Source organism: Oceanobacillus sp. E9 (assembly GCF_001741975.1).
Classification (GTDB): Bacteria; Bacillota; Bacilli; order Bacillales; family Amphibacillaceae; genus Oceanobacillus; species Oceanobacillus kimchii.
On sequence record NZ_LSNA01000005.1, the window covers coordinates 115,344 to 230,686 of the forward strand.

Here is a 115,343-nt window from a genome sequence, read left to right on the forward strand (position 1 = left end):
GTCGTAATTGATTAATAAGGAGCTGAATTATGATGAAAAATAACCTAACAAAACAAAAAGTTGTTGACGCCGCTTCGTCATTGTTCTTTCAAAAAGGTTTTCATGGAACCTCGGTTCGAGACATAGCAGACAAGGCTGCTGTCAATGTATCATTGATAAGCTATTACTTTAATGGAAAGCAAGGGCTTTTAGAATATGCTGTTACAGCATATTATGAAGCGTACTTACAAAGTGTAGAATCAGCACTAGAAGAAGTAGCACCATTGAGTCCCAAAGAACAGTTGCATCAATTAATTTTTACTATTATACATTATAAGCAATCCTATCATCAATTAACGTGCTTCATTCAACGAGAACTTTCTTTAGATTCGGTATTTGTTAGAGAAATGGCTGTTACTTATTTGGCAAAAGAGAACTATTATATACAGAAAACCTTTTATGATGCTCTTTCTAATAAGATGCATCCTGATGAAAAAACGTATCTATTAATGCAACTAAAAGGTATGTTAATTACACCATATATATTGCATAGTGAGTGGAAAGATCAAATTATTGGTGAATATTCTCATCAACAGTTTATAAAAAAATATGTGAGAACGATTCAAAAATGGTTGGATTTTGTACTGGATAATAAAAATGATAAAGATTTTATACATTCAGGTAATAAATCTTCGCAAAAATCGTGACGAATCCGCAATAAATTTGCATTTTTTTAGCCAAAAATGCAAATTACATGGTATCATAAAGGAAATATAGTTACGTATACTCAATTTTAATAAAAATGATAAAAATAGATTGTATTGATTTGTAGGTATTCTGGTTGGGAGGCATATTATGGTTTTCGTCATCAGCGTCATTTTAGCAATTATTGTAATATTAACCGTTGGACTTATTCTAAGAAAACGAATTTATGACAAAGTAGACCATCAAGAAAAGTGGAAAATGGATATTATGGCAAGGGATGTAGCACAACAAATTAGTAAAATAAAAAGCCTTAATTTGTCCGGAGAAACACAAGAAAAATTTGAACTTTGGAAAGGTCGATGGGAGCATATCATTACGAAAGAACTTCCAGACATTGAAGATCATTTATTTGATGCAGAAGACGCAGCGGATAAATTTAGAATGAGAAGAGCGAACAATATCCTATCTGAAGGAGACCAGAAACTCCAAAATATTGAAGTTCAAATAGAAGAAATACTTGAGGAATTGGATGAATTGTTAAGCTCTGAAAAAACTAGCAGAGAAGAGGTTGCCCAAATTGTTCCTACAATTAAGCTTCTTCGTAAATCACTTTCGCAATCGAGATATCAATATGGAAAAGCAGAGAAAATTTTTGATAAAAAGTTAGATGATTTTGATGCTCAGCTAGCTACATATGAAGAAAATGTTGAATCTGGAGATTATTTAGAGGCAAGTAGACTTATACAAATTTTAAAAGAAGAAATTATTGAGTTTGAAAACAAAATGGAGCAATTTCCAGAAATTTTAAGACGATGTAAGCAGGATTTACCATCTCAATTAGAACAAGTCTTGTCAGGTATTCAGGAGATGAAAGGTAACGGTTATCGCGTAAAACATTTTGGATTTGATAAAGAAATTATTACATACCAAGAACACCTTAAGAAATTACAACAGCAGTTGGAAGAAGGTGATATTACCGATGTTTCCTCTAAATTAGATGATATAGAAGAGCGTATTACCGAAATGTATGAATCTCTTGAAGGAGAGGCTATTGCTAAAAATTATTTAGAACAGCGTATTCCAGAGTATCAAAAATCCGTTAGTGAAATTGCCGCTACTTATGATGAGACAAAATTAGAAGTCGAAGAACTAAAGAAAGCTTATTTTGTAGAGAATAATGACATGGAACGATTCTTTACTGTTGGAAAAACTATTTCTACATTAAGAGAACAATTAAAAGAACTTCAAAAAGATATGGATGATGATCAAAAATCACATTCTGATTTACAAAATATAGTTGAAGATGGATTTAATAAAATTGTTCAATTAGAAGAACAGCATGAAGAATTTAAAAAATCAATTGAGAACCTAAGAAAAGATGAAATGGAAGCGAGAGAAAAGCTTATAGAGATGCGTAAACAGCTTTATGAGTTGAATAGGAAGCTGAAAAAGAGTAATATACCAGGTGTACCAGGATTTATTTGGACAAGATTTGAAACGGCTTCTGCTAAAAACAGTCAAGTAGTAGATGCTTTAGAAGATTATCCATTAGATATTGCAAAAGTACAACATGCATTATCTGAAGCAAAACAAGCAGTTGATCAGACACATGAGCAAATAGATATAATGCTTGACCAAGCTTATCTAACGGAACAAGTTATTCAGTATGCGAACCGTTATCGAAGTCAGCACACAGTTTTAAATGGTAAATTAAAAGAGGCAGAACGATTATTCCGTAATTATGAATATGAATTATCTTTAGAGCATGCTGCGAAAGCAGTAGAAGAAATTGAACCTGGAGCATTAAAGCGAATTGAAGAGAATCAACTAACCTTGAATAGATAGATATAATAAAGGCTGTCATTAAGAGACGAATTGTTTTCTTAAGTCAGCCTTACATTTTTGTAAAAGTAGGTGAATACGATGATTTATTTAGATAATAGTGCAACAACACAACCAAAAGAAGAAGTTATTCAAAGCTTTCAATTAGCTTCTTCCCAATTTTTTGCAAATCCTTCTTCTATTCACCCGCTAGGTGGAAGAGTTGAAAAACTATTATTTACTGCTAAGCAACAGGCAGCAGAAACATTAGGAGTCCGAAGGGAAGAAATCATCTTTACATCCGGTGGTACAGAAGGAAATAATACTGCTATCAAAGGGATAGCTTTAGAACATGAGCAAAGAGGAAGGCATATAATAACGACCGAAGCGGAACACCCATCAATTTATGATACGTGTATAAGTTTAAAAAAATTAGGTTTTCGAATTACCTTCCTACCAGTTGATGAGAATGGATTAGTTTCCGTGGAACAAGTAGAAAATGCAATTGAGTCCGACACCATATTAATTACAATGATGTACGTTAATAATGAAATTGGAACCATTCAGCCAATTGAAGCGATCGGAAATATGTTGAAACAATATCCAAAAGTATTTTTCCATGTAGATGCGGTTCAAGCGTTAGGAAAAGTACCATTGAAATTAAGTGATAGTGGTATTGATTTATGTACTTTTTCTGGTCACAAGATTCATGGGTTAAAAGGAACAGGAATGCTTTATGTGGAAAAAACAACTACGCTATTTCCATTGATGCATGGAGGGAATCAGGAATTTGGTGTACGTTCTGGTACAGAAAATGTTGCTGGTGCAGTTTCATTTGTGAAAGCACTTCGATTAGTGATGGAACAATTTAAACAAGAAAAAGAACATCTAATCCATTTAAATGAGGTGTTACGAGAAGGATTATCAAAATTGGAAGATATCGTTATTCATTCACCTTCACATGGAGCGCCACATATTGTTAATTTTTCTGTTCTAGGTGTAAAACCAGAAGTAATTATTCATACTTTAAGTGAAAAGGACATTTATATTTCTACTAAATCTGCTTGCTCCTCGAAAGAATTAGATGAAAGCAGAATTCTAATTGCTTGTGGAAAATCGCATGAAGAAGCAATTTCTGGTCTGCGTGTTAGTTTTTCATATAATAATACGGTAGCCGAAGTAGAACAATTTTTAAAAGAATTGCATACTGCAATTGAACAATACAAAGAAGCATTGGGGTAGATAGTAATGAATTACGATCATATATTAATACGCTATGGAGAAATGGCGTTAAAAGGAAAGAATATAAAACAATTCATCATAAAACTACAGGAGAACATTCATCAAAAAATTAAACATTTTGAGGGTGTGAAAGTAATACGCACACAGGGTAGGATGTTTGTTTTATTGAATGGAAATGAACCAGAACCAATTATAGAAAAACTTAAAAATGTATTCGGTATTCATAGTTTAAGTTTAGCAATTCGAGTAGAGAACAGTGAAGAGCAAATAAAAGAAGGAGCGCTGTATGCTTTAAAGAAAGAAGAGAAGGCAAAAACATTTAAAGTAACCGTAAAGCGTATTACAAAGGACTTTCCTATTCCTTCTCAACAGATGAACCAAATTTTAGGTGGACATTTATTAACAAATACGGATGGCATCACTGTAAATGTGCATGAACCTGATGTGGAAGTACGAGTAGAAATTCGTAAAGAAGCAACGTATATTACTTCAGGGTCAATCCGTTGTAGAGGCGGACTTCCAGTCGGTACATCAGGTAAATCATTATTATTGTTATCAGGTGGTATAGATAGTCCTGTAGCTGGATTTTTGGCAATGAAGCGCGGAGTTCAATTAGAAGCCATTCACTTCCATTCTCCACCATTCACAAGTGAACGAGCTAAACAAAAAGTACTCGATCTGACACAGACATTAACGAAATATGGAAAATCCATTAAAGTGCATATTGTTCCTTTTACGAAGTTACAACAAGAAATCTTTCGTGAGATGCCAAATGATTATGCGATGACCATTATGCGTAGAATGATGTTTCGTATAAGTGAGAGAATTTGTGAGCAAGAAGAGATTTTATCACTAACAAGTGGAGAAAATTTAGGACAAGTGGCAAGTCAGACAATGCAAAGTATGCACACGATAAATGAAGTGACAAATTACCCGATTATTCGTCCATTAATAGCAATGGATAAGCAAGAAGTTATAGAGATATCCCAAGAGATAGGAACGTATGAGACTTCCATACAACCTTATGAGGATTGTTGTACGATTTTTGTGCCGAAGTCTCCAAAAACAAAGCCAAAGCGGGAAAAAGTAAATTATTATGAGTCTCATCATGATTTTACTCCAACAATGGAAGAAACAATAAAAGGAATTGAGACAATTAAAATTACGGAAAAAACAGTAATGGATCAATCTTTTGAAGATCTTCTGTAAAAGTGATGACTTGTTCCTAAAAACAAGAAAAAACTACCAATAAATTAGATGCATGGTTTTCCTCTAATCAACACATTCTATGAGTACCAAGGAGGTGAACTAACATGGCAAACAATTCTTCAAACCAATTGGTAGTTCCAGGAGTGCAACAAGCACTTGATCAAATGAAATACGAAATCGCTCAGGAATTTGGTGTACAGTTAGGAGCTGACACTACTTCACGTGCTAACGGTTCTGTTGGTGGTGAAATCACAAAACGTCTTGTAACAATGGCTGAGCAACAATTCGGTGGAACAAAATAACTCATAAAAAATAATAATTGGCTAGCTACCCTTGTTGTTGACAAGGGTAGCTTTTTAATTATAAAAAGGTACGTTTTACTCGTTCCCAGTACGAGTTATTCTTTAATTTTACGGTTTTAATAATCGTATCATCCATAGTAACTTCAATATTTTGAATACGTTTGATTGGCGATGCCTCGTTATCTAGACTAATGATTGGATGATCGTTACCATCTTGTAAGATCTCGAGTTGTAGTTTACGGTCCTTATCTAATAGAAAGGATGAACCGAGGGTGCGGTATTGATTATTATTTAAAGATGCAACTTCTGAAACTTGAAAGCCATGAATTAATGGATCAATAACTGCCCCTCTTGCTGACTTGGAGTAACCGGTACTCCCTGTTGGAGTAGACACAATCATTCCATCCCCTCTAAACGTTTCAAAATGAAATCCATCGACGTATACATTAATTACTATCGTTTTTACAATTGTCGATCTAATGGATACTTCATTTAAACAATAAAAAGGCGTTTCACTATTAATTTGTGCTTTAATTGTAGGAAATCTTCTTACTTCAAGGTCTTCATGTAATACGGAATGGATCATATTATCAAAATTGTCGATATTAAAATCACAATATAACCCGGATTGACCTTCTCTCATAATTCCAGTATAGATACAATCTTGCCTGAACCCGGTTTTTCTAACGGCTTGTAGAAAGGTACCGTCACCGCCAATACTTACAATAATAGAGGCATCTTTGGAATCCTCTACAACCTTTAAACCATTTTCTGAAGATATTTTTTTGAGTGCTTTAATTTTGCCATCCATTTCTTCATCAGGATGATAGTAAAAGAAGATATTTTGTCTCTCTGCCATGATGAAACCTCCAAAACTTTTTTATACAACCTACTTTAAGTTTACCATGTTTATTTCAACATATCCCTATAAAAGGGTTTAAAATATAGTGAATTGCCTAAAAATAGTTTATATATGATAAAGAAGAAGGGATTTCAATGTGGGTAACAATAGGTATTATCATTTTTAGCTTTTTTCTACTTGTGCTAATAATAGCTCTCGTAAAATTATCTATACATATAACATTTCATCATTCAAAAGAGCAAAGTATTGTATATATTCAAGCTCTTATTTATAAATGGAAAATATATAAGAAAGAGCTGAAGTTAGAACAAAATGAAGATAAACAAATAAACTATTTAAATTTTCGTGAAGAAATTTTACGATTTATTCGATCGATACCCATTGTTTATCGAAATGTCACTCATTTTCTATCGATGATTGAACTCTCTTTCTTTGAATGGAAAACAAAAGGAGGGACTGGGGACGCTGTAACGACAGGAATATCGACAGGAGCAGCATGGGCAGTTAAAGGAATTATTATTGGATTCTTACGAGAACACATGAAGAAAGTTGATGACTTAATCGTAGATGTTACGCCAGATTATCAAAAGTCATTTATACAAACTGATATTCGTTGCATGATATCTATAAGATTAGGAAAAGCTATTTATGGAATTCTACAACTATCAAAGATACCGGATAAACAGAAGGAGGCTACTAATCATGGATGAACATCCAATTGAAGGCTTAATGACTACAGCGATGGAAAGTATACAGAAAATGGTAGAAGTAAATACAATCATTGGCGATCCTGTAAAAACACATGATGGAACGGTAATAATACCTGTTTCTAAAGTTGGTTTCGGATTTGCTGCTGGGGGAAGTGAATTCTCTCCTAGTCAAATATATTCGGATGAAAGTAGACAACAAGAAATGCCGTTCGGTGGGGGTAGTGGCGGAGGAGTGTCAATTACTCCTGTAGCTTTTCTTGTAATTGGAGAAAAAGGGATGGAAATGATCCATTTAGATCAACATACACATCTTTATGAGAAATTAATTGATGCTGCTCCGCAACTTGTAGAAAAAATGAAAAAGTTAATGAAAGATAATGAGGATGGAGAAGAATCCCATAAAGAAGAGAAGAAAGATAAAAAAGAAGAAAAGAAATCATCATCTTTCCATCATTACGATATTTAAAGTGAGTATATCTCCTAAATTGATGTCTAACATTGGACATGTTTTTTGTTAAGCTTCATAATAAATGTAGACACAATATAGTTGGGGGAGATAATTTATGTCAAATGTAACATTTAAAAACGATCCAGTAACATTACTTGGGGTAGAAAAGAAAGTTGGAGATAGTGCGCCAGATTTTACCGTTCTAGCAAATGATTTATCAGAGAAACACTTAAGTGATTATAAAGGAAACGTGAAAGTTATTAGTGTGGTTCCTTCAATTGATACGGGTGTATGTTCGGAACAGACACGTCGATTTAATGAGGAAGCTAGTAACTTTGATAATGTTCAAATACTTACAATCAGCATGGATCTTCCTTTTGCTCAAAAACGTTGGTGTGCAGCAAATGGAATAGATAAAGTTGATACGTTATCTGATCATCGTGCAGCTGATTTTGGTGAGAAATATGGCGTACTTATTAAAGAGTTACGTTTATTATCTAGAGCTGTATTTGTCGTTGATGAAAACGATAAGATAACTTATGTTGAATACTTATCAGAGGTTTCAAACCATCCTGATTATGAAGCTGTACTATCTCATTTAAACAAATAACTTTCGTTGTTAGCCGTCCCGAATATTTGGGATGGCTATTTTTAAGTGAAGTATTGTGTAGATCAATGAAAAATTTTCGTTTTATTTGTATATTTACTCAAATGAAGATATAGTAACAAACAAATTATTACTGAAATAGAGAAAATAGGTTTTAATCACTTAAAAGAGTGTATAAAAGGGAATAAATATAAACAAAGGTTTTTGTGCGAGATTTTTAATTCCTTTCTTATTTTTTTACATATGAGATAAGTGCTGATACAATATAAAAGTTGTCAGCATGGATAGGAGGGTATACCATGGAGCAAACGAACGTGGAACTTATTTTTAATTGGCTTGATAAAACAACTGAAAATGTACAACAGACTAAGAATGAAACATTTTTAGATAGTCTAGTAATCACATTAGAGATGTTGTTTGAAAAAGATGTGCCTGAAGGTTTTGATGATATTACCAAACATAAATTAAACCAATTATTATCAGAAATAAAGGTAAGTGATTTCCAACATGAAGAAATTCGAAAAGGAATATCCTTGGCAATATTAAAAGGGATGAAAGGATCTACGCAGCAGCAACATTTAATGACTCCTGATACTGTTAGTCTAATTGTAAGTTATTTAGCAAATAAATTGTTGTCTTCACACAAAGAAGTGGCATTATTTGATCCAGCTAGTGGTACGGGTAATTTACTAACAGCAGTGATGAATCAAATGAATAAAGATGTTGCTGCATACGCAGCTGAAGTTGATCCAACTTTAATTGGACTAGCTGTACTTAATGCAAACTTACAAGAAAAAGAAGTTGAATTCTTCCATCAAGATAGCTTACGCCCTTTTTTAATGGAACCTGTTGATATCGTTATATCGGATCTTCCGGTTGGATATTATCCTGACGATATATCCGCTAATGACTATGAATTAAAGGCGGATCAAGGACATTCTTATTCGCATCATCTGTTCATAGAGCAAAGCCTAACATATATGAAGGAAGGCGCTTATTTTGTTGGAGTTGTGCCTGAATTCTTGTTTGATAGTGATCAATCAGATAAACTTCATGCATTTTTACAAAAGCATGCACATATTGTTGGCGTTATTCGTTTACCAGAATCAGCCTTTAAATCCAAACAACAAGCAAAGAGTATTTTAATATTGCAGAAAAAAGGGGAAGCTACAAGTGATCCAAAACAGCCATTACTTGTTCAGATGCCTTCTTTCAAAAATGCTCATGCAATGGCGGACATCTTAAAGAAAATGGACCAATGGTTTGCATCCTATCCAAAAGGGATTAATAGTAAATAGGAGTGAGAGTAATGAGTAATGTGTTAGCAATTAATGCTGGTAGTTCTTCATTAAAGTTTCAACTTATTCAAATGCCAGATGAAGAAGTAATTGCAAAAGGATTAGTAGAACGGATTGGAATGCCTGACGCAATTTTTTCTGTCGAAGCAAACGGAGAGAAAGATAAGCAAGTTACAGATATTCCTGATCACAGTGTTGCTGTTAAAATGTTATTGGAGTCATTGACTTCTACAGGTGTAATTCAATCATTTAATGAAATAGACGCAGTAGGGCATCGTGTGGTACATGGTGGTGAATATTTCTCTGATTCTGTTTTAATTACTGATGAAGTTATTCAAAAAATAGAAGATATATCTGAACTAGCTCCATTGCACAACCCTGCAAACTTAACAGGAATTCATGCATTTAAGGAGATTTTACCTGAAATTCCGATGGTAGCTGTATTTGATACTGCTTTCCATCAAACAATGCCTGAAGCATCATATATGTACAGTCTTCCAAGAGAATATTATGAAGAATATGGGATTCGTAAATATGGTTTCCATGGTACTTCCCATAAATATGTCTCAGAACGTGCATCAGACTTATTAGGTGTACCTTTATCCAACCTACGTTTGATTTCTTGTCACATTGGTAATGGAGCAAGTGTAACTGCAATTAAAGATGGGGAGTCCATTGATACTTCTATGGGGTTCACACCATTAGCGGGCGTAACGATGGGGACTCGTTCAGGAAATATTGACCCAGCATTAATTCCATATATTATGGATAAGACTGGAAAAACAGCAGATGAAGTATTAAACGTACTGAACAAAGAAAGCGGAATGTTAGCATTATCTGGATTTTCTAGTGATTTACGTGATATTGAAGAAAAATCTGAATCAGATGCAAGAGCAGAATTAGCTCTAGATGTTTTTGCAGGTCGTATCCATAAGTACATTGGTTCTTATGCTGCAAAAATGAATGGACTCGATGCAATCATCTTCACTGCTGGAGTTGGTGAGAACAGTGTAACTATTCGGGAAAAAATCTTAACCGGACTTGAATTCATGGGAATTTACTGGGATCCGAAATTAAATGATGTACGTGGAAAAGAGCAATTTATTAACTATCCACACTCTCCAGTAAAAGTAATTATTATTCCAACAAATGAAGAGGCAATGATCGCAAAAGATACGGTGAGATTAAGCGGACTAAATGGATAATTAGTCAGTCATTAATAATCTGACTGAAGCGATAGTAATTCAGAAATTAAGTTAGACCTATTTCTTATCATCAGATAGGAAGTAGGTCTTTTTAGTTGTATCAATTTTATAATTTGTAATGAAAATCCACTTGAAAAGTTTTTCTATTCAAGTTAGGTAAAATCCGGTTCCTGTTAAAAAAAGCGAACGTATTATTCTCGAATAACCAATACATCACATGGCGCATACCTTGTTATGCTTTCAGAAACACTTCCAATAAGAAAACGTTCTACAGCATTCATCCCCGTTGCTCCACAAATAATTAAATCTGCATCAAATGTTTTGGATATTTCCTTAGCAATTTTTACTTTAGGGGATCCATATTCAATAACTCGTGCTAAATCTGTTATACCGGCTCCTTTTGCCGTTTCTACATATGAATTAAGCAATTCTTTTGCGTAGGTTTCGGCACGTTCAGATAAACTGCGATCATAAGCTTCTGCTGTAGCAAAAGTACGAGAGTCTACGACATGGGCGAGGATTAGTCTGGAGTTGTTACGTTTAGCAATGTCTAAAGATTTGTTAAATGCATTTTCTGCGGCTTTTGACCCATCTACAGCTACTACAATATTTTTATATTCCATCAATAATCTCCCCTTTCTTACTCTACTAATTATATACCCGATTTTAGATAACTCCAATCCTTAAAGGAATAAAATAACATTATGTTTTTTTAGGTATAGGTTAAGATAAAAACATGGAGGTGATAGAGAATGTCCAAAAAACAAGGGAAAAAGCAATCTTTGTATGAGGATAATGAAGGTGTCGCTGCTGTACAAAATCAATTAAATGAAAGTTATCAAAGTGGTGTCATAGACGATCAACTCCATAACAATCGTGGAATTAACACGTTTAATAACCGTAAAGCATAAATATGGACAAGAGGAGTAAACCTCCTCTTTACATAGAGCATACCTTATAAATAATGATATTTGTTCAAAATAGTTAGCTTGACGTTTAATTGAAACAATAGTGCGTTTCTTCGCAATATTTGTTACAATTTACTTATCAAAGCTCGTATATCAATTCGGAAAAGAGGTATATACATGAAAATTGGTATCCCTAAAGAGATTATGAACAATGAAAATCGAGTGGCGATTGCCCCTTCAGGTGTTATGTCATTAAAAGATGCAGGACATGAAATTTATGTAGAGACAGAAGCTGGACTGGGTTCTAATTTCACTGATGAACAATATATACAAGCTGGAGCGACAATTGTTCCGACGGCACAAGAAGCCTGGTCAAAAGAAATGATAATGAAAGTAAAAGAGCCTCTACATGAAGAATTTATTTATTTTAAAGAGGGACAAATTTTATTTACGTATCTTCATCTAGCTAATGAGCCGGAGGTAACGAAAGCGTTAATTGAAAAAAAAGTAATTGGGATTGCATACGAAACTGTACAATTACAAAATCGATCTCTGCCATTGTTAACACCAATGAGTGAAGTAGCAGGCCGTATGGCAACACAAGTAGGTGCACAATTTTTAGAAAAGCCTAGGGGTGGAAAAGGGATAATCTTATCGAGTATACCAGGTGTGAAAAGAGGGAAAGTGACGATCATAGGTGGTGGAGTAGTGGGTACGAATGCTGCCAAAATAGCAATTGGATTAGGAGCAGATGTGACAATCATTGATTTGAATCCTGAAAGGCTACGTCAATTAGATGATATATTTGGTAGTTCCATTAATACACTTATGTCCAATTCACTTAATATAGGAGAAGCAGTTAGAGAATCTGACCTGGTTATAGGTTCTGTACTAATCCCCGGTGCAAGAGCTCCTAAATTAGTAAGTGAAATGATGGTGAAAAGTATGGCTGAAGGATCAGTGATTGTTGATGTAGCTATAGATCAGGGAGGGAATTTTGAAACGAGTGATCGAATTACATCTCATGATGCACCAACTTATACTAAACACGGGGTTCTTCATTACACAGTTGCGAACATGCCAGGTGCAGTACCTCGTACATCAACAATTGGATTAACAAATGTAACAGTCCCTTATGCATTACAATTAGCAAATAAGGGTTATAAACGAGCTTGTTTAGAAAATCAAGCTTTGTTAAAAGGAATTAACACGTTGGAAGGATATGTGACTTATCAAGCCGTAGCAGATGCGCATCAATTAGAGTATCGTGATGTAATTAGTATTTTACAGTAATGAGAAAATGTTCACATTAAAAAAACCGACCTTTCATTCAAGATAACTTTTAGGTCGGTTTTTAACATAGTTGTTTAGTTCACTATTTGTAGGTTTTTCGGATACTTCGTTAATATTTTTGGTCCTTCTTCAGTCATATATATCATATCTTCAATTCGAACTCCACCAACATTAGGAACGTAAATACCGGGTTCAATTGTAAATGTCATGCCACTTTGCAAGGGTAAATTATTTTCTCCATGCATTGATGGATATTCATGTGTTTCGATTCCTATTCCGTGACCAATCCGATGTGTGAAGTATTTACCATAACCCGCATCAGTAATGGTTTTTCTTGCAGTTTGATCTATGGCACCGACAGATGATCCAATAGTTGAACGTTCGATTGCCGCTACTTCTGCTTTTAGTACTGTTTCATAGATGCTTTTTTGTTCTTCGGTCAGGTTACCAAAAGCAACAGTTCTGGTTATGTCAGAACAATACCCTTGATAAATAACTCCTAAATCAAAAAGAACAAATCCATTTTTTTCTAATTTAGATGTTGATGGATTGCCATGTGGAGAGGCCGTTTTAGCACCTGATAATGCCATTGTTTGAAATGACATTTCTCTAATACCTTGTTTTTTTAGGGAATATTCAATTGTAGCTACAAGATCTAATTCGGATACACCTTCTTGAATAGTTTCTACTCCAGTTTGTATTCCAAAATCAGCAAGTTCAGCAGCTGTTTTTAATAAAGAAAGCTCTTTTTCAGATTTAATTACACGTAACTGTGCAAGTAATTCTTTCGCATCTTGGAATTGAGCTTCCGGTAATATATTTTGAATTGCTTGGTAACGTTCCATTGTTATATGATCTTGTTCTAGCGCAACCGACTGAGGTTGATGACTTTGTTTGTTGAGATAATCTATAAGTAATTTCCAAGGATTTTCGTGATCATAATAGCTTAAAATTGTATACTTCCAGCCAGCATTTCTAGCATCACTTTCTTCCATCTTTGGTAATAAAAAGACAGGGTCAAAGTTTTCTGATAAATAGATTCCTACTATTCTTTCGTGGGGCTCTGTATAATAATTACTTAAATAATAGACATTTGCTTTTGATGTTATGAATGCACTATCTATAGATTGTTCTTTTAGCTTTTTTAAAAAATTTTCTAAACGTTCTTGCATTTAATTACCTCCTCATTTCGTATTTTGATATTATAACAGTATATTAGAATTTTTTAAAAGATGATGAAGTAATTTATTGTTTATGTAAAGTAATATTGGAGTTTTTCTGCAGTTACTTATACTAAATGAATTTTCACTTTATGTTTAAAAAAACAAATGAAGTGGGAAAAAGTAATGTAGAGATAATGATAAACTAGTTATTAAAAAAGGAGAGATATTAATGAAAGTATCTTATCATGGTCACTCAGTAGTAAAAGTCGAAACAGATAATCATAACATTATTATTGATCCGTTTATTAACGGAAATGAGGCTTGTGATTTAAATGCAAGCACTTTAAAAGTGGATGTAATACTATTAACACATGCACATAATGATCATGTAGGAGACACTTTTGAAATTGCTAAAAATAATGATGCTTTTATAGTTGCGCCAAATGAATTAGCTAACTACCTTAGTGCACAAGGGTTAAATGCTCATCCAATGCATATCGGAGGGTCAAAACAATTTGATTTTGGTACGGTTAAACTTACCCAAGCATTCCACGGTTCTTCTTATGAAGCAGAGGACGGATCAATTATATATGGTGGAATGCCTGCAGGAATCCTTCTCACTATCAATGGGAAGACAATTTATCATGTAGGAGACACAGCATTATTTACGGATTTAAAAATGTATGGAGAAATGAATGATATTGATATAGCATTTATTCCTATCGGGGATAATTTTACGATGGGTCCAGAAGATGCGATACATGCAGCTAATTGGATAAATGCAAGTATTTCCGTTCCAGTGCACTACAATACTTTTCCAGTAATAGAGCAAGATGCTAAAGCTTGGGCTAATCAAATTAAAACTGGAAAAGGCTACGCAATGAATATAGGAGAAGCAATCGATTTGTAGAGGACGAATTATAAGATCAGTAAACCGTATGAATCAATTAAAGTTGATTCATACGGTTTTTTCATAATAATATTACGAAAAATATGCTTTTTTTGGAAAAATAATAAGCAATTATACCCTATGAATTTGTAAATAAGTCTTTTGGCTGTGTTAGAAAAATGATAATATAGGTTATAAGAACTATACATTGCCAAATTTTACTAGAATTGAGGGTGGCGTTGTGGGAAAAAAAGGGGATATTAGCTTCGTTATTACCAATCATGTTATACGATATTCAGAAAAGCGTAGTAATTCAAAGGGTGTTGGAGATCATGTTGGGGAAGTGGAGCTCCCTTTGGGTATTATTGAAAAAGGGATTATTAAAGATAAAAAAAATCTTAAATTATTTATTACAGATTTAGTGCAGCGCTATAAATGGGAAGGAAAAAAAGTGACTTTTACACTTCCAAGTGAATTAGCACACCTCTATCAACTTTATCATTCAAAAGTTAAAGATCGAGAAAGCTTATTAATTGTGAACCAATGGTCTAAAGATATACATAATCATGGTCAACAAAGAGAAACATCAAACCTATTAATCTATTCATATTATCTTCACCACATTCAATCGTATACATCCTTATTAAATCAATCAAAAGTTCGAGCTATAAGAGCAGATGTCGCACCACAAGCAGTATATCGATTGTACCAAGAGAGAGTATCTTATATACCAAGTGATGTGTTAGTAGTATATTGGAACAAAGATGTACTAACTATGACTACGTATTATTTAGGGCAACCTGTCTATACAAAACATTGGCATATTGAAAGCACAACTTATTCACCCGGACTTTTTAAAAAATATTATATAGAGATGCTTTCTAATCAAGAAACAATCGCCTTTGGTCAAGTAGTTCTAAGTGGTGATGTTGCTTATTTATCTGAAATCTATACTGAAATAAAAGAAAACATTCGTTCTCCGATTTATGTATATGGAAATCAATTTGTTCCCACTAAATTTATGGATGTCATCGGTGTTGCAATGTGGTAGATCGTATTAATTGGTTATGAAACTCTTTTTTTCTTCATAGACTAATATGAAGAAAAGGAGGGATATCTATTGCGACAGTATGCTCTACTACGATTACTTTTAGCAGTTTTTTTCTTATATGTTGCCTGGCCATTAATACCTGAAGCCACGTCACAACTCGAATACTTTTTTTGGGGGTGTTGGCTAGCTTTCTTATTCCTTTTTATTGGGGCCAATCTTTCTACGCTTTTACAAATTACACAACCTCCTGTAATGGAACAGAAGGAAATTCTAAAGCGAAAACTTGGTAATAATTGAGTTTCCGTATTTTCAACTGTATAATAATAGTAAAGATGACTATATAGTACAGTTGAAAGAAGGTGAATGACCATGTCTACAAAACATGAGCAGATCATTCAACATATTATCGCTTTACCAGTGGGAAATAAAATATCTGTTCGCCAGATTGCAAAGGATCTTCATGTGAGCGACGGAACCGCCTATCGGGCAATTAAAGAGGCGGAAAACCAGGGATTAGTAAGTACAATTGAACGTGTTGGAACAATCCGAATAGAGCGGAAAAATAAAGAAAATTTCGATCAGCTTACATTTGCTGAAGTGGTTAATATCATTGATGGACAAGTCTTAGGTGGTAGAGATGGATTATATAAAACACTAAGTAAATTTGTAATTGGAGCCATGCAGCTTGATGCAATGATGCGCTATACACAGGCGGATTCCTTATTGATTGTTGGTAATAGAATAAAAGCACATGAACAAGCTTTACATGAAGGAGCAGCTGTATTAATCACAGGTGGTTTCGATACGGAAGACTATATAAAAAAACTTGCGGATGAAAAAGAACTTCCGATTATATCCACTAGTTACGATACATTTACTGTAGCTGCTATGATTAATCGCGCCATATACGATCAATTAATAAAAAAGGAGATAGTATTCGTTGGTGATATATCTACACCATTTGAAAGAGCATATTATTTAACTACAAATGACCGTATTGAACAATGGTACCAATTAAATGAAAAATCTTCGCATACTCGATTCCCGGTTCTTGATGATAAATTGCGAGTAGTGGGTATGGTTTCATCTAAGGACATTGTTGGAAAAACGAAGGAACATCGAATTGATCGAGTCATGAGTAAAAAGCCGCAAGTTGTCCAAGAAAAGACTTCTTTAGCTTCGGTAGGACATATGATGGTTTGGGAAGGAATAGAATTAGTTCCAGTAGTAGACCAGTCTCATCAATTAAAAGGCGTTGTATCTCGACAAGACGTTTTAAAAGCAATGCAACAGATTCAACGACAACCACAAGTTGGAGAAACAATTGATGATATTGTATCAAGTAATTTAATTGCTAATGAGGAAGATGAATTGTCTTTCACTACGAAAATAATTCCGCAAATGACGAATCAGTTAGGTACTTTATCGAATGGAGTATTTACTTCACTTATTGCAGAGGCTTGTAGTAGAATGCTTTTAAAAGTAAAAAAAGCAGATATTTCAATAGAGAATATCACTGTTTACTTTAGTAAACCTGTTCAAATTGAAAGTGATTTAACCATTAAACCTAAGATAATTGATGTAGGGAGACTTTATGCAAAAATTGATGTCGAAGTTTATAACTTAGACCAAATGGTGGGCAAAGGATTGATTATGGCACAACTAATCAATAGATAAAGGTAATTACACTTAAAAGCGATGGTTATATGATAAACAAAAACCGACTATAATAAGATTTTTATCTAGATTATAGTCGGTTTTTGTTTTTTATGCTTTCTTATTCATTTGGGTTAAGTCGGCGCCATTCACTCCGGTAATGTCTAGTTTCACCTATACCTCTTACTAATTGAAGAATCCCGAAAACAAGCAAAAGAATACCAATGAATAAACTTAATTGCGTTAAGTAATTTAAATATTGATTGATTGCGAATGCAGAAAGGAATATACCTAAACATATTCTCGCTTTGCCATTAAAGTATCTTTGTGTAATAGGTTCTTTTTCACGGATAATAGCTACTTTATAATAAATATAAAGGACTGCAGAGAGTACAATAAGAATTGGAAATATAACCATTTTTTAAATCGCTCCTAGCTCATGCTATAATATTAATTATCTATACCGTTAATATTGTAACGTTTTTCCAATCGGATAGCTAGAGTAAAGTAGATCGTATAGAGGAGGAAGTAGATTGACAAGAAAGCAAATTATTGAAACAATTAAACAATATAATCGAATAATAGTTCATCGACATGTGCGTCCAGATCCAGACGCGATTGGATCACAAGCAGGATTGAAACAACTCATAAAACATTCTTTTCCAAATAAAGAAGTATACATTGTAGGTGAAACCGAATCATCTTTAAGCTTTTTAGAAAATATGGATATTGTTGGTGATGAGATTTATGCGGGCAGTTTAGTTATTGTATGTGATACTGCTAATCAACCTCGTATAGATGATCAACGATACACCATAGGTGAAAAGCTTATAAAAATTGATCATCATCCAGAGGTAGATACATACGGAGATATTCAATGGGTGGATACTAATGCGAGTTCTGTTAGTGAAATGATTGTTGATTTAGCAATATATGGCGAAAGTGAAGGTCTACAACTTAATCAAGAGGCTGCACGACTTTTGTACGCGGGAATAGTAGGAGATACAGGAAGATTTAAGTTCCCAAGCACGACGAAAAGAACGTTTCAATTGGCAGCAGAGTTGGTAACATTTAATTTTGATCGATCACAAATTTATAATAGTTTATATAGCGTAGAAGATAAAATTTCTAGGTTGAGTGGTCACATATTACAAAACTTTAAGCTGTCCTCTTCTGGGTTATGTACCATTAAATTAACCACAGAATTATTAGAGCGATATAAAGTTAGTGTGGATGAATCTAGTCAGCTTGTGCAAGTAGTAGGAGACGTAAAGGGTATTAAAGCATGGGTATTCTTTATTGAAGAATCTGATCAAATACGTGCTCGATTACGTTCTAAAGGGCCAATAATAAATGAAATAGCTTCACAATTTAACGGCGGCGGGCATCCGTTAGCATCCGGAGCTACGGTATACAGCTGGGAAGAAGCAAAAGCGTTAGAATTGAAGCTTGAAAAGGCATGTGAAGAGTACATTATGTAAATTAAAAAAGAGACTAGAACTTATATATAAAGTTTCAGTCTCTTTTCTTTTTACTGGATTTAACTGGAATTTGATTTGTTATCGGAACAAACCAACAACCAGCATGATCATAGTCATATTGTACAGATAAATTTTCCTTTTTAATGGAATTTTTTAATAATCGAATTAATTCTTCTGTTTCTGCATAAGCAGTAATACCTTGACGAAGAAGTTGCATTTTTGTATCCCGAATTCTTCTTAAATGGATGGGTAACATAATTATAACTCCCTTCATTTAAGGATCTCTATATTATAAGTAATAAGTATATCTGAAATTATTTTAATTTACTATATATAGAAAGAAGTGTCACATAACGTTCATTATTGGACAGATTCGGGATATAAAACAATTTCTAATTCTGTATCTATAACAATTTTTTTTACAGAAAAGTGATAGGTAAGCTCCTCTAATTCAAATCCTTTATGTTCGATAGTTGAATACAGTAATCGATCTGCTTTTGATAAGGTTGCTAATTCCTCACCGATTAAATGATCAATTTCTTTACGAATCAAAGCTTTTAATTGATCTTGAATAAGTAAATCCATTTTTAGTCGTTCCGGTTCTTCGAAGATGATTTCAATACTTGATACGATTAAAGGTTGTTGAGACTCTTCGTCTCGTTCTTCTTTATCTTCAAGTAAAGCGTTGTTTTGTTTCTTTAGTTCATTGACCTCACTGGTTAATTCTATATTTTCTTTTAATAAATCTTCATACATTGTTCCATACATATATATGATCACGAGATAGCCAATAATAGAACCGAAGAATACACCTACAAAAAACAATCTCCAGGTGGGTTTTTTATGATACGGAGGGATATGCATTAGGGAATTTCTCCTTGTACAAACCAATTAATAATAATAATTCCTACTTTTACGCCACCCATCGCTGATAGGATTAAAAGAATTTGTTTAAAGAGGTCTAAAGGTGTTCCATCTAGTAATCCTTTTTCAAAATTTGCAATGGCATCAAATGTTCCTCCTATGGCAGCTACTATTGCCCAAATTCGTAATCTGTCCGCAATTCTGCTAATTGAAGTTAGAGCTGCATCCCCAGTAGCAAATTCACCAATACTACCGATAATGGATCCTCCAATAATGACTCCTAGCGCAATAAAAAAACAATGAATAAAGGCAGCAAAAAAACGTTCTTCCATATACATACACTCCTTATGCGGTGTATCCTTATACATATATATGAGATATTTGTACAGGTTATGCGAGATGAAACCAAACCGTATACATGTTCGTTCATTGCTTGTTATAATTAATTTGTTAAGAATCAAAAGGCGGGATTATATGTCATTTACACATTTATATATAAAATCGGGATATAGTTTAATGGAAAGTACAATAACTATTCCTAAATTGATAGATAAAGCTAAAAGAGAAAAATATGAGGCTTTAGCTCTAACGGATGTCGGTGTACTCTACGGGGTAATTTCTTTTTATCAAGCATGCATTGCTAATGGAATTAAGCCGATTATTGGTCTGACAGTAATGATCAAGGACGAACAATTAAATGAAACGGTTCCATGTATTCTTTTGGCGAAAGATAATGAGGGATACAAGCAACTAATTGCATTGAGTACAAACATAAATACGAATGGAAATGCAGAAGTAAAAAAATCGCTATTAAAAACCTACACGAATAATATTGTTGGCATATTACCAGCTACCTCATTTATGGAAAAATCTTCATCCGAGGAATTAATGACTTATATTTCTTCTTGGAGCAGTCTTTTTTCACGTGACGATTTTTATGTTGGGGTAGATCGACGTAGTTTAGATATAATTCAGTCATTACAATCACTTTCAATCCCTTTAACAGGTATACAAGAAGTTCGTTATCTTCATGAGAATGATGATATAGCTTATGATTGTCTTCAATCAATTCGTTATGGAGAAAAGTGGGACGGGACCAAAATAAATCCAAAAAATAAACAACTTCATTTTAGTACAAAAGAAGAAATGGAGTCATTATTTCAATATATTGCGCCGGAAGCTCTAGCAAACACAGAAAGAATAAAAGAAAAATGCAATTTGGAAATTGATATGAATGAGCGATACATCCCATCCTTTCCTGTGCCTAATTCACTCACTGCAGATGATTATTTAAAACAACTATGTAATAGCAAAATTGACGAACGTTACAAAGAACGTGATGATCAGATTATAAATCGATTAAACTATGAATTAGAAATTATACAATCGATGAATTATAGTGATTATTTTTTAATTGTTGCTGATTTTATTCAGTATGCAAAGGATAATCAAATTGCTGTTGGTCCAGGTCGTGGCTCATCTGCAGGATCTATAGTTGCCTATCTATTGGGAATAACCGAAGTAGATCCTTTAGAGTATAACCTACTATTTGAGCGATTCTTGAATCCAGAACGTTTATCCATGCCAGATATAGATGTTGACTTTTCAGATGTCCGCAGGGATGAAGTAATAGATTACGTTAGAGAGAAGTATGGACAAGACCATGTTGCGCAAATTATTACTTTTGGTACATTTGCAGCAAGATCTGTATTAAGAGAATTAATGAAAGCATTGGATATTCATGAAATGGATATGAATTACGTCATGAGGGAAATTCCATCGCAATCAAATCGGACACTTACAGAAATACTGCAAGAAAAAGAAGAGTTAAAAGCGTATGTGAAGCAATCACCTAAATTAAAGTTATTGTTTTCCATAGCTGTAAAAATAGAAGGAATTCCAAGAAATATTTCGACGCATGCAGCTGGGGTAGTCATAAGTAAGAAAAAATTAACCAATCATATTCCATTAACAACTGGAACCAATCAAACTTATTTAACACAATATGCAATGGGTGAACTAGAAACAATTGGTTTACTGAAAATGGACTTTCTAGGACTTCGTAATCTCTCCTTAATTGAAAAAGTGAATAAAGCCATTACTTATAGCAAACATCGTCCGTTACAGCTTGATGATATTCCGGAACAAGATGAAGCTACTTATCAATTATTGAGAAAAGGTCATACCAATGGGGTTTTTCAATTAGAATCGGATGGAATGAAGAAGGTTTTACAAGATTTAATGCCTTCTACTTTTGAAGATATTGTTGCAGTAAATGCATTGTATCGACCGGGTCCGATGGATTTTATCCCTGTCTATATTAGAAGAAAGAAGAATTTAGAACCAGTTAGCTTTCCACATCCTGATTTAAAGCCAATTCTTAGTAAGACGTATGGAGTGCTTGTATATCAAGAACAGATAATGCAAATTGCTAATACAATTGCTGGGTTTACATTAGGAGAAGCAGATATACTTCGTCGAGCTGTAAGTAAGAAGAAAGAGTCGGATATATATAAACAAAAACAAGTATTCATTACTGGTTGTATAAATAATGGGTATGACAAAGAAGTCGCAGATGAAATATTCAGTTGGATAGTGAGATTTGCAAATTACGGCTTCCCGCGTAGTCATGCTGTGGCGTATAGTAAAATTTCTTATCAATTAGCTTATTTGAAAGCACATTACCCTAGTGCTTTTTATGCTGAATTAATTAGTGGAGTTCGTAATCAACAAGAAAAAATTAATACTTATATCCAGGAATTCAAAAAACTTAATGGCAATATACTTCCGCCAGATATTAATAAAAGCTTTGGAAAGTATGTGGTAGAAAGAAATGATATTCGCATGGGACTAAGTGCCATTAAAGGTATTGGCATACAACCAATACAAGAGATTATTCAAGTTCGCAAGGAAGGTACTTTTAAAAACTTTTTTGATTTCTGTATGCGAGTTAATCTAAAAGTAGTTTCTAGAGCCATTATTGAAAATCTTGTGCTTGTAGGGGCATTCGATTCCATTTATAGTAATCGTGCTAGCTTACTTGCCTCCATAGATCAAGCGATCGAACAAAGGGAACTATTTAAAGAATTTTTGGATCAACCGAGTTTATTCCAAGATCAGTTAGAAATGGTGGAAAGTTATACAGAAATAGAAGATTTCACGAAAATAAAGAAATTGAGTGATGAAAAAGAACTTCTTGGGTTCTATGTCTCCAGTCACCCACTAAAAGAATATCGTAAACAGTTACGAAGAGCAGGAAAAATCACTCTATCTCATGCTATGAAATTAGTAAATACTAGAAAAGTTATACATGCAGTAGTAATTGTTGATACAGTGAAAGTTATTCGTACTAAACGCGGAGAAAGGATGGCCTTTCTAACGATAAGCGATGAAGAGTCTGAGATGGATGCTGTATTATTCCCTGATTTATTTAGACAGATAAGTAATAAGATTGAAGAAGGCATGTTATTACAAATATCTGGAATAGTGGAAGATAGAAAACAAAGACTGCAATTAGTTATTCAATCAGGATTTCCCTTTCAAGCAGGTGATATTGAAGTACATGAATCGATTGGGGAAGTTTTTATACGGACACATTCTAGTAAAAGAAATCAGGTTATAGAAAAACTGAGACAACTAGCTGAGTTTGAACCTGGGGCAGTATCGATAATTGTTTATGATAGAGATTTAAATCAGTCTTATCAGCTCTCAGAAAACTATTCTTTACGAGTTGATAGTAAAATTCAGAAACAATTAGAAAGCTTTTTTGGTAAAGAGAATGTAGTATTTAAATCATATTGATGACTTTACACAGTTATATCATTTGTTATAATATAGAGGTCACAAGTGGTCAGACCACTTGTGGTATCGCAATTTTATAATATGAATTACCGATAACGAAGTCTAAAAGGAGAGGTATTCTTATGGCAAACTTAAGAGATGAAGCTTTGCATTTACATAAAGTAAAGCAAGGTAAATTAGAAATAAATACAAAGGTTCCCGTAGAAGATGCAAAGGATTTAAGTTTAGCTTATTCTCCTGGTGTAGCAGAACCATGTAAAGAGATTTATGACCGAAAAGAAACAGTTTATGACTATACCATGAAAGGCAACATGGTTGCGGTAGTAAGCGATGGATCAGCGGTATTGGGATTAGGAAATATCGGACCAGAAGCAGCACTACCGGTAATGGAAGGAAAAGCAGTCTTATTTAAAGGTTTTGCTGGAGTTGACGCTTTCCCAATATGTCTAGATACTCACGATGTAGAACAGATAGTTCAAACAGTGAAATTATTAGAACCAAATTTCGGAGGAGTAAATTTAGAAGATATAGCAGCTCCAAATTGTTTTATTATTGAAGATAGATTAAAGAGTGAGACAAATATTCCTATTTTTCACGATGATCAGCATGGTACAGCTATTGTTACAGTAGCTGGATTAATTAATGCATTAAAACTGGTAGGAAAGAAATTTTCTGAAATTAAAGTTGTAGCAAATGGAGCCGGAGCGGCTGGTATTGCAATTATTCGTTTATTACAAAGCTTCGGCGTACGAGATATGATCATGTGCGACTCTAAAGGTGCAATATATGAAGGGCGTCCTTACGGAATGAATACGGTAAAAGACAGTGTTGCTAAGTATACCAACGCTAACAAAGTCGAAGGTAGTCTTTCAGATGTACTTGAAGGTGCAGACGTATTTATTGGTGTGTCTGTTGGTGGAGCTTTAACAAAAGATATGGTAAGAAGCATGAATGATGATGCAATTATTTTCGCAATGGCAAACCCAGACCCAGAAATTCTTCCAGAGGATGCAAAAGAAGCAGGAGCTAGAGTTATTGGGACAGGACGTTCAGATTTTGCCAACCAAGTAAACAATGTATTGGCTTTTCCTGGTATTTTCCGAGGAGCATTGGATGTTAGAGCGACTAGAATAAATGAAGAAATGAAAGTAGCGGCTGCTGAAGGGATAGCTACATTGATTTCCGATGATGAGTTACATGATGATTATGTTATCCCATCACCGTTTGATGAAAGAGTTGCACCATTGGTAGCTTCACATGTTGCAAAAGCTGCAATGAGTACTGGAGTTGCTAGAATGAATGTAGATCCCGAAGAAGTAGCAGAGAAGACAAGGAAGCTAACGCAACAGAAGAAATAAGGAGTGAATCCCCGCATGCCAATAACAAATAAACAAAAGGTTTATCAAAGCGTGATTAAGGAATTACAGCGCTATATAGAGATAAATCAATTAAATGCCGGGGACAAGCTTCCTTCTGAGAGAGAACTTTCAGATAAACTTAATGCTGGAAGATCTTCCATAAGAGAAGCTTTACGAGCATTAGAATTAATAGGATTAATAGAAACAAGGCATGGTGAAGGTACATTTCTTAATTCTTATCAATCCTTTCAAACAGTTGAATTACTATCTTCTTTCATCTTGACTCAAAATAATATAAAGCATGAAATACCTTGGACCAAGCAAATAATTGAAAAAGAAGCAACTAAACTTGCGATGGAACATCTTACTGAAATGGATATAGAAGAACTAGAGAAAATAGTTCAATTGTATAAAGAAGATGATAGATTACATCATTATTTCTTTTCCTTTTTGTTAAAAAAGACGAATAATTTATTGATGAATCGAATTTGGATGCTCTTAGAAGAGTTCTCATCTACTGTGCCAAAACAGTATTATATCGATGGATTCTATCCTCGATTGATTAAGGTTATTCGGGATAAAGACTACGGATCAATTGAATCCATTTTCACGAACCCTTCTTAAAATTAAGTATATACAAATTTTTTATTAATACTCGACGAGTTTCGATACTTTTTTCAGTTAATTATCTATATAGTGGTTTTAATACCGCATGTCCAGGTGTACAAAAGGGGGAATAGACTTGCTAATAAAAGATCTTTTCGGCAAGCGAAAAAAATATGCATCCATTCCAAGTGAAAAAGCAAAGATGGATGTACCTGAAGGTTTGATGCAAAAATGTTCAAACTGCAAAAAAATATACTATCGTAAAGAAATGGTAAAAGCTTTACAAGTATGCCCTAATTGTGGTTTTCATCATCCTATGACAGCATGGGACCGAATCGATAGTTTATTTGACAACGGAACATTTGAGGAATGGGATAAAGAGATTACATCAGCAAATCCATTAGATTTTCCTGAATATGAAAGTAAAATTGCGAAAGATCGTGAAAAAACATCTCTTACTGAAGGCGTGGTTACTGGTAAAGGAAATGTAAATGATGTCCAAATTGCTTTTGCAGTCATGGATTCTCACTTTCGAATGGGAAGTATGGGATCTGCGATAGGAGAGAAAATAACAAGAGCAATTGAAGCAGCAAGAGAAGAATCAATTCCATTTGTAATCTTTACTGCCTCTGGCGGTGCTCGTATGCAAGAAGGTGTTTTAAGTTTGATGCAAATGGCCAAAACATCTTTTGCGGTAAAACGATTTCGAGACAGCGGGGGACTAATGATCTCTGTAATGACACATCCAACTACTGGTGGTGTTTCTGCAAGTTTCGCTTCTATTGGAGATTATAATTTTGCGGAACCTGGTGCATTAATTGGTTTTGCAGGCAGAAGGATTATTGAACAGACTATTCGTGAGAAGTTACCGAATGATTTCCAAACTGCAGAGTTTCAATTACATCATGGGCAAGTAGATAAAGTAATCCATAGACAAGATATGAAGGATACACTAAGCAAGTTACTTAAAATGCATGTGGATGGGGGACAACCCAAATGACTCCAATACTTGATTTTGAAAAACCGATTGTAAATCTCAAAGAAAAAATAGTAGAATTAAAATCGTTCACTGAAAATAGCGAGATAGATTTAACTAAAGAGATTGAAACGCTAGAAGAAAGATTAACTAAACTTGAAGAAGATATTTATGGAAATTTAAAACCATGGAATAGAGTGCAGATGGCAAGGCACCCTAATCGTCCGACAACATTAGATTATATTGAACGGATTTTTACAGATTTTATTGAGTTTCACGGCGACCGTTTCTATGGAGAAGATGAAGCAATAATATCAGGTATTGGATATTATAAAGGTTTTCCAGTCACAGTAGTAGGACATCAGAGAGGGAAAGATACAAAAGAAAATATTCGAAGAAATTTTGGTATGCCACATCCTGAAGGATACCGTAAAGCATTACGACATATGCAACAAGCAGAGAAATTCAATCGACCTATTATAACGTTTATTGATACAAAAGGTGCTTACCCTGGTAAAGCTGCTGAAGAACGAGGACAAAGTGAAGCAATTGCAAAAAATCTGATGGAGATGGCGGGTTTACAGGTTCCTATAATATGTATCGTTATTGGTGAAGGTGGTAGTGGAGGAGCACTCGGTCTTGGTGTTGGAAATCATATTCATATGTTAGAGAACTCTACATATTCCGTGATTTCACCAGAAGGTGCTGCAGCGATTTTATGGAAGGATTCTACACAAGCCAAAAAAGCAGCTGAATCTATGAAGATTACTGCACAAGACTTAAAAGAATTAGGTATAATAGATCAGGTGATTTCTGAACCTAGAGGTGGAGCTCATCGGGATGTTGATTCGCAAGCAGATTTGATTGATAAGGTAATAAATGAATCTTTAGAAGAATTAATACAGCTTTCCTCAAATGAGTTAGTAAATAAGAGATGGGAAAAATTTAAACAAATGGGGACGTTTATGTCTTAATAAATAAAAGGCTGATAAAAATTTTTATATCAGCCTTTTATTTTTGCGAGAAATTTTGTAAAATGAGTAGGTTGTGGGGTTTATGATTGATATTTAGAGTTTTTTTCTTTATCTTTAAATATATAGTTAGTACTTTGGCATTTAATGATTATTTAATTGGGGTGAACAATTCATGAAAAGAATAGGAGTATTAACAAGTGGCGGTGATTCTCCTGGTATGAACGCTGCTATTCGAGCTGTTGTTCGTAAGGCGATCTATCATGATCTAGAAGTATACGGCATTAAAAATGGCTATCAAGGATTAATGGATGGTAATATTGAAAGAATGACATTGGGATCTGTTGGTGATATTATTCATCGCGGAGGAACCATACTCTTTTCTGCCAGAAGTGAGGAATTTAAAACCGATGAGGGTCAATTTCGAGCAATCGAGCAACTTAAAAAGCATGATATAGATGGATTAGTTGTTATTGGGGGCGATGGAAGCTTCCAAGGTGCAAAAAAATTAACTGAAAAAGGTTTTCCATGTATAGGTGTTCCAGGAACGATTGATAATGATATTGCAGGTACAGATTATACAATTGGTTTTGATACATCATTAAATACAATTATTGATGCTGTTGATAAAGTACGAGATACAGCCACATCACATGAAAGAACTTATATCATAGAGGTAATGGGAAGAGATGCTGGTGACCTGGCGTTATGGGCTGGGTTAGCTGTTGGCGCAGAAAGTATACTAATACCAGAGGAAAAAGAAGAATTTTCCAGTATTGTTCAACGATTAAAAAATGGACATGACCGTGGTAAAAAACATAGTATTATCTTACTAGCTGAAGGTGTTGGTAGTGGCTTTGAATTCGGGAAGCGAATTGAAGAAATAGCACAACTTGAAACTCGAGTAACTGTGTTAGGCCATATTCAACGTGGAGGTTCACCAACAGGACAGGATCGTGTTCTTGCAAGCAGGTTGGGAGCTAGAGCAGTAGAACTATTGATTGAAGATCAAGGTGGCAGAATGGTAGGAATCCAAAAAAACGTATTAGTGGATTATACATTTGATGAAGTGTTCAACGTTGAACATACAATTGATAAAGGAATGTATAAACTGTCTAAAGAATTATCAATCTAAGTATATGAATCAATTTCATCGTTGATAAGATCCATGTAACATTTGAAATGGAGTAAACTACAAGTAATATTTGGATCCAAATACAAGATAACTGTTGTTGAAATGGGTTCATATAAGTGAGTTAACCAGGAATTATGCAGCAATATCAAGGAGGATATATAATGAGAAACACAAAAATCGTATGTACAATTGGTCCTGCGTCAGAATCAATTGAAAAATTAGAGCAACTTATAGAAGCTGGAATGAATGTAGCTCGTCTAAACTTTTCTCATGGAGATTATGAAGAGCATGGTGCACGTATTGAAAATATCCGTAAAGCGGCTAAAAACAAAAATAAAACGGTAGCTATACTCTTAGATACCAAAGGACCAGAAATTCGCACAGGGAGCTTTAAAGAGGGTAGAGCAGATCTTATACAGGGTAAACCAGTGACCATCGCCATGGATGAAATAGAGGGTACGGCCGAGAAATTCTCTGTTACATACCAAGGACTTATTAATGATGTACATGAAGGTTCAAAAATTCTATTGGATGATGGACTTATTGAATTAGAAGTAAAATCAATTGATAAAACTAAAGGTGAAATTCAAACAATCGCACTGAACTCTGGAGAAATCAAAAACAAAAAAGGTGTTAATGTTCCTAACGTTTCTGTAAACCTTCCTGGCATAACAGAAAAGGATACTAATGACATTATATTTGGAATCGAACAAAGTGTTGATTTTATTGCTGCATCTTTCGTACGTCGAGCTTCAGATATTCTAGAAATTAAAGAAGTACTTGATCAACATCAAGCACAATATATTAAAATTATTCCTAAAATCGAGAACCAAGAAGGTGTCGATAATATCGATAGTATTCTTGAAGTAAGTGATGGATTAATGGTAGCTCGTGGAGATTTGGGAGTGGAAATACCAGCAGAAGATGTACCATTAGTACAGAAAAAATTAATCAAGCAATGTAATAATGCTGGAAAGCCAGTAATTACTGCTACACAAATGTTAGATTCTATGCAGCGTAATCCGCGTCCAACACGTGCAGAAGCATCAGACGTAGCTAATGCGATTTTTGATGGTACAGATGCAATTATGCTTTCTGGAGAGACAGCTGCTGGAACTTATCCAGTAGAGTCTGTACAAACAATGAGTAATATTGCATTAAAAGCTGAATCTGCGTTGGATCATAAGCAAATGTTAGAAGAGCGTTCACAATATGTGGATATGACCATAACGGAAGCAATTAGTCAATCAGTTACACATACAGCTTCCAATTTAGATGTTGATACAATTATCACACCAACTGAAAGCGGACATACTGCTAGAATGATTTCTAAGTATCGTCCAAAAGCTTCTATTTTAGCTGTTACATTTAACGAAGTAGTAAATCGTCAACTTTCCTTAGTTTGGGGAGTGCATGCTGTTTTAGGTAAACCAGCGACGTCTACAGATGAAATGCTAGAAATTGCTGTTGATAAAGGGTTAAATACAGGCATCTGCAGTAGAGGGAGCCGTGTCATTATAACAGCAGGTGTTCCTGTTGGAGAAAGCGGAACAACTAACTTGCTCAAAGTTCACGTGATTGGTGATGTGATTGCTAAAGGACAAGGAATTGGCAGAAAAAGTGCATATGGACATGCCGTATTTGCTAAATCGAATAAAGAAGCTTTAGAAAAAGTACAAGACGGTGATATTCTAGTCACATACGCTACAGACAAAGAAATGATGCCTGCAATTGAAAAAGCAGCAGCAATTATTACAGAAGAAGGTGGATTAACTTCTCATGCAGCTGTTGTTGGATTAAGTCTTGGTATTCCTGTTATTGTAGGGGTGGACAATATATTTGAAATCCTTCAAGATGGACAAGACATTACAGTTGATGGTAACCGTGGAGATATCTACGCTGGACATGCAGGTGTATTGTGATTTAAAATAAATAGTTGTAAAGGTTCCTGCCATTCTAAGGCTAGGAGCCTTTTTTCGATTCATTAAGATTTATCTGTTTAACAATTTTAGGATAATGCTATCACCAAATTTCTTTCTAGTTATTTCCCGTGATAAAATAAGGATGAAAGGATGATTACAAATGCAATTAAGATTTTTCTTGTTATTGTTAATAGTTATTCCGGCTCTTGAAATAGGAACGTTTATATGGTTAGGTAATTTAATAGGTCCATGGTGGGTTGCAGGATTAATTATTGCAACTGGGTTATTTGGATTTTATTTTGTACGACAGCAAGGAGCTGAAACATTTAGAAAAGCTCAACTACAAATGCAACAAGGATATGCACCTACAGAAGAATTAATGGATAGTATTGCTTTGTTTTTTGGAGCCATATTACTCATTTTACCTGGGTTTATTTTGGATGTAGTGGGACTAATTCTTGTATTACCTTGGACAAGGAACTTGATTAAACATCAATTAAAACGATTAATGACACGTATGATGGGGAAAGGAACCATTATTTATCGACGTTGGTAATTATCCCTTGATATATTTAAAAACCAGATGGAATACACCAGTTTCCATCAATCCTTTAAAAAGAACAAGTAAAATTGGGGAAAGAAATATGCCTATAAACCCGAGTACTTTTAGACCTATGAACATCCCGATAAGCATCACCAGTGGGTGAATACCAATCGACGAAGACAATACTTTTGGTTCAAGGATTTGTCGGAGTATAACAACAAATCCATAAAGTATTGATAGCCCGATTGTTAACGTATAATTACCTGTAATAAAACAAAACATTATCCAAGGAATAAAGATAATCCCAGTACCTACGTATGGGATTATGTCTGCAATGGCAGCAAACAAAACAATTGTTAGCGCATGTTCTACTTGCAGAATTAATAACCCGATAAGTATAATACATGCTGTCGTAAATACTAGTATTAATTGCGCACGAAAATAGCCGACCACCGCAAGTTTAAAATGGGAGGCTATTTTATTTTGAATGGATTGTATGTGAGTAGGAAAGGCCCCCTTGAAAAATGAGTGAATACGATCCATTTCATAACTAATCATGCAAGAAGCAATAAGTATAAAAACAATGTTAGTTACAGAACTAGGGATGGCAGCAATGAACATTGGAATATTACTTATTGCTGCTTGTAGAAATGAGGCACCTCCAGATGCAATTAAATCACTAATTGTGGCGATATAGTTTTTAACGGTCTCTTGATACCCTTGATCTAATGAATCAATATAAGAAAGAACTTTTTCATACATAGGTAAAATATGAGTATTGAACATACTCTCTAAATATAAAACAAATTGTTGATAATGATTTGGGATCTTATCAGCAAGAAAAATGGTACCTTGGTATAATTCTGTAATTGCTAAAAATAATGCACCTGTACAAATTGATAAAAAACAAGCAACAGTAATCACTATAGCTGGAATTTTAGGAAATTTCATTCTTTTTTCAAACCAAAGAACTATTGGTTGAAATAAGAGAGCAAGTATGTATGCAAAAAGAATGGGATATATGAACGGAAAGCTATAATATATAACAACTATGATAGTTAATATTGATCCGATAACGAGAATAGCTCTAAAAAACTTTTGAAATACTTCAGTACTCATAGATAATTTCCCCCATTTTTTATCTTGCATGTAACTGACAGCAAACCATAGCATTATGAAGTTTCACTTTATAGCTTGTACTAGTTTATGAAACAAGAGTCAAAAAAAGAAGCAATATTAAGCATTGAAGGCTATAATGAAAGGAAAGCGACATAACGTCGTCTTAATTAGTAGATTTAAGTAAATATTAAAAAATTAAACGGTTTCATTTCACAATCAACGAATAATACTTTATAATGAGACTTGGGGTAGACAAAAATAGGCTCTTTTTGTCAGATTTATAGATTAAAATTGACATTCTTTGCTAATATGAGAAACAATGGTTAAGAAGGAATTAGCCTGTAATTGTCTTGTTTTATAATTCGCATTCTTAGTAATGCTTGAATATTTTTTAAAAAGGAGAGGGTTATTTTGACAGCATCGACAAAGGGGTTAGAAGGTATTGTCGCTACGCAGTCATCGATTAGTTCGATTATTGATGATCAGCTATCCTATGTAGGGTATAGAATTGATGATTTAGCTGAAAATTCAAGCTTTGAAGAGATTATTTTTCTACTTTGGAATCAAAAATTACCAAATAAGTCTGAATTGGATGAATTAAAAACTCAATTGGCTGAAAATATGGAAATACCTGATGCAATTATTGATCACTTACGTTCCTATGATTTAAGTACGGTTCACCCAATGGCTGCATTACGTACTGCAGTATCATTGCTTGGGCTTTATGATAATGAAGCTGATGTTATGGATGAAACAGCTAATAAACGAAAAGCGGTGCGTATTCAAGCGCAAATAGCAACGATCGTAACTTCTTTTTCTCGCATTCGTAAAGGTCAGGAACCGGTAAAACCAAAAAAAGACTTAAGCTATGCAGAAAACTTCTTATATATGCTTAATGGTAAAGAACCTGAAGATATCGAAATAGAAGCAATTAATAAAGCGTTAGTACTTCATGCTGATCATGAACTGAATGCATCTACTTTTACCGCGCGTGTATGTGTAGCAACATTATCTGATATTTATTCAGGTATTACTGCAGCAATTGGAGCATTAAAAGGACCGTTGCACGGTGGTGCGAATGAAAACGTAATGAAAATGTTAACTGAAATTGGTGATGAGGAAAACGCTATTCCTTATATTGAAGAAAAATTAGCTAATAAAGAAAAAATTATGGGTATGGGGCATCGTGTATACCGTACAGGAGATCCTCGTGCTAAATTTTTACGAGAGATGTCAAAAGAACTTACAAAATTAACAGGGCAACAAAAATGGTATAATATGTCAGTTAAAATAGAAGATTATATTAAAGAAAATAAAGGGCTTCCTGCAAATGTAGACTTTTACAGTGCATCAGTATATCATAGCCTAGGTCTTGATCATGATATATTCACACCTTTGTTTGCTGTAAGTCGTACTTCAGGTTGGATTGCTCATATTCTAGAACAATATGATAATAATCGCTTAATTCGTCCACGTGCAGAGTATACAGGTCCAGAATTACGTGACTATGTTTCTATTGAACAAAGAGGTTAATATAGATACACTAAAGAAGATACATTGCGAATAACATTTGGGAGGTATTGTAATGACACAGGGAGAAAAAATTGTAGTAGAAAACGGAAAAATGAATGTACCTGATACACCGATTATTCCATTTATTGAAGGAGATGGAACAGGACCGGATATTTGGGCTTCTGCTCAAAAAGTTATAGAAGCAGCAGTTGAAAAGGCTTATGATGGGAAGAAAAATATTGAGTGGCTGGAAGTATATGCTGGTCAAAAAGCATATGACAAAACTGGTGAATGGTTGCCAAAAGATACACTTGATAAAATTAATGAATATAAGATTGCTATAAAGGGCCCTTTAACTACACCGATTGGTGGAGGTATTCGTTCTCTTAATGTAGCATTACGTCAAGAGTTAGATCTATTTACATGTTTACGACCGGTACGTTACTTTGAAGGGGTTCCTTCCCCGGTTAAACGTCCAGAAGAAGTAGATATGGTTATTTTCCGTGAAAATACTGAGGATATCTATGCTGGAATAGAGTGGCAAAAAGGATCCGACGAAGTAAAAAAAGTAATTAACTTCCTAAAAGAAGAAATGGGAGTAAAAAATATTCGTTTCCCAGAAACGTCTGGAATAGGTGTGAAACCAGTTTCTGAAGAAGGTACGAAGCGATTAGTGCGTTCAGCGATTGACTATGCACTTAATGAAGGTCGTAAAAATGTTACTTTAGTACATAAAGGTAACATCATGAAATTTACAGAAGGTGCATTTAAAAATTGGGGTTACGAAGTAGCTGAGCAAGAATACGGTGATAAAGTATTTACTTGGGCAGAGTATGATCGTATTGTAGAAGCAGAAGGTAAGGAAGCTGCTAATAAAGCACAAGATGAAGCACTTGCTTCTGGTAAAATTCTTGTAAAAGATGCAATTGCTGACATTTTCTTACAACAAGTTCTTACTCGTCCAAAAGAGTTTGATGTTGTTGCAACAATGAATTTAAATGGTGACTATATTTCTGACGCACTTGCAGCACAAGTAGGTGGAATTGGAATTGCACCTGGAGCGAACATCAATTATGATACTGGACACGCAATTTTTGAAGCAACACATGGTACTGCACCTAAGTACGCAGGGTTGGATAAAGTAAATCCTTCTTCTGTTATTTTATCTGCTGTACTTATGTTAGAACATTTAGGTTGGAGAGAAGCTGCAGACTTAATTACTAAATCAATGGATAAGACGATTGGTTCAAAAGTAGTAACATATGACTTTGCTCGCCTAATGGACGGTGCTACAGAGGTAAAATGCTCTGAATTTGGACAAGAACTAATCAAAAATATGTAAAGCAAGAAATGAATAATTAAGTAGGAATAAGAATTAGAGATTCGGTTAGAATTCATTCTTATTCCTACGCTTTTCATTTGTGAAATTAGATTTTACGATAAAGGAGAAATTACGATGGGTTTAAAACGTAAAAAGATATCAGTAATCGGTTCGGGTTTTACTGGTGCAACAACTGCTTTAATGGTCGCGCAGAAAGAATTAGGCGATGTTGTATTAGTTGATATACCTGATATGGAAGATCCTACAAAAGGAAAAGCGCTAGATATGGCAGAAGCTGCTCCTGTTCAAGGGTTTGATGCAAAAATTACTGGTACATCTAATTATGCTGATACAGAAGGTTCTGATCTAGTAATTATTACTGCTGGTATTGCTCGTAAGCCAGGAATGAGTCGTGATGATCTAGTAAATACAAATGCTAATATTATGAAGTCGGTTACAAAAGAAGTTGTGCAATATTCGCCAAATACAACTATTGTTGTATTAACTAATCCAGTGGATGCGATGACATATACAGTATTTAAAGAGTCCGGATTACCAAAAGAACGTGTAATTGGTCAATCGGGAATTTTAGATACCGCACGTTTCCGTACATTTGTAGCAGAAGAACTTAATCTTTCCGTCAAAGATGTAACTGGTTTTGTACTAGGCGGTCATGGTGACGACATGGTCCCGCTAATTCGTTATTCTTATGCTGGTGGAATCCCGTTAGAAAAATTAATTTCTAAAGACCGTTTAGACGCAATTGTTCAGCGTACTCGCACAGGAGGCGGAGAAATTGTTAATCTATTAGGTAACGGTAGTGCTTATTATGCACCGGCAGCTTCCTTAACTGTGATGGCAGAAGCGATATTAAAAGATCAACGTCGTGTATTACCTACGATTGCATATCTTGAAGGTGAATATGGATATCAAGATATCTATTTAGGTGTTCCAACCATTATAGGTGGAGAAGGAATTGAAGAAGTTATTGAGTTAGATTTAACAAAAGAAGAAAAGGCACAACTTGATAAATCTGCTGATTCTGTAAAAAATGTATTAAATGTACTTCAATAAACAAGTATAAGAAAACTGCTCTATAAGTCTACAAATAGACATATAGAGCAGTTTTTGCTCCTTTTAACTATTTACTAACATACATCAATTTCAAAATAATATATGTTTTATAAAACCGAATGTTGTTCTGTTTGATTTTCAATGCAGACAGTAGCTTTTTAGCAGGCATAGCTTCAACATACTAGTTTATCAATATCAAATACTCTTGAACCATGTTAAGTTTTTTTAACATTTTGTGATTCGTTATGCGTTGCTGGATAATAATGATAATATAGAAGTATGAGTTGGTAATAATTTGGGTATGGATATGCTAGGGGGACTATTGATGAGCAAACGAATATTAATCGTAGATGATGAAGAGTCTATTGTAACTTTACTAAAATACAATATGGAAAATTCTGGTTTTGAGACTGATGTTGCTTATAATGGACAAGACGCGATTAATAAGGCAGAGTCAAGCATGTATGATTTAATCGTATTGGACTTAATGCTTCCTGAAATTGATGGTATGGAAGTTTGTCGCACATTACGGATGAACCAAGTAAATACACCAATTCTTATGTTGACCGCAAAAGATGAAGAATTTGATAAAGTACTTGGTCTAGAAATGGGGGCAGATGATTATCTAACGAAACCATTTAGCCCTAAAGAAGTAATTGCTAGGGTGAAAGCAATTTTACGACGATCGCAATTATCTAATAACACCGGGTTTCACGTATTGAAAATTGGGGAACTAAGTATATATCCAGAAAGATACGAAGCGGAAATGAGTAATAATATCATTACATTCACTCGGAAAGAATTTGAATTGTTGTATCATCTAGCAAAACATAAAGGAAAGGTGATATCAAGGGATCAATTATTGAGTAGTGTATGGGATTATGATTTTATAGGAGACACACGAATCGTAGATGTTCACATTAGCCATCTTCGAGATAAAATAGAACCTAATTCTAAAAAGCCAGTATATATCAAAACTGTACGTGGCTTGGGCTATAAAATGGAGGAGCCTGTTTAATGAAAGTAATTTTTTCTAGAACGTTACTTCCAAGTATGATTATAACTATATTGAGTTTATTATTAACTGGTTGGCTGATTGTTCAAGCTGAGTCTAATTGGATTATGGTTGTTGCTGTATTAATAGTTCAATTTATGATTATCTCGATACTATTTATACAATTTTATAATCGTTATACAAGACCTATTGGAAAAGCTACAAAAACAGTAGATCGGCTTATAGAAGGAAACTATAGTGCTCGATTTTATAATGGTAATAGTCCGGAAATGGAAGAACTAAGTGTAAAAATCAATACATTAGCTAGAAATATGAGCGAAATTGCAATACAAGAACAAATGCAATCAGAACAATTAACAACAATTGTAGATAATATGCAAAGTGGATTAGTTTTAATTGATGAAAAAGGCTATGTCCATGTTGTAAATCGAAAGTTTCTTCAAATGTTTGGTGAGGAAGAAAGTAATTATAGAGGACATCTTTATTATGACGTGTTTGAAAATGAAAACGTACATGAAACAGTCCAGAAAACTTTTTTATATGAAGAAGCTGTTAAGGAATCGTTTGTTCATCGAGTGGGATTAAACAAAATTTACGTAGAAGTTGTTGGTGCACCGATTTTTAATGAGAGAAATATGTTAAAGGGGGCAGTACTAGTACTATACGATATTACTGAACTAAAAAAATTAGAGAATATGCGTAAGGACTTTGTAGCGAATGTATCCCATGAGCTTCGTACACCAATTACGTCTATTCGTGGTTTTGCTGAAACTTTATTAGACAATGAAATAGAGGATCCTGCTACGAAAGAATTTATGGAAATTATTTATAAAGAAAGTCATCGATTACAATTGTTAATTGAAGATTTACTTGCTCTTTCTAGATTAGAAAGAGAAGATTTTCGGTTATTAATAGATAGTTATGATGTGAAAAAAATGGTGGAAGAAATATTGCCGACACTTCAACAAAAGGCAGAAAAGAAAAATCTAACCTTCAATCTAGAAATTCCAGATCAACTGACAATGCGAGCGGATAAAGATCGTATGAAACAAGTGTTAATTAATTTGGTTGATAACTCGATTCATTATACACCAAGCGAAGGAGATATCTGCTTAACTATTTCAGAGGAAAAGGATGCTATCCATTTTCAAGTAAAAGATAGTGGAATTGGTATGGATGAGAAATCACAAACTAGAGTCTTTGAGCGATTTTACCGAGTAGATAAAGCAAGAAGTAGAAATACAGGTGGAACCGGTCTAGGCTTGGCAATTGTAAAGCATATTGTAGAAGTTCATAAAGGAAAAATAGATGTAGAGAGTACCTTGAACGAAGGGACTACTATTCATATCTATATACCAAAGTAAACGAAAAAGAGTTGACGTTGTATTAGATCGTCAGCTCTTTTTGTATTCGTAAAGTAAAGAAAACATGAAACTTACGTATTTTTTCCTTTTCTTGAATGAGAATGCTAAAATAGAGCTAAGGATTTAGAATGAGAGGATGGTATATCGAATGTCAAATAAGTTAGTGCTCATTGATGGTAACAGTATTATCTATCGATCCTTTTTTGCGCTACCTTTGCTAAATAATGATAAAGGTATTTATACCAATGGAGTATATGGATTTACTACAATGCTATTGCGTATTCTAGAAGAAGAGAAACCAACACATATGTTAGTAGCTTTTGATGCGGGTAAGACAACATTTCGTCATTCAACATATAAAGAATACAAAGGTGGACGTCAAAAAACCCCACCTGAGCTTTCTGAACAATTTCCTGTTCTTAAAGAATTACTGGATGCTTTCTCTATTAAATATTATCAGCTTGACCAATATGAAGCTGACGATATTATCGGTACTTTATCTAAACAAGCAGATAAAAAAGATTGGGAAGTTACAGTAATTTCAGGAGATAAAGATTTATTGCAACTTGTTTCTGAACAAGTAACTGTAAGTGTTACGAAAAAAGGAATTAGTGATATTGAAAAATATACTCCATCCTACATGATGGAGAAAATGGAGATAACTCCAAACCAGATTATCCATTTAAAAGCCTTAATGGGTGATAGTTCAGATAATATTCCAGGCGTTCCTGGAGTAGGAGAAAAAACTGCTACAAAATTACTTAAACAATATGATAGTCTTGAAAATGTTTACGAGCACCTAGATGAAGTATCTGGAAAAAAATTAAAAGAGAACCTGACCAATCATCGCGAAGATGCCTTTATGAGTAAGGAATTAGTAACGATTAATCGTGATTCACCTATAGATGTGTCGCTTGAAAACATACCGTATAATGGATTTCAATCTACGACAGTAATTCAAATGTTTAAGGATCTTGGTTTTCAATCACTGTTATCTCGAGTTAGTGAAGATACAGGGAATGACTTCGAAGAACCTAAAAAAGAGATGGAGTCTATTAAGTTTGAAGTTGTGGAGAATGTAACGAAAGAAATATTTACGGATAGTGATGCGGTGTATATTGAAATGCTTGGTGAGAATTATCACCTTATTCCAATTGAAGGAGTAGCTGTTGTTAATAAGGAGAAGGCTTCTTTTATCCCGACAGATATTGCGCTAAAATCTGATATATTTAAAGCATGGGCAGAGAATCCACAAAAAAATAAAATTGTTTTTGATGCGAAAAGAACTAAAGTTGCCTTGCTTCGCAACAAAATAAATATGCAAGGAATTATTTTTGATTCCCTCCTAGCATCTTATCTATTAAATCCGTCTGAGAATAATCATGATATACCAGCAATTGCTAATCGAAAAGGTAGAACGGATGTTCAATTTGACGAAGAGGTATTTGGAAAAGGTGCAAAACAAAAAGTTCCTGAAGCTGAAGTTTTGAATGAGCATGTTGTTCGTAAAACACAATTATTATATGATCTCTATCCCGAAATGGAAGAAGAACTTGGTAATAATGAACAATATGATTTATTAAAAGAATTAGAAATGCCATTAGCACTTATCCTAGCTGAGGTAGAACACTATGGTGTTCAAGTAGATATTGATAAGTTAAAAGGGATGGGTGAAGATTTAAAAAAAAGACTAGATGCGCTTGAACAAGAAGTTTATAAACTAGCCGGAGAGACATTTAATCTAAACTCTCCTAAACAGCTGGGACCAATCTTGTTTGAAAAATTAGGATTACCTGTTATTAAAAAAACGAAGACAGGTTATTCTACTGCTGCAGATGTATTAGAACAACTTGAAAATGAACATGAAATTATACCAAAACTGTTATTGTATCGCCAATTAGGAAAACTACAGTCAACTTATATTGAGGGATTATTAAAGGTTGTGCGTAAAGATACAAGTCGAATTCATACAAGATTTAACCAAGCTTTAACCCAGACAGGTAGGCTGAGTTCGATTGAACCAAACTTACAAAATATACCTATTCGTCTCGAAGAAGGTAGAAAAATTAGACAAGCTTTCGTACCTTCTAAAGAAAAATGGATTATGTTTGCTGCTGATTATTCTCAAATTGAGCTTCGTGTTTTAGCACATATAGCAGGAGACGAAAAACTAATTAAAGCATTTAAAGAAGATACTGATATCCATACGCAGACTGCAATGGATGTGTTTCATGTAGAAGCAGACGAAGTAACATCAAATATGCGAAGGCAGGCGAAAGCAGTAAATTTTGGTATTGTTTACGGTATAAGTGACTATGGTTTATCACAAAACCTCGGAATTACTCGTAAGGAAGCGAAAAAATTTATAGAGAGGTATTTCAATAGTTATCCTGGTGTAAAAAGTTATATGGATGAAATTGTACAAGAAGCAAAGCATAAAGGGTTTGTATCAACAATTATGAAGCGGAGAAGATACTTGCCAGATATTACAAGTAGAAACTTTAATATGCGTAGTTTTGCGGAACGTACAGCAATGAATACCCCTATCCAAGGTAGTGCTGCAGATATTATAAAAAAAGCAATGATTGATCTTGACCATCGACTGAAAGAAGAAGATTTACAAGCAAAATTATTATTACAAGTACACGATGAGCTTATCTTAGAAGCACCAGAAAATGAAATAGACAAATTAAAGGAAATAGTGCCCGATGTAATGGAACGCACTGTGGAATTGGATGTTCCTTTAAAAGTTGACTATTCCTATGGAAAAAGCTGGTTTGATGCAAAGTAAGGAGAAGAAATAAATGCCTGAATTACCTGAAGTAGAAACTATAAAAGAAACATTGAAACTTTTTGTATGTAATAAAACAATCAAACATATTGATATTGAGTGGCCAAATATAATTAAATATCCAGACGATGTTGAGGAATTTAAAGCATTAGTTACAGATCAAACAATCCGCTCGGTGGGGAGAAAAGGAAAATTTCTTTTGTTCTATCTAGATGAACATGTAGTTATCTCCCATTTGCGAATGGAAGGGAAGTATAGTGTTCATTCACCAGGCGATCCAGTAAAAAAGCATACGCATGTAACGTTCTACTTTTCAAATGGAGAAGAATTACGTTATAACGATGTTCGGAAATTCGGGACAATGCATGTCTATCCAATTGGTGAAGAGTTTATGCATAAACCATTAAGTCAACTTGGTCCTGATCCATTCGATAATTCGTTTAATTTAGATTACTTTTATGAAAAATTAAAGCGTACTGATCGATATGTAAAAACAGCTTTGTTAGATCAATCAATCGTTACTGGACTAGGAAATATTTATGTGGATGAGACTTTGTTTCGAGCAAATATTCATCCCTTAAAACGCTGCAGTAAATTGACAAAACAGGAAGTGAAAAAGTTACAAATAAATGCAAAAGAAACATTACAAGATGCTATTAAAGCTGGAGGTACCACTATTCGTAGCTATGTAAATACCCAAGGGGATATGGGGATGTTTCAGCAAGATTTATTTGTTTATGGACAAGATTCCAAACCGTGTAGAGTTTGTGGAGCAGATATTATTAAAATGAAGGTTGGTGGAAGAGGAACCCACCTATGTCCAACTTGCCAACCGAATAAACAAGGTGTGAGAAAATGACAGTAGTTATCGGTTTAACAGGTGGAATAGCAAGCGGTAAAAGTACGGTCTCATCAATGTTTCAAGCAAAGAATTTTCCTGTAATTGATGCAGATTTAATTGCACGAGAAGTAGTTGAGCCAGGGGAAAGAGCATATGATCAAGTTGTAGAAGCATTTGGGAAAGAGATTATTAAAGATGATCATAAGATAAATCGTCCCAAATTAGGATCAATTATTTTTACAGATGAAGATAAAAGAAAGCAACTAAATGCGATAGTTCACCCAGCTGTACGAAGTCGGATGCTATCCATACGAGATGATTATATCAAGAAAGGCATGCCTTGTGTTGTGTTAGATATTCCTTTGCTATTTGAAAGTAACTTAACTCATCTCGTAGATAAAACATTAGTTGTTTATGTAGATGAAGATGTACAACTTTCACGATTGATGAAGAGAAATGGTTATAGTGAAAAAGAAGCTTCCGATCGGATAAAAGCACAAATGCCTCTAAAAGAAAAGGCTAATTTAGCAGATATCTTTATTGATAATAATCATTCAATAGAAGAGACGAAAGTACAGTTAGACCAAGTTTTACAAACATGGGGTATTGGTTAATTAATTCACCAGAGTAACTTGTGAGGATCAACGTTCACAAGTTACTCTGTTTTCTAATAGATAAAAAGTTATTTATATAGCTCGTTGGGCTATAATGATAACATAATATATAGAAGAAATGCCTCTTTTTCATTATTTTCAACACAATAATGATTATTTGTGTTATACTAATTTTGCATAATGGATTATGAGTATATCATAATTAGGGGGATTATTTCTTATGAATACAAAACGTATCGCAATTACTGGATTTGGACGAATAGGACGAATGATTTTTCGACAAGCAATACAAAATGATCAGTTTGAAGTAGTCGCTATCAATGCTGGTTACCCATCTGAGACATTAGCACATATGGTGAAATATGATAGTGTACATGGAATTTTTGACGGAGAAGTGAAAGCGCTTGAAGGTTATTTAGAAATAGATGGAAAAAAAGTAAAAATCGTTAACAATAGACAGCCTGAACTTCTTCCTTGGGAACAGTTGGACATTGATATTGTTATAGAAGCTACTGGGAAATTCAACTCAAAAGAAGAAGCGGGATTGCATATTAAAGCAGGAGCAAAAAAAGTAATTATCACTGCTCCAGGAAAGCAAGTAGATAAAACAATTGTTATGGGAGTAAATGAAGCTGAATATATTCCTAAAAGAGATGATGTAATTTCGAATGCTTCATGTACAACAAATTGTTTGGCACCGGTTGTAAAAGTTATTGATGATCATTTTACGATAAAAAATGGATTAATGACTACAGTCCATGCTTTTACGAATGATCAAAAGAATCTAGATAATCCACATAAAGATTTACGAAGGGCAAGAGGATGTACACAATCAATTATTCCAACTACAACAGGAGCTGCAAAGGCGCTCGGAGAAGTTTTGCCGCATTTAAATGGAAAATTACATGGGATGGCTTTAAGGGTACCTACGCCTAACGTATCTTTGGTTGATTTGGTAATCGATCTAGAAGAGAGTGTTACAGTCGAACAATTAAATCGATTATTTAAAGATGCATCAAAAGGATATATGAAAGGAGTATTGGAATACTCTGATGAACCTCTTGTATCAATTGATTATACAACAAGTGAATTCTCCGCTATTATTGATGGATTATCTACCATTGTAATGGAGGGAACCAAAATAAAAGTAATTGCTTGGTATGATAATGAATGGGGATATTCTAAACGTGTTCTTGATTTAGCTCTTTATGTGGGAGACCGTTTGGAAAAAGAAATGAAAGTATCGTCATAATCAAGATCTATTTATAAAACAAAGCATAGACTGAAGATATCTTGGAAGTTTAATTAAATGAATAGGAATGGACAATAGAAGGGTTAAGTTAATTTCTCCCTTGATATTGTCCTTTTTTATATTGCTTAAAAAATGCATACTAAACGAACTAACTCCTGTTCATAGAATAAGATTGAATCTAGTTTGAAAGTGTGTGTTGATTTAATGAATTCATTTTCTTCACTTAATCTGTGAACTAACTGCCTGTTGACACTCTAATCTGTTTATTGTTAAAATCTTAATTTGTTACTTTATATAATATCCCTACTTTATTTAACTAGAGCATTTGTTAAAAACATGTTAAAATAATAGAATAATAATTAGTTATACTAATTCTATGAACGTATGAGGTGTGTTTCTAAATGTCAATCGGCTATAAGATAAGGAAGTTTTTTAGTAATCATGTAGAAACAAAAGATCGTCATGAGGATAAAAAGTTGCAGACCCATTACTATAAAGCAAGCAAAGATTCCGTAATGAAAGTCATTGAAACCTATTTTCAATCGAAAGATACATATTCTATCAATGCTGTTTCTAAGGAGCATGGTGAGATAAGTGCAACAACCAAAAAAGGCAAGAGAGTCTTTGTAGTTGCAACTATTATTATGGTGCGCCCTTATCATACTGCTGTTGATTTTTCTGTGACTACAGAAAGTTTATTGCAAATAGATTTTGGACACAGTTCTAAAGTTATTCAAGAATTATATGAACATATGAATAAAGAACTTCAACTAATTACGGAACATTAAAGAATGGGGTTGAACAATGATGCGATGTTCCAATTGTGAAAATAAAAATACAAAAGTCTTGGACTCTCGACCGATAGAAGAAGGAAGAGCAATTAGGCGACGTAGAGAATGTGAACGGTGTGGCTTTCGGTTTACTACTTTTGAACGAATTGAAGAAGTTCCTTTAATTGTGGTTAAGAAAGATGGCGTGCGTCAAGAATTTTCGCGTGAAAAACTAACTCGTGGCCTTATTCGAGCGTGTGAAAAAAGACCAGTTGCTTTAGAAACCATAGAAAGTATAGCGTTGGAAGTGGAAAAGAAATTACGGAATGCAGGAAACCCAGAAGTTTCAAGTAACTCCATTGGTGAAATGGTAATGGAACTTTTATCCAAAGTAGATGAAGTTTCGTATGTACGTTTTGCATCTGTATATCGCCAATTTAAGGATATAACTGTATTTTTAGATGAATTAAAAGATATTATTAATACGGATAAATCGATGAAAGATAAATGAAAAAGTCGAAAGGGTGTGTGTTTACATGAACTTTATAGGGAAGATTCTTCCTATTGATGGGTATTATGTTATGAAAAAAGAACATTTACCTGTTGATTACGGCGTTTCACTTACTCAATTATATCAACCACTAATTGGTATTTATGCTGTTTCTTTGTATCACACTCTGTTGCACGATTCAAATATCCATGCTCATGTATCCCCACAAACACATCACACACTAATGAATTACCTTAATCTTTCATTGGATGAAATTTACCGATCTCGTTTGAAATTGGAAGGGATAGGTTTACTAAAAACATATAAATATAATGAAGATAATCGTGATTTTTATACATATGAATTGTTAAGTCCATATGCTCCAAATGATTTCTTTAAAGATGATATGTTGTCGCAATTACTATTACATCATATTGGAGATCAAAAGTATGATATGTTATTTTCTCATTATGTTCCTAATGAACGTGAATATGGAGAAGAAATCACGGTTGATTTTAGCGATGTCTTTCAAACAGTAACACCTACAGAAAAAGTAGCTAGAATTGAAAATTATAATAGTCAAAATAATTCTGTAAAACATGATGTTCCGATGGATTTTAGTTGGATAGAACAGATGTTAAACAAGCGAATGATACCCGCTAATCAAGTATTAACAACTGATACGAAGCGTCTGATTTACCAAATGAAAGTATTATATAATTTGGATAGTCATGAGATTGAACGTGCGTGTCAATATGCTATCAATGAATCATATCAATTTAATCAAAAAGAGTTCAAAGCAGCGTGCCATGATATTTTTCGTTCAAAAAATAATCAACAGTCCGTACGGCTATCTGAAAAAAACAACCTAGATAAGTCGTATGAAGTGACGAAACCCAAAACGAAAAAAGAACAGTTAATTTACGAATTAGAAAGAATATCACCGACTCAATTATTGAAAGATTTATCAAGAGGTAATGATGCTTCAGATCAAGATATTAAAGTAATAGAGTCTGTAATGACAAAACAAGATTTACCTGCACCAGTAATGAATGTACTTATTCATTATGTATTATTACAATCTAATATGAAACTTTCAAAAGCATATTTAGAAAAAATTGCTAGTCATTGGTCTCGGCTGAACCTTCAAACAGCAAGTGATGCAATGAATTTCGCTAGGCAGGAACAACAGAAAGCTCAATCTAAAGTTAAGAAGAATAACTATACGAGACAGCGCCAGACTGCAACTAAGGAAGTTATTCCTGATTGGTTTAAGGAACGGAAAAACAAATCACAGGTAACTTCTGAAAATCCAAACTCTTCGATGGAAGACCAAGAAAAAATAGCATCTAGGTTAAAACAATATTTAAATGAAAATTAATAAAGGTGTATAAGGGTGGTTAAGTGTGAAACCGATACAATCAGAATTGAAAGCATGGATGAAAAAAAACGAAAACTTCCAAACAAGTTATCAAAACATCCGAAAAGAAGTATTAGATGACCCATCCATAAAGCATTTTTTAACTAGCCACCCAGAGTTAACTAGTGAAATTATTGATAAACATTTAATAAAATTATATGAATATAAGTCTCAATCCAAGCAATGTGATCGATGCAAATCGCTTGGTGGATGTCAGAATATGATACAAGGATATTCTCCCGTTTTGGAGGCTGACAAAAATGAGATTCGGTTAAGTTATGAAAAATGCCACAAAAGATTGGAAGAAGAGCAAAATGAACAGCAGCAAAAGCTGATTCAAAGTCTTTATATGCCGAAAGAAATTCTTCAAGCAAGAATATCTGAGGTTATTCAAGATGAGCACCGATCAAATGCATTGGCGAAAGTTCTGGATTTTTTAGAAGCTTCAAAGCAAGAGTTACCCAAAAAAGGACTCTATCTATACGGATCGTTTGGAGTCGGAAAGACTTATCTATTAGGTGCAATTGCTAATGAACTTAAAAAACTCCAATACTCAATTTCATTAATATATATGCCGGAGTTTGTCCGTGAAATTAAGTCATCATTTAAAGATGATTCATTCAATGAAAAAATAGATTTTTTTAAAAAAGCTGATGTATTGATGTTGGATGATATGGGAGCTGAGATGCAATCTGCTTGGTTCCGTGATGAAGTATTAGGTTCAGTATTACAGTACCGTATGATGGAAGGATTACCAGTTTTTATTACATCTAATTATGACTTAGATCAACTAGAACAAGAATTATCTACAACAAGGAATGGAGTAGAACAAGTTAAAGCAGGAAGAATTATTGAGCGGATTAAACAAGTTACCACAGATGTGAAGTTGAATGGTCCGAATCGTCGTGGCTAATGAGTACCTTTTATTGAACTCTACTAAAGCAGTTCAAAAAAGGTATTTTTTAATACATTCATACCTTTTTTCGTAAAATCATTTGCTAGTTTGAGTAGTTTATTCATTTTTTTAAATGGTTGTCCATATAATGTAACAGTTCGGTTGTGGATGAGGGTGATATGTATTGGTGGAAGTATTTTTTGAATTAGACAAAGAAGTGGTAAGTTTTTGTGAATCTGTCTTTCGTAGAAATAGAAAGATGGAATTAAATTGGAAAACAAATGAAGATTGGGGAAATCATTTAACGATTGATGAAATATTACCTGCTGAAGATCTTCGTAAAACGATAAGTCAAGCGATGGCAGATGTAGTATTAACACATCGTTTAGGTAATATGATTCGAAAAATGATAAAAGAGTACTATTATACGGAACAAGAAGAAATCGAACGTATACATGATCTCACCAATTGGATTTTGACGGGGGAGGACGAGGATAGTAAGCATTTACGAAATAATAAAGATATTCATGGACTACTGACAAATTTGTTTGTAGAAAATATTGAAATTAATTCGGAAATTCATTTCGATTCATTAGTGAACTTTCGTTTATTACCTTTCCGGGATGAAATTAGAAGATGTGTCGGAGATGCAATTGATGAGTTTAGAAGAGAAGAAGATCATCAAGCATTTATTGATATGTTACGTGCCTACATACAAAAGAAAGATGTTGGTATGGAAATTATTCATATTATGCAAGGTGATACATTCCAGTTTTATTATGATAATGGGAAACAATTATCGCGGCTTGAGTTAAGAATGCTAATGCGTGAAGAACCATTATATGTTGTAGGATTACATGATAATGAATTTAATCTAGCTCCACTAATTGCTATGGGACCAAAGAAAATTAAAATTTATGGAGATGATCCATCAGAACCGAAAACATTAACGGTTATTAATGTCTTCCAAGAAAAGGTGGATTTTGAACCAACCCGCAATTTTCCTTTTTCTTACTATTTGAAAAATGATTAGACAGGCTTGATTTTCTGATATGAAAGGTCTATAATACGAATAAATGACTGTATATTTATTCGTGATGATAAGGACAAGATTATTTATATTTCATAATCTAGAGAAGGAATCCATTGGCTGAAAGATACCTTTATGAGATAAGTAATTACCACCTTGGAGCTTTGTTGGTGAATTTTTAGTAATCAGCAACGTATTTCTGCGTTAAAGATGTAATGAAGCTATCCAGATAGTTAGTAAGTTATGGATAGGAATTAGGGTGGAACCACGTCGTTACCAACGCTCGTCCCTTTGCATTAGTGCAAAGAGATGGGCGTTTTTTAATTTATTGAAAAAGGAGAATGAACATGGCAGATTTATCGATTATTTTTCCTGATGGTTCAGAGAAGCTATTTCCAGTTGGTACCACTGGTGAAGATATAGCAGCTTCCATATCACCAGGGTTAAAAAAACAAGCACTTGCAATCAAACTTGATGGTGAACTAGTCGACCTACGAAGAGAATTATCATCAGGTGGAAGCATAGAAATTATCACATATAAAAACAATGAGGGACTTGAAGTGTTACGCCATTCAAGTGCTCACTTATTAGCTCAGGCAATAAAGCGTTTATTTAACGATGTAAAACTTGGTGTTGGTCCTGTTATTGAAGAAGGATTTTACTATGATATTGATATGGAACACAAATTAACTCCTGAAGATTTACCTAAGATTGAAAAAGAGATGAAGCGTATAGTCGATGAAAACCTCGAAATTAAAAGGGTAGAAGTTTCTCGTCAACAAGCTCAAGAAATGTTCAAGGAAATTGGCGATGATTTAAAATTAGAACTTATCGACGCTATTCCGGAAAATGAACAGGTTACTATTTATAAACAAGGGGAGTTTTTTGATTTATGTCGTGGAATTCATGTACCTTCTACAAGTAAGATTAAAGCATTTAAGTTATTGAGTATTTCCGGTGCATATTGGCGTGGAGATAGTAATAATAAACAATTACAACGAATTTATGGTACTGCTTTTGAGAAAAAAGGACAATTAGAAGAACATTTGCAAATTCTAGAGGAACGTAAAGAAAGAGATCATCGTAAATTAGGAAAAGAATTAGGAATATTTACGGTCTCACAAAAAGTTGGACAAGGCTTACCACTTTGGTTACCGAAAGGAGCAACCATTCGCCGTAATGTAGAGCGTTATATCGTTGATTTAGAAGAAAGATTAGGATATAGCCATGTTTATACACCAGTACTAGGAAATGTTGAACTGTATAAAACAAGTGGACATTGGGACCACTATCAGGACGATATGTTTCCAACAATGGAGATGGATAACGAGGAACTGGTACTACGTCCAATGAACTGTCCTCACCACATGATGGTATTTAAAAACCAGCTTTGGAGTTATCGTAATTTACCAGTTCGAATCGCTGAACTAGGAACGATGCATCGACATGAAATGAGTGGTGCATTAGCTGGACTTCAACGTGTACGAGCAATGACATTAAATGACGCACATATATTTGCTCGACCTGATCAATTGAAAGAGGAATTTATTCGAGTAGTAGAATTAGTACAACATGTGTATAAAGATTTCGGTATTGATGATTACTATTTCCGGTTATCTTATCGTGATCCTGAAGATAAAGAGAAGTATGTTGATAAGGACGAGATGTGGGAAAAAGCACAATCAATGTTGAAAGAAACAATGGAAGATATGAATTTGGAATATGTAGAAGCAGAAGGAGAAGCTGCATTTTATGGTCCAAAATTAGATGTACAAGTCAAAACTGCTCTAGGTAAAGATGAAACTTTATCGACAGTTCAATTAGATTTCCATCTGCCAGAGCGATTTGACCTTACGTATATTGGGGAAGACGGTAATCAACATCGTCCAGTAGTTATTCACCGCGGAGTAGTATCAACAATGGAACGATTTGTTGCCTTCTTAATTGAAGAATATAAAGGTGCTTTTCCAACTTGGCTTGCACCGGTACAAGTGAAAATAATTCCAGTTTCATTACAAGCTCATTTAGATTATGCGAAGCGTATTGAAGAAAAGCTTCGGTACCAAGGAATTCGTGTAGAATTAGATGAACGTGATGAGAAAATTGGATATAAAATTCGAGAAGCACAGACACAAAAAGTTCCATTCGCTCTAGTATTAGGAGACAAAGAAATGGAAAGTAACAGTGTTAATTATCGTAGGTACGGAGAACAAGATACGGAGACATTGGAATTTGATAAATTCTTAAAGCTAATCAAAGAAGAAGTTGATAATAAGAAGATTAAATAAGAATTAGCAATGGGGAATATATTATTTATTATAAAAGCTGAACTGTAACGAAATGTTATTTATTTTCGTTGCAGTTTTGTTTTTTAATAAAATATATTAAAGGACAAAGTGCCCAACAATAGAGAATTAAAAGCAACTTTTGGCACTTATTTACAATAGAAGGAAGTAGTAAACTAAAAATTAATAAGAAAAAGATGTTTTCTCTCGCATTCAACAAGAAACGAACGTCTTCTAGAGCGGTAGAAATAGACACTAATCTAGAGGAGGTGAGTGGTAAGGGTATTGGATTAAAATTATAGGAGGAGAGAAAACATGAAACAAATAAAGACAAAGGGAGTTATTGTTGTATTTGTTATGTTGATTGCGATGTCTAGCCTCACTCTTACACCTTTTACCACCGCAGAAGCTTCTTTACAAAAAGAAAATCCATTTATACGAGCTTTTTGGGTACAAGCTTTTGAACCTGGCTTAAAAACTCCAGAAGAAATTGATGAACTAGTTGAAGATGTTGATGATGCTAATATGAATACAATTATTGCACAAGTGAGCAGAAGACATGATGCGTATTATTATAGTGATGTATTACCATTTACAGAAGATCCTTCAGTTCCAGAAGGATTCGATCCATTAGGTTACTTATTAACCAAGGCACATGAAAAAGGAATCGAAGTACATGCTTGGGTAGTTGTAGGTCCAATGTGGCATAGCGTATATGGTGGTGCTCCATCAGATCCAACACATATTTGGAATCTACATGGTCCGGACGCAGTAGAAGATAAATGGGTAACGGAAGATTATAATGGTACTGTTCCGTACTGGCAGCCTTATCTTGACCTTGGGCATCCTGACGCGAGAAATCATGTAGTTGAAATGGTAAATGATATTGCTCGGAATTACGAGGTTGATGGTGTTCATTTGGATTACATCCGTTACCCGGAAGACGGGAAGGGTTACAATGCTACTTCGTTAGCACGGTTTCATGAAGAGACAGGTCGATCTGATCGACCAACAGTAAATGATCAAGAATGGATCGCTTGGAAAGTAGAACAAATTGACTCATTAATCAAACGCGTATACACGGAGCTTATGACAGTTGATGCTGATGTAGAGTTAACTGCAGCAGTTTTATCATGGGGATTTCATAATCCGAGTAAAACGAATTGGTGGGATATGGATCCTGTTCAGCGAGCACATCAGAATTGGAAGGAATGGGTTCAGGAAGGTTATCTAGACTACGCTTATGTCATGAATTACGATAGTGATGCAGATCCACGCAGGGCCGTACGTTATGATCAATGGATTGAATGGCAAAAAGATTTACCGAGAAATCGAGGCATAATAATTGGGCCAGCACTCTATTTAAATACGATATCGGATAGTATGGATCAAATTCATCGTGCGTTAGCACCATCTGTCAATGGTAATATGGCAGAAGGGGTAAGTCCCTACGTATATAATATTTGGAGCAATGATGGACTTCCTCAATCTTCACTGATTAAATCGCTTTATTTGCCAACAGAACATAATGAAGGAAGGCCACCATTTGAAATACCGACAAAGTTGCCAGATCCTTCATGGCGTCAGGGAAATCATGGACATCTATTAGGCCAGCTTGCTACTGAACAATCTGCAAAAGAAGTTATACTCCGACGTGGCAAAAATGGAAAAATAATTAAAAAATTAGAAACAGATGCAAATGGTTATTTTGTGATTACTGATCTCTCACCAGGGAATTATTTTATCCACAATAAGAATAGTGAAGAACGAACAAAAGTACAAATTAAAAAGCAGCATGTAACGGAAATTCTTCTCAAAGATTAGAAGAAAGCCATGAGATAGAACGGCTTCGTTCTATCTCATGTAATTTATAAAAGTGATTGACAGTATTGCCATGACGTGATAATCTATGATAGTTGTATAAAAACTAGTGAGGCTGTATTGACGTCATAGACGAGATATGGTACACTATAAAAGTTAATAAAATGATCTAAGACAAGTAGAAGCACCCGCTTCTCACCTGATTGACACCGATTATGGTAGTTGACTGGTTCCAACCTTTTATTTAAGTGTATTTGGAGATGTGTGGGTGCAAGTATGTACCGACACTTTTTTAATTGCATAAAATAAGCTTGTCAAATAGATCAGTAACAATAATTTCGGAGGTGGCTGGCTATTAGCAAGGATATGAACGTCAATGAAAAGATTCGTGCTAGAGAAGTACGACTTATCGACTCAAACGGTGATCAGCTTGGAGTAAAATCGCGTCAGGAAGCATTGGATATTGCAACAACAAGAAATCTTGACTTAGTACTAGTAGCTCCAAATGCAAAACCGCCAGTATGTCGTATCATGGACTACGGTAAATATCGTTTCGAGCAACAGAAAAAAGAAAAAGAAGCTCGTAAAAAGCAAAAAGTCATTAATGTAAAAGAGGTTCGTTTCACACCAGGAATTGGTGACCATGATTTTGAGACAAAATTGAAAAACGCTCGCAAGTTCCTTGAAAAAGGCGATAAAGTAAAAGCTGCAGTGCGTTTCCGTGGTCGTGCGATTACCCATAAAGAACTTGGACGTGAAGTGTTAGACCGTTTCGCTGAGGAAGTAAAAGACCTTGGTACGATTGAAACAAAACCTAAAATGGAAGGCCGTAATATGTTTATGATGGTCGCTCCAATTAATGAAAAAAATTAATACGTAACAGTAGATAACTAGGAGGAATGAATTATGCCTAAAATGAAAACTCATAAAGGAACAGCAAAACGTTTTAAGAAAACGGGTTCTGGAAAAGTAAAAAGATCTCATGCATACACTAGTCACATGTTTGCAAACAAATCACAAAAACAAAAACGTAAATTACGTAAAAGTGCACTTGTTTCTTCTGGAGATTATAAGCGCATTAAAGATATGCTACCAAAATAGAAATGGAAATGAATTAGGAGGGATTTCTTATGCCACGTGTAAAAGGTGGAACAGTAACGCGTCAACGTCGTAAACGCGTATTAAAATTAGCAAAAGGTTACTATGGTTCTAAAAGAACTCTATTTAAAACAGCAAAACAGCAAGTAATTAAATCTGGTCAGTATGCTTATCGTGACCGCAGACAGAAAAAACGCGACTTCCGTAAATTATGGATTACACGTATTAACGCTGCTGCTCGTATGCATGATATTTCTTACAGCAAATTAATGCACGGATTAAAAGTTGCTGGAATTGATATTAACCGTAAAATGCTTTCTGACCTTGCAATTAGCGATGAAAAAGCATTTGGACAGTTAGTATCTCAAGCAAAAGATGCTTTAAAATAATAGTTTGATAAAGACCGGATCCAACTAGGATCGGTCTTTTTTTAAACGGACATATTGTGTTTTACTAATATAGTATAGGAAGGTAAGGTGTGCAATGGAAGAATGGGGTAGTATATTATATTATTTAGTGGCGGCGAATATTATTGGATTTGTAATGATGTACATAGATAAAAAGAAGGCTGTGCGTAGACATTATCGAATTCCAGAAAGGACGTTTTGGTTACTAGGAATCATAGGTGGAAGTGTTGGTATATATATAGGCATGCAATCATTTCGACATAAAACGAAACATCGATCGTTTACAATTGGAATGCCTGTCCTTATCGTTATTAATGTGATTAGTTTTAGCTGGATTCTACTTTTTATGTCATAAAGGCTCGTCTACTGTCATATAGATATATAGAACCTTGTATAATTAGAGGAACGGCAGAGGAGGTGGAGGATGGAATATATAGGAAATTATTTATTTTCTATTGTTGAAATGGGAGGAGTTCTCTCACCGCTTTTATTTATTATATTTCATTTATTTAGACCGCTATTATTTTTACCTGTTGTGTTTATATGTATTTCAGGCGGAGTATTGTTTGGTCCCGTAGCAGGTTCGATTTATTCAATTATAGGTATTACACTTTCAAGCCTACTGTTCTATGGTTTAATGGGATGGACGCCAAAGTCTGTTCAACGGTTGATTGGAGTTAAGCAAAAGCTGTTAGGTAAACATGCGAAATTGACTAAATCTCAGATTACTTTATTACGATTGGTTCCATTTATACATTTCCATCTGTTATCCCTATGTCTTATTGAAATAAGTAATGGGTTTAAAGATTATGCGCGATCATCATTGTTTTCAAGTATACCATTAGCAATGGTGTATACTTCAATCGGAGGCTGGATATCCAATTTGAATCCAATGTTCATCGGAATATTATTAGTTGCTTTATTACCGATGCTGTATTTATTGAGAAGAAAAGAAATCATTATCAAATGGCAAGAATTTTTCTCCGTACCTGACTCTCAACAACACACTTCATTAACCCGATCTCCTTCATAAACACACGTGAATCTACGTGTGTTTTTTGTTATAGTAAATATATACATATTAAGGTGGAAGTGGTGGGATGGAATTAGAATTAATACTGGATGTGATAAAGACTCGAATTACACAAATTTTGCATAAAAAACTAGAAGGAATTTATTTACATGGATCTATCGTATTAGGTGGATTTCAAAAAAATAAAAGTGATATTGATCTGATTATTATTATAAATCAACCCTTGTACTTACATGAAAAACATGGATTACTATCATACTTTTTATCACAATCAATGACTCCTTATCCGATTGAAGTTTCTGTTTTAGAAAAGAGTAGGTTGGAAAATTGGAGGCATCCCAGTACCTACGATTTCCATTATAGTGAATATTGGAGAGATTTTTATCAAAACACTCCAATTAGCAAAATAAACACACATCTAAAGGAAGTCCATACCGATTCAGATTTAGCTGCTCATTTGACTATTGTAGTCAATTCAGGACGGTGTTTATATGGAGAGGAAATAGGGCAACTGTTTACTACTATACCAAAAAAAGATTATCTTCTATCATTACAAGGAGAATTTAATGATTGTTTAAAATCAATAAGAGAAAAGCCGGTTTATTGTATTCTTAGTTTACTTCGTATTGAATACTATTTAGTTTTTGCTAAAATTATATCAAAACAAGAAGCAGCATTATGGGGAGTAAATGGGAATCACTCGCATTCAAAAAAGTTATTAAAAAAAATTAAATATGCATATGAAAATGAGAATAGAAATATTAAAATTTCATTGGAAGAGCTAGATGAGCTAAGAAAAGAATTTTACATTTTTTGTTCTCAATTTTCGAACGATTGAAGGAGGAATAAAAGATGGAGTTGCCACGCTGTTGGAATTGTAATCATCAATTTGTCTGGAAAGATTTATGTTTTCGTATTAAACCATGTCCATCATGTGGAGAATCACAGTATCTGACAAAAGGAAGTAGAAATAAAGCTTTGCTGTTCACTCCCATTTGTTCGATATTTATAGTGGCTATGTTAATACTCGATATAAATAATATTATTACTGCTTGTATAACAGGAGTATTACTATTAGCAATATATACCATTTGTCCACTTATTTATCAGTTTACAGACAGGGAACAACCATTTATATAACCCAAATGTTATTTATCCCCGCATGTAACGGGCAGTAATATCTCTACTTCAAGAAGATGAGTATTAGCCAATGAGGATTAACGAAGGACAAACTGCCCGTAATACAATACTTTTAGCTAAGAATTCTACTGACTCCACTAAGGTTTACTATTTTGATGATTGTAAAACCTTATTAATAGGGTGCTTCCAAGTGATCGCCGCATAGGGATAGTGAAAAATAATCTCTTCTTCTATAAAATATAAATCTTCTCTAGAAAGACCTTGAAGTTGATGTGGGTCTTTAACAGTAACATGTATATCCACTACTTCAAATTTATTATCCGTAGTACCTAAGTACTTTTCTCCTTCAAACAAACACCCCATATACGTGAGTTGAAAATTTTTTTTATCATTTTGTTCCTCATCTAATATATAAAATTGTTTATTTTTTTGAGCAAGCTTTAACTTGCGTTCCGGTTTACGTAAGTATTGTACAAGTGTATAAATAAGCAGTGCCATTGCTATTATTAGTAATATACGAAAGCTAATCACTAGCATGTAATCTACTCCTAGTTATTGTTTTTATAGTATACGTTTTAAACGAATGGAAGGTTTCACTATTATTATAATTTCATGATACAATAAATGAAAGTGAGAAGAAGGAGGGTTCAGTTTGGATTGGATATCATTATTTAATATGCAAAAACAACTAGATTCCTATATAGAAGAAAATCATGGCTTACTAAAAGCAGATTTATTCGATAAAAAGATCTTAGCATTATTAGTTGAGTTAGGAGAACTAGCTAATGAGACTAGATGCTTTAAGTTTTGGAGTAAAAAGCCAAGAAATAATCAAACTGTAATTTTAGAAGAATATGTAGATGTCATCCATTTTCTAATGTCAATTGGTATTAACAAAGGCTATGATAGCTTTGATAGTAAAACTAATCAACTTATAGATCGCTCTGAAGTAGATCAGTTTCAGATTGTTTATGAACAGACGATAATGTACAAAAATTCACCGACAAAAGCTAATTATGAGCAACTTTTCTCATCATGCATAGACCTTGGAAATTTATTAGGTTTTTCAGAAGAAGATATTCAACGTGCATATCTTGAAAAAAACGAGATAAATTATAAAAGGCAAGATCAAGGATATTAATCTGTTAAAAGGAGAAAACTACATATGGCTAAATTAGATGATACGTTAACAATGTTAAAAGAACTTACCGATGCTAAAGGAATCCCTGGCAATGAAAAAGAGGTTCGCGAAGTATTCGAGAAATATATCGCACCTTATTCTGATGATGTATCGATGGATAACTTAGGAAGCTCTATTGCTAAAAAAGTCGGCGATGTCAGTGGACCGAAAATTATGATTGCAGGGCATATGGATGAAATTGGTATGATGGTTACTCGTATCGATGACAATGGCTTTATTTATTTCCAAACTGTTGGAGGCTGGTGGAATCAAGTAATGCTAGCTCAACGAGTTACTATTATGGGTGACAAAGGTGATGTAACTGGAGTGATCGGATCAAAACCTCCTCATGTATTATCAGCTGAAGCAAGAAAAAAACCATATCAAATTAAGGATATGTTTATTGATGTTGGAGCTACTAATAAGGATGAGGTGGAATCATTTGGTATCAAACCAGGGCATTCTATTGTACCTTATTTTGAATTTACTCCAATGAAGAATGAAAAAATGTTGATGGCAAAAGCTTGGGATAATCGCATTGGGCTAGCGATTGCAATCGATGTCCTAAAACAATTAAAAGACGAAAAACATCCAAATACCGTGTATGGCGTGGGAACCATTCAAGAAGAGATCGGATTAAGAGGTGCCCGTACATCTGCTCATGCTATACAACCTGATATTGGTTTTGGCGTTGATGTTGGGATTGCTGGAGATACACCAGGAATTTCAAAGCATGATGCGGATAACAAGCTAGGAGAAGGTCCTCAAATTGTATTATATGATGCGTCAATGGTCTCTCATAAAGGATTACGTGATTTAGTAGTACAAACGGCAGAAGATAATCAAATCCCTTATCAATTTACATCGATGGCTGGTGGAGGAACAGACTCAGGATCTATTCATCTAACGGGAAATGGAGTACCGTCTTTATCGATAACTGTTGCAACACGATATATACATTCACACGCAGGAATATTGCATCGTGATGATTATGAGAATGCAGTTAAGTTAATTGTAGAAGTAGTTAAAAAACTTGATCAGAAGACTTTAGAAAATATTCGATTATCTTAATAATGTGAGTCAGGAAAACTTAGAGTGATGTAGCTCTAAGTTTTCTTTTTAATATCATAAGATGTTTGTATGAAATTCGAATGTTACTCAAGACGCGATTCTATGACCTTGAGTGAAAGTAATTATCGGTTTCCCGCCTTACCGAGATTTCTGAATCTCAAAGAAAAATTTGACCAATGTCGGAACCTCCCTTAAAAAACAGGGGAGCATCAATGTATATCTAAAGTTCGCACTCAATTTTTTCTCGAGATAATTGACAGATGTAATTTAAATTGATATATTATAATTAATTAAAGATAATTTAATTAAGAGTAAAAGAGGAGGATTTTTATGAATCCAATTAGAGGTATGCATCATGTAACTGCCATCACAAGTAGTGCAGAAAAAAACTATGAATTTTTCACGTATATTCTTGGTATGCGTTTAGTTAAAAAAACAGTAAATCAAGATGATATACAAACCTATCATTTATTTTTTGCAGATGATGAAGGGAATGCTGGTACGGATATGACATTTTTTGACTTTCCTGGTATACCAAAAGGGTCCCACGGTACAAATGAGATATACAAAACTTCATTTAGAGTTCCTAGCGATGACGCATTAGATTATTGGGTTAAGCGATTTAATCGTCTGGAGATCAATCATTCTGGAATTCAAGAACATTTTGGAGTACAGACATTGTCTTTCTCTGATTTTGATGACCAGCAATACCAGCTCGTATCCGATGAAACAAATAAAGGTGCAAAAGCAGGAATTGCATGGAAAGGTGGTCCGATACCTTTAGAATATGCAATTGTAGGTTTAGGTCCTATAGTAGTAAGAGTGGCACAATATGATTTCTTCAAGGAAATCTTAGAGAAAGTATTTCAGTATAAAGAAGTAATGAAAGAAGGATCAGAGTATCTTTTTGAAATTGGCCAAGGTGGTAACGGAGCGCAACTAATAGTTGAACATAATACGGATCTTCCAATGGCAAGACAAGGATACGGAACTGTGCACCATGCTGCTTTATGTGTTGATGAGCAAAGTGACATATATGAATGGGATAATCATATTAAATCATTTGGATTACAAACTTCAGGTTTCGTAGATCGCTTTTTCTTCCAGTCCTTATATACTCGAGTAGCTCCACAAATACTTTTTGAATTGGCTACTAAGGGACCAGGGTTTATGGGAGATGAGCCTTATGAAACACTTGGTGAAAAACTTTCGTTACCTCCATTCCTCGAATCAGAGCGAGACAAAATTGAAAGCATGGTTCGTCCTATAAATACAACTCGTAGTACTAAAACAATTGAAAAAGAATATGAATAAGTCTTTCATAAAAAGATAATCTCAGGTTTTGAGATTATCTTTTTTCTTCCCTCCTTTTTTTAATTGCATTCGATTATATGTATGAGGGAAGGAGGTGTTATATATGGCAGTAGTAGATTTAGTGGATTCAATGTTACAACTAACTTTCAATGAAGGAGTAGACCCGGAATCAGGTGAGCCAATTTTAGCGTATAAGCGTTTTAATCAAGTGAAGATGGAAGCAAATCATGAACAACTTTACAATGTTGCGACAGCATTTGCTGGATTACAGGAACATACGTTATACCAAGTAAGTCGACGAGATATATCGGACATTTATCAAAGTTAATCTAGAATTAAAATGAAAAGGGAGGGGAAAGTATGCGAAGGTTAGAGCTTAAATTTACGAATCAACTAGGCAGGGTTGTCACTTATTCACTTGATCAGCCAATTGAACCAGTTGATACAAATGCTATTAATGAGGCCATGGATACAATTATAAGTGAAAATGCTTTCACATCAAGTGGAGGAGACTTACTCGAGAAGCATAGCGCAAGAATAGTAGAACGTACAGTAGAAGATATTGAATTAGGTTAATAATATTCGGACCAGTAAAATGCTGGTCCTTTCCTTATTACAAGTGGAGGTGATAGTCATATGGATGCTTGGGTCTCTTTTTTTACCGATGTCGGTTTTCCAATTGCGGTTACGTTTTATCTTCTTCACCGTATTGAAGGAAAGCTTAATCAATTAATTGAAACGATCCATTCTCTTCCTGATAAGCTCCATTAATCAAAAAAAGCTGTCCAATCTCAAAAAAATGGACAGCTTATTGCTTGGTTAACGGATTCCATAAATAAATATAAATTACACTTGTGAAGATTGCATTACTTTTGATACATATGCTGTAGTTTCACGAAACGGAGGAATTCCTTGATATTTATCAACATTTCCTGGGCCAGCATTATAAGCAGCTAACGCTAATTGAATATTGCCGTTATAGCGTTGTAACATTTGACTAAGATATTTTGTTCCTGCGTTAATATTCTGAGCAGGATCATAAGCATTTGTAACACCTAGACCTGCTGCAGTTTGTGGCATTAATTGCATTAATCCTTGAGCACCTGCTGAACTAGTAGCATTTGGATTATAGTTAGATTCATGTTTAATTACCGCATGAATTAGTCTTTCGTCCACTCCATACTTTTGACTAGCGTTTGATATTAATTGTTGATAAGATGACACACTAGGGTTGTTCGTAGTTATAGATGAAATGTCTGTTGTATTTAAAGATGATTGCATATTATAAGGGATAGAAACCAAATTTGATCCAAAATCCAAACTTGTTCTTTTCTCTGCTTCGTTTATTTTTTCTAATAATAATTGTTGAAATGATACTCCTAAAGAATCAGTAGGATTACTTGTTTGTAGAGATGACATCACTTGATAAGGCATCATTTGCTGAAGACCATTTATATCCACTTCATCACATCCGTTTTTCTATTCTATTAATTCTATTTTAGCGGTTTATAGAAGAATAGGCAATATTAAATAGAAAATATTGCCTGTCCTCTAGATTTTAATAGATTCTCATAAAAACTATCTTTACCTATACATATTACCCAATCACATAGAGAAGTGATCTCATCCATATCATGAGAAGTGTAAATAATCGTTTTTTGATGTTCCTTTGATTGTTTATATAAATATTCTCCTATTTCTTTTTTTGATTTTAAGTCAATACCTACAGTAGGTTCATCTAATAATAACAAGTTTGGATCATGGATGAAGCTAATTGCCATATTCAATTTTCTTTTCATTCCACCAGATAATGTGTGTACAGGTTCTTTCCATTTAGAAAGTTTCATATCTAAACATAATTCTCTAAGGTCTGATTGGGAACGATTTACCCATGATAACTTTTCAAAAAACTTCATATTTTCTTCTACCGTAAAATCTTCCCAAATTGAGATTTCTTGGGGAACAAATCCAATTTCTCTACGAAGTTTCTTTATTTCCTTTTCATAGGATATATTATTCCAAGTGATTGTTCCTTTATCTGGTTTAGACAATGTAGAAAGAATACGCAATAAGGAAGACTTCCCTGCTCCATTTTCACCTACTAAGCCTACAATATCTCCTGGATTAATATCTACAGATAACTGATCGATAACTACATTTTTCTTATAGGACTTCCTTAAGTTCTGTACAGACAGCATGTTACTTTTCTCCTTTCATATACCAAAAAACAAGTGTGATAGCAGCTAATATAAATAGTGGATGCCATAATTCCTGCTCACTAAATGCATACATTGGATTTAGTGTATCAATCCACGGAATAATTTGCGTTAGACCTTCTATAGGGATGATAGTGCCACTAATAAGGAATACAACAAGAACAAAGCTGAAAGCAAAACTATAATAAATTAAATATTTTTGGAAACATATAGCTATTAGAAAAGCGATTAAAGTTATTAACACTCTATAACTTAAAAGCACAAAAGGTAAATTCCATTGCCATTGGTCTTGAAATAAGTAATAAAATCCAATTGCGGTTAATATATCAATGATATAAAGGAAGCATATATAAAATAGCAGATTAGATAACATATATTGCTTAAACGAATAACGTATAAATGCAAAACGTGATTGCATGGAAGTGTCTCGATCACGAATGACCCAATCAAATATGAGTAGAGTACTTAAAAGAGAAAATATACCCCAAATTTGCCAGGGCTTGATTAAGTAGTTTTGGGTATTACCTTCTCTATCGTCTTCTCCTTGAAATTGAAAAGAGGTATACACTAAATTTTCACTAATTTCTACTTCTTGTATCTTTTGAATAATTTCTGAAGTTGTTGGCAAATTATTCGTATTTAGATACTCTCCCAATTGTAAAATAGTTTGAGCTGCTTTTGCTTTTCCACTATCTTCTTGTACAAAAGAGCCAATCATTTCTCTTATTGGTACATATCCAAAAGAAAAGTTACTAGTATAGGAACTAATTAACCGATTTCTTTCTCCATTTAAAATAGCATCTTCATAACCTTTTTCAATTATAAAAGCACTATCAATTTCATGTGTTGCAACCATCCGTTTTGCTTCTGCTTCCGTAATATCCATGACTTCAACAAATGTAGAAGACTGTAAATCCTCTTTTAGTTGATGAGCCATCTCTGTATTTTCTTTTAGAACGATACCTACTGGAATTTTACTCTCATCTTGGATGACCTCAGTAGTTTCTATAATAATCCAAGTTAAAAGAAAAGGGAATAAAGTCCAAAATGCAATCGTTAACCATCGTTTTTTTAACTGCATGAGTCTTGTTTTCCACACCTGTATCATGTGCGTGCACGCTCCTTCCAACTGGATAAAGCAAGTAATAAAAATAGAAGCGCTCCACCTATTATTAATAATGGGGTATATTCGGCATGATATCGACCGTTCAAGGTAATCTGTTGAATCCAATCCATAGCTAAATAGCTTATTATATAAGGCATCACATCTTGAAGAAATGGTGGATAGTAAATAGTTGGAATAATAGCTCCACTCAATAAAATAATCAAAAGGATAAACGCAGATTGGATAAGCATTCTAAATTTCTTAGATGGAATAATTAATTCTAAGTTTGCAATGAGTAATAACAAAGAAAAAATAAACAGTGTTATGAGAAGTATTATTCGTAGAAGGTTCTCATTAACCAAGGTAATATCTAGTATGTATAAAGTTCCGTAAAAGGAAGGAATAATGAAAAGTAAAGAGACAAACAAAGAAATTATTATTTGCGCACTAATTTGCTGCAAAACAGTAACTCCATATAAACGCATTCTTTGATAAATATAGGCTGGGGTTTCTTTTGAGAAAGAATGATATATCATAAAAACCCATATGGTTATAACGACAAACCATATACCAATTCCAAAAAAATCTTTGGGGGAGGAGGTAGCCTGATTAGAAAGTTCATTCTCCTGTATTATTTGTTCTCTACTAATGGTATACAATAAAAACTCTTGAAATTGTTGGAAAACAAAATCGTTCCGTTCATCGTCATTCATTTCAAACTGTTTTGCATAGTAGTTCATCGTAAGAATATTTGCTTGAGATGAACGAATATGACGGATGACACTTTCCATTGTTTCATATATCATATAACTCTCAGCCGGTTGTTGTCGATTTCCTGTGATTGGAATATCGACGGTGGTTCCTTGATAAAGGTCTTTAATAAAATTCTTTGGAAAGGCTATGTACGTAGTTATTTTATTACCCTCTAATTCTTTTTTAGCTGCATTTTCTTCAAGTTTATTAATATGCAAAAACCGATTGAATAAAGATGAACCTTCTAAGAATTGGACCATTAACTGGGTTTCTTCAGATTCATCTAAATCTACTAATCCAACTTGAATAGGATCTTGTTCATCTTGAGAAATAAAGGTGTATAACATAAATCCGATTAAACTCACGATAAGAACAGGGAACATGAAAAGAAGAGGAAGTGTTAGACACTTCCTCTTTAAATGAACTATGTGATTTTTTAAAAATAGTCCTACATGTTTCGTAAACGTCATTGTAATGCACGCTCTTTTCTATCTAAAATTATCAATTATTAAAATTCAAAGTTCGACCCACCCATAAATTGCATGATCCATTGTTGAAATTGTTCTGCGAAATCTGTGCTAAAATATGTTGAAATTTCTTCAGAGGACATTGTTCCAATGTCTACGATATTAGAAGTATCCATTTCTGCTACATGATCAATAATAGATCCATCTATATTCATATCGAGTACGAGAACTTCAGGCATTTCTGTAGTTCCGAAAGTTAAAGTATTGTTAGAATTCATTTGATCTTCTTCATAAGTCGATTCACCAGACCAGACCATACTTCCTTCACCTGTATATGGCTCGCTAAATCCAAATGTTCGATCAAACGTACGAGTGTTTTCACTAACTGATTCTTCACCTTCATAGTATAATTTCATTTCAGCATCTGGAATTGAGATTTCCATACTGTCTTTGATAATACTATCTTTAGAACTTAAATCACCTGAAAGAACTACAGATGAGCTTTCATCTGCTGTAAATTCAAAGTCAAAGAAAATTTGATCATCGGTTAAGTGTTGTTGACCATTGATCCCTAATGTTACTAATTGTTCTCCTTCTGGAGCTAGAGCAATATTTAACTCACGTTGTACTACTTTATCATCGGCAACCCATAAAGCAGATTGAATACCATCTTTAAATTGGAAGGTTTCAATTTCTTTGATTGCATCTTCAAAGACAGCTTCATAGTCTTCGAGAATAAGATCAACTTCTTCTTCTAATTGTGCCATATCGGATCCAGCCACGTAAGAAAGATTAACTATTTGGTCGTGGACAAGTTCTTTTAACTTCTCATCGTCTTTCATTTTTTCAAATAGGCTAATCAGTACTTCTCTTGCTTGTTCTTCTGATAAATGCATTGTAACTTTTTCAGCACTTATTGATTCACCGTTTACTTCTACGTCTTCATTCGAGCTCTCAAATGCCTCGTCAGGAAGTAAATCATAAGTATACATCACATATTCTTCTTTAATGTATTCAAGGTCTTCTTCTTCTAATGCATAGATATTATCGAATAATATGCTATCTAAATTTAGAGTTTCATTTCCTGTAAAAGTATATGGATCAAGTTCATACATAAGACTTCCGTAATCTTCATCATTAAACTGAAGTGTTTCATTTAGGAAAGGTAATCCAGCTGTTACATTTCCTTCATTAATAGCTAATTCAATATCATTTAATTCTATTCCATTATAGTTCACACCTATATTTGTATAAAATTGACGAGCTTCCATATCTGTTTGCGTGTTGAACATAAGTCTGGAGTTATTAATCATTTCAATCCCTGGGTCTGTTTGCAAACCGTTTGAATTTGGTTCGTTAAATGTAACACCGATGTCTAGATTTTGTTCCATTGCCTCTTCTTCTGATTTCTCTAACCATGCTAATTCATCCGAATACCGATTTTCTACATATTCTTTTGCATGTTCTAACGAATTCTTCTCAGCAAGAAAATATGTAGCTTTTGGAGATGAACTATTAATAAAGAATGCAGCAGCTGTTCCTCCTAAGAGTACTATTACACCTACTATTAAGGCTATAATTCCTTTGGAGAGACCCTTCTTTGATTTGTTATTCGTATTTTCTTCCAAAACATTTACCCCTTTCTGTTACTGTTCTCTTAACAAGTTTATTACATTACTGAAAAACATATAATAAAAAATTGCTTCAATTTTTTATATCATTTAACAGATAGGTAGTCAAATATATCTAATAATCTTCTAAATAGATATATATATTAAAAGTTTCATATAAGTTTTAAATTCAAGAGATTATTATGGTCCTATATACTTATTTGTGTACGATATTATGTAAATAATTGAAGAAATAAAAGATTTGTTTTAAAGGAATTGTCGAATTGTTAGTTCTTTATTCTCATTTTTGATTTTATTTTCTTTTTACTCTTATAAGCAAATTGTATGTAATTAATGTGTAAATAATTTTCTTTATTTTAAATAATGAGAGGGGATAAGGAAAAAAGTCCTTGTTAAAATGAAATTTATTCATTAGAGATTTTGTTCTCGTTTGCTGAAAAGAAGAAGGAGATCAAGGTGAAAAATATTCAAAAGAATATGTCCCCGATCTCCTATGTCTAGATTACAGCTGCTTTACACCAGATTCTAAAGACTGTATCATTTCTTTTCGTTCTTGATCATCAGAGTGTTTCCATATTAGTTCAAATAGTACTCCTAGACCAGGAAGCATTTTTTCCTCACCATTTTGAATGGCATCCACAATTGTAGCTTCTAGTTGTTGCTCGTCATTATTGGAAATGTTGGAATAAATTGCTTTACGTAAATTTAAATCCATCAAACACACTCCTCTTGAAATAGTGGACTAAACATAGTTTGACCACAACGACAAAATATATGTATGATAAAGGTAGGAAAAAAACGAAGGATGTTTTGAATAATGATTACCTCTATAAAAAATGAAAAAGTGAAAAACTTGAAAAAATTGCATCGGAGAAAAGATCGGGAAAAAACCAATACATTCCTAATCGATGGTATCCATCTAATTCAAGAAGCCTTAAATAGTAAATGGATTATTCAAGAATTGATCATTGTTGAAGGATATGAAATACCAAACGAAGCTAAAGGTATTCCTGTAGAGTATGTAAGTGAAAATGTATTAAAAGAAATATCACAAACACAAACTCCTCAAGGAATCATCGCTGTGGTAGAAATGAATAAGTCCAATGTACAAGTAGATAACGAGTTGATTATTCTTCTTGATGCCATTCAAGACCCTGGAAATATGGGGACGATCATCCGAACTGCTGATGCAGCTGGTGTAGATGCAGTTGTATTAGGTGAAGGATGTGTGGATATATTTAATGATAAAGTTATCCGGGCTACGCAAGGGTCAATTTTTCACATACCAATTTATACTGCACCATTAGAACAAGAAATACATAAGTTACAATCACAAGGATTTTCTATTTTAGCAACTGCATTGCAAGATGCAGTGGACTATAGAGAAGTTAACAACCAAAATAAGGTGGGCTTAATTCTAGGTAATGAAGGATCGGGAATAGATCCTTCATTATTAAACATAGCAAATCAACGTATAAATATTCCTATCTATGGAAAAGCTGAATCATTAAATGTAGGTATTGCAGCTGGGATATTAATGTATCATTTAAAAAAATAACCTTGCATGCTTCGTACGTTTTTTCTATAATGGTTTTATTACTAAAAAATCAATACAAGCGATGAAGGAGCAAGCAAAACTCATTTTTAATCAATATAGGGAGGGAATGTCCAGACTGAAAGCATTCCTATTGATAAAGAGAATTGCATTTCACTCTGGAGCTAACACTTGGACCATAAATGAATGTAAAGGTGATTCGGAACCATCCGTTATCAGGGGAAAGTTGGATTATTTGATATAATGTATAATCAACAAGGGTGGTACCGCGATCTTAAAGCCTCGTCCCTTTCTGGGATAGGGGCTTTTTTATATGTAAATCGGTTTTTCGTATTGATGAAATAAAATAGGGAGGTATAAAGAATGAAAGAAGAATTACACACCATCCGTGATGAGGCCATTGCTTCTGTCGAAGAAGCAAATGATATGAAATCATTACAGGATCTAAAAGTAAAATATTTAGGAAAAAAAGGGTCGTTAACGAGTGTTTTAAGAGGAATGGGGAAATTATCAAAGGAAGAACGCCCTGTCGTTGGTGAAATAGCCAACCAAGTTCGCGAACAAATTACGGCAGCGCTTGATCAGAAAACAGAAAAAATTGAAGAAGAAGCGTTAAATGAGAAATTAGAGAAAGAAACGATTGACGTCACTTTACCGGGGAACCCGGTACACATAGGTGGTAAACATTTATTAACCAGTGTTGTTGAAGAAATAGAAGATTTATTTATAGGTATGGGATATGAAGTAAAGGAAGGTCCGGAAGTGGAAACAGATTACTTTAATTTTGAAGCATTAAACCTTCCTAAAGACCATCCAGCAAGAGATATGCAGGATACATTTTTTATTACAAATGAGTTGTTACTTCGCACACAAACTTCACCAGTCCAAGCACGTACTATGCAGGCATACAATGGAGAGAAGCCAATTAAAATGATATGCCCTGGTAAGGTTTATCGTCGAGATACTGACGATGCGACTCACTCTCATCAATTTAGACAAATTGAAGGATTAGTTATTGATAAAAATATTACACTAAGTGATTTAAAAGGAACGTTAGACATTTTTGCAAAGAATATGTTTGGAGAAGATCGAGAAATTCGATTGCGTCCATCATTCTTCCCATTTACAGAGCCATCCGTAGAAATGGACGTTTCATGTAAAGTGTGCAGTGGTCAAGGATGTTCTGTGTGTAAGCAGACTGGTTGGATTGAGATCTTGGGTGGTGGAATGGTACATCCCCGAGTTTTAGAGATGAGTGGCTATGATCCAAAAGTTTACAGCGGTTTTGCGTTTGGAATGGGGCAAGAGCGTATCGCAATGCTAAAATATGGCGTCAACGATATTCGTCATTTTTATACCAATGATATTCGATTCTTAAACCAATTTCACCAAGCATAAATCGGAAAGAGATAAAGGAGGAAGACCATGTTAGTATCTTATAATTGGCTAAAAAATTACGTTAACTTAGAAGCGGTTACACCCGAAGAGCTTGCAGCGAAGATTACAAAATCAGGAATTGAGGTAGAAGGGATCGAACACATCGCAGGAAAAAACGAAAATATAGTAGTTGGCTATGTGGAATCGTGTGAAAAACATCCTGATGCAGATAAATTAAATTTGACACAAGTAAATATTGGAGAAGAGACATTACAAATTGTATGTGGTGCGCCAAATGTAGCTAGAGGGCAAAAAGTTGCGGTAGCCAAACCAGGTGCAGTGCTACCAGGGAATATGAAAATAAAAAAAGTAAAACTTCGTGGTGTGGAATCAAATGGAATGATTTGCTCACTTCAAGAACTTGGATTAGAAGAGAAGTATATCCCTACAGATATTGCAGAAGGAATATTTGTATTCCCAGAAGAGGAAGATATCGAAGTTGGATCAAATGTTGATCAGTGGTTGAATTTAACAGACGCTGTTTTAGATTTAGACGTTTTAGCTAATCGTCCTGATGCACTTAGCATGTTGGGAGTAGCTTATGAAGTTGCAGCTGTTTTAAATCAACCAATTGAATTACCGAGTGGAAAAATCGATTATGTTGGTGAGAAAGTATCTGATCAGATTGATGTCAACATTGAAGCTAAAGATCTAAATCCGTATTATGGAGCATTTATCGTTAAAGATGTAAAAATTAAACCATCACCTTTATGGATGCGAAATTACCTAATGGCTTCAGGAATTCGACCTATTAATAATGTAGTTGATATTACGAACTATGTACTCTTAGAGTATGGTCAACCACTGCATGCATTTGATTTCGATCGTTTTGGTTCAAACAAAATTGTTATTCGAAGAGGAAACGATGGTGAAGTAATCCAAACATTGGATGAACAAGAAAGAAAACTAACCAAAGATAATCTTGTGATTACTAATGGTAGTGAGCCGGTTGCCTTAGCAGGAGTTATGGGAGGAGCAAATAGCGAGGTTACTGATAAGACGGTTAACGTATTATTAGAAGCTGCGTATTTCGAAGCTACTTCAGTACGACACACGGTTAGACAAACAGGTTTGCGAAGTGAATCAAGTACCCGTTTTGAAAAAGGTATTGATCCTAATCGAATTGTAGAAGCAGGGTTAAGAGCATGTCAACTCATGCAGAGATATGCAGGTGGAAAAGTATTACAAGGTTATGCAGAAGAAAATCATCTAGATGTAAAAGCAACAACAGACGTAAAAGTGCCACTTGACCAAGTAAATCAACGACTTGGTATGGAATTATCGGAAAAAGATGTACAGTCTGTCTTGAATAGATTAAAATTTAATTTTGATCAAGATGGTCATACATTTATTGTTCATGTACCAACTCGTCGTAGTGATATTAAAATTTTCGAAGATATGTTAGAGGAAATTATCCGTATTCATGGGTACGATTATCTACCATATACGATACCACAAGGTTGGGTGAAATCTGGTGGCCTAACAGAAAATCAACTACTGCAACGGAAAGTTAGGGAGTTCATGATGAGCAGCGGTGCAATGGAAACATTAACATATTCTTTAACTAATGAAAAAAATGCAAAGCGATTAGTCACTCCTAATATTGATATAGACAATAGTTATCCAATTTCATTAGCTATGCCAATGAGTGAGGATCATAAATATTTGCGTTTAAGTATTGTACCTGAATTGCTACGTACATTACAACATAACGTTGCCCGAAAGCAAACAGACTTAAATTATTTTGAAATTGGAAAAGTATTTATTTCAGAAGAACAAGAATTAACGCACCAACCAACAGAAAAATTACATTTAGCCGGGGCATATACAGGTTTATGGCATAATCATCCTTGGCAACAAGAGAAAAAGCCGGTTGATTTCTTTGTAGTTAAAGGGATTATTGAAAGTTTATCTAGCTATTTGCAAATAAATATTTCGTTTAAACAAATTCAAATGAAAGATATGCATCCAGGACGCTGTGCTGAACTTAACATTGATGGAGAAAAAATAGGCTATATGGGTCAACTACATCCAAAAACAGCGAATCTCTTCGACTTACCGGAGACTTATGTTTTTGAAATAGACTTAGACACTGTATTTGAAAAATATAACAATGTTCCATCCTTTACAGATATTCCGAGATATCCATCCGTATCTCGTGATATTGCGTTTATCCTTGATACTGAAGTATTCGCGGGTGAAGTACAACAGTATATACAAGAAATAGGAGCACCATTAGTGAAGGAAGTCTTCATATTTGATGTATATCAAGGGGAACATTTGGAAGAAGGAAAAAAATCTGTTGCATATCGATTAATATATCAAGATCCTGCAAAAACATTGCAAGATGACGAAGTGGATAGTTCTTATCAACAAATTGTAGAATCTGTAAATAAGAAATTTGGTTCTTACGTTCGGTCATAATGTAGAGATTTAATAAATTATTAGTTTTACTAAAAAGATAAATGATTTCTAAATCAATGTAAGAAACAAATCAAGATTAGTGGGTAAGGTCATCGATCGATGACTTACCCATTTTTGATTGTAGTGAAGTGAACAAAGTATACGATGGCTAACTTTAATAATGAGGAAGGTAATGGGGAGGAAGACTCCGTATTAAGCTCAAATAAATGAGTTGAATAATCGCTCAACATGATGGACGAAGTCTTATTGCTCATCCATGGAAAGAAGTATCAGTTTATAATTTTTGGAAGTGACCAATCAATCTCTTCTACATTATTCTTACGTAAAATTTGATTAGCAAGAGAAAAATGATTAGACTCAAAGAATCCGCGATAAGCCGATAATGGACTTGGGTGAGGAGCTTTTAAGATAATGTGTTTATTTGTGTCGATTAGCTCCCCTTTCTTCTGAGCTGCACCACCCCAAAGTAAAAATACAACCGGATGTTCTTTTTGATTGAGTGTTTGAATGACTTTGTCAGTAAACAATTCCCAACCTTGACCTCGATGAGAATGAGCTTTTCCTTCACGCACTGTTAATACATTGTTTAATAATAATACTCCTTGTTTAGCCCAATATGTAAGGTGACCATGGTTAGGCATACTTATGCCAAATTCATGGGTTAATTCCTTAAATATATTTTTTAAAGATGGCGGTATAGTTATCCCAGGCTGTACAGAAAAACTTAATCCATGTGCTTGGTTTGGACCATGATAGGGATCCTGACCCAATATGACTACTTTTACTTTATGAAAGGGAGTAAGATGTAGCGCGTTAAATATATCTTCCATTGCTGGATGGATCTTCTCTTCTGTATATTCTTTCTTCAAGAAACTCTTTAATCTTAGGTAGTAGTCTTTTTTAAATTCATCCTCTAACAAAAGGGACCAATCATTATGTAAAGGGTTTTTCATTTCGTATCATCCTTACAGTAGTTTTTGTGCTTTCTGGGTATTAGCAAAATGCGTTTTCGCATATTTATCAAGCGCTTCGAAACCTTTGGAACGCATAATTCTGGCTGCTGTTTGATCAACCTTTGCGGAAGCTCCTTTAGGTAGTTCAATTTTTGCATCTTCAGATAGTTCATCCATTGCTTTTACAAATCTTGATCTAGCCAATATGGAAGCAGCTGCTACACTAACAGAATGACTTTCCGCTTTCGTAATAAAAGTAGTGTTTGGATGAAGCGTTTTTTTCTCTGATTGTAAATACTTTTTGTAAACGGGCGGTTGGCAAAACTGGTCGATAACAATACCTTTTAAGGAATTCACATCAATTTTTTGTAATAATTTATCAATAGCATGATGATGGAGCATAGCTTTCATCTTTCCTTGTGTCCAACCTTTTGCCTGCAATTTATTATACTTTTCATTAGGGAGCAAAAGGAGCGTATAAGGAATTTGTAACTGGACAATTTCCTTTGCGATTTGTTTAATCTTTGTATCGTTCAAATGTTTTGAATCACGTACACCAATTTGTTTTAGTTTTACTTGCTGCTCTTTTGTTGCAAATAATGCCGCTACTGTAATTGGCCCAAAGTAATCACCTGTACCTGCTTCATCAGACCCGATATGATTGTCAGTAAATAATCCGGCATGTGGAGAATAAGATTGTTTTTGATCTAACGCTTGTTTCTTTTTATCTTTTACAGTAATGTCAGCCCACTTCATGGCTTCGGATTCAGGGGCAGAGCCTTGGAAGAGAACTTTCCCTGATTGATAAGCAGTTATTACTGCATTATTTGTTTTCGCACGAAAAATAGCTCCTTGTGGTGTAGATGTGAGCTGTGGAATATAATATTTCTTCATTTCTTGAATTTGTTCTTTTGTAGTTACAATTACTTGTTGACTCATTTTTTGACCTCTCTCCAATCCTTACATACATTAGACTATAGCAAATTGAGCGATACATTGAAATACTTCTTTTTATAACAACTTCATGTTACTATTATATGAGAATTATTGTCGCAGGAGGCAACATTATGAGTCAAGAAGATAAACAGCGAATTACAGTTGAAATATATAATCGTAAATACCATATCGTTGGAGAAGAATCTGAAAGACATGTAAAATTAGTAGCGAATCTTGTCGACCAAAAAATGAACGAGATTCATGAAGTGAATAAGCAATTGGATACTTCTAGTCTTGCAGTTTTAACTGCGATAAACACGATGAATGACTATTTAAAACTAAAAGAAGATTACGCCACGCTTTTAGGATCGATAAAGAAGAAAGAGGATTAAAAACATATGTTAGATATATTATTATTTTTACTTTTGATTTTTGGGTTTTTAATGGGATTGAAGCGAGGTTTTATCCTTCAATTACTTCATTTAACAGGTTTTATTGTTGCTTTTGTCTTGGCTGTAATGTATTACAAGCCCCTAGGTGAGCAACTAGCATTGTTTATCCCTTATCCAGAGTTGTCTAGTGACAGTTCATGGGCTAACTTTCTACAATCGTTACCACTTGAAGGCGCGTTTTATAATGCGATTGCGTTTGCGCTTATCTTTATTGCGGTGCGAGTAATTTTACAGATAATTGCTTCAATGTTAGATTTTGTAGCATCGATACCTATTATTAGTTCAGTTAATAAGTTATTAGGCGCAGTATTAGGGTTTCTTGAGATATACTTACTAACTTTTATTTTGCTATTTATTTTAGCATTGACACCACTTGGTGGAGTACAAGAGGCGATACAACAATCATCTATTGCCTTATTTATGATTGAAAAGACACCATACTTTTCAGAGAAAATAATGGACCTATGGTTTTCAATTGGAAATTAGAAAGAGCTAAATAGTAACTTAACGCACTGACTCATGTTGTTTGGGAGACTTAAACAGTACATCCTAGAAAATTGCGTGGGTCAGTTTTTTATAGCGTGAGTCAATTTGATAATTTCCAAGTATTATTTATAAAATATGTAAATATTAACGTTCGTACTACAAGAAATAATTGGCTTTGTTTGTAATGAAGACGGCGAATCCTACTAAAAACAACGAGTTAAATATCTACTCAGAAATGTGGTTCTATTTCAAGATAGCTGAAGCCTTGTCTTTAGAAAGCGCCGTCTCCAATGGAGATCAAACAGCTTAACATTTGGATTTCTACAAATTTCTTTTATGAAATTCATTAGCGTATTAAATTTAATAGGTTCGGTCATAGTAAAAAGTTCTAAATCAGAATACGAATACTATCTGGAAATAGCTAACCAGATTCGTTTATATAGCTATACGTTAGATAAGAAAATATATTCTGGTGGCAGTTCAGTATAGAAAATAAGACTTGAATGGGTGAAATAAATGAGTATAAATAAAAAAGATGTCATAAAATTATTAGAAAAAATAGCTGTGTATTTAGAATTAAAGGGAGAGAACCCATTTAAAATTTCTGCATATCGTAAGGCAGCGCAAGCATTAGAGACAGATGATCGAAGTCTAGGCGAAATGGATGATTTTACAAAGATAAAAGGCATAGGAAAAGGGACAAGTGTTGTTATTGAGCAGTTCATAAAAGACGGTTATTCAGAGACGTTAAACGAATTATCAAAACAAGTACCACCAGGTTTACTACCTTTATTGGATTTACCAGGTTTAGGTGGGAAAAAGTTGTCTAAGTTATATCAGGAATTACAGGTTGTAGATGCTAGTACTTTAAAAGAAGCTTGTCTTACTGGAAAAGTAGAAGCATTACAAGGGTTTGGTAAGAAAACCGCAGAGAAGATTGTTAAAGCTCTCGATGAAGTTGGTAAGCGACCAGACCGGTTACCAATTGCTACAATGTTACCTGTAGCGGAAAAGATAGAGGGATATTTAGAAGAAATGGATGGAATAATCCGTTTTTCGCAAGCCGGCAGTATTCGAAGGATGAAGGAAACAATTAAAGATTTAGATTTTATAATAGCTACAGATAAATTAGAGAGCGTACGAGCTGCTTTATTAGAATTACCACAAATTAAAGAAATCATTGCTAACGGAGATACAAAAGTATCTGTGACGATTGAAGATATTTATGATATCAATGTTGATTTTAGGTTAGTGAAGGATAACGAATTTCCAACTACTTTACATCATTTTACAGGGTCAAAAGATCATAATGTAGCAATGCGTCAGTTAGCAAAATCACGTGGTGAAAAAATAAGTGAATATGGTGTAGAAGTAGATGAAACTGGAGAAGTCATTACATTTGAAACAGAAACCGATTTTTTTAATCATTTTGGATTGGCCTATATTCCTCCAGAAGTTAGAGAAAATACTGGGGAAGTAGAGGCATTTCAACAAGAACAAAAATTGATTCAGAAGTCAGATATCCTTGGGGATCTCCATATGCATACTACTTGGAGTGATGGTGCTCAGTCTTTGGAAGAAATGGTAAATAAAGTTAGAGATAAAGGGTATCAGTTCATGGGGATAACTGATCATTCTAAGTATTTACGGGTAGCGAACGGGTTGGATGAGGACCGCTTGCGAAAACAACGTGAAGAAATCTCACATTTAAATGAAAAATATGATGATTTTCATATTTTTTCAGGAGTTGAAATGGATATTAAGCCGGATGGTGAATTAGATTTCTCTGATGAATTCTTGCTAGAAATGGATTATGTGATTGCAGCAATCCACTCTAGTTTTAATCAATCTGAAGAGAAGATTATGGAGAGATTGTGGGCGGCGCTAGAAAATCCATATGTCTCGATAATTGCACATCCTACAGGAAGATTACTTGGACGGCGTTCAGGTTATTCTGTAAATATGGATATGCTGATACAAAAAGCAAAAGAAACAAATACTGCATTAGAGATAAATGCAAACCCTAATCGTTTAGATTTATCTCACGAGTGGGCGAAAAGAGCTCAAGAAGCAGGTGTATTGTTAGCAATTAATACAGATGCACATAATTATCATATGTTAGATCATATGAAATACGGTGTAGGAACAGCGAGAAAAGGGTGGATAAGGCCATCAACTGTAATAAACACTTGGACAAAAGATGAGGTAGAACGTTACTTTAACCGAGGTAAGTAACTGCCCTGATGGGCTTAGCAAAAAGGGGTTTTTATAAAATGAATGAACGAGTTTTACGTGTACTAGATTTCCAATCAGTTACAGAAATGTTAAAAGGACAAGCAGAAACGGCTTTAGGTAAGGAAAGAGCTATAAGCACAAAACCTCTTTCTTCCTTAGATAAGATTAATAAATTACAAGATGAAACAGATGAAGCTGCAAAGATCATTAGGTTAAATCAAGCAATTCCATTAGGAGGAATAACGGATATAAGAGCTAGTGTAAAACGTAGTTCTATAGGTGGTATTCTTTCTACAGATGAATGTTTAGATGTTGCCAATACTTTATATGGAAGTAGAAATGTAAAAAATGCTATAGAAAATATGGAAGATCTAGAAATTCCTATTTTGACAGAATTAGTGAGTCAAATTACCCCCATACGTGAACTAGAACAGGCAATAAAAAGTTGTATCGATGACCATGGTCATATTATGGATGGGGCATCTAGTCAACTAAGAACGATTCGAAGTTCTATTCGTACGTTAGAGAGTCGGATTCGAGAAAAGCTAGAAAATTATACGAGAAGTAATAGTAAAATGCTCTCAGATGCAATTATAACAATAAGAAACGATCGTTACGTATTACCAGTTAAGCAAGAGTATCGTGGAGCTATTGGAGGAATTGTACATGATCAATCCTCTTCAGGTCAAACATTATTTATGGAACCAAAGGCAGTTGTTGACATCAACAATAGTCTTCATGAATCAAAGTCGAAAGAGCAATTAGAAATTGAACGAATTTTAAAAGACTTGAGTAATCAGATTGCCTCTTATGAACAGGATTTATTAGAAAATGTTAAAGTACTAACAAATATTGATTTTATCTATGCTCGCGGAAAATTAGCACAAGTAATGAAAGCATCACGTCCTAAAATGAATGATGAAGGGTATATGAAGATGCAACAGGCTAGGCATCCAATGATTCCTATAGATGAAGTTGTAGCAAACGATGTTGAATTTGGTAGAGAGTATACGTCAATTGTTATTACTGGACCTAATACAGGAGGGAAAACCGTAACACTTAAACTAGTTGGACTTTGTACATTGATGGCTCAATCAGGATTACAAGTTCCAGCACTAGATGGGTGTGAAATGCCAGTGTTTGATGAGGTGTTTGCTGATATTGGTGATGAGCAATCAATAGAACAGAACTTAAGTACTTTTTCTTCCCATATGACCAATATAGTCGATATTATGAAAAAAATTACCGCCCGATCACTTGTTTTATTTGATGAATTAGGTTCCGGTACAGACCCGCAAGAAGGTGCTGCATTGGCAATGGCTATATTAGATGAAGTAATTTCTAAGCAAGCACGTGTGATTGCTACAACACACTATCCTGAATTAAAAGCATATGGTTACAACCGTGAACAAGTAGTGAACGCATCTGTCGAGTTTAATGTAGAGACTTTAAAACCTACTTATCGATTATTAATTGGTGTACCAGGACGAAGTAATGCATTCGATATTTCGACTAGGCTTGGCCTAGAGGCAACAATTATTGAAAGGGCAAAAAGCTTAATAGGTGTGGATTCGAAGAGTGTGGAGAACATGATCGCTTCTCTAGAAAAGTCGCATCTAGAGGCAGAACAAGACTATGAACAAGCACATGATGTATTATTAGAATCAGAAAAACTTCGAAATGCCTTGGAACATGAATTTAATCTTTTTGAAAAGAAAAAAGAAAAATTATATAAGAAAGCAGAAGAAAAAGCAGAGAAAGCGATTCAGCAGGCAAGAGAAGAAGCAGAAACTATAGTTTCCGAGATGCGCCAGATGAAAGACTCTGCAGGTCTGAAAGAGCACGAGTGGATAGAAGCAAAAAAAATGCTTGAAGAAGCTAAACCAAACTTAACGAAGAATGGTAATCAAAAACAAGTGAATCCAAAACTAATTGAAGATAGACAACTTCAGCCTGGTGATGAAATTAAATTATTAACTGTCAATCAAATGGGTGAAGTGTTAGAAAGAGTTAGTGACAAGGAGTATTTAGTTCAAGTCGGCATTATGAAAGTTAAAGTGAAACGAAAAGACCTTGAATTGATACGAAAACCAAAGAAGAAACAAGTTGATCCTGTAGCGACAATAAAAGGCTCTAATTATCATGTCAGTACAGAATTGGATTTACGTGGAGAAAGATATGAAGATGCAATACTCCGCTTGGAAAAGTATGTGGATGATGTATTATTAGCAGGTTATCCAAAAGCCTCCATCATACACGGAAAAGGAACCGGAGCCTTACGAAAAGGGGTTCAAGAATTTGTAAAAAGACATCCACGGATAAAAGATGCAAGATCTGGTGAATCAGGTGAAGGTGGTAGTGGAGTAACTGTAATTCAATTAAGTTAATTTATTGAGAAGGGACAAAACGATCTTTTTACTGTTAGTTATCTAAAAAACCGCTGAAAGTTATCGTTTTGTCTCAATCTTATTATTAGGAAGGAAGAACCAAATTGGAAAACTTCTGGGAGCATATCATTGTTGTTACAACAGCAAGGTATAGTGTGTTTATTTTATGTACTTTACTGTTTTTAGCGATATTTGAATTAGTAACATCATACAAAAATTGGCAAGAAATAAAAAAAGGTAATGTGGCTGTTGCGATGGCAACCGGAGGAAAATTATTTGGTATAGCAACTGTTTTTCGATTCTCCATTGAACATAACGATAGTCTGCTGATATCAATTGGTTGGGGAATTTACGGCTTTGTTTTATTAATGATTGGCTATTTGATATTTGAATTTTTAACTCCTGCAATGAAGGTGGATGAAGAAATAGGTAAAGGGAATAAAGCTGTAGGATTAATATCAATGGTCATATCTGTAGGATTAGCTTATGTAATTGGAGCCAGTATTGTTGGATAGGAGGACAAACAGATGGTATTAGAGAGATTGGCAAAAATTTTGATCGCTGTTTCAATTGTGTTTCTAGTAGTAGGTATTTTTTACCTGATTTTATAAAAAAATATAAATAAAAATTCAAAAAATAGAAATTAATCGGTATAATGGTTATAGTATTAACTAAAGGAGGAATTAATATGGTCAAACAAGAGAAGGTTTGGCATAGTCGTTATCCTAAGGAAATACCAGTAACCATCGATTATGTCAAAAGGCCGCTTTATGATGATTTGGCAGAAAGCGCAAAAATGTACGGACAAAAGAAAGCGCTTCATTTTATGGGGAGAGACATAAGTTATCAATCATTGTATGATGAAGCAAAAAAAATGGCAAACTATCTTCAATCCATAGGTGTAAGAAAAGGAGATAAAGTAGCCATTATGCTTCCAAATACTCCACAAGCGGTAGTCAGCTACTATGGAATTTTAATGGCCGGAGCAGTAGTGGTACAAACAAACCCTTTATACACCGAAAGAGAACTGACGTATCAAGTGAATGATTCAGAGGCAACGGTAATTATTTGTTTAGACATTTTATTACCGAGAGTAAATCAGGTACGAAGTCATACTTCATTAGATCATGTAATTGTTACAGGTATTAAGGACTACCTCCCATTTCCAAAAAACCTGATTTATCCATTCATCCAAAAGAAAGAATATAATATGGTAGTGAAAGTAGAAGCAAGCAATGACACGCATGTTTGGCAAAAAATAATGGAACATTCAGTTGCTGATTATTTAGAATCAACTATTGATCCAGAAGAGGATATAGCATTATTACAATATACTGGCGGGACTACTGGTTATCCAAAGGGAGTTATGTTGACACATTATAATCTTACTTCGAATGTACAGATGTGTGAAACGTGGTTGTATAAAATAGTGAATTCAGATTCTGAAAAACAAAATGTTGTACTCGGTGTATTACCGTTTTTTCATGTATATGGAATGACTACGGTAATGAACTTTTCAATAAAAAAAGGTTCAAAAATTATTCTAATGCCTAAATTCAATGCTACAGATATATTAAAAGCAATTGATAAACAGAAACCTAATCTGTTTCCAGGAGCTCCAACGATTTATATTGGTATACTTAACCATCCAGATTTAGAAAAATATGATTTATCTTCTATAGAGGCTTGTATTAGTGGATCAGCACCACTTCCAATTGAAGTACAAGAAAAGTTTGAAGAAGTGACAGGTGGAAAATTAGTTGAAGGATATGGTTTAACTGAATCATCCCCCGTAACTCACTCAAATTTTATTTGGGAAGAGAGGATTAATGGAAGCATTGGCGTACCTTGGCCAGATACAGATGCAACCATTTTTAAAATGGATGGTGAATTAGAACCAGCTGACATTGGAGAGGTCGGAGAAATAGCAGTAAAAGGACCGCAAATTATGAAGGGATATTGGAAAAACGAAGAAGAAACAGCGAAAGTACTAAAAGATGGCTGGCTATTGACCGGTGATATGGGTTATATGGATGAAAAAGGCTATTTTTATGTAGTCGATCGAAAAAAAGACATGATTATTGCAAGTGGATATAATATTTATCCTAGAGAAGTGGAAGAAGTTCTTTATGAACATCCTTCTGTTCAGGAAGCAGTTGTTGCAGGTGTCCCTGACCCTTATAGAGGGGAAACAGTAAAAGCCTATGTTGTATTAAAAGATGGTGCTAATTTAACAGAAGAAGCGTTAAATGAATACTCCAGAAAACACTTAGCAGCATATAAAGTACCCCGTATATATGAATTCCGTGATGAATTACCAAAAACAGCAGTAGGAAAAATACTACGAAGAAAATTGATTGATGAAGAGAAAGAAAAACAAACAGAAGAAGAAGTTTCATCCGTTTAAATGATGAGCCTAGTGCTCTTTTTTCTTTAAAATATAGACAAGCTTTCTATTGACAGAATAATTCGAGGAATGTATATTTAAATTATGAATGATCATTCACTCAGTATAACGAAACACATCTTAAGGAGATAATCATGAATAATCAAAAACCAAAATATCATCAAATAATCGAAGCAGCAGTTAAAGTTATCGCTGAAAATGGCTATCATGGGTCACAAGTATCTAAGATAGCTCGTGAGGCAGGTGTCGCAGATGGAACGATCTACCTTTACTTTAAAAATAAAGAAGATATATTAGTATCTGTTTTTGAACAAAAAATGGGGCAATTTGTAGACAAAATAGCAGATGCCATTGAAGGAAAAAGCAATGTGCCTGACAAATTGTTGAAACTAATAGAAATGCATTTCAGCCAATTATCTGCAGACTACCATTTAGCGATTGTAACTCAGTTAGAATTAAGACAATCGAATTTATCTTTACGCCTACAGATTAATCAAGTATTAAAACCATATTTGACCATGATCGATCACATTGTCCAAGAAGGCGTGGACCAAGGTGAATTTCGTGAAGGTTTAAATATTCCACTTGTAAGGCAGATGATATTTGGGACCTTAGATGAAATTGTTACGAACTGGGTAATGAAGGAACAGAAATATGATTTGATTCGTATGGTGCCTGAGGTACACGCTATGATAATTGGTGCGTTAGTATATGAATCTTAATATGGAATGGATTAACTATAGGAGGTGCCAATATTGACGAAAATTGCTTTTGAATTAAAAGACCAAGTTGCCTGTCTGACTATTCAAAGTCCACCTGCCAATGCATTATCCGGGGCTTTATTGGAACAGCTTAATGAACGACTCAATCAAATAGAAGAAGAGGGGAAAGCGAAGGCAGTTGTTATATCTGGTGAAGGTAGATTTTTTTCTGCTGGTGCAGATATTAAAGAATTTACTGGATATCAACATGCATCTGAATATGAATCCCTTGCTACCGCTGGTCAAAAAGTTTTTGATCGTGTAGAACATTTTTCTATCCCTGTTATTGCTGCTATTCATGGAGCAGCACTTGGTGGGGGGCTTGAACTTGCAATGTCATGTCATATTCGGTTAGTAACTGAGAATACAAAGTTAGGATTACCGGAAATGAATTTGGGTATTATTCCTGGCTTTGCAGGTACACAACGATTACCACGACATATAGGAAATGCCCGAGCATATGAAATGATATTAACTGGTGAACCTATTAGTGGACAACAAGCAGCTGACTGGGGGCTAGCAAACCATGTAGTCACCGAGGAACAATTGCTTTCAAAAGCGATGGAACTAGCTAATAAAATTACAATGAAAAGCAAGCCAGGCATAAATGAAGTAATGCACTTAGTACCTTATGCAAATAAAGATCAATTCGCAAATGGTGTTACGGAAGAAGCAAAGTCATTTGGCAGATTATTTGGTTCTGATGATGCAAAAGAAGGCGTTACAGCATTTATTGAAAAACGTAGACCAAATTTCCAAGATAAATAGTAGATTCTTAGTTTAGGAGGAAGCTAGATGAATATATATGTACTTTTAAAGAAAACTTTTGACACAGAAGAAAAAATTACTGTCTCAGGCGGTAGAATTGAAGATGATAGTGCAGAATACATTATCAATCCTTATGATGAATATGCAGTTGAAGAAGCAATTGTACAACGTGATGAACATGGTGGAGAGGTTACTGTAGTAACGGTTGGTGATGAAGAATCAGAAAAACAACTACGTACTGCACTAGCAATGGGTGCCGATAAAGCTGTGTTGATAAATACAGAAGAAGATATTGAAGATGGAGATCAATATACTACCGCTAAAATATTAGAAGCATTTTTTGAAGGGAAAGAAGTAGACTTGATTCTTGCTGGAAATGTAGCCATTGATGAAGCAAGTGGACAGGTGGGGCCACGTTTAGCAGCACTATTAGACATTCCTTATGTTTCAACAATAACTAGCCTGAAAATTGATGGTGAGACAGTTTCTATTGAAAAAGATGTAGAAGGTGACGTTGAGATTGTTGAAACAAGTTTACCTCTGCTAGTTACATGTCAACAAGGATTAAATGAACCTCGTTATCCTTCGTTACCAGGGATAATGAAAGCGAAGAAAAAACCATTGGAAGAAATTGAAATGGATGACTTAGATTTGGATGAAGATGATGTGGAAGCAAAAACTAAAACAGTAGAAGTATATCTTCCCCCAGAAAAAGAAGCGGGCAAGATTTTAGAAGGAGAACCTGCTGATCAAGTGAAAGAACTAGTATCCTTATTGAAAAACGAGAAAAAAGTACTTTAGTGTTTGATTGCAGAAAGGGGCTTAAATAATGAGTGACAAAATTTTAGTAATTGGTGAATTAAGAGATGACGAGATACGTAATGTTTCATTTGAAGCGATTGCAGCAGCTAAAAAAATTGACGCTAATGCAGAAGTTGTAGGATTGCTTTTAGGTAGCGGAAATATCGAAACCCAAGGTCAATCATTAATTGCTTATGGTGCTGATCGTGTGATTGTAGTTTCTCATGATAATTTGAAAACGTATACATCAGAAGGCTACGGGCAAGCAGTTATGAAAGTGGTTAATGATGAATCACCAACAGGAATAGTAATGGGACACACTTCGATTGGTAAAGACTTAACACCAAAAATTGCAAGTAAATTAAACACTGGACTTGTATCAGATGTGGTAGATATAGAAGATGATGGTGTATTTGTACGCCCTATTTACTCTGGAAAGGCATTTGAAAAAAAAGTAATCACTGATGGAATTACTTTTATAACGATACGTCCCAATAATATACCTGCTCTTGACAAAGATGAATCGAGATCAGGTGAAGTTAGCTCTGTGGATGTGGATATTAGTGATTTACGAACTGTGATTAAGGATGTTATTAGAAAAGCATCTGAAGGAGTAGATTTATCTGAAGCAAATGTGATTGTAGCAGGTGGTAGAGGTGTGAAAAGTGCAGATGGCTTTAAACCGTTATATGAATTAGCGGAAATACTTGGAGGAGCAGTTGGTGCTTCACGAGGTGCATGTGACGCAGATTACTGTGATTACGCTCTTCAGATCGGCCAAACTGGTAAAGTAGTAACTCCTGATTTATATATTGCAGTAGGAATATCTGGAGCGATTCAACACTTAGCCGGTATGTCTAATTCGAAAGTGATTGTTGCTATAAACAAAGATCCAGAATCAAATATTTTTAATGTAGCGGATTATGGTATTGTTGGAGATCTATTTGAAGTAATTCCATTGTTGATTGAAGAAGTAAAAAAAGTTAAAGTAGCAATGTAACAAACAGAGACAATAGGGTTTGAATGACATAAATTAATCAAGCAAACCCTATTGTCTTAAATATTATTTATCTAAAAAGACAACAATTTCGGTAGAAAAAATCGTCTATAATGGAAATCATACATGGCAATATTCCATTTCCACTTACAGAATATAGGAAAATGAAATTAAGTTTTATTACATAAAATAAGCAAACTATTAGGAAGTATATGTCATGGGTGATATACTCATAATAAGCTTTAGATGAAGCTTGATGAAAATGTTTTTAAGGAGGTAACAAATAATGGCTATTAAGCATGTAACTGACCAAAACTTCACAGAAGAAACTTCAAAAGGTCTTGTATTGGCTGACTTTTGGGCACCGTGGTGTGGACCTTGTAAAATGATAGCACCAGTATTAGAAGAACTTGATGGTGAAATGGAAGAAAAAGTACAAATTGTTAAATTAGATGTAGATGAAAATCAAGAAACTGCAGGTAAATTTGGTGTTATGAGTATCCCGACATTACTATTATTTAAAGACGGCGATGTAGTGGATCAAGTCATTGGATTCCAGCCGAAAGAAGCTCTAGAAGATCTTATAAACAAACACGCATAAGTAAAAATTACTTGGTGTTGTAACTGAATACCTGTATAATTATAAGAAATAGAGAAAAATCCCTTGTCTGTCATTATTGCTGATAAGGGATTTTCTGATTAAAGAAAATGTAGAGTTCGATGATTAATGTACAGACAGGGCCCATGCTCACCCCATATGTATGGGGGGGTATGACTGTATAACTTAGGAGAATGAGGTTATATAAGGAGTTACATCTTAACTTAGCATTAAAATCTATCAAGCAATGTTTTATATTTTTCTTATCGATGAATAAAGGATTTGACGCTTATGAATGAAAATATAGAGAGAAAACTGTCTATATTACCACAACAACCTGGTTGTTATTTAATGAAAGATAAAAATGGAACTGTTATTTATGTTGGGAAATCGAAAAAATTAAGAAATCGAGTGCGGTCTTATTTTAGGGGTGCGAATGATCGGAAAACACAGCGATTAGTTCAAGAAATTCGCGATTTTGAATATATGGTTACCTCTTCAGAGATTGAAGCATTGATTTTGGAAATGAATCTAATTAAAAAATATGACCCTAGATACAATGTCATGTTAAAGGACGATAAATCGTACCCTTATTTAAAAATCACCTCAGAAAGGCATCCTCGTTTAATTGTTACTAGGCGATTAAAAAAAGATAAAGGCAAGTACTTTGGACCATATCCTAATGTAATTGCTGCAAGAGAAACAAAAAAACTACTAGATCGAATGTATCCTTTGCGAAAATGCAATAATCCATCAGGAAGACCATGCCTATATTATCATATGGGACAATGCAAAGCTTGTGCAGAACATCCACCTTCTATAAAAGAATATCAAGAAATTGTACAAGAGATCAGCTCTTTTTTACAGGGCGGTTTTAAGGATATAAGAAAAAATTTATCGGGTGAAATGCAAAAGGCAAGTGAAGAGTTGAATTTTGAACGTGCAAAAGAAATAAGGGATACTATACAACATATTGATGCTACTATGGAACAACAAAAAATGACGTTAAATGACCAAATGGATAGAGATATCTTTGGATACAGTTATGACAAAGGGTGGATGTGTGTCCAAGTTTTCTTCATACGACAGGGGAAATTAATTGAAAGAGATACAAGTGTTTTCCCGTTTTTTGATAGTCCTGAAGAAACAATAGTTAGCTTTATAGGAAGATTTTATTTACATGAAAATCATTTGAAACCAAAACAAGTATTAGTTCCGGTTGGTATCGACAATGAATTAATAGCTGAAGTGCTGGAGACACAAGTGCATACACCATTAAGAGGAAGAAAAAAAGAATTAGTACAATTGGCTTGTAAGAATGCAGAAATCTCCTTGAATGAGAAATTTCAACTAATTGAAAAAGACGAAGAACGAACAATTCAAGCAATAGAAGATTTGGGGGAACAATTAAGTATTGAGACTCCACATAGAATTGAAGCGTTTGATAATTCAAATATCCAAGGGACAGATCCAGTCTCTGCGATGATTGTTTTTGAAGATGGCAAGCCAAACAAAAAAGAATATCGTAAGTATAAAATTCGCGATGTTCAAGGCCCTGATGATTATGATACGATGCGAGAAGTTGTTCGAAGACGATATACGCGAGTATTGAAAGAAAACTTACCGTTACCAGATTTAATTATAGTTGATGGCGGTAAAGGTCAAATGTCTGCAGCGATTGAAGTGTTAGAAGATGAATTAGGTTTAGACATACCTTTAGCTGGACTAGCCAAAGATGACCGTCATAAAACAAGTGAATTGTTATATGGTATGCCACCTATAGTGGTTCCGCTTGAAAGACAATCTCAAGCCTTTTATCTTGTCCAACGAATTCAAGATGAAGTGCATCGGTTCGCAATTACATTTCATCGTCAATTAAGAGGGAAGAATTTATTTCAATCTGAATTGGATAAGATCCCAGGTGTTGGTGAAAAGAGAAAAAAACTTTTACTCTCACATTTTAAATCAGTTAAAGAAATTAAAAAAGCATCTATAGAAGACATGAGAAAACTTGGAGTTCCTAGTAATATAGCTGAATTAGTATTGAATCATTTAAATTCACCAGATGATGAAACATAAGTACTGGATATATGTCAAAACCACAAGAAATTTTAACGATTTCTTGTGGTTTTTTTAAAATTTTAGATATGTTGTTGGACCCATTTACTCTTCTGTTAAGTGAACGGCAAATTCAACTTGTTTAATACGCTTATTTATCGACTCCACACATTCACATTCTGTTCCTTCGATTTGTTGAATTGCCTCAGCCAAAAAACCAGCCTCCAAACGAAATTCAGTATCTATTTCTGAACTGAGTCGAAGCACTATTGAATCAGATAACAGTTGGAAAACTCTTTCTTTTCTTTTACTTTTTATGAGTTCTAGTGTACCCCAACCACTTTTCTCAAAGAATAATATAATGTCTTCTAAGGTATTTATATTAAACTTTCTAGCAATATTCTTTCCTAAAAAATATAGTAATATATCTTTTTCTTCCCCAAATAATTCTGGTAATCCAATATAACGCAGGATGTCATAACCCGCTCCTGGTGTATGTAAATTATCTAATTGAGGTACATCAAACGTTTGGTACTTTTTTGACATCCATTTCATCCTTTCTTTAACCGTATATATAACGATCGATAAACTGAGACTTATATTAGTAAAGGGAAAATCAGCCTTACCACTGATTGATTTGACCAATCACGATATAATCATCCCGTTTGTCTGATTCTTTTTTAGGGATGATAAATTACCATGATAAAAATAACTAATCTCATTATCTATATTATTTATACATTTATCAAGTATACTTGACAATTTTAGAGGTTATTTTAGTTATATTTTATTTTACTAGAATTTTCATGACGATTTCTTGACGGTAATCACAGTTAGAAGTACAATAAACATGTTACATTTTGTACTACTTAGATAAGGCACCGTTTTCTGACAATAAAGCGCTTTATTGTTTAGTAGTATACATAATTATTGAGTGATCAATTGACTAAGGGGGGTAAACATGGCAGAGCATCGTGAGTTTTTCTACAGAAGACTGCATTCGTTACTAGGGGTTGTTCCCATTGGGATCTTCTTAGTGCAGCATTTACTTATTAATCATTTTGCTGTGTATGGGGAAGAAAGTTTCAATACAGCTGCTGGGTTCATGAAGAACCTACCGTTTGTATTACTGTTAGAAATTTTTGTAATCTATTTACCAATTTTGTTTCATGCGATTTTAGGGGTTTATATTGTATTTGTCGCAAAACAGAATACACGTAGATATGGATTTTTTCGAAACTGGATGTTTAGATTTCAACGTATAACCGGAATCGTACTTGTAGTATTTATTGCATGGCACGTATTTGAAACAAGAGTTCAGATAGGTTTAGGAAATGCAGAACTTGATTATAGCCTGATGGAAGGTATTTTAACGAATCCATTCATGTTTTGGTTCTATGTAGTTGGTGTTATTGCTGCAGTATTCCATTTTGCAAATGGTCTGTGGAGTTTCCTTGTTACATGGGGAATTACACAAACTCCAAAATCACAACGTATCTCAACTTATGTGTGTTTGGGCGTATTTTTAGCAGTGAGCTATCTTGGAATTAGATCATTAATTACATTTGCTTATGGAATTTAATTGAAAGAGAAGGAGTGAGTGATTAATATGAGTAATCGTAAAGTAGCAGTGGTTGGTGGTGGCTTGGCAGGACTAATGGCTACAATTAAAGCCGCTGAAGCTGGCGTAAAAGTAGATTTATTTTCTATCGTACCTGTAAAACGCTCTCACTCTGTATGTGCGCAAGGTGGTATAAATGGTGCTGTTAATACGAAAGGGGAAGGGGATTCTCCTTGGCTTCACTTTGATGATACGGTTTATGGTGGCGATTTCTTAGCCAATCAACCACAGGTGAAAGCGATGTGTGATGCAGCACCTGGCATTATACATATGTTTGACCGCATGGGGGTTATGTTTAACCGAACTCCAGAAGGTTTACTAGATTTCCGTAGATTCGGTGGAACACAAATGCACCGTACAGCATATGCAGGAGCAACAACTGGACAACAACTACTTTATGCTTTAGATGAGCAAGTTCGTCGTTACGAAGTAGAAGGTTTAGTAACAAAATATGAAGGCTGGGAATTCCTCGAAGCTGTTATTGATGAAGAAGGCATTGGTCGAGGGATTGTTGCTCAAGACATTAAAACACATGAAATCAAAGCATTCCGATCTGATGCAACTATATTTGCTACAGGTGGTCCTGGGATAATCTTCGGTAAATCAACAAATTCCATGATTAACACGGGTTCTGCAGCTAGTAAACTATATCAGCAAGGTGCAAAATATGCGAATGGAGAGTTTATTCAAATTCATCCAACTGCCATCCCTGGTGATGATAAATTGCGTCTTATGAGTGAGTCTGCACGTGGTGAAGGTGGACGAATTTGGACATATAAAGATGGGGAGCCATGGTATTTTCTAGAGGAGAAGTATCCTGCATATGGAAACCTTGTTCCTCGTGATATTGCTACTCGAGAAATTTTTGATGTATGTGTGAATCAAAAGTTAGGTATTAATGGGGAAAATATGGTTTATCTTGACCTATCTCATAAAGATGCGAAAGAACTCGACATCAAACTTGGTGGGATTATCGAAATCTATGAAAAATTTGTTGGTGAAGATCCTCGTAAAGTACCAATGAAAATCTTCCCTGCAGTACACTATTCAATGGGCGGATTATGGATAGATGAAAATCAAATGACAAGCATCCCTGGTATTTTTGCGGCTGGGGAGTGTGATTATTCACAGCATGGTGGGAACCGTTTAGGGGCAAACTCACTATTGTCAGCAATTTACGGTGGTATGGTAGCGGGTCCAAAAGCAATTGATTACATTGATGGCTTAGATCAACATGTAGATGATTTACCTGATGAATTATACCAATCTCGTGAAAAAGCAGAACAAGAAAGCTTTGATGAACTCATGAACATGGAAGGTACGGAGAATGCTTATCAAATTCATAAAGAATTAGGCGAGTGGATGACGGATAATGTTACAGTAGTTCGTGAGAATGAAAAACTCTTAAAAACCGATGAAAAAATAAAAGAGTTGTTAGAGCGTTGGGATAACATTAATATAAATGACACATCTCGTTGGAGTAACCAAGGTGTTATGTTTACACGTCAACTTAAAAATATGCTACATCTAGCACGTGTAATCACCATTGGTGCATACAATCGAAATGAAAGTCGTGGAGCTCATTACAAACCAGAATTCCCAGAGCGTAATGATGAAGAATTTTTGAAAACCACCATAGCTAAATTCAATCCAGAATCGAATTCTCCTGAGTTTAGCTATGAAGAAGTAGATGTTTCTTTAATTGAACCGCGTAAGCGTGATTATACTAAAAAACACTAGGGGAGGAGTAATATAAATGGGTGAACAGAGTAAAGTTACTTTTATTATAACTAGACAAGACGGCCCTGATTCGACTCCTTATGAGGAAACGTTTGAGATTCCATATAGACAGAATATGAATGTTATTTCTGCGCTTATGGAAATCAGACAAAATCCTGTTAATAGTAAGGGAGAGAACACTACACCTGTAATGTGGGACATGAATTGCTTAGAGGAAGTTTGTGGAGCATGTTCTATGGTGATTAATGGGACGGCGAGACAATCTTGTGCTGCGTTGGTTGATCAATTAGAACAACCAATTCGTTTAGAACCAATGTCTACGTTTCCAGTAGTACGTGATTTAATTGTCGATCGAGAGCGTATGTTTGATGCATTAAAACAAGTAAAAGCTTGGATACCAATCGATGGTACACATGATTTAGGGCCTGGTCCTCGTATGCCAGAGAATAAACGTCAATGGGCATATGAATTGTCAAAATGTATGACATGTGGAGTATGTTTAGAAGCTTGTCCAAATGTTAACGATAGCTCAAACTTTATCGGACCTGCAGCAATTTCGCAAGCTCGTCTGTTTAACGCACATCCAACTGGTGAAATGAATGCAAGTGACCGATTAAATGGCTTAATGGAAGACGGAGGTATTGATGGATGTGGGAATTCACAAAACTGTGTTCAAGTATGTCCAAAAGGTATCCCTTTAACCACTTCTATTGCAGCAATGAACAGAGCGACAAATATTCAAGCATTCAAAAACTTCTTTGGAAGTGACCAAGCGTTATAAAAATTTGAAGATTAAAGACCCTAACCAATGAACAGGCTAGGGTCTTCATCATATAATATGGGAAAGTGGAGGAAGCTGCGATGAAATCTATTGAGTATATAGATGATTTCAGCTCTTGGGCAGAAGAGTTTGAATTCTTCATAACTGTAGATATTCGTTTTTCTGAGACGGATATGTATGGACATATGAATAATGTGTCTCCGTTTATTTATTTTGAAGAAGCAAGAATTGCATATTTACGTTCATTGGGACTTTTCAATGATTTTAGTAATAAAGAGGAAGGTATCATTGTTGCTGATCTCCAATGTAATTATTTAAAACAATTATTTTTTGGAGACCAAGTGAATGTTCATGTTAAAACTAAAGAAGTAGGTAATTCTTCTTTTGATGTGCATTATATGGTAACAAAAGGGGAGTTTGATGTAGTTCTTACAGCAAGAGGCAGGTTAGTTTATATAGATGCGAATCTTGGTAAGTCTAAACCGTTAACGGAGAATATGAAAGAAAAACTTTTAGGTAAACCTTTACTAAGGCACAAGTAAAACCGACTCCCTATTAAGGGTAGTCGGTTTTATTAGAGCTTTAATTCCCCCATGCGAAGAAGCTCAACTACGGCTTGTGACCGTCCCTTGACTCCCAATTTTTGCATAGCATTTGAAATATGGTTCCGGACAGTTTTTTCGGAAATAAACAACTCCTGTGCAATTTCTTTTGTTGTTTTATCCTGCACTAATAGTTCAAACACTTCTTTCTCGCGTTTGGTTAATAATTGCTTCGGTTTATACTCGTTGTCCTTCAAATGTTACCCCCTCCTTGCTCTATAGAGCTGCATGATGAAGGGAAATTATTTAGTCAATATAGCTTATGATTATAGTAAAAATTAGTGCGTATATTTGTGCGGAAATCAGTCAGTTACTCAAAAAAGTTTTCAAGAAGTTCATTTTGGTTTACTATAGTAACAAGCCTTACATAAAACAACTTCCATCAATTACATAAGATGAATATATTGGAAATTGATAGATGAACAGTAAGTAGGAGGATGAACGTTGAAAAAGAACGAATTAAGTGATTCAGTAAATCAAATGGAAAAGAGATTACGTTATATATCTGGAATGATCAAGCAAAATGGTCGTAAAATTTTAAACAATTATCCAATCACTTCTCCACAATTTATCGCTTTACAATGGTTGTTAGAAGAAGGAGATTTAACAATTGGGGAACTCTCAAATCGAATTAGTCATGCATTTAGTACAACAACAGATTTAGTGGATCGTATGGAAAAGAATGAATTGGTTGAGCGAGTACGCGATACAAATGATCGACGAGTTGTTCGCATTCACTTATTAGAAAAAGGCAAACATATTATTGAAGAAGTAATTGATAAACGACAGGCATATTTAGGAGAAGTCTTAACGAAATTCTCTGAAGAGGAAAAAAATCAGTTGAATCACTTGTTAGAGTTTCTATATAAAGAGATGAAAATAGTTAACGAAAAATAATCAAACGAAAGAGGAGACATCTTTGTGGACAAAGCGATTGGGGTAATTGATTCGGGCGTAGGTGGACTTACAGTTGTTCACGAACTTATGAGGCAGCTTCCAAAAGAGCAATTAATTTATTTAGGGGATACAGCTAGATGTCCTTATGGCCCGAGATCAAAAGAAGAGGTACAGCAATTCACTTGGGAAATGGTGGATTTCTTATTAACAAAGAATATAAAAATGTTGGTTGTTGCATGTAATACGGCCACTGCGTTTACATTAAAGGATTTAAAAGAACAATTAGATATACCAGTTATCGGTGTTATACAACCAGGTGCCCGCGCTGCGATAAAATCTACAACAAATAACCAGGTTGGAGTAATTGGAACAGAAGGAACGATAAGTAGTGGAGCTTACTCACAAGCATTGGCGAAAATTAAATCGAACATTCAAGTAAGTGGGTTAGCTTGTCCTCCATTTGTTCCAATGGTTGAACGAGGCGTGTTATCCGGTTCCGAAGCAAAAACAGTTGTAACAGAGGCTCTACGTCCATTCTCAAGCAACAAAAAAATGGACACATTAATTTTAGGTTGTACACACTATCCATTACTTAAATCCACCATACAAGAGGTAATGGGAGAAGAAGTCACTGTTATTTCCTCCAGTGAAGAAACTGCACGAGAAACTAGTACACTTCTTGACGTTCACCAAATTATGAATCGAAGTGATCTAGTTCCACTTCATCAATTTTATACAACTGGTGATTTAGAGATTTTTATCGAAATTGCAAAAACAGTATTTCAAGAGTCTCACTTCCAAATGCTAACCATTAAACAAGCAAATATATCAACAAACAAAGTTTGGTAAATAATAGTAAGTTGTATTAATCTCGTACGTAAGTTCCAATCATCTGTTATGGAGGATTGGAACTTTTTTAATTTTTATCTTGCATATAACGGGTAATTCCTCACTCTAGACACTGGGGATTAGAAGAAAGATAAGTAGGGAATAAACTGCCCGCTTGATTCTATTCAACTAATAATCAGTGGGGGAAGAACAAAATCTTCCCTGAAAATAGATGAAAAGCTTGCTTCATTGTAATCGCATATAATTTCTGCTTTCACACTAATTAATATCATTTATAGGAAATTTATTCTATTATTGGTCTATTTTCTATATAGGCTCGTATATATAGTAGTACAAACCATCGTGGGAGGTATTTGCATGAAAAAGCGATTAATGCTATTAGCAGGGTCAATAAGTATTGTCACTATTTTATCTGGGTGTTTTGAAGGAGAACAATCACTTGATGAAATTGATCCACCTCAAAATGCACAGGAAGTAGATAATCTTGACAAAGTAGATGAGGAAGATGTTTCAGCTACACCTGAAGAGACGGCTGAGACAGTATCTAGAGACTTGTATCTCCTAGATGCAAATGGAATGGTTGCTTCTCAAACACTAGAACTTCCAGTCCCTGATACAAATGAAGTAGCAGCACAAGTATTAGAGCATCTTGTAAAAGGCGGTCCAGTAACACCTCTTCTTCCAAATGGCTTTCAAGCGGTGCTACCAGAAGGTACCGAAGTACTTGGAGTTAATTTACAAGAGGATGGAACAATTATTGTAGACTTATCAGAAGAATTTACCCAGTATGAAGAAAATCAAGAAGTACAAATACTCGAATCTGTTACGCATACGTTAACACAATTTGAAAATGTGCATAAAGTTAAGTTACGAGTAAATGGTCAAGACTTAAAGGAAATGCCAGTAAATGGCACCCCGATTAATTCTGGTTATTCAAGAGCAAATGGAATCAATATAATTAACAATGATACGTTGGATTATCTACAGAGTGAACCTGTGACAATGTATTATCCAGTCGAACAAGAAAATAATCGTTATTATGTGCCAGTAACGCAGTATATTGAAACTAATGAAGATGAAGCAATTGCTAATATTATAGAAGAATTGATTGATGGTCCTGGATACCAATCAACAGTTGTCAACGTATTTAATCCAGAGGCTGGGCTTGCTTCTGAACCAACATTAAGTAATGGTATTCTTGAGGTAGTATTTAATAAAGAAATATTAGCTGATAGTGAGCAAGGAATTATAGCTGATGAGGTTATGGAAACTATGGTTCGTACACTTACGGAACAGCCAAATATAGATGCAGTTGATGTAAAGGTGGAGAATGTAGAAAAAGTTGTAAATGAAAATGGAGAAGCATATACAGAACCAGTAACAAAACAATTATTCTCACCAAGTGAAGAATTATAATAATGTTTTAAATTATAACCTCTATTACTACATTTTAAGTAGTATAGAGGTTTTTAAATTTGTTAAGATATAAATAGTAGTTATAACAATCTTATGAGAACATATGGATAATGTTTCTTTTTGAAAAAATATGATAAGCTATTCAGTGTACAATTGAGGAGGAAGAATTAAAATGAGAAATGATCAGAGACAAGTAAATCAATTAAGAAATATAAACATAACAACTAATTATATATCGCATCCGGAAGGGTCCGTACTGATAGAAATGGGAAATACAAAAGTTATTTGTAACGCAAGTATTGAGGATCGTGTCCCTCCGTTTATGCGGGGTCAGGGTAAAGGATGGATAACTGCGGAATATGCCATGCTCCCTAGAGCTACTGCCCAGAGAAATATTCGTGAATCTTCAAAAGGAAAAGTAAGTGGAAGAACGATGGAAATTCAACGACTTATTGGTAGAGCATTACGATCAGTTGTTGATTTAGATCAAATTGGAGAGCGTACAGTTTGGATTGATTGTGATGTAATTCAAGCGGATGGAGGAACAAGAACAGCTTCTATTACAGGAGCATTTGTAGCAATGTCACTTGCATTCTCAAAATTAGTTGAAGCAAAAACATTAAAAAAAATGCCAATTCATGATTATTTAGCAGCTATTTCTGTAGGGGTGTTAATAAACGGAACAGAAATTCTAGACCTAAATTATGAAGAAGATTCGGAAGCAGCAGTCGATATGAATATTGTGATGACTGGTGCAGGAGAGTTTGTGGAAATTCAAGGTACAGGAGAAGAAGCGACCTTTACTCCTACCCAATTACAAAATATGCTAAAATTAGGTGAAGAAGGTATTCAGCAACTGGTGAAAATACAAAAAGAAATTTTAGCAGATAAATTAATTATAGATATGGAAAGATAATTGTAGGGAGTAATGTAATCATATGAAAAAAATAATTGTTGCTACTAAAAATAAGGGAAAGGCTAAAGAATTCAAGGAATTCTTTGCTAGCTTTGATATTCAAGCAATATCATTATTGGATTTACCTGAATCTATTCCAGATATTGAGGAAACAGGAACTACTTTTGAAGAAAATGCAGCTTTAAAAGCAGAACAAATTAGTGAACGTTTTAATACAGCTGTTATTGCTGATGATTCAGGATTAATAATTGATGCTTTAAATGGACGACCTGGTCTATTTTCCGCAAGATATGCTGGTGAACCCACTAATGATCAAGCGAATATAGACAAGGTTCTACAGGAAATGCAGGATGTTCCTGATCAAGATCGTCATGCTAGATTTATTTGTGTATTGGCTATAGCGCAACCCGGTGAAGAAACAACTTTTAATACAGGGTATTGTGAAGGGTACATTCATAGAAACCAAAAAGGCGATCATGGATTTGGATACGATCCTATCTTTATTCCTAAAGGATATGATGTGACAATGGCTGAATTAGATCCAGATAAAAAAAATCAAATTAGTCATCGTAAAAATGCGATTGATCAGCTTGAAAAATGGTTACATACATTATAAGTCACCAATTGGAGGGGTTACGATGACTCGTGTATTAATAACTAGTGACAGTCATGGTTTGACTGAGGAGCTAACAGAAATAATGGATCAACATGATGAAGTTGATTGGTATATTCACTGTGGCGATTCAGAATTAGATTTTGATGCAGAAGTGTTACATCCTTTTTATAAAGTTGGAGGGAATTGTGATTTCGATCCCCGATATCCAACTGAAGAAATAAAAGATATTGATGGAACTAGATTCTTTATTACACATGGACATCTCCATCAAGTGAAATCTGGACTTACCACACTTTCTTATGCAGCAGAAGAACATCAAGCTAAAGTTGTTTGCTTTGGACATACACATATTGCTGGTGCAGAAAAAATTGGAGAACAATTATTTATCAATCCAGGAAGTATTCGTATGCCGCGAAACCGCGTGGAGAAGACGTATGCTATATTAGGATGGTTAGATAATGAAACGGTTTCTGTTCAGTTTTATACAGTGGATGGACAAAAAATTAAAAATATGTCTTATTCAACAATACTATAAAAGTTTAGTCAGTAACTTTTTTTGTTACTGACTAAAACTTTTAAAAAAACTGTTGACAAATTGTTTACTCGGTCATATAATATTACTTGTCCGTTAAAAAAGACGGCATACATAATGATTGAGTAGAGATAGACTTTGCGGGTGTAGTTTAATGGTAAAACCTCAGCCTTCCAAGCTGATGACGAGGGTTCGATTCCCTTCACCCGCTCCAAATTTGTCCCAGTAGCTCAGCTGGATAGAGCAACAGCCTTCTAAGCTGTGGGTCGCAGGTTCGAATCCTGCCTGGGACGTTAGGTTAACCCTTGTAAACACAATGTTTATGAGGGTTTTTTATGTTGATTTATTGATCTTCCTAGTTTTATTCTATGGTTACGATAAAGGGATTCAGTTGGTAGCTAGAATCCTTTTTTTCATAGGTGGATAATATACTTCTATAAATTCTAAAGGCATATCATTTGGCAATTTAGTCATAAATTCATGATAAAGGTTGGTTTATTTAATAGTATGATGTATTCTAATCACAAATAGTTGGATTTATATTTTTGCAGAAATTGTTTAAAAGTTTGCTTTATATTTAGAAGATATTGTCACAGCGATGTAGTAGAATAACCGTATAGGAGGATAAATATGATAACTATAATTTACTTGTCGATAATAATTATTTTTGCTATCGTTATTGTATTTTTATTGAAGCGTACAAAGAATATGGAAAGGGAGCATGAATATAACATTGATGCGATAACGGAAGAAGTATCGGCAACAATGGAAACACAAACCTCTGAGTACGAGAATATGTTGCATAATGAACATCAACGTTTTGAGATCGAGCTCAATAAAGAAATAAATAGATTTAATAAAATTATAAGTGATAAAAATGATTATATAAATAGCTTGAAGGCATTTTCCATTAATAGCGGTGAAGTAGAAACTCATAACATTTTATTACATGTAAAGGATATGTTAGTCAAACAAAATCTAGTACAAAAAGAAGAAATGGTGATTCTCGGTAATCTTTTTGTTCCTTACAACAAAGGACTTGAATTAAAGACGAAACAAATTGATCATTTCATTTTGTTGCCTACAGGAATGTACATTATAGAAACGAAGAAATGGTCAGGTACAGTTTTACATGGAGTTTCTTATGGTCAAGATGAAACGCTAGATTTGTTAATTCATTCGATGTTCCCGTATGATGATCATAAAGAACATACGATTGTAATTAAAAATGATGGTGTACCTGAACCCTTGCAAGCAAATGTAAAAGTAATATCCTATGGAAATCCATCTAACCAAGTAATCGAGACAGCATTAAAACTGAAACACTTTTTAGAAGAAGCGAATCCGAAGTATAATTTTGTAGAACCGATTGTGTATTATAATTGTGCTTCTCAAAATCATACGGTTGTGAAAAATTATTCAAATAATGACCGGGTTAATATCTTTACAGATGAGAAAAGTCTCTATACTTTTTTCTTAGAAGAATTAACTACAAAAAATAGAAAGTATCAACATGAAGAACTTGCTGATATAACTAGCTATATTATAAATAAAAATAGTATGGGAAATGTAGATCAATAAGTGACTATTAAACAATGATGAAAAACGAAATCAACGAGCATCTATCAATGAGATAGGTGCTTATTTGCTAAATAGATATAATCTTATAGATAGGGAGTTCTATAATTATTCGACTTTTATGATTATTTTTATTTTTACACTTGCTGTTAAGTTATAGTGCTTTTGGTCGATATAAAGCTCATGATTGCACAATTACTTATAGCAGGAGGTAACACAACTTGAAGAAGAAAAAAGGAATCAAGAAATCAATTAGTTTAAGAAATAGATTAATAATAGCGTTTCTTATCATATTATTAATCCCTAGTATCGCAATCGGAGCAACTTCTTACCAAAGTGCAAAGAATAAGATTGAGGAAAGTATGTTAGACTCTGCCCAAAAGAGTGTAGAAATAATGAAACAAACCATTGATCAGTTTATGAATGACCAAATGGATAGTATCGAATACTTATCTACTGCAATTGATCCATCGGATATAGAAGATAATGCAGATGAAGCTACGGGCAGAATTCTAGAAAATATGCAAAATTCGAAAGATGTAGCTTTTGAACAAACATATGTAGGAACGGAGACGGGAGAGTTTATGAATTTTCCTACATCCTTTAAAAATCCACCAGATTATGATCCAAGAGAGCGACCTTGGTATCAACAAGCGATGGACAATCAAGGAGAAGTAATTGTAACAACTCCTTATGTATCAGCTTCTTCCAATCAAGTGGTGGTGACACTTGCGAAAGCTACTGCTAATAACGATGGTGTTGTGGCAGTAAACTTAGAGTTGGCTAGTTTGACAGATATAGTTAATTCAGTCACTATCGGTGAAGAAGGGTATTTGTTTCTATTAGATGAAGCGCAAAATTATATCAGTCATCCCAATTATGAGGCTGGTGCTGAAGCAACAGAAGATTTTTTCACCAAACTATATGACTCAGAAAATGGGAAGTTCAACTATCTTTTTGAAGGGGATCAAAAACAATTAGCATTTGCTACAAGTGAAATTACAGGTTGGAAAATAGCTGGGAGCATGTTTAATAGTGAAATAACGCATAATGTGAGCCCAATTTTAAATACGACAATCCTTGTTATTACGATTGCATTAGCTCTTGGAGGAGTATTAATTGTATTTATCATTCGCTCTATTTCTAAACCGATTTATCATCTTGTAAGTGCAAGTAACACGATAAGTCATGGAGACTTAAGCGATGAAGTACACTTACATCGAAATGATGAATTAGGCACACTTGCTCAATCGTTTAATAAAATGCGAGAAAACTTGAATGGAATTATACTTCAAGTTAGAGATAAATCAAATCATTTAGCATCTTCTGCAGAGCAATTAAATGCTAGTACAGAACAAAATACCTCAGCAACAGAACAAATTTCTTCATCCGTACAAGAAGTAGCTGAGGGGATGAATAGTCTAAATAACAATATAACGAAAAGTTCCAAATTAGCGAAGGAAATGACGGAGTCTATTTATACTATCGAATCGAGCTCGAATGAGGTTTCAAATACAGTTACCAATACCATTTCTGCTGTTAATGAAGGGAATAAAGCTCTGAATACGACAATTAGTCAAATGAAATTTATCAAAGAGAATACACATCAACTATCAAATAATATTCAAGATTTAGGTAATCAATCAGAAGAAATTAGCAAAATTATTGATGTTATTACAGATATTTCCGAGCAAACAAACTTGTTAGCTCTAAATGCAGCAATCGAAGCAGCCAGAGCAGGAGAGCATGGGAAAGGATTTGCTGTTGTAGCTGATGAAGTAAGAAAACTTGCCGAAAAGTCTTCCCAATCAGCTGAACAAATAAAGACAATGATTAGCGCAATTCAATCGGAAACTGCGAATACTGTGAGTTCAATGAAAGCTGCAACAACAGAAGTTGAAAAAGGTATTAATATCGCAAATAATGCAGATCAATCATTCTCGAATATTACTGGATACGTGGATTCCATTACGAATCAAATTACGAGTGTAACTACTGAAATTGAAGAAATTTCTACTGCGACGAAACAATTTACTTCTATATTTGAAGGAGTAGCATCCATTGGTGACACAGTATCAAATGAAGCAGAAAATGTTTCTGCATCTACACAAGAACAACTTGCATCTATGGAAGAAATAGCAAATTCAGCATCTGATTTAACATCTGTAGCTGAGGACTTACAACAGTTAGTAGAGAATTTTAAACTGTCTAGAAATTAAAGAACGTATCATTACACTGAAATGCGAGGATGAGGCTCCAGATTATATTATGGGCCACATCCTCGTTCGCAATTCTCGATTTTATTTTGAAGTAGTATAAGAAGATTGAAGATGAATAGGCTGCAGCTTTGAATATGTTTATTGAAATCGAGTTGTTACAGAGGATGAGAAAGAGCAGCGGGTTATAGATATTAAAGAAATTGTGGAATTAGATGAAATAACAAATTATAGATGGTGAATCCCAGGGTTTGGATTTAGAAAACCTCAATGGATGATTCAATAAAATTCATATAACTCTATAATCTATAAGCTTAAATTATCTTTGAGTAGAGCATAAAAAACGAAGACTTATATAAGTCTTCGTTTTTTATCGGATAAATTGTTTAAACTATGATTGTTTCTATCTGATGAGAATCTAATTTGCTATTAAATAACGGATCTATAGGTTGATCTGTTATTATTCGGTCTATCTGATCAAACTTTGCAAAAACAGCACTAGATGATTTCCCGATTTTTGTGGAATCAATAAGCGCAATTACTTTTGAAGCTCTCCGTATAATTTCTTTTTTTAATTGAACTTCATATAAATTAAAATCTTCTAAGCCATTTTCAAAAGATAGTGCATTTGCTGAAGTAAACATGATATCTATATTGACACTATCTAATATATCTATTCCTAGTGTACCTTCAATAGATGCTGATTTCTTTGTAACTACGCCACCAATTAAGATTGTAGTAATATCAGGGTTGTCTTTTAACTCAAAGGCGGTTTGAATTCCACTAGTTACTACAGTAACTCGTTTTGAAGATTGATTTAATAAACGAGCTAGTTCTAGTGCAGTGGAACTAGCATCTAATAATATACATTGTTTTTCTTCGATAAGTTCAAAAGCATTTTTACATATTTGTATTTTTTCTTCTTTGTTTCTCTTTTTCCTTGCACTAAAACTTGTTTCATTTTCATTTTCATCATTAATGACGGCACCACCATGTGTTCTTGTAAGTAAACCATCATTTTCCATTTTGTTTAGATCTGCCCTTAATGTAGCTTCAGATACCCCTATCTGTAATGCTATATCTTTCACAGTAATTCGTTTTTGTTCTTGTAATAGGTTAATAATTTTATTTCTTCTTTCACTAGCAAACATTTTCATGAAACTTCACCCTTAATAAGTAATCTAATTTCATATTAGGGTATTTTGTTCATTTAAGCAATAATGAAGTATATTTATTTTCGTTTTATTTTCGAATTATTTATTTATGATTAGATATGAATTGAAATAATAAAATACGAAATAAATTATTGACAATTCGAAAATGAATGATAATATGTAACTATAAATTGAAAACGATTTCAATAAGATGAAAAATTGAAATTTGTTTTAAATAAATGTTAAGGGAGATGAAAGCATGGAGAAATCGGTAGAAAATAAAGAGAGCACTAAGCAGCAAGAGATACCAACACATATGAAAGCTGTTGTAGCATATAGCCCTAAAAATTATAAATTTGAAGAAAGGGTAGAAACTCCAAAACTAGAAAACGATAAAGAAATAATTATAAAGTTAGAGGCTTGTGGAATTTGTGCAGGGGATATTAAAGCTTATGATGGTGCGCCTAGCTTTTGGGGAGATGAAACACAACCGGCATATATTAAAGCTCCAATGATTCCTGGTCATGAATTTATTGGTAAGATTGTGCAAAAAGGGAATGAAGTATCTGATTTTGAAATTGGTGATCGTGTAATTTCTGAGCAAATTGTACCTTGTTGGGAGTGCCGTTTCTGTAATCGAGGCCAATATTGGATGTGTGAAAAGCATGATTTATATGGATTTCAAAACAACGTAAATGGTGGAATGGCGGAATATATGAAATTTACAAAAGAAGCGATTAATTATAAAGTACCAGAGGATTTGCCGATTGAAGATGCTATTCTCATTGAACCATATGCTTGTAGTTTACATGCCGTACAACGGGCGCAAGTACAGCTAGGAGATTTTGTTGTTCTGTCTGGTGCGGGTACACTTGGTTTAGGAATGATTGGTGCTATAAAAAAATCAGGACCTGCTAAGTTAGTTGTATTAGATATGAAAGAAGACCGTCTAGAACTTGCCAAACAATTCGGAGCAGATATTGTTCTTAACCCTAGTAAGACAGATGTTGTTCAAGAAATTAAAGATATGACAGAAGGCTATGGATGTGACATCTATATAGAGGCTACTGGGCATCCAAAATCAGTGGAGCAAGGATTACATGCTATTCGTAAATTAGGTAGATTTATAGAATTTAGTGTGTTTGGAGAACCTGTAACGGTAGATTGGAGTATTATTAGCGATCGAAAAGAACTAGATTTACTCGGATCACATCTTGGGCCATATTGTTATCCGTTAGTTATTGATGGAATTGCAAATGGAGATTTCCCTACTAGTGGAGTAGTGACACATCAACTTCCTTTAGAAGAGTTTGAGAAGGGATTCGAATTAATGAAAAAGGGAGATAAGTCACTAAAAATAATATTGAAACCGTAAGAGGTTTCCACTATAAAGGGGGAGAAACTTGTGCGAAGTTTAGGGCAAAATCAGACTTTTTTGGATAAGATTGGTATTCCTTCCAATTTAGTATGGGGGTATTTTGGAGTATTAATCTTCATGATGGGTGATGGATTAGAGCTTGCTTGGATTAGTCCGTACCTTGTAGATCAAGGATTAACTGTCCAGCAAGCAGCAGTACTCACTACATCTTATGGTGTAACAATTGCAATTGCAGCGTGGTTATCTGGAGTACTAGTAGAGGCATTCGGTCCAAGGAAAACAATGACAATGGGATTAGTATTATATCTACTCGGACACGTTCTGTTTGTTGGATTTGCTATGCCAAATTTAGTCTATGAATTAATGATTCCAACATACGCACTACGTGGCTTTGGATATCCGTTATTTGCATATTCATTTCTTGTATGGGTTACTTATCGTACACCAAAACATCAACTTGGAACAGCAGTGGGATGGTTCTGGTTTGTGTTTACTGGAGGACTAAGCGTATTAGGTGCATATTATTCTAGCTTTATGATTAATTGGGTTGGGCACATTCCTACTATGTGGAGTGCGGTATTTTGGGTATTGTTAGGGGCTTACTTTGCTTTAATTGTTAACAAAGATAAGTTTGACCTAGAAGAGAAGGAAAGCAAAAGTAGTAAATTTAAAGAATTGTTAAATGGAATAACTATTTTAAAGCGAGAACCTAAAGTCGCTGTAGCGGGTATTGTCAGAATAATTAACCAAGCGTCGCAATATGCGTTTCCTTTGTTTTTACCGATTTACTTATCAGGTCAAGGAATTTCAACAACAGTCTGGTTGAACATTTGGGGAACTATCTTTATTTCCAACATTGCATTTAATTTAATATTTGGTTATGTTGGCGACAAATTTGGATGGAGAAACACAATTACTTGGATTGGTGCGGTTGGATGTGGTGTATTTACGTTAATGATGTTCTATGTACCACAAGTGTTTACTGGAAATGTATTCTTAATTGGAGCAATTGGAATGTTATGGGGCGCATGTTTAGCTGGTTTTGTTCCACTTTCAGCTTTAACCCCATCTTTAGTTGGAGACGGGGACAAAGGCGCTGCAATGTCTATTTTAAATCTTGGAGCAGGATTATGTGTATTCGTAGGACCGGCACTTGTTGCTCTATTTTATGATTTCATTGGTACACAAGGATTAATGTGGTTACTTGCGGGATTATATTTTGCAGCAGCTATTATGACAAGATTCTTGAGATTACCTGAAGAAGAAATAGCAAAAGGTTCAAAGGATGAAGCTGTCGTTTAATAATGAGTAAACTATACACTGATATTGCGTGAACTCGTCTAATATTAGTGTAAACGCTTTATTTTGAAATTAAGATTAATTGAATCATAATGTGAGGTGCATACAATAATGAAAAAACTCTTAAATAATCCAAATCATGTAGTAGAAGAAATGTTAGAAGGTTATGTTAAAGCACATCCAGATTATATAAAACAATCAAATCAAAATAAACGTGCTCTAGTAACTACTCGACAAACAAAAGAGAATAAGGTTGGTATTTTGATAGGTGGAGGTTCTGGACATGAGCCTGGATTCCTAGGATATGTTGGTGAAGGAATGGCAGATGGAGTAGCAGTTGGAAATATCTTTGCATCTCCCTCTCCTGATCCGATTCTTGAAGTAACAAAGGCTATTGACAAAGGAGCTGGTGTTGCCTATCTGCATGGGAATTACGCTGGAGATGTAATGAATTTTGGTATGGCTGCAGAGATGGCAGATTTAGAGGAAGATATTGAAGTAAAGATTGCATTAGGCTCGGATGATGTAGCCTCTGCTCCGAAAGAAGAAAAAAAGAAGCGTCGTGGGATTGCTGGTGAGTTCTTTATTTTCAAATCTGCTGGAGCAGCTGCGGATTTTGGTTATGACTTAGACGATGTAATTCGAATGGCAGAAAAAGCAAATGAAAATTCTCGATCAATGGGAGTTGGTCTATCACCATGTGCTTTACCACAAACAGGTGAACCAAGTTTTGAGTTAGGTGAAAATGAAATGGAAATAGGTCTTGGTCATCATGGGGAACCAGGAATTGAAAAAGGACCATTAGCTACTGCAGATGAAGTAGCAGAAAGACTTGTAACGGATATTTTAACTGATATGCCTCTGACAAACCAAGATGAAGTAGCTGTTTTAGTAAATGGATTAGGCTCCACTCCACGAATGGAATTATATATTATTTTTCGAAGAGTAGAACAAATACTATCAGAAAAAGGTATTCATATCTATCGTTCATATGTTGGTGACTATATTACTTCTTTAGAAATGGGTGGATGTTCCGTTACTTTAATGAAACTAGATGATGAATTAAAGAAAGGAATTGATCACCCTGTCAATTGTCCAATGTTTGTTCAGAAGTAGACCAACCGAAATAGGAGGATTAACATGGAATTTACATCAAGAGAATTTAAAATTTTTTTTCATAATATCGTGGATATAATTGAAGAAGAAAAAGATTATTTATGTGAATTGGATCGTAAAATTGGGGATGGAGATCATGGTGTTACAATGTCAATCGGCTGGCAAGCAGTGAAGGAAAAATTAATGAGTGACCTATCGGATGAAGAAGATATAGCTAAGATAAATCTAACTGTTGGCAAGACATTTTTGAATGCAGTTGGATCATCAGTTGGGCCGCTTTATGCCACAGGATTTATGAGAGGTGCAAAACAAGTAAAAAATAAAACGATATTAAATGAAGAAGATTTAATCAATTATTGGATTGCTTTTACTAAAGGGATTAAAGAAAGAGGGCAATCCGATATTGGTGATAAAACGATGGTAGATACACTCGCTCCATTCGCTAGAGAATTAGAGTCAAAGTATAATATAACTGAGGACTTTTATGCTTCGTTTGAAAGTGCAGTTATAGAAGCAAAAAAAGGAATGGAATCAACAAAGGATTTAATTTCTAAAAAAGGCCGTTCAAGTAGGCTAGGAGAAAGATCGATAGGTGCTCAAGATCCAGGAGCAACGTCTTCTTATCTTATTCTTCAAGCATTTTTATCCTTTATAAAAGAACAACAGTCACAAGCCAGTTAATATTAATTTTAAAAATAAATAAAAAAGGAGTCAGATCAGAAATTCTGATTCTTTTTTTTGATAAAAAACAATAAATACGAAACAAAATAAAAATAAACGAAAATAAACAATTGAAAATATTTGTATCATGAACTAAAATGAAAATATAAAGTGAAAAGTAGGAGGATACAACATGAAAATTGGAATTGGTAGTGATCATAATGGATTTGACCTAAAAGAAGCCATTAATCGATACTTATCTGGAACAGATCACGAAATAGTAGATTATGGTTGTTATTCTTGTAATGTTGTTGATTATCCGGATGTTGCATTTGAAGTTTCCAAAGCAATTAGTAATGAAGAAATTGATAGAGCAATTTTAATTTGTGGTACGGGTATCGGTGTTTGTATAGCTGCTAATAAATACCCTGGCATTCGTGCTGCTCTTGCTCACGATGTTTATTCTGCAGAAAGAGCGCAATTAAGTAATAATGCTCAAGTAATCACGCTGGGTGCTCAAATTATTGGTGAAGAAGTAGCTTTAAAAGTTGTAGAAGCATATTTAAGTGTAAACTGGCAAGAAGGATCAAAGCGAAAAGTCGATAAAATAACGGATAATGAGAATAAATTTTTAGCGAAACAAAATCAAGAAGTAGCTGCAGATACACATTGTAGCTAAATCCAAGGGGGATGTGCTCCATGCAGTCTTTACTATTTGATTTTTTAAGAGTTACTGAGTTAGCAGCGATTGCATCAAAACCATGGGTAGGAAGTGGTGATAAAATTTCTGCTGATGGAGCTGCAACGAAAGCGATGAGAGAACAATTAAACAAAATGAAAATGGATGGAACGGTTGTTATTGGAGAAGGGGAAATAGATGAGGCTCCAATGCTTTATATAGGGGAAAAGGTAGGTCTAGGTAATGCATTAGCTGTCGATATCGCTGTAGATCCAATAGAAGGCACAACACCAACAGTAAATGGCCAGCCAAATGCTATAACAGTAATTGCAGCTGCACCTGAAAGTACATTATTACATGCGCCTGACATGTATATGAAAAAAATTGTAGTAGGTCCTAAAGCAAAAGGGGTTATTGATATAGAAGCAACTCTGGAATTAAATATTTCTAGAGTTGCAGATGCAACAGGAAAAAAAATTGAGGATTTAAATATCCTTATTCAAGATCGAGCAAGACATCAAAAATATATTGATAAGATCAGAAATATTGGAGCCAACGTAAATTTATTTTCGGATGGCGACGTCATATATGCAGCAGCTACATGTATGGAAGAATTAGATATTGATATGTTTTATGGAATTGGAGGAGCCCCTGAAGGTGTGTTAGGAGCTGTAGCAAGTCGTTGTTTAGGAGGAGAAATGCAAGCAAAGTTAATGCCTCGAAATGAAGATGAAATTAAAAGATGTAATAAGATGGGGATATATGAAATGGAGGTACCGTTGAGTCATCAACAATTGGTCTCAACAGATGATTGTATATTTTCTGCTACAGGAATTACCTCTAATTTATTTTTAAAAGGAATTCAGAGAAAGAATGAGCATTATATAACACATTCAGTTCTTGCAGATGGTAAAACTAAACAGCTGCGTTATATTGAAAGTAATTATCCAATGATGCAACTTGTATAATTTACAAATTATAAAAAACAGCGATGAATCATTCATCGCTGTTTTTCTATTTCATGAAAATTAGACCGTATTTTTCCTGCATGTAATTAGCACTTTATCTATTCTATTGTGGTTTAAAGTGCTTTACTCGTTTTTCAAGAAATTTAATGCTGTTATCTGGGGTTAACAACATTATTTTTTTAAATATCGGATCGTTAAAAAATATATCTAATTGCTCAATAACTCCTTGACTTATTAATTTCTTCTGATTTAAATAACGATCTATTTTTCTTAATTTTTCCTGATCGTCTCCTTGTCTTGCTACTCCAATATGAAAACCATGCGGAGGTCGAAAAAAATGTTCCTCAATTTTCCCAAAACCAATACCTTTCTCGATAATTTTATATAGAAATTCTTCATCGTATCGTAACTCTTTTACCTCATTATATAATTTATTAGGATTATTCAAGTAATATTGAATAATTGGATTCATCTTTTTATAGTAGTCTTTTACTTTGAAAAAATGGAGCCCTGTAAGTCGTTTTGAGTTGGGACGAATTGCATTACTATAAGGAACGCCGATTTTCTTGGAATGCTTTTTATGAACGTCTAATAAAGTTGGCTTTTCTCGAATAATTAAAAAGTCGATATCTCCAATATAAACATACTTAAAGTCCTTGAATTCCTCATAAGGAATTAAGAAACGCAACATAGTTCCAATACTACCTACCATTTTTGATGGGTCTTCTAGATTAATATATTCGCCTAGATACCCTTCAACAACTTCGAAATTAGGTGAAACTTGATTTCGGATTAGTTCTAAGGCTGTATTTTCATTTGCTGAAAGAGGATCTTTAGAAAACACCTTCACATAGTAATCAGGATAGCTTTTTAAAATGCTATAAATATAATAGGGAGCATATCGGGTGTAGTTTCCAAAAACATAAACAGCTATACATATTTTTTCCATTAACGTTCACCACCTATATTGAATAATGTATATAACCAGTCTTCAATATTGTGTTCTATAGTCCAGTTGTTTTCTATATTTTTTCGAATTTCTTTTTTTAGGGTTTGATGAAGTTTTTGATTAGCTTTTAATTGATTAATTTTATTTATAAATTTTCTAGGGTCATCGGAGTTAAGAATTAATGTTTTTGCATTTGGCGATGCCCAGTCTTTAATGATGCCAATATTAGTTCCTAATACAGGTATTCCACAAGCGTAAGCTTCCATAGCAGGGTTTGGTAGACCTTCATTTACTCCAGTAACGAGTAATAAATCAATGGAATTATAAAATGTTGGCATATCTTCTCTATCGATTCGAGTTTCTTTTGTTGCTTCTTTAAATTGAACTGTAGAGTCATCTTTAAAATGATCTTTTATTGCTTTATATACCGTGTGGTAATTCTTCGATCTTTTATCGGCATTACCTACCCAACCAATCGTAAATGTCGATGTATCTGTTTTAGTTAATGGCATTGGCTTAAATTTGTCTGTTTCAACAAAAGCTTTAATATATTCTACATGTTTATCTGGACAGTATTTTTTAATTGTATTGGCTAGTTTCCTATTAACGGCACCAATCCTATCTATTTTATTAATTACTTGTTTGATGTACCGATAATTTGGCTTGATTTTCTCAGACCATTCACGAAAATCGTCTTGGTTTGTGGCTAGATAACTATATGAACCAGCAACAGAAGAATATACATGGACATTGTATTGAATTAGGCGTTCAGCTGTCCACAAACCTAAGGTTGATATAACTTCATATTCTTTGTTAATTACTTTAACGCCTTTTCCCTTTACTAAGTTTATAAAATCATGATAAGACATTATTTCTAAGTTCGGGTGATATTTCTGCAAAAGCAATGCTCTTTGTCCTTGTATCCACCATAGTCGATCATAGATTAGGATATGCTTTCCTTTTATTTGGCTGCCGATTATTGATTTATTTATCATTATGATTTCCTCCAGTAATTAAATAACATCTTATACATAGTATGAAATAGTAATTTAGAGGTGTTAGGAGAAGTGCGTAAAAAAGCTATAATTAGTTTTTCACCTTTATCACGCATGTAGATGGTAATAACTTCAGCGAATAAAAGTGCTTAAAGTTCACACTATATTATCTAAAAATTGAACAGCAATCTATATTTGTCAGAAAAGTATATTATAATTATAGGATTAGAGATTAATTAAATATAGGGAGGGAGAATATTGAATAGGGTAAATAGATTTTTAAATCAACAGTACAATAACACCACTCATTCCATAAGTGGAGGCAATCAACAAGAAGATATAAAAGATTGTGTCAAGGAAGCTTTAGGAAGTTTTCAAAATGAGAATAATGAATTTAACCCAAAGATAATGGAAAAAAGAAAAATGAAAAATTATAAATTGATATGTGTTGAAATTATGTCTATCTATCCGCTAAGAATTCCGTTTTATATACTTATCCCCAATAAGAAGAAACGAAAGCTTCCTGTTGTTCTAGCGCTTCATGGCCACGGCCATGGAATGAAAGAAGCTATTGGTCTAAACACGGATAATGTAGATAGTGACTTTACAGGTATTCATAATAAATTTGCTGCAAAAATAGTACAAATGGGTGTAATTGTTGTAGTACCAGGGATTATTGGTTTTGGGGACCGTAGACTGGAAGAGGATATGAACGCAGTACCACCATGTGAAAATTCATGTTTTAAAATTGCAAGTCAGCTATTGTTAATGGGAAAGACAATTGCAGGTTTGAGGGTTCATGAGTTAATACGGGTGTTAGACTATATTCAAACTATTAAAATGGTTGATCAAGAGAAAATAGGATGTTTCGGTTTTTCTGGCGGGGGATTAATTGCGGCATTTACTTCAATTCTTGATGAAAGGATAAAGGCAACCGTACTTAGTGGATATTTGAGTACTTTTAATGGAAGTATTATGCACAGAAGACATTGCCTTGATAATTATATACCAGGAATACTTAAAATTGGAGAGATGGATGAGTTAATTTCTTCAATTGCTCCAAGGCCACTTTTTATAGAATCAGGAAAGGAAGATCAGCTTTTCCCCTTGCATCAAGTAGAAATAGCTATGAAAAACCTATTAGAGATTTATAAGGGAAAAGGAGCAGAATCTGAGTTAGAATACCATTACTTTAATGGAGGTCATGAAATCAATGGGGAAAAATCCTTTTATTGGCTAATACAGAAACTCTTATACAATTAATTATCTTATACAGGGCAGACAGCTCCGATTTAGATATTCAAAATTAGATTAACATACAACTTCTAAATAATGGGTATATTACTTATGGGAATGAATTTCATAGTTACCAAGTCTATATTAGAAACCGAATACTTAATGGAATTTAAATATTATTGTGCGGATTATAGAAAAACATGATTTTGATTGTAATGAAACACGGTGATCTACAGGAAGAGCACTGAGCTTGAAAATCCACAATGAAAAGGTGGGCCTCTTTTCCTAGTTAGTTGCAGCCGTCTCTGCTAAAAAGCAGTCGGCTGCAATGGAAATTAAATAGCGTAATGTTCAGATTTTTTACCAAGTATCTTAATTATGAAATTGATGCATGGAGGTGTCTATATGAAAAAAGTTGTTTTAATAGGTGGTAGCGGAACAATTGGGACAATCTTACAAAAGGGGTTAAAACGGGAATTTGATGTTCATAGTCTTGATATTAACGTTGATGAAAATAATGATAACGCTAAGAAAACAGATGCCAAGAATTTTGCAGAACTTATCGATAACATACCAAGTGGAACAGATGTATTAGTAAATCTGTTATCCACTGGTAATGCTGGCAGTCTTGTTAATATTTCTGAGATGAATAATATGGTCGATGTCTACTTCAAAGCTTCTTATAATATTCTTAAGGCAGCAGTCGAATTAAATATTCCAAAGGTTGTTTTTGCAAGTAGTAATCATGTTACGGATTACTATGAGTCTGGGGGGAAATCAAAGTTGGGAAGAAAAATTAATGTAAACGATTATCCGTATTCAGAAGGATTGTATGGAGTACTTAAACTAGCTGTAGAAAATATAGGTTTTGCGTTTAGTAACCAATATCCTCTTTCGGTTATCAATTTGAGAATTGGAAGTGTAAAATTAAATGAGAAAAAAGAAATTTATAAAAATATAGAACGTAATCGTCATACATGGCTTTCAGAAGTAGATACAGTTACCTTGTTTAAAGATGCAATTATAAGTGATATTGAATATGGAACATTCTATGGTGTTTCTGATAATCCTGATAAACCATGGTGTAGCGATAATGCGAAAGAAAAACTAGGGTTTATTTCAAAAGTAAATTCAATTGATATAATTAACTGAACATAATGATCAGGATAGAAAGCGATCTGTGATAGGCACTTTCTATCCTGATTTTTTATGCTCCATTCTATATTTACCAGGAGTAATCCCTTCGATTTTTCTAAATGAGCGTATGAAGTTTTGGGAATTATTGTATTGCAACTTTATAGCAATATCTTTAACGGATAAATCTGTATCCAACAACCAATTTTTTGCTATGTTTAATCTATATTTCAATAAATATTCACTGAATGTGGTTTTCATCTCTTTTTGAAAGATACTACTAAGGTAATTAGGATTATAATGTAGCCTAGCTGCAATGGAATCCAAAGATATAGCTGTATCATATTCTTTTTGTATTATATGAATAATTTTATCCGAAATGGTTTTGTATTTGGATTCAGTACGTTCCTCCACTTTTTCGATAATAGGATAAATAAGATTTTCTTTAAACCATTTCTGTAAATCATCTGAGGTTCTTAGATTTTCCAGTTCATGAACTAAAGGTCTTTCATCTAGTTTTTTTAGTTCTACACCTAATAATTGTTTTAATTCTATTAAGTCATACAGAAATTTAATTATAAATATCTGATATTGGTTATGATTAAACTCCTTATCAAATAAGGTGTTAAATAAGGCTTTCAATCCTTTATCTGCTTTTTCACGATCAGCGACTTTAATGGAATCAAAAATGGAATTTTTATTCGTTGTTGGTAGTTGTCCACTGAAATTATGATTCCTGTCTAAATTTTCATAAAAAATAATCGATTCTTTACCTAATTTCAGTCTATATTTTAGTGATTCCATTCCTTGTTTATAAGCATCTTTTGTCGAGATTAATTCGGTGTATGGAAGGCTAATGCCGATACTAACAGGAAGATCAAATTCTTTGCGAATTTTAGATTGAATCATCTGTGCTAATTCATTTAAGTAGAAATGGTATTCTTCTTCAGACTCAATGTTCAATGTAAGTATTGTTACTTGTGTTCGGTTAATAACTACAGGTGTAAACCGTATCTCCTCTTCTAAGGTATCTTCAATCATAGCATTAATTGCAAATAGAATTACATCTTCTTCCTTTAATTGGTAGTTGGACTCATCTAACGAATCAATTTGCAATGTAAATAAGGAAAGCCTCGTCCACGATTGATAATAATTAAATGATTTTAATTTTGCCGGAATTTCCTCACGTTTCATCTTACCTTGTAATAACCGTATAATAAAGAATTGTCTTAGTTGGGTAATTTGATTTTGTAGTCGGGATTCTAATTCTACATTTTTATCAAGCATTTGTTCGATATTAAATCTTATTAAATCAAATTCATTTTTAGTTTTTGTACTAAATTTAGCGGAGGTAAAAGTTTTGGTAAAGAAGTCTTGCAAATGCCGAATCGGCTTATAAAATATACTAATACCGATAATTGCTACAATTAGGGATATGATCAATAAAATACTGCAAACTAACAATGTAAACCATCCGATAGAACTGGATTGCTTATTAAGATCACTTATTTTAACCAGTGATACGTATGTCCAATTATTATAACTAGATGTTCTATACGTTACTTTATAATCTATATCTTCAATTGTCGAATTGAATTGACCTTTACCTGTGTTCACATCTATAAGAGAATGGAAATCTTCATTTTCGTTTATGTTGGTGCCTACACTATCTGGATCACTATGTGCGATAATTTGATTAGACTCGTCCAATATAATGAACGTTTCCGATACTATTTGCTCGGCCATGATATTATTTAAAGTACAAGTGGGAATTAATGCACCAACCATTCCAGTTTTGTCTGATGTAAGAAATGGAAGTTTCTTAATTAGATTTATATAATAGTTACAATTATCACGAGCATCATGAGTTAGAACGATGTCATCGTATTCTTCCAAAATCCAGTAAGATGACTTTTGGTAAGTCATATATTTTTCGTGAATTTTATTATAATTATTATGTTCAAGGCGAAGAAGGCCATTGTTATTAATGAGCCATTCATGTTTCAAACTAACCATAATTACATCTTGAATACCTGTTTCTAAAGTCTGCAGTTGTCCCAATTCCTGTTTAATATTGTGGTATTTAATAAATTTTTCAGCATTTAAAGGGTCTCTCAGTATATCTTGTGTAGATGGAGAGCGGACAAAATGTGTAAGAGAGTTATCAACGCTTTTTAAAACTTGCTCGACGTTAGTTTGTATTTGATAAACACTTTGTTGTTTCTCTTCTGCTACATTAGCTTCGATAATTTCTGAAGATCGTAAATAAGAAAAAACGCCAACTAATATTACGGGAACAGTACTTAATACGATTAAAAATGTAATTAATTTATAATAATGCTTAATTGAATTTTTTTTCATGTACATCTACCCCAATTAGTGCATACTTTTTGAAGCTCTAAGTCGTACTGTTTTTTGCTTGCTGATTCTCCATGCTTCTTTTTTTATCAAGGTTATTAAAGGATAAATACGAAATTCCCATAATTACTAATCCTGTTGTACTAATTGAAAAAAAAGGTATAAGACCAGGAATACGCATAAATAGATAATATAATCCACTAATTACTATCATCATAGTAATTGTATAATGTAAATTAGTAAGTCCAATTAAGATTGCATACTTAATATATAGCCATCGCGATAAGTTGTAATTTACATATAAGGGAAATATGTAAAGAATTAGAACTAAATAAATAAATCCACATAAAAATAGTCCACTTA

Annotated in this window: 113 protein-coding genes, 2 tRNA genes and 3 other annotated features (1 of these 118 only partly in view); of the genes, 91 read left to right on the plus strand and 24 right to left on the minus strand. The window is 34.1% G+C overall.

Annotation, left to right across the window (positions count from 1 at the left end):
* Positions 1-32: 32 nt before the first annotated feature.
* From refZ to AQ616_RS04285, 5 genes are all read left to right on the plus strand, one after another.
* Positions 33-686, plus strand: a complete 654-nt coding sequence (gene refZ, locus AQ616_RS04265; RefSeq protein WP_051042518.1) for a forespore capture DNA-binding protein RefZ — start codon at positions 33-35, stop codon at positions 684-686.
* 148 nt (positions 687-834) lie between these two features.
* On the plus strand, positions 835-2,529 hold the full coding sequence (gene ezrA / locus AQ616_RS04270; protein ID WP_017797311.1) for a septation ring formation regulator EzrA: 1,695 nt from the start codon (positions 835-837) through the stop codon (positions 2,527-2,529).
* A gap of 78 nt (positions 2,530-2,607) precedes the next feature.
* Positions 2,608-3,747: a cysteine desulfurase family protein gene (locus AQ616_RS04275; protein ID WP_069685159.1), complete on the plus strand. Its 1,140-nt coding sequence runs from the start codon at positions 2,608-2,610 to the stop codon at positions 3,745-3,747.
* Between the two features lie 6 nt (positions 3,748-3,753).
* On the plus strand, positions 3,754-4,956 hold the full coding sequence (gene thiI / locus AQ616_RS04280) for a tRNA uracil 4-sulfurtransferase ThiI (protein ID WP_017797309.1): 1,203 nt from the start codon (positions 3,754-3,756) through the stop codon (positions 4,954-4,956).
* Positions 4,957-5,060: 104 nt separating this feature from the next.
* Positions 5,061-5,258 (plus strand): alpha/beta-type small acid-soluble spore protein, encoded by a 198-nt coding sequence (locus AQ616_RS04285; protein ID WP_017797308.1) that lies wholly within the window; start codon positions 5,061-5,063, stop codon positions 5,256-5,258.
* A gap of 58 nt (positions 5,259-5,316) precedes the next feature.
* On the opposite strand, the gene AQ616_RS04290 is transcribed toward AQ616_RS04285, so the two are convergent.
* Positions 5,317-6,117 (minus strand): NAD kinase, encoded by an 801-nt coding sequence (locus AQ616_RS04290; protein ID WP_017797307.1) that lies wholly within the window; start codon positions 6,115-6,117, stop codon positions 5,317-5,319.
* 137 nt (positions 6,118-6,254) lie between these two features.
* Between AQ616_RS04290 and AQ616_RS04295 the strand changes: the two genes are divergently transcribed.
* The 5 genes from AQ616_RS04295 (at position 6,255) to AQ616_RS04315 (ending at position 10,388) form a co-directional block, all read left to right on the plus strand.
* Positions 6,255-6,830: a DUF2953 domain-containing protein gene (locus AQ616_RS04295; RefSeq protein ID WP_017797306.1), complete on the plus strand. Its 576-nt coding sequence runs from the start codon at positions 6,255-6,257 to the stop codon at positions 6,828-6,830.
* The gene (gene ytfJ, locus AQ616_RS04300; RefSeq protein WP_017797305.1) at positions 6,823-7,296 is read left to right on the plus strand and encodes a GerW family sporulation protein; all 474 of its coding nucleotides are present in this window, start codon (positions 6,823-6,825) and stop codon (positions 7,294-7,296) included. Before AQ616_RS04295 ends, ytfJ begins: the two co-directional genes overlap by 8 nt.
* A 97-nt stretch (positions 7,297-7,393) precedes the next feature.
* The gene (gene tpx / locus AQ616_RS04305) at positions 7,394-7,888 is read left to right on the plus strand and encodes a thiol peroxidase (RefSeq protein WP_017797304.1); all 495 of its coding nucleotides are present in this window, start codon (positions 7,394-7,396) and stop codon (positions 7,886-7,888) included.
* A gap of 296 nt (positions 7,889-8,184) precedes the next feature.
* On the plus strand, positions 8,185-9,183 hold the full coding sequence (locus tag AQ616_RS04310; RefSeq protein WP_017797303.1) for a class I SAM-dependent methyltransferase: 999 nt from the start codon (positions 8,185-8,187) through the stop codon (positions 9,181-9,183).
* A gap of 11 nt (positions 9,184-9,194) precedes the next feature.
* Complete coding sequence (locus AQ616_RS04315; RefSeq protein ID WP_017797302.1) at positions 9,195-10,388, plus strand: acetate kinase; 1,194 nt, start codon at positions 9,195-9,197, stop codon at positions 10,386-10,388.
* Positions 10,389-10,579: 191 nt separating this feature from the next.
* Here the strand turns inward: AQ616_RS04315 and AQ616_RS04320 are convergent, their stop codons facing one another.
* Complete coding sequence (locus AQ616_RS04320; RefSeq protein ID WP_017797301.1) at positions 10,580-11,011, minus strand: universal stress protein; 432 nt, start codon at positions 11,009-11,011, stop codon at positions 10,580-10,582.
* Between the two features lie 129 nt (positions 11,012-11,140).
* On the opposite strand from AQ616_RS04320, the gene AQ616_RS19550 reads away from it, so the two are divergent.
* Together AQ616_RS19550 and ald are read left to right on the plus strand one after the other, a co-directional pair.
* Positions 11,141-11,299, plus strand: coding sequence for a hypothetical protein (locus tag AQ616_RS19550; protein WP_017797300.1), 159 nt, complete (start codon positions 11,141-11,143; stop codon positions 11,297-11,299).
* 174 nt (positions 11,300-11,473) lie between these two features.
* Entirely contained in the window at positions 11,474-12,589 is a 1,116-nt protein-coding gene (gene ald / locus AQ616_RS04325; protein ID WP_017797299.1) for an alanine dehydrogenase, read from the plus strand.
* 74 nt (positions 12,590-12,663) lie between these two features.
* On the opposite strand, the gene AQ616_RS04330 is transcribed toward ald, so the two are convergent.
* Positions 12,664-13,761, minus strand: coding sequence for a M24 family metallopeptidase (locus AQ616_RS04330; RefSeq protein ID WP_017797298.1), 1,098 nt, complete (start codon positions 13,759-13,761; stop codon positions 12,664-12,666).
* Between the two features lie 220 nt (positions 13,762-13,981).
* Here AQ616_RS04330 and AQ616_RS04335 point away from each other — a divergent pair, with 220 nt between their 5' ends.
* The 4 genes from AQ616_RS04335 to AQ616_RS04350 all read left to right on the plus strand — a co-directional run bounded on the left by AQ616_RS04335 (position 13,982) and on the right by AQ616_RS04350 (position 17,369).
* Positions 13,982-14,662: a metal-dependent hydrolase gene (locus tag AQ616_RS04335; RefSeq protein WP_017797297.1), complete on the plus strand. Its 681-nt coding sequence runs from the start codon at positions 13,982-13,984 to the stop codon at positions 14,660-14,662.
* 220 nt (positions 14,663-14,882) lie between these two features.
* Positions 14,883-15,692 carry a type IV pilus biogenesis protein PilM gene (locus AQ616_RS04340; protein ID WP_017797296.1) on the plus strand — a complete coding sequence of 270 codons (810 nt, stop codon included), beginning with the start codon at positions 14,883-14,885 and terminating at the stop codon, positions 15,690-15,692.
* 69 nt (positions 15,693-15,761) lie between these two features.
* Complete coding sequence (locus AQ616_RS04345; RefSeq protein WP_017797295.1) at positions 15,762-15,989, plus strand: hypothetical protein; 228 nt, start codon at positions 15,762-15,764, stop codon at positions 15,987-15,989.
* A gap of 72 nt (positions 15,990-16,061) precedes the next feature.
* Positions 16,062-17,369, plus strand: coding sequence for a DRTGG domain-containing protein (locus AQ616_RS04350; protein ID WP_017797294.1), 1,308 nt, complete (start codon positions 16,062-16,064; stop codon positions 17,367-17,369).
* A 100-nt stretch (positions 17,370-17,469) separates the two neighbouring features.
* On the opposite strand, the gene AQ616_RS04355 is transcribed toward AQ616_RS04350, so the two are convergent.
* Positions 17,470-17,766 carry a YtpI family protein gene (locus AQ616_RS04355; RefSeq protein WP_017797293.1) on the minus strand — a complete coding sequence of 99 codons (297 nt, stop codon included), beginning with the start codon at positions 17,764-17,766 and terminating at the stop codon, positions 17,470-17,472.
* Between the two features lie 115 nt (positions 17,767-17,881).
* On the opposite strand from AQ616_RS04355, the gene AQ616_RS04360 reads away from it, so the two are divergent.
* Entirely contained in the window at positions 17,882-18,829 is a 948-nt protein-coding gene (locus AQ616_RS04360; protein WP_017797292.1) for a DHH family phosphoesterase, read from the plus strand.
* A gap of 34 nt (positions 18,830-18,863) precedes the next feature.
* On the opposite strand, the gene AQ616_RS04365 is transcribed toward AQ616_RS04360, so the two are convergent.
* The 3 genes from AQ616_RS04365 to ytrH form a co-directional block, all read right to left on the minus strand.
* The gene (locus AQ616_RS04365; protein WP_017797291.1) at positions 18,864-19,085 is read right to left on the minus strand and encodes a YtzJ family protein; all 222 of its coding nucleotides are present in this window, start codon (positions 19,083-19,085) and stop codon (positions 18,864-18,866) included.
* Positions 19,086-19,189: 104 nt separating this feature from the next.
* Positions 19,190-19,693, minus strand: a complete 504-nt coding sequence (gene ytrI, locus AQ616_RS04370) for a sporulation membrane protein YtrI (RefSeq protein WP_017797290.1) — start codon at positions 19,691-19,693, stop codon at positions 19,190-19,192.
* On the minus strand, positions 19,693-20,025 hold the full coding sequence (gene ytrH, locus AQ616_RS04375; RefSeq protein WP_017797289.1) for a sporulation membrane protein YtrH: 333 nt from the start codon (positions 20,023-20,025) through the stop codon (positions 19,693-19,695). The genes ytrI and ytrH overlap by 1 nt, the downstream gene beginning before the upstream one ends.
* A 142-nt stretch (positions 20,026-20,167) precedes the next feature.
* Between ytrH and dnaE the strand changes: the two genes are divergently transcribed.
* The 8 genes from dnaE to AQ616_RS04415 all read left to right on the plus strand — a co-directional run bounded on the left by dnaE (position 20,168) and on the right by AQ616_RS04415 (position 31,018).
* The gene (gene dnaE / locus AQ616_RS04380) at positions 20,168-23,494 is read left to right on the plus strand and encodes a DNA polymerase III subunit alpha (RefSeq protein ID WP_069685160.1); all 3,327 of its coding nucleotides are present in this window, start codon (positions 20,168-20,170) and stop codon (positions 23,492-23,494) included.
* Positions 23,495-23,616: 122 nt separating this feature from the next.
* Entirely contained in the window at positions 23,617-24,852 is a 1,236-nt protein-coding gene (gene ystJ / locus AQ616_RS04385; protein WP_069685161.1) for an NADP-dependent malic enzyme, read from the plus strand.
* A 15-nt stretch (positions 24,853-24,867) separates the two neighbouring features.
* Positions 24,868-25,476, plus strand: a complete 609-nt coding sequence (locus tag AQ616_RS04390; protein WP_069685162.1) for a FadR/GntR family transcriptional regulator — start codon at positions 24,868-24,870, stop codon at positions 25,474-25,476.
* A gap of 88 nt (positions 25,477-25,564) precedes the next feature.
* Positions 25,565-26,458 carry an acetyl-CoA carboxylase, carboxyltransferase subunit beta gene (gene accD / locus AQ616_RS04395; RefSeq protein WP_039819636.1) on the plus strand — a complete coding sequence of 298 codons (894 nt, stop codon included), beginning with the start codon at positions 25,565-25,567 and terminating at the stop codon, positions 26,456-26,458.
* Positions 26,455-27,408 (plus strand): acetyl-CoA carboxylase carboxyl transferase subunit alpha, encoded by a 954-nt coding sequence (accA, locus tag AQ616_RS04400; protein WP_017797284.1) that lies wholly within the window; start codon positions 26,455-26,457, stop codon positions 27,406-27,408. Before accD ends, accA begins: the two co-directional genes overlap by 4 nt.
* 172 nt (positions 27,409-27,580) lie before the next feature.
* A complete protein-coding gene (pfkA, locus tag AQ616_RS04405) occupies positions 27,581-28,540 on the plus strand; it encodes a 6-phosphofructokinase (RefSeq protein ID WP_017797283.1) in 960 nt (319 codons plus the stop codon).
* Between the two features lie 161 nt (positions 28,541-28,701).
* Entirely contained in the window at positions 28,702-30,462 is a 1,761-nt protein-coding gene (gene pyk / locus AQ616_RS04410) for a pyruvate kinase (RefSeq protein ID WP_017797282.1), read from the plus strand.
* A gap of 160 nt (positions 30,463-30,622) precedes the next feature.
* Positions 30,623-31,018, plus strand: a complete 396-nt coding sequence (locus tag AQ616_RS04415) for an FxsA family protein (RefSeq protein ID WP_017797281.1) — start codon at positions 30,623-30,625, stop codon at positions 31,016-31,018.
* On the opposite strand, the gene ytvI is transcribed toward AQ616_RS04415, so the two are convergent.
* Positions 31,019-32,179, minus strand: a complete 1,161-nt coding sequence (ytvI, locus tag AQ616_RS04420; protein ID WP_346421594.1) for a sporulation integral membrane protein YtvI — start codon at positions 32,177-32,179, stop codon at positions 31,019-31,021.
* Positions 32,180-32,536: 357 nt separating this feature from the next.
* On the opposite strand from ytvI, the gene citZ reads away from it, so the two are divergent.
* The 23 genes from citZ to AQ616_RS04535 all read left to right on the plus strand — a co-directional run bounded on the left by citZ (position 32,537) and on the right by AQ616_RS04535 (position 56,298).
* Entirely contained in the window at positions 32,537-33,658 is a 1,122-nt protein-coding gene (gene citZ, locus AQ616_RS04425) for a citrate synthase (RefSeq protein WP_017797279.1), read from the plus strand.
* 52 nt (positions 33,659-33,710) lie between these two features.
* A complete protein-coding gene (gene icd, locus AQ616_RS04430; protein WP_017797278.1) occupies positions 33,711-34,979 on the plus strand; it encodes an NADP-dependent isocitrate dehydrogenase in 1,269 nt (422 codons plus the stop codon).
* 114 nt (positions 34,980-35,093) lie between these two features.
* Positions 35,094-36,032: a malate dehydrogenase gene (gene mdh, locus AQ616_RS04435; RefSeq protein ID WP_069685164.1), complete on the plus strand. Its 939-nt coding sequence runs from the start codon at positions 35,094-35,096 to the stop codon at positions 36,030-36,032.
* A 325-nt stretch (positions 36,033-36,357) separates the two neighbouring features.
* Positions 36,358-37,050 (plus strand): response regulator transcription factor, encoded by a 693-nt coding sequence (locus AQ616_RS04440; RefSeq protein ID WP_017797276.1) that lies wholly within the window; start codon positions 36,358-36,360, stop codon positions 37,048-37,050.
* Positions 37,050-38,411 carry a two-component system histidine kinase PnpS gene (pnpS, locus tag AQ616_RS04445; protein WP_017797275.1) on the plus strand — a complete coding sequence of 454 codons (1,362 nt, stop codon included), beginning with the start codon at positions 37,050-37,052 and terminating at the stop codon, positions 38,409-38,411. Before AQ616_RS04440 ends, pnpS begins: the two co-directional genes overlap by 1 nt.
* A 148-nt stretch (positions 38,412-38,559) precedes the next feature.
* Positions 38,560-41,202, plus strand: coding sequence for a DNA polymerase I (gene polA, locus AQ616_RS04450; protein WP_069685165.1), 2,643 nt, complete (start codon positions 38,560-38,562; stop codon positions 41,200-41,202).
* 13 nt (positions 41,203-41,215) lie between these two features.
* Positions 41,216-42,061: a DNA-formamidopyrimidine glycosylase gene (gene mutM, locus AQ616_RS04455; protein ID WP_017797273.1), complete on the plus strand. Its 846-nt coding sequence runs from the start codon at positions 41,216-41,218 to the stop codon at positions 42,059-42,061.
* Positions 42,058-42,657, plus strand: a complete 600-nt coding sequence (gene coaE / locus AQ616_RS04460) for a dephospho-CoA kinase (RefSeq protein WP_069685166.1) — start codon at positions 42,058-42,060, stop codon at positions 42,655-42,657. The genes mutM and coaE overlap by 4 nt, the downstream gene beginning before the upstream one ends.
* Before the next feature lie 220 nt (positions 42,658-42,877).
* Positions 42,878-43,909: a glyceraldehyde-3-phosphate dehydrogenase gene (locus tag AQ616_RS04465; RefSeq protein ID WP_069685167.1), complete on the plus strand. Its 1,032-nt coding sequence runs from the start codon at positions 42,878-42,880 to the stop codon at positions 43,907-43,909.
* Positions 43,910-44,310: 401 nt separating this feature from the next.
* Positions 44,311-44,697, plus strand: coding sequence for a hypothetical protein (locus tag AQ616_RS04470; RefSeq protein WP_017797270.1), 387 nt, complete (start codon positions 44,311-44,313; stop codon positions 44,695-44,697).
* A 19-nt stretch (positions 44,698-44,716) separates the two neighbouring features.
* Entirely contained in the window at positions 44,717-45,190 is a 474-nt protein-coding gene (nrdR, locus tag AQ616_RS04475) for a transcriptional regulator NrdR (protein ID WP_026133794.1), read from the plus strand.
* 25 nt (positions 45,191-45,215) lie between these two features.
* Positions 45,216-46,550: a replication initiation and membrane attachment family protein gene (locus tag AQ616_RS04480; RefSeq protein WP_069685168.1), complete on the plus strand. Its 1,335-nt coding sequence runs from the start codon at positions 45,216-45,218 to the stop codon at positions 46,548-46,550.
* Positions 46,551-46,575: 25 nt separating this feature from the next.
* Positions 46,576-47,502: a primosomal protein DnaI gene (dnaI, locus tag AQ616_RS04485; RefSeq protein ID WP_069685169.1), complete on the plus strand. Its 927-nt coding sequence runs from the start codon at positions 46,576-46,578 to the stop codon at positions 47,500-47,502.
* A 169-nt stretch (positions 47,503-47,671) separates the two neighbouring features.
* On the plus strand, positions 47,672-48,517 hold the full coding sequence (ytxC, locus tag AQ616_RS04490) for a putative sporulation protein YtxC (protein ID WP_230199348.1): 846 nt from the start codon (positions 47,672-47,674) through the stop codon (positions 48,515-48,517).
* Between the two features lie 55 nt (positions 48,518-48,572).
* Positions 48,573-48,808 (plus strand) — a binding site (T-box leader).
* Between the two features lie 53 nt (positions 48,809-48,861).
* Entirely contained in the window at positions 48,862-50,802 is a 1,941-nt protein-coding gene (gene thrS / locus AQ616_RS04495) for a threonine--tRNA ligase (protein ID WP_069685170.1), read from the plus strand.
* Positions 50,803-51,114: 312 nt separating this feature from the next.
* Positions 51,115-52,623 (plus strand): glycoside hydrolase family 10-like protein, encoded by a 1,509-nt coding sequence (locus tag AQ616_RS04500; RefSeq protein WP_069685171.1) that lies wholly within the window; start codon positions 51,115-51,117, stop codon positions 52,621-52,623.
* Between the two features lie 167 nt (positions 52,624-52,790).
* Positions 52,791-52,920, plus strand: a sequence feature (ribosomal protein L20 leader region).
* Between the two features lie 66 nt (positions 52,921-52,986).
* Entirely contained in the window at positions 52,987-53,493 is a 507-nt protein-coding gene (gene infC / locus AQ616_RS04505) for a translation initiation factor IF-3 (protein WP_011066546.1), read from the plus strand.
* Positions 53,494-53,526: 33 nt separating this feature from the next.
* Positions 53,527-53,721: a 50S ribosomal protein L35 gene (gene rpmI, locus AQ616_RS04510; protein ID WP_011066545.1), complete on the plus strand. Its 195-nt coding sequence runs from the start codon at positions 53,527-53,529 to the stop codon at positions 53,719-53,721.
* Positions 53,722-53,750: 29 nt separating this feature from the next.
* Positions 53,751-54,107: a 50S ribosomal protein L20 gene (gene rplT / locus AQ616_RS04515; RefSeq protein ID WP_017797263.1), complete on the plus strand. Its 357-nt coding sequence runs from the start codon at positions 53,751-53,753 to the stop codon at positions 54,105-54,107.
* A 94-nt stretch (positions 54,108-54,201) separates the two neighbouring features.
* Positions 54,202-54,480, plus strand: coding sequence for a DUF1294 domain-containing protein (locus tag AQ616_RS04520; protein WP_017797262.1), 279 nt, complete (start codon positions 54,202-54,204; stop codon positions 54,478-54,480).
* Positions 54,481-54,549: 69 nt separating this feature from the next.
* Positions 54,550-55,158: a TVP38/TMEM64 family protein gene (locus AQ616_RS04525; protein WP_017797261.1), complete on the plus strand. Its 609-nt coding sequence runs from the start codon at positions 54,550-54,552 to the stop codon at positions 55,156-55,158.
* 67 nt (positions 55,159-55,225) lie between these two features.
* Positions 55,226-55,996 (plus strand): aminoglycoside adenylyltransferase domain-containing protein, encoded by a 771-nt coding sequence (locus AQ616_RS04530; RefSeq protein ID WP_017797260.1) that lies wholly within the window; start codon positions 55,226-55,228, stop codon positions 55,994-55,996.
* Positions 55,997-56,010: 14 nt separating this feature from the next.
* Entirely contained in the window at positions 56,011-56,298 is a 288-nt protein-coding gene (locus tag AQ616_RS04535; RefSeq protein WP_069685172.1) for a TIGR04104 family putative zinc finger protein, read from the plus strand.
* Between the two features lie 147 nt (positions 56,299-56,445).
* Here the strand turns inward: AQ616_RS04535 and AQ616_RS04540 are convergent, their stop codons facing one another.
* Entirely contained in the window at positions 56,446-56,835 is a 390-nt protein-coding gene (locus AQ616_RS04540; RefSeq protein ID WP_069685173.1) for a sigma-w pathway protein ysdB, read from the minus strand.
* Between the two features lie 115 nt (positions 56,836-56,950).
* On the opposite strand from AQ616_RS04540, the gene AQ616_RS04545 reads away from it, so the two are divergent.
* The 6 genes from AQ616_RS04545 to AQ616_RS19135 all read left to right on the plus strand — a co-directional run bounded on the left by AQ616_RS04545 (position 56,951) and on the right by AQ616_RS19135 (position 60,634).
* The gene (locus AQ616_RS04545; RefSeq protein ID WP_069685174.1) at positions 56,951-57,439 is read left to right on the plus strand and encodes a dUTP diphosphatase; all 489 of its coding nucleotides are present in this window, start codon (positions 56,951-56,953) and stop codon (positions 57,437-57,439) included.
* Positions 57,440-57,463: 24 nt separating this feature from the next.
* Positions 57,464-58,549, plus strand: coding sequence for a M42 family metallopeptidase (locus AQ616_RS04550; protein WP_017797256.1), 1,086 nt, complete (start codon positions 57,464-57,466; stop codon positions 58,547-58,549).
* Between the two features lie 330 nt (positions 58,550-58,879).
* A complete protein-coding gene (locus AQ616_RS04555; RefSeq protein ID WP_069685175.1) occupies positions 58,880-59,863 on the plus strand; it encodes a ring-cleaving dioxygenase in 984 nt (327 codons plus the stop codon).
* A 103-nt stretch (positions 59,864-59,966) separates the two neighbouring features.
* Positions 59,967-60,191, plus strand: a complete 225-nt coding sequence (locus AQ616_RS04560) for a DUF1659 domain-containing protein (protein WP_017797254.1) — start codon at positions 59,967-59,969, stop codon at positions 60,189-60,191.
* Positions 60,192-60,223: 32 nt separating this feature from the next.
* Positions 60,224-60,439 (plus strand): DUF2922 domain-containing protein, encoded by a 216-nt coding sequence (locus AQ616_RS04565; RefSeq protein ID WP_017797253.1) that lies wholly within the window; start codon positions 60,224-60,226, stop codon positions 60,437-60,439.
* 60 nt (positions 60,440-60,499) lie between these two features.
* A complete protein-coding gene (locus tag AQ616_RS19135; protein WP_017797252.1) occupies positions 60,500-60,634 on the plus strand; it encodes a YvrJ family protein in 135 nt (44 codons plus the stop codon).
* Between the two features lie 75 nt (positions 60,635-60,709).
* Here the strand turns inward: AQ616_RS19135 and AQ616_RS20035 are convergent, their stop codons facing one another.
* The 6 genes from AQ616_RS20035 to sspI form a co-directional block, all read right to left on the minus strand.
* Positions 60,710-61,324, minus strand: coding sequence for a lytic transglycosylase domain-containing protein (locus AQ616_RS20035; RefSeq protein WP_017797251.1), 615 nt, complete (start codon positions 61,322-61,324; stop codon positions 60,710-60,712).
* A 65-nt stretch (positions 61,325-61,389) separates the two neighbouring features.
* Positions 61,390-62,061, minus strand: coding sequence for an ABC transporter ATP-binding protein (locus AQ616_RS04575; protein ID WP_017797250.1), 672 nt, complete (start codon positions 62,059-62,061; stop codon positions 61,390-61,392).
* A gap of 1 nt (position 62,062) precedes the next feature.
* Positions 62,063-63,187, minus strand: a complete 1,125-nt coding sequence (locus AQ616_RS04580; protein WP_069685176.1) for an ABC transporter permease — start codon at positions 63,185-63,187, stop codon at positions 62,063-62,065.
* Positions 63,184-64,407, minus strand: a complete 1,224-nt coding sequence (locus AQ616_RS04585) for an ABC transporter permease (RefSeq protein ID WP_069685177.1) — start codon at positions 64,405-64,407, stop codon at positions 63,184-63,186. The genes AQ616_RS04580 and AQ616_RS04585 overlap by 4 nt, the downstream gene beginning before the upstream one ends.
* Before the next feature lie 38 nt (positions 64,408-64,445).
* Complete coding sequence (locus AQ616_RS04590; RefSeq protein ID WP_017797247.1) at positions 64,446-66,032, minus strand: flagellar basal body-associated FliL family protein; 1,587 nt, start codon at positions 66,030-66,032, stop codon at positions 64,446-64,448.
* A 505-nt stretch (positions 66,033-66,537) separates the two neighbouring features.
* On the minus strand, positions 66,538-66,750 hold the full coding sequence (gene sspI / locus AQ616_RS04595; protein ID WP_017797246.1) for a small acid-soluble spore protein SspI: 213 nt from the start codon (positions 66,748-66,750) through the stop codon (positions 66,538-66,540).
* A gap of 102 nt (positions 66,751-66,852) precedes the next feature.
* Between sspI and AQ616_RS04600 the strand changes: the two genes are divergently transcribed.
* The 3 genes from AQ616_RS04600 (at position 66,853) to pheT (ending at position 71,451) form a co-directional block, all read left to right on the plus strand.
* Positions 66,853-67,593 carry a TrmH family RNA methyltransferase gene (locus AQ616_RS04600; RefSeq protein ID WP_017797245.1) on the plus strand — a complete coding sequence of 247 codons (741 nt, stop codon included), beginning with the start codon at positions 66,853-66,855 and terminating at the stop codon, positions 67,591-67,593.
* A gap of 52 nt (positions 67,594-67,645) precedes the next feature.
* Positions 67,646-67,883, plus strand: a binding site (T-box leader).
* Positions 67,884-67,953: 70 nt separating this feature from the next.
* Positions 67,954-68,988, plus strand: a complete 1,035-nt coding sequence (gene pheS, locus AQ616_RS04605) for a phenylalanine--tRNA ligase subunit alpha (RefSeq protein ID WP_017797244.1) — start codon at positions 67,954-67,956, stop codon at positions 68,986-68,988.
* 27 nt (positions 68,989-69,015) lie between these two features.
* Complete coding sequence (pheT, locus tag AQ616_RS04610) at positions 69,016-71,451, plus strand: phenylalanine--tRNA ligase subunit beta (protein ID WP_069685178.1); 2,436 nt, start codon at positions 69,016-69,018, stop codon at positions 71,449-71,451.
* A gap of 269 nt (positions 71,452-71,720) precedes the next feature.
* On the opposite strand, the gene AQ616_RS04615 is transcribed toward pheT, so the two are convergent.
* Both AQ616_RS04615 and rnhC read right to left on the minus strand, forming a co-directional pair.
* Positions 71,721-72,404, minus strand: a complete 684-nt coding sequence (locus AQ616_RS04615) for a uracil-DNA glycosylase (RefSeq protein WP_017797242.1) — start codon at positions 72,402-72,404, stop codon at positions 71,721-71,723.
* A gap of 12 nt (positions 72,405-72,416) precedes the next feature.
* Positions 72,417-73,343: a ribonuclease HIII gene (gene rnhC, locus AQ616_RS04620; protein ID WP_069685179.1), complete on the minus strand. Its 927-nt coding sequence runs from the start codon at positions 73,341-73,343 to the stop codon at positions 72,417-72,419.
* 128 nt (positions 73,344-73,471) lie between these two features.
* On the opposite strand from rnhC, the gene zapA reads away from it, so the two are divergent.
* From zapA to uvrC, 12 genes are all read left to right on the plus strand, one after another.
* Positions 73,472-73,732, plus strand: a complete 261-nt coding sequence (gene zapA, locus AQ616_RS04625) for a cell division protein ZapA (RefSeq protein ID WP_017797240.1) — start codon at positions 73,472-73,474, stop codon at positions 73,730-73,732.
* Between the two features lie 6 nt (positions 73,733-73,738).
* Positions 73,739-74,278 carry a CvpA family protein gene (locus AQ616_RS04630; RefSeq protein ID WP_069685180.1) on the plus strand — a complete coding sequence of 180 codons (540 nt, stop codon included), beginning with the start codon at positions 73,739-73,741 and terminating at the stop codon, positions 74,276-74,278.
* Positions 74,279-74,794: 516 nt separating this feature from the next.
* The gene (gene polX, locus AQ616_RS04635; protein WP_069685181.1) at positions 74,795-76,513 is read left to right on the plus strand and encodes a DNA polymerase/3'-5' exonuclease PolX; all 1,719 of its coding nucleotides are present in this window, start codon (positions 74,795-74,797) and stop codon (positions 76,511-76,513) included.
* Positions 76,514-76,551: 38 nt separating this feature from the next.
* Positions 76,552-78,900: an endonuclease MutS2 gene (locus AQ616_RS04640; protein WP_069685182.1), complete on the plus strand. Its 2,349-nt coding sequence runs from the start codon at positions 76,552-76,554 to the stop codon at positions 78,898-78,900.
* 104 nt (positions 78,901-79,004) lie between these two features.
* A complete protein-coding gene (locus AQ616_RS04645; RefSeq protein WP_017797236.1) occupies positions 79,005-79,415 on the plus strand; it encodes a DUF350 domain-containing protein in 411 nt (136 codons plus the stop codon).
* 173 nt (positions 79,416-79,588) lie between these two features.
* Positions 79,589-81,307, plus strand: a complete 1,719-nt coding sequence (locus tag AQ616_RS04650; protein WP_017797235.1) for a long-chain-fatty-acid--CoA ligase — start codon at positions 79,589-79,591, stop codon at positions 81,305-81,307.
* A gap of 134 nt (positions 81,308-81,441) precedes the next feature.
* Positions 81,442-82,029 carry a TetR/AcrR family transcriptional regulator gene (locus AQ616_RS04655; protein ID WP_017797234.1) on the plus strand — a complete coding sequence of 196 codons (588 nt, stop codon included), beginning with the start codon at positions 81,442-81,444 and terminating at the stop codon, positions 82,027-82,029.
* A 33-nt stretch (positions 82,030-82,062) separates the two neighbouring features.
* Entirely contained in the window at positions 82,063-82,836 is a 774-nt protein-coding gene (locus AQ616_RS04660) for an enoyl-CoA hydratase (protein WP_017797233.1), read from the plus strand.
* A gap of 27 nt (positions 82,837-82,863) precedes the next feature.
* On the plus strand, positions 82,864-83,637 hold the full coding sequence (locus AQ616_RS04665; RefSeq protein WP_017797232.1) for an electron transfer flavoprotein subunit beta/FixA family protein: 774 nt from the start codon (positions 82,864-82,866) through the stop codon (positions 83,635-83,637).
* 28 nt (positions 83,638-83,665) lie between these two features.
* The gene (locus AQ616_RS04670; RefSeq protein WP_017797231.1) at positions 83,666-84,637 is read left to right on the plus strand and encodes an electron transfer flavoprotein subunit alpha/FixB family protein; all 972 of its coding nucleotides are present in this window, start codon (positions 83,666-83,668) and stop codon (positions 84,635-84,637) included.
* Positions 84,638-84,920: 283 nt separating this feature from the next.
* Positions 84,921-85,235 carry a thioredoxin gene (gene trxA, locus AQ616_RS04675; RefSeq protein WP_017797230.1) on the plus strand — a complete coding sequence of 105 codons (315 nt, stop codon included), beginning with the start codon at positions 84,921-84,923 and terminating at the stop codon, positions 85,233-85,235.
* 288 nt (positions 85,236-85,523) lie between these two features.
* On the plus strand, positions 85,524-87,311 hold the full coding sequence (uvrC, locus tag AQ616_RS04680; RefSeq protein WP_069685183.1) for an excinuclease ABC subunit UvrC: 1,788 nt from the start codon (positions 85,524-85,526) through the stop codon (positions 87,309-87,311).
* A gap of 84 nt (positions 87,312-87,395) precedes the next feature.
* Here the strand turns inward: uvrC and AQ616_RS04685 are convergent, their stop codons facing one another.
* On the minus strand, positions 87,396-87,836 hold the full coding sequence (locus AQ616_RS04685; RefSeq protein ID WP_017797228.1) for a YslB family protein: 441 nt from the start codon (positions 87,834-87,836) through the stop codon (positions 87,396-87,398).
* A gap of 415 nt (positions 87,837-88,251) precedes the next feature.
* Here AQ616_RS04685 and AQ616_RS04690 point away from each other — a divergent pair, with 415 nt between their 5' ends.
* From AQ616_RS04690 to AQ616_RS04705, 4 genes are all read left to right on the plus strand, one after another.
* The gene (locus AQ616_RS04690; RefSeq protein WP_017797227.1) at positions 88,252-88,872 is read left to right on the plus strand and encodes a succinate dehydrogenase cytochrome b558 subunit; all 621 of its coding nucleotides are present in this window, start codon (positions 88,252-88,254) and stop codon (positions 88,870-88,872) included.
* A 27-nt stretch (positions 88,873-88,899) separates the two neighbouring features.
* The gene (gene sdhA / locus AQ616_RS04695) at positions 88,900-90,651 is read left to right on the plus strand and encodes a succinate dehydrogenase flavoprotein subunit (RefSeq protein ID WP_017797226.1); all 1,752 of its coding nucleotides are present in this window, start codon (positions 88,900-88,902) and stop codon (positions 90,649-90,651) included.
* Positions 90,652-90,667: 16 nt separating this feature from the next.
* Positions 90,668-91,432: a succinate dehydrogenase iron-sulfur subunit gene (sdhB, locus tag AQ616_RS04700; protein WP_017797225.1), complete on the plus strand. Its 765-nt coding sequence runs from the start codon at positions 90,668-90,670 to the stop codon at positions 91,430-91,432.
* A gap of 80 nt (positions 91,433-91,512) precedes the next feature.
* On the plus strand, positions 91,513-91,974 hold the full coding sequence (locus tag AQ616_RS04705) for an acyl-CoA thioesterase (protein ID WP_017797224.1): 462 nt from the start codon (positions 91,513-91,515) through the stop codon (positions 91,972-91,974).
* A gap of 32 nt (positions 91,975-92,006) precedes the next feature.
* Here the strand turns inward: AQ616_RS04705 and AQ616_RS04710 are convergent, their stop codons facing one another.
* Entirely contained in the window at positions 92,007-92,231 is a 225-nt protein-coding gene (locus AQ616_RS04710) for a helix-turn-helix domain-containing protein (protein WP_010651078.1), read from the minus strand.
* A 247-nt stretch (positions 92,232-92,478) separates the two neighbouring features.
* On the opposite strand from AQ616_RS04710, the gene AQ616_RS04715 reads away from it, so the two are divergent.
* The 10 genes from AQ616_RS04715 to AQ616_RS04760 all read left to right on the plus strand — a co-directional run bounded on the left by AQ616_RS04715 (position 92,479) and on the right by AQ616_RS04760 (position 101,057).
* Positions 92,479-92,931 (plus strand): MarR family winged helix-turn-helix transcriptional regulator, encoded by a 453-nt coding sequence (locus tag AQ616_RS04715; protein ID WP_017797223.1) that lies wholly within the window; start codon positions 92,479-92,481, stop codon positions 92,929-92,931.
* Positions 92,932-92,955: 24 nt separating this feature from the next.
* Positions 92,956-93,780 carry a glutamate racemase gene (gene racE / locus AQ616_RS04720; protein ID WP_069685184.1) on the plus strand — a complete coding sequence of 275 codons (825 nt, stop codon included), beginning with the start codon at positions 92,956-92,958 and terminating at the stop codon, positions 93,778-93,780.
* Positions 93,781-94,137: 357 nt separating this feature from the next.
* Positions 94,138-95,196 (plus strand): GerMN domain-containing protein, encoded by a 1,059-nt coding sequence (locus tag AQ616_RS04725; protein ID WP_069685185.1) that lies wholly within the window; start codon positions 94,138-94,140, stop codon positions 95,194-95,196.
* A 172-nt stretch (positions 95,197-95,368) separates the two neighbouring features.
* Entirely contained in the window at positions 95,369-96,112 is a 744-nt protein-coding gene (gene rph / locus AQ616_RS04730) for a ribonuclease PH (RefSeq protein WP_017797220.1), read from the plus strand.
* 22 nt (positions 96,113-96,134) lie between these two features.
* A complete protein-coding gene (locus tag AQ616_RS04735; protein WP_017797219.1) occupies positions 96,135-96,728 on the plus strand; it encodes an XTP/dITP diphosphatase in 594 nt (197 codons plus the stop codon).
* 22 nt (positions 96,729-96,750) lie between these two features.
* Positions 96,751-97,263, plus strand: a complete 513-nt coding sequence (locus AQ616_RS04740) for a metallophosphoesterase (protein WP_069685186.1) — start codon at positions 96,751-96,753, stop codon at positions 97,261-97,263.
* 137 nt (positions 97,264-97,400) lie between these two features.
* Positions 97,401-97,474: transfer RNA gene (locus AQ616_RS04745), tRNA-Gly, on the plus strand.
* 5 nt (positions 97,475-97,479) lie between these two features.
* Positions 97,480-97,553, plus strand: a tRNA-Arg gene (locus tag AQ616_RS04750).
* A 337-nt stretch (positions 97,554-97,890) separates the two neighbouring features.
* Positions 97,891-98,841, plus strand: a complete 951-nt coding sequence (locus AQ616_RS04755; RefSeq protein ID WP_069685187.1) for a nuclease-related domain-containing protein — start codon at positions 97,891-97,893, stop codon at positions 98,839-98,841.
* A 218-nt stretch (positions 98,842-99,059) separates the two neighbouring features.
* Positions 99,060-101,057 carry a methyl-accepting chemotaxis protein gene (locus AQ616_RS04760; protein WP_069685188.1) on the plus strand — a complete coding sequence of 666 codons (1,998 nt, stop codon included), beginning with the start codon at positions 99,060-99,062 and terminating at the stop codon, positions 101,055-101,057.
* Between the two features lie 383 nt (positions 101,058-101,440).
* Here the strand turns inward: AQ616_RS04760 and AQ616_RS04765 are convergent, their stop codons facing one another.
* On the minus strand, positions 101,441-102,211 hold the full coding sequence (locus AQ616_RS04765; protein ID WP_017797215.1) for a DeoR/GlpR family DNA-binding transcription regulator: 771 nt from the start codon (positions 102,209-102,211) through the stop codon (positions 101,441-101,443).
* A 256-nt stretch (positions 102,212-102,467) separates the two neighbouring features.
* Here AQ616_RS04765 and AQ616_RS04770 point away from each other — a divergent pair, with 256 nt between their 5' ends.
* From AQ616_RS04770 to glpX, 6 genes are all read left to right on the plus strand, one after another.
* Complete coding sequence (locus AQ616_RS04770) at positions 102,468-103,583, plus strand: erythritol/L-threitol dehydrogenase (protein ID WP_017797214.1); 1,116 nt, start codon at positions 102,468-102,470, stop codon at positions 103,581-103,583.
* A 30-nt stretch (positions 103,584-103,613) separates the two neighbouring features.
* Positions 103,614-104,888 carry an MFS transporter gene (locus tag AQ616_RS04775; RefSeq protein WP_017797213.1) on the plus strand — a complete coding sequence of 425 codons (1,275 nt, stop codon included), beginning with the start codon at positions 103,614-103,616 and terminating at the stop codon, positions 104,886-104,888.
* 108 nt (positions 104,889-104,996) lie between these two features.
* Positions 104,997-106,001, plus strand: a complete 1,005-nt coding sequence (locus AQ616_RS04780; protein WP_017797212.1) for a dihydroxyacetone kinase subunit DhaK — start codon at positions 104,997-104,999, stop codon at positions 105,999-106,001.
* 24 nt (positions 106,002-106,025) lie between these two features.
* On the plus strand, positions 106,026-106,682 hold the full coding sequence (gene dhaL / locus AQ616_RS04785) for a dihydroxyacetone kinase subunit DhaL (RefSeq protein ID WP_017797211.1): 657 nt from the start codon (positions 106,026-106,028) through the stop codon (positions 106,680-106,682).
* 172 nt (positions 106,683-106,854) lie between these two features.
* Entirely contained in the window at positions 106,855-107,340 is a 486-nt protein-coding gene (rpiB, locus tag AQ616_RS04790) for a ribose 5-phosphate isomerase B (RefSeq protein WP_017797210.1), read from the plus strand.
* 20 nt (positions 107,341-107,360) lie between these two features.
* Positions 107,361-108,308 carry a class II fructose-bisphosphatase gene (gene glpX, locus AQ616_RS04795; protein WP_017797209.1) on the plus strand — a complete coding sequence of 316 codons (948 nt, stop codon included), beginning with the start codon at positions 107,361-107,363 and terminating at the stop codon, positions 108,306-108,308.
* Positions 108,309-108,411: 103 nt separating this feature from the next.
* On the opposite strand, the gene AQ616_RS04800 is transcribed toward glpX, so the two are convergent.
* Both AQ616_RS04800 and AQ616_RS04805 read right to left on the minus strand, forming a co-directional pair.
* Positions 108,412-109,257 (minus strand): hypothetical protein, encoded by an 846-nt coding sequence (locus AQ616_RS04800; protein WP_069685189.1) that lies wholly within the window; start codon positions 109,255-109,257, stop codon positions 108,412-108,414.
* On the minus strand, positions 109,257-110,252 hold the full coding sequence (locus AQ616_RS04805) for a glycosyltransferase family 4 protein (protein ID WP_017797207.1): 996 nt from the start codon (positions 110,250-110,252) through the stop codon (positions 109,257-109,259). The genes AQ616_RS04800 and AQ616_RS04805 overlap by 1 nt, the downstream gene beginning before the upstream one ends.
* Positions 110,253-110,510: 258 nt before the next feature.
* Here AQ616_RS04805 and AQ616_RS04810 point away from each other — a divergent pair, with 258 nt between their 5' ends.
* Positions 110,511-111,515: an alpha/beta hydrolase family protein gene (locus AQ616_RS04810; protein WP_069685190.1), complete on the plus strand. Its 1,005-nt coding sequence runs from the start codon at positions 110,511-110,513 to the stop codon at positions 111,513-111,515.
* Positions 111,516-111,893: 378 nt separating this feature from the next.
* Positions 111,894-112,640, plus strand: coding sequence for an NAD-dependent epimerase/dehydratase family protein (locus AQ616_RS04815; protein ID WP_069685191.1), 747 nt, complete (start codon positions 111,894-111,896; stop codon positions 112,638-112,640).
* A gap of 42 nt (positions 112,641-112,682) precedes the next feature.
* On the opposite strand, the gene AQ616_RS04820 is transcribed toward AQ616_RS04815, so the two are convergent.
* Together AQ616_RS04820 and AQ616_RS04825 are read right to left on the minus strand one after the other, a co-directional pair.
* Complete coding sequence (locus AQ616_RS04820; protein ID WP_069685192.1) at positions 112,683-114,983, minus strand: helix-turn-helix domain-containing protein; 2,301 nt, start codon at positions 114,981-114,983, stop codon at positions 112,683-112,685.
* A 37-nt stretch (positions 114,984-115,020) separates the two neighbouring features.
* On the minus strand, positions 115,021-115,343 hold the 3' portion of the coding sequence (locus AQ616_RS04825; RefSeq protein WP_069685193.1) for a YesL family protein. Its footprint extends 334 nt past the window's final position; 323 of the gene's 657 nt are visible here — the last part of the coding sequence; its start codon lies beyond the right edge, outside the window; the stop codon is at positions 115,021-115,023.

Coding starts and splice junctions, on each gene's coding strand:
- refZ (WP_051042518.1), top strand. CDS start 33: ATGAAAAATAACCTAACAAAACAAAAAGTTGTTGACGCCGCTTCGTCA.
- ezrA (WP_017797311.1), top strand. CDS start 835: ATGGTTTTCGTCATCAGCGTCATTTTAGCAATTATTGTAATATTAACC.
- AQ616_RS04275 (WP_069685159.1), top strand. CDS start 2,608: ATGATTTATTTAGATAATAGTGCAACAACACAACCAAAAGAAGAAGTT.
- thiI (WP_017797309.1), top strand. CDS start 3,754: ATGAATTACGATCATATATTAATACGCTATGGAGAAATGGCGTTAAAA.
- AQ616_RS04285 (WP_017797308.1), top strand. CDS start 5,061: ATGGCAAACAATTCTTCAAACCAATTGGTAGTTCCAGGAGTGCAACAA.
- AQ616_RS04290 (WP_017797307.1), bottom strand. CDS start 6,117: ATGGCAGAGAGACAAAATATCTTCTTTTACTATCATCCTGATGAAGAA.
- AQ616_RS04295 (WP_017797306.1), top strand. CDS start 6,255: ATGTGGGTAACAATAGGTATTATCATTTTTAGCTTTTTTCTACTTGTG.
- ytfJ (WP_017797305.1), top strand. CDS start 6,823: ATGGATGAACATCCAATTGAAGGCTTAATGACTACAGCGATGGAAAGT.
- tpx (WP_017797304.1), top strand. CDS start 7,394: ATGTCAAATGTAACATTTAAAAACGATCCAGTAACATTACTTGGGGTA.
- AQ616_RS04310 (WP_017797303.1), top strand. CDS start 8,185: ATGGAGCAAACGAACGTGGAACTTATTTTTAATTGGCTTGATAAAACA.
- AQ616_RS04315 (WP_017797302.1), top strand. CDS start 9,195: ATGAGTAATGTGTTAGCAATTAATGCTGGTAGTTCTTCATTAAAGTTT.
- AQ616_RS04320 (WP_017797301.1), bottom strand. CDS start 11,011: ATGGAATATAAAAATATTGTAGTAGCTGTAGATGGGTCAAAAGCCGCA.
- AQ616_RS19550 (WP_017797300.1), top strand. CDS start 11,141: ATGTCCAAAAAACAAGGGAAAAAGCAATCTTTGTATGAGGATAATGAA.
- ald (WP_017797299.1), top strand. CDS start 11,474: ATGAAAATTGGTATCCCTAAAGAGATTATGAACAATGAAAATCGAGTG.
- AQ616_RS04330 (WP_017797298.1), bottom strand. CDS start 13,761: ATGCAAGAACGTTTAGAAAATTTTTTAAAAAAGCTAAAAGAACAATCT.
- AQ616_RS04335 (WP_017797297.1), top strand. CDS start 13,982: ATGAAAGTATCTTATCATGGTCACTCAGTAGTAAAAGTCGAAACAGAT.
- AQ616_RS04350 (WP_017797294.1), top strand. CDS start 16,062: ATGTCTACAAAACATGAGCAGATCATTCAACATATTATCGCTTTACCA.
- AQ616_RS04355 (WP_017797293.1), bottom strand. CDS start 17,766: ATGGTTATATTTCCAATTCTTATTGTACTCTCTGCAGTCCTTTATATT.
- AQ616_RS04365 (WP_017797291.1), bottom strand. CDS start 19,085: ATGTTACCCATCCATTTAAGAAGAATTCGGGATACAAAAATGCAACTT.
- ytrI (WP_017797290.1), bottom strand. CDS start 19,693: ATGCATATCCCTCCGTATCATAAAAAACCCACCTGGAGATTGTTTTTT.
- ytrH (WP_017797289.1), bottom strand. CDS start 20,025: ATGGAAGAACGTTTTTTTGCTGCCTTTATTCATTGTTTTTTTATTGCG.
- dnaE (WP_069685160.1), top strand. CDS start 20,168: ATGTCATTTACACATTTATATATAAAATCGGGATATAGTTTAATGGAA.
- ystJ (WP_069685161.1), top strand. CDS start 23,617: ATGGCAAACTTAAGAGATGAAGCTTTGCATTTACATAAAGTAAAGCAA.
- AQ616_RS04390 (WP_069685162.1), top strand. CDS start 24,868: ATGCCAATAACAAATAAACAAAAGGTTTATCAAAGCGTGATTAAGGAA.
- accD (WP_039819636.1), top strand. CDS start 25,565: ATGTCCAGGTGTACAAAAGGGGGAATAGACTTGCTAATAAAAGATCTT.
- accA (WP_017797284.1), top strand. CDS start 26,455: ATGACTCCAATACTTGATTTTGAAAAACCGATTGTAAATCTCAAAGAA.
- pfkA (WP_017797283.1), top strand. CDS start 27,581: ATGAAAAGAATAGGAGTATTAACAAGTGGCGGTGATTCTCCTGGTATG.
- pyk (WP_017797282.1), top strand. CDS start 28,702: ATGAGAAACACAAAAATCGTATGTACAATTGGTCCTGCGTCAGAATCA.
- AQ616_RS04415 (WP_017797281.1), top strand. CDS start 30,623: ATGCAATTAAGATTTTTCTTGTTATTGTTAATAGTTATTCCGGCTCTT.
- ytvI (WP_346421594.1), bottom strand. CDS start 32,179: ATGCTATGGTTTGCTGTCAGTTACATGCAAGATAAAAAATGGGGGAAA.
- icd (WP_017797278.1), top strand. CDS start 33,711: ATGACACAGGGAGAAAAAATTGTAGTAGAAAACGGAAAAATGAATGTA.
- mdh (WP_069685164.1), top strand. CDS start 35,094: ATGGGTTTAAAACGTAAAAAGATATCAGTAATCGGTTCGGGTTTTACT.
- AQ616_RS04440 (WP_017797276.1), top strand. CDS start 36,358: ATGAGCAAACGAATATTAATCGTAGATGATGAAGAGTCTATTGTAACT.
- pnpS (WP_017797275.1), top strand. CDS start 37,050: ATGAAAGTAATTTTTTCTAGAACGTTACTTCCAAGTATGATTATAACT.
- polA (WP_069685165.1), top strand. CDS start 38,560: ATGTCAAATAAGTTAGTGCTCATTGATGGTAACAGTATTATCTATCGA.
- mutM (WP_017797273.1), top strand. CDS start 41,216: ATGCCTGAATTACCTGAAGTAGAAACTATAAAAGAAACATTGAAACTT.
- coaE (WP_069685166.1), top strand. CDS start 42,058: ATGACAGTAGTTATCGGTTTAACAGGTGGAATAGCAAGCGGTAAAAGT.
- AQ616_RS04465 (WP_069685167.1), top strand. CDS start 42,878: ATGAATACAAAACGTATCGCAATTACTGGATTTGGACGAATAGGACGA.
- AQ616_RS04470 (WP_017797270.1), top strand. CDS start 44,311: ATGTCAATCGGCTATAAGATAAGGAAGTTTTTTAGTAATCATGTAGAA.
- nrdR (WP_026133794.1), top strand. CDS start 44,717: ATGCGATGTTCCAATTGTGAAAATAAAAATACAAAAGTCTTGGACTCT.
- AQ616_RS04480 (WP_069685168.1), top strand. CDS start 45,216: ATGAACTTTATAGGGAAGATTCTTCCTATTGATGGGTATTATGTTATG.
- thrS (WP_069685170.1), top strand. CDS start 48,862: ATGGCAGATTTATCGATTATTTTTCCTGATGGTTCAGAGAAGCTATTT.
- AQ616_RS04500 (WP_069685171.1), top strand. CDS start 51,115: ATGAAACAAATAAAGACAAAGGGAGTTATTGTTGTATTTGTTATGTTG.
- infC (WP_011066546.1), top strand. CDS start 52,987: ATGAACGTCAATGAAAAGATTCGTGCTAGAGAAGTACGACTTATCGAC.
- rpmI (WP_011066545.1), top strand. CDS start 53,527: ATGCCTAAAATGAAAACTCATAAAGGAACAGCAAAACGTTTTAAGAAA.
- rplT (WP_017797263.1), top strand. CDS start 53,751: ATGCCACGTGTAAAAGGTGGAACAGTAACGCGTCAACGTCGTAAACGC.
- AQ616_RS04520 (WP_017797262.1), top strand. CDS start 54,202: ATGGAAGAATGGGGTAGTATATTATATTATTTAGTGGCGGCGAATATT.
- AQ616_RS04525 (WP_017797261.1), top strand. CDS start 54,550: ATGGAATATATAGGAAATTATTTATTTTCTATTGTTGAAATGGGAGGA.
- AQ616_RS04530 (WP_017797260.1), top strand. CDS start 55,226: ATGGAATTAGAATTAATACTGGATGTGATAAAGACTCGAATTACACAA.
- AQ616_RS04535 (WP_069685172.1), top strand. CDS start 56,011: ATGGAGTTGCCACGCTGTTGGAATTGTAATCATCAATTTGTCTGGAAA.
- AQ616_RS04540 (WP_069685173.1), bottom strand. CDS start 56,835: ATGCTAGTGATTAGCTTTCGTATATTACTAATAATAGCAATGGCACTG.
- AQ616_RS04550 (WP_017797256.1), top strand. CDS start 57,464: ATGGCTAAATTAGATGATACGTTAACAATGTTAAAAGAACTTACCGAT.
- AQ616_RS04555 (WP_069685175.1), top strand. CDS start 58,880: ATGAATCCAATTAGAGGTATGCATCATGTAACTGCCATCACAAGTAGT.
- AQ616_RS04560 (WP_017797254.1), top strand. CDS start 59,967: ATGGCAGTAGTAGATTTAGTGGATTCAATGTTACAACTAACTTTCAAT.
- AQ616_RS04565 (WP_017797253.1), top strand. CDS start 60,224: ATGCGAAGGTTAGAGCTTAAATTTACGAATCAACTAGGCAGGGTTGTC.
- AQ616_RS19135 (WP_017797252.1), top strand. CDS start 60,500: ATGGATGCTTGGGTCTCTTTTTTTACCGATGTCGGTTTTCCAATTGCG.
- AQ616_RS04575 (WP_017797250.1), bottom strand. CDS start 62,061: ATGCTGTCTGTACAGAACTTAAGGAAGTCCTATAAGAAAAATGTAGTT.
- AQ616_RS04580 (WP_069685176.1), bottom strand. CDS start 63,187: ATGATACAGGTGTGGAAAACAAGACTCATGCAGTTAAAAAAACGATGG.
- AQ616_RS04585 (WP_069685177.1), bottom strand. CDS start 64,407: ATGACGTTTACGAAACATGTAGGACTATTTTTAAAAAATCACATAGTT.
- sspI (WP_017797246.1), bottom strand. CDS start 66,750: ATGGATTTAAATTTACGTAAAGCAATTTATTCCAACATTTCCAATAAT.
- AQ616_RS04600 (WP_017797245.1), top strand. CDS start 66,853: ATGATTACCTCTATAAAAAATGAAAAAGTGAAAAACTTGAAAAAATTG.
- pheS (WP_017797244.1), top strand. CDS start 67,954: ATGAAAGAAGAATTACACACCATCCGTGATGAGGCCATTGCTTCTGTC.
- pheT (WP_069685178.1), top strand. CDS start 69,016: ATGTTAGTATCTTATAATTGGCTAAAAAATTACGTTAACTTAGAAGCG.
- AQ616_RS04615 (WP_017797242.1), bottom strand. CDS start 72,404: ATGAAAAACCCTTTACATAATGATTGGTCCCTTTTGTTAGAGGATGAA.
- rnhC (WP_069685179.1), bottom strand. CDS start 73,343: ATGAGTCAACAAGTAATTGTAACTACAAAAGAACAAATTCAAGAAATG.
- zapA (WP_017797240.1), top strand. CDS start 73,472: ATGAGTCAAGAAGATAAACAGCGAATTACAGTTGAAATATATAATCGT.
- AQ616_RS04630 (WP_069685180.1), top strand. CDS start 73,739: ATGTTAGATATATTATTATTTTTACTTTTGATTTTTGGGTTTTTAATG.
- polX (WP_069685181.1), top strand. CDS start 74,795: ATGAGTATAAATAAAAAAGATGTCATAAAATTATTAGAAAAAATAGCT.
- AQ616_RS04640 (WP_069685182.1), top strand. CDS start 76,552: ATGAATGAACGAGTTTTACGTGTACTAGATTTCCAATCAGTTACAGAA.
- AQ616_RS04650 (WP_017797235.1), top strand. CDS start 79,589: ATGGTCAAACAAGAGAAGGTTTGGCATAGTCGTTATCCTAAGGAAATA.
- AQ616_RS04655 (WP_017797234.1), top strand. CDS start 81,442: ATGAATAATCAAAAACCAAAATATCATCAAATAATCGAAGCAGCAGTT.
- AQ616_RS04665 (WP_017797232.1), top strand. CDS start 82,864: ATGAATATATATGTACTTTTAAAGAAAACTTTTGACACAGAAGAAAAA.
- AQ616_RS04670 (WP_017797231.1), top strand. CDS start 83,666: ATGAGTGACAAAATTTTAGTAATTGGTGAATTAAGAGATGACGAGATA.
- trxA (WP_017797230.1), top strand. CDS start 84,921: ATGGCTATTAAGCATGTAACTGACCAAAACTTCACAGAAGAAACTTCA.
- uvrC (WP_069685183.1), top strand. CDS start 85,524: ATGAATGAAAATATAGAGAGAAAACTGTCTATATTACCACAACAACCT.
- AQ616_RS04685 (WP_017797228.1), bottom strand. CDS start 87,836: ATGTCAAAAAAGTACCAAACGTTTGATGTACCTCAATTAGATAATTTA.
- AQ616_RS04690 (WP_017797227.1), top strand. CDS start 88,252: ATGGCAGAGCATCGTGAGTTTTTCTACAGAAGACTGCATTCGTTACTA.
- sdhA (WP_017797226.1), top strand. CDS start 88,900: ATGAGTAATCGTAAAGTAGCAGTGGTTGGTGGTGGCTTGGCAGGACTA.
- sdhB (WP_017797225.1), top strand. CDS start 90,668: ATGGGTGAACAGAGTAAAGTTACTTTTATTATAACTAGACAAGACGGC.
- AQ616_RS04705 (WP_017797224.1), top strand. CDS start 91,513: ATGAAATCTATTGAGTATATAGATGATTTCAGCTCTTGGGCAGAAGAG.
- AQ616_RS04725 (WP_069685185.1), top strand. CDS start 94,138: ATGAAAAAGCGATTAATGCTATTAGCAGGGTCAATAAGTATTGTCACT.
- rph (WP_017797220.1), top strand. CDS start 95,369: ATGAGAAATGATCAGAGACAAGTAAATCAATTAAGAAATATAAACATA.
- AQ616_RS04735 (WP_017797219.1), top strand. CDS start 96,135: ATGAAAAAAATAATTGTTGCTACTAAAAATAAGGGAAAGGCTAAAGAA.
- AQ616_RS04740 (WP_069685186.1), top strand. CDS start 96,751: ATGACTCGTGTATTAATAACTAGTGACAGTCATGGTTTGACTGAGGAG.
- AQ616_RS04755 (WP_069685187.1), top strand. CDS start 97,891: ATGATAACTATAATTTACTTGTCGATAATAATTATTTTTGCTATCGTT.
- AQ616_RS04765 (WP_017797215.1), bottom strand. CDS start 102,211: ATGAAAATGTTTGCTAGTGAAAGAAGAAATAAAATTATTAACCTATTA.
- AQ616_RS04770 (WP_017797214.1), top strand. CDS start 102,468: ATGGAGAAATCGGTAGAAAATAAAGAGAGCACTAAGCAGCAAGAGATA.
- AQ616_RS04780 (WP_017797212.1), top strand. CDS start 104,997: ATGAAAAAACTCTTAAATAATCCAAATCATGTAGTAGAAGAAATGTTA.
- dhaL (WP_017797211.1), top strand. CDS start 106,026: ATGGAATTTACATCAAGAGAATTTAAAATTTTTTTTCATAATATCGTG.
- rpiB (WP_017797210.1), top strand. CDS start 106,855: ATGAAAATTGGAATTGGTAGTGATCATAATGGATTTGACCTAAAAGAA.
- glpX (WP_017797209.1), top strand. CDS start 107,361: ATGCAGTCTTTACTATTTGATTTTTTAAGAGTTACTGAGTTAGCAGCG.
- AQ616_RS04800 (WP_069685189.1), bottom strand. CDS start 109,257: ATGGAAAAAATATGTATAGCTGTTTATGTTTTTGGAAACTACACCCGA.
- AQ616_RS04805 (WP_017797207.1), bottom strand. CDS start 110,252: ATGATAAATAAATCAATAATCGGCAGCCAAATAAAAGGAAAGCATATC.
- AQ616_RS04815 (WP_069685191.1), top strand. CDS start 111,894: ATGAAAAAAGTTGTTTTAATAGGTGGTAGCGGAACAATTGGGACAATC.
- AQ616_RS04820 (WP_069685192.1), bottom strand. CDS start 114,983: ATGAAAAAAAATTCAATTAAGCATTATTATAAATTAATTACATTTTTA.